Origin of the sequence: Bradyrhizobium sp. S3.12.5 (genome assembly GCF_040548225.1) — a bacterium.
Classification (GTDB): domain Bacteria; phylum Pseudomonadota; class Alphaproteobacteria; order Rhizobiales; family Xanthobacteraceae; genus Bradyrhizobium; species Bradyrhizobium cytisi.
In genome coordinates, this window is sequence record NZ_JBEPRF010000016.1 from 1 (window position 1) to 115,343 (window position 115,343).

General features: G+C 63.7%; 96 protein-coding genes, 2 tRNA genes and 1 pseudogene (1 of these 99 running past the window's edge). 49 read left to right on the plus strand and 50 right to left on the minus strand.

All coding sequences use genetic code 11. The annotated features are described in order from the left end of the window. Positions 1-365: 365 nt before the first annotated feature. The 3 genes from ABIC09_RS23420 to ABIC09_RS23430 are packed head-to-tail and all read right to left on the minus strand — an operon-like array spanning position 366 to position 1,790. Complete coding sequence (locus ABIC09_RS23420) at positions 366-872, minus strand: hypothetical protein (protein ID WP_354110719.1); 507 nt, start codon at positions 870-872, stop codon at positions 366-368. Between the two features lie 2 nt (positions 873-874). Continuing rightward, positions 875-1,342 (minus strand): helix-turn-helix domain-containing protein, encoded by a 468-nt coding sequence (locus ABIC09_RS23425; RefSeq protein WP_354110720.1) that lies wholly within the window; start codon positions 1,340-1,342, stop codon positions 875-877. A 10-nt stretch (positions 1,343-1,352) separates the two neighbouring features. Then, entirely contained in the window at positions 1,353-1,790 is a 438-nt protein-coding gene (locus ABIC09_RS23430; RefSeq protein ID WP_354110721.1) for a hypothetical protein, read from the minus strand. 743 nt (positions 1,791-2,533) lie between these two features. On the opposite strand from ABIC09_RS23430, the gene ABIC09_RS23435 reads away from it, so the two are divergent. Beyond that, positions 2,534-3,070, plus strand: a complete 537-nt coding sequence (locus ABIC09_RS23435) for a hypothetical protein (protein ID WP_354110722.1) — start codon at positions 2,534-2,536, stop codon at positions 3,068-3,070. A 206-nt stretch (positions 3,071-3,276) separates the two neighbouring features. On the opposite strand, the gene ABIC09_RS23440 is transcribed toward ABIC09_RS23435, so the two are convergent. From ABIC09_RS23440 to ABIC09_RS23465, 6 genes are all read right to left on the minus strand, one after another. Then, entirely contained in the window at positions 3,277-4,734 is a 1,458-nt protein-coding gene (locus ABIC09_RS23440; protein ID WP_354110723.1) for an ATP-binding protein, read from the minus strand. Between the two features lie 308 nt (positions 4,735-5,042). Then, positions 5,043-6,908, minus strand: coding sequence for a DrmB family protein (gene drmB, locus ABIC09_RS23445; protein ID WP_354110724.1), 1,866 nt, complete (start codon positions 6,906-6,908; stop codon positions 5,043-5,045). Positions 6,909-6,918: 10 nt separating this feature from the next. After that, on the minus strand, positions 6,919-10,464 hold the full coding sequence (gene drmA, locus ABIC09_RS23450; protein WP_354110725.1) for a DISARM system helicase DrmA: 3,546 nt from the start codon (positions 10,462-10,464) through the stop codon (positions 6,919-6,921). Positions 10,465-10,556: 92 nt separating this feature from the next. Then, on the minus strand, positions 10,557-14,129 hold the full coding sequence (locus ABIC09_RS23455) for an Eco57I restriction-modification methylase domain-containing protein (protein WP_354110726.1): 3,573 nt from the start codon (positions 14,127-14,129) through the stop codon (positions 10,557-10,559). Positions 14,130-14,530: 401 nt separating this feature from the next. After that, positions 14,531-17,710 carry a DISARM system SNF2-like helicase DrmD gene (gene drmD / locus ABIC09_RS23460; protein WP_354110727.1) on the minus strand — a complete coding sequence of 1,060 codons (3,180 nt, stop codon included), beginning with the start codon at positions 17,708-17,710 and terminating at the stop codon, positions 14,531-14,533. Between the two features lie 526 nt (positions 17,711-18,236). Then, on the minus strand, positions 18,237-18,428 hold the full coding sequence (locus ABIC09_RS23465; protein WP_354110815.1) for a helix-turn-helix domain-containing protein: 192 nt from the start codon (positions 18,426-18,428) through the stop codon (positions 18,237-18,239). Positions 18,429-18,562: 134 nt separating this feature from the next. Here ABIC09_RS23465 and ABIC09_RS23470 point away from each other — a divergent pair, with 134 nt between their 5' ends. After that, positions 18,563-18,925 (plus strand): hypothetical protein, encoded by a 363-nt coding sequence (locus tag ABIC09_RS23470; RefSeq protein WP_354110728.1) that lies wholly within the window; start codon positions 18,563-18,565, stop codon positions 18,923-18,925. A gap of 274 nt (positions 18,926-19,199) precedes the next feature. Next, the gene (locus tag ABIC09_RS23475) at positions 19,200-19,427 is read left to right on the plus strand and encodes a hypothetical protein (RefSeq protein ID WP_354110729.1); all 228 of its coding nucleotides are present in this window, start codon (positions 19,200-19,202) and stop codon (positions 19,425-19,427) included. Between the two features lie 1,197 nt (positions 19,428-20,624). On the opposite strand, the gene ABIC09_RS23480 is transcribed toward ABIC09_RS23475, so the two are convergent. From ABIC09_RS23480 to ABIC09_RS23510, 7 genes are all read right to left on the minus strand, one after another. Next, positions 20,625-22,100: an AAA family ATPase gene (locus ABIC09_RS23480; RefSeq protein ID WP_354110730.1), complete on the minus strand. Its 1,476-nt coding sequence runs from the start codon at positions 22,098-22,100 to the stop codon at positions 20,625-20,627. Positions 22,101-22,196: 96 nt separating this feature from the next. Then, the gene (locus tag ABIC09_RS23485; RefSeq protein WP_354110731.1) at positions 22,197-22,454 is read right to left on the minus strand and encodes a DNA-binding protein; all 258 of its coding nucleotides are present in this window, start codon (positions 22,452-22,454) and stop codon (positions 22,197-22,199) included. Continuing rightward, complete coding sequence (locus ABIC09_RS23490; protein ID WP_354110732.1) at positions 22,451-22,690, minus strand: hypothetical protein; 240 nt, start codon at positions 22,688-22,690, stop codon at positions 22,451-22,453. The genes ABIC09_RS23485 and ABIC09_RS23490 overlap by 4 nt, the downstream gene beginning before the upstream one ends. 673 nt (positions 22,691-23,363) lie before the next feature. Then, complete coding sequence (locus ABIC09_RS23495) at positions 23,364-23,642, minus strand: hypothetical protein (protein WP_354110733.1); 279 nt, start codon at positions 23,640-23,642, stop codon at positions 23,364-23,366. A gap of 275 nt (positions 23,643-23,917) precedes the next feature. Next, the gene (locus tag ABIC09_RS23500) at positions 23,918-24,289 is read right to left on the minus strand and encodes a PilZ domain-containing protein (RefSeq protein ID WP_354110734.1); all 372 of its coding nucleotides are present in this window, start codon (positions 24,287-24,289) and stop codon (positions 23,918-23,920) included. Between the two features lie 273 nt (positions 24,290-24,562). Then, positions 24,563-25,846, minus strand: coding sequence for an IS256 family transposase (locus tag ABIC09_RS23505; RefSeq protein ID WP_354110735.1), 1,284 nt, complete (start codon positions 25,844-25,846; stop codon positions 24,563-24,565). A 228-nt stretch (positions 25,847-26,074) separates the two neighbouring features. Beyond that, positions 26,075-27,829 (minus strand): adenylate/guanylate cyclase domain-containing protein, encoded by a 1,755-nt coding sequence (locus tag ABIC09_RS23510; protein WP_354110736.1) that lies wholly within the window; start codon positions 27,827-27,829, stop codon positions 26,075-26,077. A 392-nt stretch (positions 27,830-28,221) separates the two neighbouring features. Between ABIC09_RS23510 and ABIC09_RS23515 the strand changes: the two genes are divergently transcribed. Next, the gene (locus ABIC09_RS23515; protein ID WP_354110737.1) at positions 28,222-29,931 is read left to right on the plus strand and encodes a tetratricopeptide repeat protein; all 1,710 of its coding nucleotides are present in this window, start codon (positions 28,222-28,224) and stop codon (positions 29,929-29,931) included. 584 nt (positions 29,932-30,515) lie between these two features. Next, positions 30,516-31,580, plus strand: a complete 1,065-nt coding sequence (gene ftsZ / locus ABIC09_RS23520; protein WP_354110738.1) for a cell division protein FtsZ — start codon at positions 30,516-30,518, stop codon at positions 31,578-31,580. Between the two features lie 247 nt (positions 31,581-31,827). Here the strand turns inward: ftsZ and ABIC09_RS23525 are convergent, their stop codons facing one another. From ABIC09_RS23525 to pncA, 8 genes are all read right to left on the minus strand, one after another. Further along, positions 31,828-33,057, minus strand: coding sequence for a tyrosine-type recombinase/integrase (locus tag ABIC09_RS23525; RefSeq protein ID WP_354110739.1), 1,230 nt, complete (start codon positions 33,055-33,057; stop codon positions 31,828-31,830). A gap of 162 nt (positions 33,058-33,219) precedes the next feature. Next, positions 33,220-33,309, minus strand: a tRNA-Ser gene (locus ABIC09_RS23530). Between the two features lie 228 nt (positions 33,310-33,537). Then, entirely contained in the window at positions 33,538-33,831 is a 294-nt protein-coding gene (locus ABIC09_RS23535; protein ID WP_354110740.1) for a hypothetical protein, read from the minus strand. 294 nt (positions 33,832-34,125) lie between these two features. After that, positions 34,126-34,452 carry a hypothetical protein gene (locus tag ABIC09_RS23540; RefSeq protein ID WP_148749255.1) on the minus strand — a complete coding sequence of 109 codons (327 nt, stop codon included), beginning with the start codon at positions 34,450-34,452 and terminating at the stop codon, positions 34,126-34,128. 236 nt (positions 34,453-34,688) lie between these two features. Then, positions 34,689-36,539, minus strand: coding sequence for a dihydroxy-acid dehydratase (gene ilvD / locus ABIC09_RS23545; protein WP_354110741.1), 1,851 nt, complete (start codon positions 36,537-36,539; stop codon positions 34,689-34,691). A gap of 630 nt (positions 36,540-37,169) precedes the next feature. Beyond that, on the minus strand, positions 37,170-39,203 hold the full coding sequence (locus ABIC09_RS23550; RefSeq protein WP_354034487.1) for an NAD(+) synthase: 2,034 nt from the start codon (positions 39,201-39,203) through the stop codon (positions 37,170-37,172). A gap of 139 nt (positions 39,204-39,342) precedes the next feature. Continuing rightward, positions 39,343-40,461 (minus strand): alpha/beta fold hydrolase, encoded by a 1,119-nt coding sequence (locus ABIC09_RS23555; protein WP_354110742.1) that lies wholly within the window; start codon positions 40,459-40,461, stop codon positions 39,343-39,345. A 13-nt stretch (positions 40,462-40,474) separates the two neighbouring features. After that, a complete protein-coding gene (gene pncA / locus ABIC09_RS23560) occupies positions 40,475-41,101 on the minus strand; it encodes a bifunctional nicotinamidase/pyrazinamidase (RefSeq protein WP_354082910.1) in 627 nt (208 codons plus the stop codon). A gap of 269 nt (positions 41,102-41,370) precedes the next feature. Between pncA and glk the strand changes: the two genes are divergently transcribed. The 3 genes from glk to ABIC09_RS23575 all read left to right on the plus strand — a co-directional run bounded on the left by glk (position 41,371) and on the right by ABIC09_RS23575 (position 42,994). After that, a complete protein-coding gene (gene glk / locus ABIC09_RS23565; RefSeq protein WP_148749353.1) occupies positions 41,371-42,339 on the plus strand; it encodes a glucokinase in 969 nt (322 codons plus the stop codon). A 150-nt stretch (positions 42,340-42,489) separates the two neighbouring features. After that, complete coding sequence (locus tag ABIC09_RS23570) at positions 42,490-42,693, plus strand: hypothetical protein (protein ID WP_354110743.1); 204 nt, start codon at positions 42,490-42,492, stop codon at positions 42,691-42,693. A 145-nt stretch (positions 42,694-42,838) separates the two neighbouring features. Further along, positions 42,839-42,994, plus strand: a complete 156-nt coding sequence (locus ABIC09_RS23575; RefSeq protein ID WP_187434623.1) for a hypothetical protein — start codon at positions 42,839-42,841, stop codon at positions 42,992-42,994. A gap of 83 nt (positions 42,995-43,077) precedes the next feature. On the opposite strand, the gene ABIC09_RS23580 is transcribed toward ABIC09_RS23575, so the two are convergent. Both ABIC09_RS23580 and ABIC09_RS23585 read right to left on the minus strand, forming a co-directional pair. Continuing rightward, the gene (locus ABIC09_RS23580; protein WP_148749262.1) at positions 43,078-43,455 is read right to left on the minus strand and encodes a response regulator; all 378 of its coding nucleotides are present in this window, start codon (positions 43,453-43,455) and stop codon (positions 43,078-43,080) included. A gap of 111 nt (positions 43,456-43,566) precedes the next feature. After that, positions 43,567-44,385: a Spy/CpxP family protein refolding chaperone gene (locus ABIC09_RS23585; protein ID WP_354110744.1), complete on the minus strand. Its 819-nt coding sequence runs from the start codon at positions 44,383-44,385 to the stop codon at positions 43,567-43,569. Positions 44,386-44,868: 483 nt separating this feature from the next. Here ABIC09_RS23585 and ABIC09_RS23590 point away from each other — a divergent pair, with 483 nt between their 5' ends. The 6 genes from ABIC09_RS23590 (at position 44,869) to ABIC09_RS23615 (ending at position 50,984) form a co-directional block, all read left to right on the plus strand. Further along, entirely contained in the window at positions 44,869-46,209 is a 1,341-nt protein-coding gene (locus ABIC09_RS23590; protein ID WP_148749263.1) for an ABC transporter substrate-binding protein, read from the plus strand. A gap of 145 nt (positions 46,210-46,354) precedes the next feature. Then, a complete protein-coding gene (locus tag ABIC09_RS23595; protein ID WP_148749264.1) occupies positions 46,355-47,296 on the plus strand; it encodes a carbohydrate ABC transporter permease in 942 nt (313 codons plus the stop codon). Further along, positions 47,296-48,201 carry a carbohydrate ABC transporter permease gene (locus tag ABIC09_RS23600; RefSeq protein WP_148749265.1) on the plus strand — a complete coding sequence of 302 codons (906 nt, stop codon included), beginning with the start codon at positions 47,296-47,298 and terminating at the stop codon, positions 48,199-48,201. Before ABIC09_RS23595 ends, ABIC09_RS23600 begins: the two co-directional genes overlap by 1 nt. A 6-nt stretch (positions 48,202-48,207) precedes the next feature. After that, positions 48,208-49,308, plus strand: a complete 1,101-nt coding sequence (locus tag ABIC09_RS23605) for an ABC transporter ATP-binding protein (RefSeq protein ID WP_354034479.1) — start codon at positions 48,208-48,210, stop codon at positions 49,306-49,308. A gap of 34 nt (positions 49,309-49,342) precedes the next feature. Next, positions 49,343-50,332: a hydroxyacid dehydrogenase gene (locus tag ABIC09_RS23610; protein ID WP_354110745.1), complete on the plus strand. Its 990-nt coding sequence runs from the start codon at positions 49,343-49,345 to the stop codon at positions 50,330-50,332. A gap of 166 nt (positions 50,333-50,498) precedes the next feature. After that, positions 50,499-50,984: a hypothetical protein gene (locus ABIC09_RS23615; RefSeq protein ID WP_354082915.1), complete on the plus strand. Its 486-nt coding sequence runs from the start codon at positions 50,499-50,501 to the stop codon at positions 50,982-50,984. 268 nt (positions 50,985-51,252) lie between these two features. Here ABIC09_RS23615 and ABIC09_RS23620 read toward each other — a convergent pair whose 3' ends face one another. Beyond that, complete coding sequence (locus ABIC09_RS23620) at positions 51,253-51,750, minus strand: DUF1993 domain-containing protein (RefSeq protein WP_354110816.1); 498 nt, start codon at positions 51,748-51,750, stop codon at positions 51,253-51,255. 113 nt (positions 51,751-51,863) lie between these two features. Between ABIC09_RS23620 and ABIC09_RS23625 the strand changes: the two genes are divergently transcribed. From ABIC09_RS23625 to ABIC09_RS23635, 3 genes are all read left to right on the plus strand, one after another. Next, positions 51,864-52,658 carry a transporter substrate-binding domain-containing protein gene (locus tag ABIC09_RS23625; protein WP_354082916.1) on the plus strand — a complete coding sequence of 265 codons (795 nt, stop codon included), beginning with the start codon at positions 51,864-51,866 and terminating at the stop codon, positions 52,656-52,658. A gap of 168 nt (positions 52,659-52,826) precedes the next feature. Then, a complete protein-coding gene (locus tag ABIC09_RS23630; RefSeq protein WP_354110746.1) occupies positions 52,827-53,732 on the plus strand; it encodes a DUF2147 domain-containing protein in 906 nt (301 codons plus the stop codon). A gap of 65 nt (positions 53,733-53,797) precedes the next feature. Next, positions 53,798-54,178 (plus strand): hypothetical protein, encoded by a 381-nt coding sequence (locus tag ABIC09_RS23635; protein ID WP_354082918.1) that lies wholly within the window; start codon positions 53,798-53,800, stop codon positions 54,176-54,178. Here ABIC09_RS23635 and ABIC09_RS23640 read toward each other — a convergent pair whose 3' ends face one another. Both ABIC09_RS23640 and ABIC09_RS23645 read right to left on the minus strand, forming a co-directional pair. Next, entirely contained in the window at positions 54,179-54,583 is a 405-nt protein-coding gene (locus tag ABIC09_RS23640; protein ID WP_354110747.1) for a (R)-mandelonitrile lyase, read from the minus strand. Positions 54,584-54,601: 18 nt separating this feature from the next. Continuing rightward, a complete protein-coding gene (locus ABIC09_RS23645; protein ID WP_234685661.1) occupies positions 54,602-55,300 on the minus strand; it encodes a ribonuclease activity regulator RraA in 699 nt (232 codons plus the stop codon). Between the two features lie 247 nt (positions 55,301-55,547). On the opposite strand from ABIC09_RS23645, the gene pxpB reads away from it, so the two are divergent. From pxpB to ABIC09_RS23660, 3 genes are read left to right on the plus strand one after another with little or no spacing between them, the layout of a single operon-like run. After that, positions 55,548-56,279, plus strand: a complete 732-nt coding sequence (gene pxpB / locus ABIC09_RS23650; RefSeq protein ID WP_354034466.1) for a 5-oxoprolinase subunit PxpB — start codon at positions 55,548-55,550, stop codon at positions 56,277-56,279. Beyond that, positions 56,276-57,313: a 5-oxoprolinase subunit C family protein gene (locus ABIC09_RS23655; RefSeq protein ID WP_354110748.1), complete on the plus strand. Its 1,038-nt coding sequence runs from the start codon at positions 56,276-56,278 to the stop codon at positions 57,311-57,313. Before pxpB ends, ABIC09_RS23655 begins: the two co-directional genes overlap by 4 nt. A 28-nt stretch (positions 57,314-57,341) precedes the next feature. Continuing rightward, a complete protein-coding gene (locus ABIC09_RS23660) occupies positions 57,342-58,109 on the plus strand; it encodes a LamB/YcsF family protein (RefSeq protein ID WP_354110749.1) in 768 nt (255 codons plus the stop codon). A 9-nt stretch (positions 58,110-58,118) separates the two neighbouring features. Here ABIC09_RS23660 and ABIC09_RS23665 read toward each other — a convergent pair whose 3' ends face one another. From ABIC09_RS23665 to ABIC09_RS23690, 6 genes are all read right to left on the minus strand, one after another. Then, positions 58,119-58,271 (minus strand): hypothetical protein, encoded by a 153-nt coding sequence (locus tag ABIC09_RS23665; RefSeq protein WP_187434626.1) that lies wholly within the window; start codon positions 58,269-58,271, stop codon positions 58,119-58,121. 214 nt (positions 58,272-58,485) lie between these two features. Then, complete coding sequence (locus ABIC09_RS23670) at positions 58,486-60,099, minus strand: sulfite reductase subunit alpha (RefSeq protein WP_354110750.1); 1,614 nt, start codon at positions 60,097-60,099, stop codon at positions 58,486-58,488. Further along, positions 60,096-61,892 (minus strand): NirA family protein, encoded by a 1,797-nt coding sequence (locus ABIC09_RS23675; RefSeq protein ID WP_354034458.1) that lies wholly within the window; start codon positions 61,890-61,892, stop codon positions 60,096-60,098. The genes ABIC09_RS23670 and ABIC09_RS23675 overlap by 4 nt, the downstream gene beginning before the upstream one ends. Before the next feature lie 13 nt (positions 61,893-61,905). Further along, positions 61,906-62,736, minus strand: coding sequence for a formate/nitrite transporter family protein (locus ABIC09_RS23680; protein ID WP_354110751.1), 831 nt, complete (start codon positions 62,734-62,736; stop codon positions 61,906-61,908). 351 nt (positions 62,737-63,087) lie between these two features. Continuing rightward, complete coding sequence (locus ABIC09_RS23685; RefSeq protein WP_354110752.1) at positions 63,088-64,251, minus strand: CmpA/NrtA family ABC transporter substrate-binding protein; 1,164 nt, start codon at positions 64,249-64,251, stop codon at positions 63,088-63,090. Beyond that, positions 64,248-64,838: an ANTAR domain-containing response regulator gene (locus tag ABIC09_RS23690; RefSeq protein WP_148749280.1), complete on the minus strand. Its 591-nt coding sequence runs from the start codon at positions 64,836-64,838 to the stop codon at positions 64,248-64,250. Before ABIC09_RS23690 ends, ABIC09_RS23685 begins: the two co-directional genes overlap by 4 nt. A 111-nt stretch (positions 64,839-64,949) precedes the next feature. On the opposite strand from ABIC09_RS23690, the gene rimO reads away from it, so the two are divergent. Beyond that, positions 64,950-66,275: a 30S ribosomal protein S12 methylthiotransferase RimO gene (rimO, locus tag ABIC09_RS23695; RefSeq protein WP_354110753.1), complete on the plus strand. Its 1,326-nt coding sequence runs from the start codon at positions 64,950-64,952 to the stop codon at positions 66,273-66,275. 24 nt (positions 66,276-66,299) lie between these two features. Here rimO and ABIC09_RS23700 read toward each other — a convergent pair whose 3' ends face one another. Next, entirely contained in the window at positions 66,300-67,241 is a 942-nt protein-coding gene (locus tag ABIC09_RS23700) for a hypothetical protein (protein ID WP_354110754.1), read from the minus strand. A gap of 468 nt (positions 67,242-67,709) precedes the next feature. Between ABIC09_RS23700 and ABIC09_RS23705 the strand changes: the two genes are divergently transcribed. Next, positions 67,710-68,906 (plus strand): acetylornithine transaminase, encoded by a 1,197-nt coding sequence (locus ABIC09_RS23705; RefSeq protein ID WP_354110755.1) that lies wholly within the window; start codon positions 67,710-67,712, stop codon positions 68,904-68,906. 166 nt (positions 68,907-69,072) lie between these two features. Here ABIC09_RS23705 and ABIC09_RS23710 read toward each other — a convergent pair whose 3' ends face one another. The 3 genes from ABIC09_RS23710 to pcsA form a co-directional block, all read right to left on the minus strand. Beyond that, a complete protein-coding gene (locus ABIC09_RS23710) occupies positions 69,073-70,047 on the minus strand; it encodes a quinone oxidoreductase family protein (RefSeq protein WP_354110756.1) in 975 nt (324 codons plus the stop codon). A gap of 75 nt (positions 70,048-70,122) precedes the next feature. Further along, positions 70,123-70,857, minus strand: coding sequence for a TerC family protein (locus tag ABIC09_RS23715; RefSeq protein ID WP_354110757.1), 735 nt, complete (start codon positions 70,855-70,857; stop codon positions 70,123-70,125). Beyond that, positions 70,854-71,591 carry a phosphatidylcholine synthase gene (gene pcsA / locus ABIC09_RS23720; RefSeq protein WP_354110758.1) on the minus strand — a complete coding sequence of 246 codons (738 nt, stop codon included), beginning with the start codon at positions 71,589-71,591 and terminating at the stop codon, positions 70,854-70,856. Before pcsA ends, ABIC09_RS23715 begins: the two co-directional genes overlap by 4 nt. A 128-nt stretch (positions 71,592-71,719) precedes the next feature. Between pcsA and ABIC09_RS23725 the strand changes: the two genes are divergently transcribed. Then, a complete protein-coding gene (locus ABIC09_RS23725) occupies positions 71,720-72,904 on the plus strand; it encodes a UbiH/UbiF family hydroxylase (protein WP_354034445.1) in 1,185 nt (394 codons plus the stop codon). 112 nt (positions 72,905-73,016) lie between these two features. Here ABIC09_RS23725 and ABIC09_RS23730 read toward each other — a convergent pair. Beyond that, positions 73,017-73,211: pseudogene (locus ABIC09_RS23730) on the minus strand (AEC family transporter); the annotation flags it as partial. A 106-nt stretch (positions 73,212-73,317) separates the two neighbouring features. Here ABIC09_RS23730 and hspQ point away from each other — a divergent pair. After that, positions 73,318-73,650, plus strand: coding sequence for a heat shock protein HspQ (gene hspQ / locus ABIC09_RS23735; RefSeq protein WP_018317973.1), 333 nt, complete (start codon positions 73,318-73,320; stop codon positions 73,648-73,650). 78 nt (positions 73,651-73,728) lie between these two features. Here hspQ and ABIC09_RS23740 read toward each other — a convergent pair whose 3' ends face one another. Further along, positions 73,729-74,553: an invasion associated locus B family protein gene (locus tag ABIC09_RS23740; protein WP_148749288.1), complete on the minus strand. Its 825-nt coding sequence runs from the start codon at positions 74,551-74,553 to the stop codon at positions 73,729-73,731. Positions 74,554-74,813: 260 nt separating this feature from the next. On the opposite strand from ABIC09_RS23740, the gene ABIC09_RS23745 reads away from it, so the two are divergent. The 3 genes from ABIC09_RS23745 (at position 74,814) to ABIC09_RS23755 (ending at position 79,476) form a co-directional block, all read left to right on the plus strand. Next, positions 74,814-76,661: an extracellular solute-binding protein gene (locus tag ABIC09_RS23745; protein ID WP_354110759.1), complete on the plus strand. Its 1,848-nt coding sequence runs from the start codon at positions 74,814-74,816 to the stop codon at positions 76,659-76,661. A 4-nt stretch (positions 76,662-76,665) separates the two neighbouring features. After that, on the plus strand, positions 76,666-78,168 hold the full coding sequence (locus ABIC09_RS23750; protein WP_354110760.1) for an AMP-binding protein: 1,503 nt from the start codon (positions 76,666-76,668) through the stop codon (positions 78,166-78,168). Positions 78,169-78,252: 84 nt separating this feature from the next. Continuing rightward, positions 78,253-79,476: a GGDEF domain-containing protein gene (locus ABIC09_RS23755; RefSeq protein ID WP_354110761.1), complete on the plus strand. Its 1,224-nt coding sequence runs from the start codon at positions 78,253-78,255 to the stop codon at positions 79,474-79,476. Positions 79,477-79,488: 12 nt separating this feature from the next. Here ABIC09_RS23755 and mfd read toward each other — a convergent pair whose 3' ends face one another. After that, positions 79,489-83,007: a transcription-repair coupling factor gene (mfd, locus tag ABIC09_RS23760; protein WP_354110762.1), complete on the minus strand. Its 3,519-nt coding sequence runs from the start codon at positions 83,005-83,007 to the stop codon at positions 79,489-79,491. After that, positions 83,004-83,294: an FAD assembly factor SdhE gene (locus tag ABIC09_RS23765; protein ID WP_148749293.1), complete on the minus strand. Its 291-nt coding sequence runs from the start codon at positions 83,292-83,294 to the stop codon at positions 83,004-83,006. Before ABIC09_RS23765 ends, mfd begins: the two co-directional genes overlap by 4 nt. Positions 83,295-83,478: 184 nt before the next feature. Here ABIC09_RS23765 and recG point away from each other — a divergent pair, with 184 nt between their 5' ends. Beyond that, positions 83,479-85,587, plus strand: a complete 2,109-nt coding sequence (gene recG, locus ABIC09_RS23770) for an ATP-dependent DNA helicase RecG (RefSeq protein ID WP_354110763.1) — start codon at positions 83,479-83,481, stop codon at positions 85,585-85,587. A 187-nt stretch (positions 85,588-85,774) separates the two neighbouring features. On the opposite strand, the gene ABIC09_RS23775 is transcribed toward recG, so the two are convergent. From ABIC09_RS23775 to glmS, 3 genes are all read right to left on the minus strand, one after another. Then, the gene (locus ABIC09_RS23775; protein ID WP_354110817.1) at positions 85,775-86,632 is read right to left on the minus strand and encodes an NAD(P)-dependent oxidoreductase; all 858 of its coding nucleotides are present in this window, start codon (positions 86,630-86,632) and stop codon (positions 85,775-85,777) included. 120 nt (positions 86,633-86,752) lie between these two features. Beyond that, the gene (locus ABIC09_RS23780; RefSeq protein WP_148749295.1) at positions 86,753-87,523 is read right to left on the minus strand and encodes a DUF502 domain-containing protein; all 771 of its coding nucleotides are present in this window, start codon (positions 87,521-87,523) and stop codon (positions 86,753-86,755) included. 79 nt (positions 87,524-87,602) lie between these two features. Continuing rightward, the gene (glmS, locus tag ABIC09_RS23785; RefSeq protein WP_148749296.1) at positions 87,603-89,429 is read right to left on the minus strand and encodes a glutamine--fructose-6-phosphate transaminase (isomerizing); all 1,827 of its coding nucleotides are present in this window, start codon (positions 89,427-89,429) and stop codon (positions 87,603-87,605) included. A gap of 220 nt (positions 89,430-89,649) precedes the next feature. Here glmS and ABIC09_RS23790 point away from each other — a divergent pair, with 220 nt between their 5' ends. Continuing rightward, positions 89,650-89,871 (plus strand): hypothetical protein, encoded by a 222-nt coding sequence (locus ABIC09_RS23790; RefSeq protein WP_354082936.1) that lies wholly within the window; start codon positions 89,650-89,652, stop codon positions 89,869-89,871. 6 nt (positions 89,872-89,877) lie between these two features. Here the strand turns inward: ABIC09_RS23790 and glmU are convergent, their stop codons facing one another. Continuing rightward, positions 89,878-91,245 carry a bifunctional UDP-N-acetylglucosamine diphosphorylase/glucosamine-1-phosphate N-acetyltransferase GlmU gene (gene glmU / locus ABIC09_RS23795; RefSeq protein WP_354082937.1) on the minus strand — a complete coding sequence of 456 codons (1,368 nt, stop codon included), beginning with the start codon at positions 91,243-91,245 and terminating at the stop codon, positions 89,878-89,880. Between the two features lie 166 nt (positions 91,246-91,411). Between glmU and ABIC09_RS23800 the strand changes: the two genes are divergently transcribed. Further along, on the plus strand, positions 91,412-92,794 hold the full coding sequence (locus tag ABIC09_RS23800; protein WP_354082938.1) for a hypothetical protein: 1,383 nt from the start codon (positions 91,412-91,414) through the stop codon (positions 92,792-92,794). Positions 92,795-93,187: 393 nt separating this feature from the next. Then, complete coding sequence (locus ABIC09_RS23805; protein ID WP_148749300.1) at positions 93,188-93,568, plus strand: hypothetical protein; 381 nt, start codon at positions 93,188-93,190, stop codon at positions 93,566-93,568. Here ABIC09_RS23805 and ABIC09_RS23810 read toward each other — a convergent pair. Further along, positions 93,528-95,192 (minus strand): glycoside hydrolase family 17 protein, encoded by a 1,665-nt coding sequence (locus ABIC09_RS23810; RefSeq protein ID WP_354082939.1) that lies wholly within the window; start codon positions 95,190-95,192, stop codon positions 93,528-93,530. The genes ABIC09_RS23805 and ABIC09_RS23810 overlap by 41 nt on opposite strands. A 226-nt stretch (positions 95,193-95,418) precedes the next feature. Here ABIC09_RS23810 and ABIC09_RS23815 point away from each other — a divergent pair, with 226 nt between their 5' ends. The 4 genes from ABIC09_RS23815 (at position 95,419) to ABIC09_RS23835 (ending at position 101,273) form a co-directional block, all read left to right on the plus strand. Then, a complete protein-coding gene (locus tag ABIC09_RS23815) occupies positions 95,419-96,012 on the plus strand; it encodes a beta-1-3, beta-1-6-glucan biosynthesis protein (RefSeq protein WP_148749302.1) in 594 nt (197 codons plus the stop codon). A gap of 222 nt (positions 96,013-96,234) precedes the next feature. Then, a complete protein-coding gene (locus ABIC09_RS23820) occupies positions 96,235-98,895 on the plus strand; it encodes a glycosyltransferase (RefSeq protein WP_354110764.1) in 2,661 nt (886 codons plus the stop codon). Between the two features lie 277 nt (positions 98,896-99,172). Further along, a tRNA-Lys gene (locus tag ABIC09_RS23825) sits at positions 99,173-99,248 on the plus strand. Positions 99,249-100,955: 1,707 nt separating this feature from the next. Further along, entirely contained in the window at positions 100,956-101,273 is a 318-nt protein-coding gene (locus ABIC09_RS23835; protein WP_354034422.1) for a hypothetical protein, read from the plus strand. A gap of 521 nt (positions 101,274-101,794) precedes the next feature. Here the strand turns inward: ABIC09_RS23835 and ABIC09_RS23840 are convergent. After that, a complete protein-coding gene (locus tag ABIC09_RS23840; RefSeq protein ID WP_354110766.1) occupies positions 101,795-102,490 on the minus strand; it encodes a hypothetical protein in 696 nt (231 codons plus the stop codon). A gap of 279 nt (positions 102,491-102,769) precedes the next feature. On the opposite strand from ABIC09_RS23840, the gene ABIC09_RS23845 reads away from it, so the two are divergent. The 4 genes from ABIC09_RS23845 (at position 102,770) to ABIC09_RS23860 (ending at position 104,133) form a co-directional block, all read left to right on the plus strand. After that, positions 102,770-102,940, plus strand: coding sequence for a hypothetical protein (locus ABIC09_RS23845; RefSeq protein ID WP_187434628.1), 171 nt, complete (start codon positions 102,770-102,772; stop codon positions 102,938-102,940). A gap of 161 nt (positions 102,941-103,101) precedes the next feature. Further along, positions 103,102-103,344: a hypothetical protein gene (locus ABIC09_RS23850; RefSeq protein WP_354034416.1), complete on the plus strand. Its 243-nt coding sequence runs from the start codon at positions 103,102-103,104 to the stop codon at positions 103,342-103,344. Between the two features lie 141 nt (positions 103,345-103,485). Then, entirely contained in the window at positions 103,486-103,725 is a 240-nt protein-coding gene (locus tag ABIC09_RS23855) for a hypothetical protein (RefSeq protein ID WP_354110767.1), read from the plus strand. Between the two features lie 117 nt (positions 103,726-103,842). Beyond that, on the plus strand, positions 103,843-104,133 hold the full coding sequence (locus tag ABIC09_RS23860; protein ID WP_354082944.1) for a hypothetical protein: 291 nt from the start codon (positions 103,843-103,845) through the stop codon (positions 104,131-104,133). Positions 104,134-104,148: 15 nt separating this feature from the next. Here ABIC09_RS23860 and ABIC09_RS23865 read toward each other — a convergent pair whose 3' ends face one another. Further along, positions 104,149-105,069 carry a LysR family transcriptional regulator gene (locus tag ABIC09_RS23865; RefSeq protein ID WP_354110768.1) on the minus strand — a complete coding sequence of 307 codons (921 nt, stop codon included), beginning with the start codon at positions 105,067-105,069 and terminating at the stop codon, positions 104,149-104,151. Between the two features lie 107 nt (positions 105,070-105,176). Here ABIC09_RS23865 and ABIC09_RS23870 point away from each other — a divergent pair, with 107 nt between their 5' ends. The 10 genes from ABIC09_RS23870 to ABIC09_RS23915 all read left to right on the plus strand — a co-directional run. Continuing rightward, on the plus strand, positions 105,177-105,500 hold the full coding sequence (locus ABIC09_RS23870; protein WP_354034412.1) for a Dabb family protein: 324 nt from the start codon (positions 105,177-105,179) through the stop codon (positions 105,498-105,500). Next, positions 105,497-106,576 carry a maleylacetate reductase gene (locus ABIC09_RS23875; protein ID WP_354110769.1) on the plus strand — a complete coding sequence of 360 codons (1,080 nt, stop codon included), beginning with the start codon at positions 105,497-105,499 and terminating at the stop codon, positions 106,574-106,576. The genes ABIC09_RS23870 and ABIC09_RS23875 overlap by 4 nt, the downstream gene beginning before the upstream one ends. Positions 106,577-106,580: 4 nt before the next feature. Continuing rightward, entirely contained in the window at positions 106,581-107,945 is a 1,365-nt protein-coding gene (locus ABIC09_RS23880) for an amidohydrolase family protein (protein ID WP_354110770.1), read from the plus strand. Between the two features lie 20 nt (positions 107,946-107,965). After that, the gene (locus ABIC09_RS23885; RefSeq protein ID WP_354110771.1) at positions 107,966-108,868 is read left to right on the plus strand and encodes an NAD(P)-dependent oxidoreductase; all 903 of its coding nucleotides are present in this window, start codon (positions 107,966-107,968) and stop codon (positions 108,866-108,868) included. Between the two features lie 16 nt (positions 108,869-108,884). Then, complete coding sequence (locus ABIC09_RS23890) at positions 108,885-109,769, plus strand: intradiol ring-cleavage dioxygenase (RefSeq protein WP_354034406.1); 885 nt, start codon at positions 108,885-108,887, stop codon at positions 109,767-109,769. Between the two features lie 63 nt (positions 109,770-109,832). Continuing rightward, positions 109,833-111,224: an FAD-linked oxidase C-terminal domain-containing protein gene (locus ABIC09_RS23895; RefSeq protein ID WP_354110772.1), complete on the plus strand. Its 1,392-nt coding sequence runs from the start codon at positions 109,833-109,835 to the stop codon at positions 111,222-111,224. After that, positions 111,221-112,735, plus strand: a complete 1,515-nt coding sequence (locus ABIC09_RS23900) for a sugar ABC transporter ATP-binding protein (RefSeq protein WP_354110773.1) — start codon at positions 111,221-111,223, stop codon at positions 112,733-112,735. The genes ABIC09_RS23895 and ABIC09_RS23900 overlap by 4 nt, the downstream gene beginning before the upstream one ends. Further along, positions 112,728-113,678: an ABC transporter permease gene (locus tag ABIC09_RS23905; protein WP_354110774.1), complete on the plus strand. Its 951-nt coding sequence runs from the start codon at positions 112,728-112,730 to the stop codon at positions 113,676-113,678. Before ABIC09_RS23900 ends, ABIC09_RS23905 begins: the two co-directional genes overlap by 8 nt. After that, positions 113,675-114,652: an ABC transporter permease gene (locus tag ABIC09_RS23910; protein ID WP_354110775.1), complete on the plus strand. Its 978-nt coding sequence runs from the start codon at positions 113,675-113,677 to the stop codon at positions 114,650-114,652. Before ABIC09_RS23905 ends, ABIC09_RS23910 begins: the two co-directional genes overlap by 4 nt. A gap of 43 nt (positions 114,653-114,695) precedes the next feature. Then, positions 114,696-115,343: the 5' portion of a sugar ABC transporter substrate-binding protein gene (locus tag ABIC09_RS23915; RefSeq protein ID WP_354082953.1), read on the plus strand. It continues 330 nt past the right edge of the window; 648 of the gene's 978 nt are visible here — the first part of the coding sequence; it begins with the start codon at positions 114,696-114,698; its stop codon lies off the right edge, out of view.

The window sequence follows — 115,343 nt, forward strand, 5'->3', positions numbered from 1 at the left end:
CGTTCAAGCTGAGTACTGCGCTTATGGCTGTCCATACGGACTGTTACGCACCAATTGGACTAATCCAACAAGGCGGCCCTCGCCGGAGGGAGACGTATCTTGCGAGCCCTGGTGAGGAGGATTGGATATCCTCGCCGATGCGAGGACCAGGGCCCTCCATTGAAACTGCTGGTTTTTTTTCCGCCTGCACAGAGAGCAATCCACGGTCTGGACTGCGGGCGGCGCGCGACTTCTCGAGCGTAGTTTCCAGCCAACCCGAGCAGCGCCGGCGTCGCCGGGCACCCTGCTCCGCGCCGCGAACTCGAGGCACAGCCGTTCCATAGGCGCGAGTTCGTCGATAATATGCTTACGGTGTCGACGCGCTCTCAAAGTTTCGGCTGTAGCTGTAACACTGGTAGCGGCTCAGAGCCGAGCCCCGCTGACCAATCGAGATGCGCATAAAGCGCCCGAAAATAGGCGTAGGTCGCGGTCTTTCCAACGTTGTCGACAAACACGCCGACGGTCTCGTCGCTTGCATTCTCGATACCATCGTAGCTGATGATGTACGAAGCTTTGCAGCGCATCACGGACTTGGTCTTATATTTGAACACAACTTCCCAGACGACATTTGCAACGCAAGTACCATCTTCAGCGCCAGAAGAGATGACCGTTGTCGTTGGGGAAATGCTGCGCGTGAGTAGTGACGCTTTTATGCCGAGAGCGTCGGGCAACATCTTGAAGTCAACTTTCTCGAGCAGCAGACCCGCGAGTTTAGCCGTTCGAACCAGACGGTTGTAATCGGCACGACGACGCTGAACGGCCTCTCCATCAACAGGAGTTGGCGGAGAGACCGTCGGAATCAGTTCCTGCCGGGAATCGGTAGGATCGCTCATTCTTAGGCAGCTTCAGCTTGAGGCATGTCCGGCTCGGGCGCCAAGTCCACTTCCGAGTCGATGAACATGACCTTCGCGGCGTGATTGTCATTCGACGCGAAGTTCTCCTTCATGATGCGAACAAGCTGCTGCTCGTCCTTTCGTTCTTCCAGCCGCGGCCCCTCCCCCCACTGCCACTGCGAGGGCTTGTTGACCGCCGACGTAGGCGGCTTCTGAGCAGCGAGCGCCTTCCGGCTAACACAGAGCTGCTCGCCGAGAGCATGGAACAGACGCGCCATGCTCTTGACCGTGGGGTTCGCTTCAGAACTCAGGATCTGGGTGAGTCGAGGCTTCGAGATGCCCGCCAGTTCAGCAAGTTGAGACTTCGTGACGCCCTTCTCAGACATCATCTCCTGCAGGAGAAACTGCCAGTCAATCAGAGCATTCTCCTCGGCCTCAATCATCTTCGGGTCGATGGGGGAATTATTCATGATGCTCTCCTCACGAGTGATATTCAGCAAGCTGTGCGATTGCCTTTGCAGCGGCTCTCAACTTTGCACGATCCGCCTTGTCCTGCTTCTTGTCAGGATCAACGCCGACTCCAACGAACGACCGTCGTCCGCCAACGCCCATGACCGCACCGTACACTCGCCACTTCCAGGCTTTGAATGTATATATGGCGACGGAACCCCCGAGCCCATCGGGAAAATTCCCTTCTTTCTTAAATTTTTGGTCACTCAACCGACGTCCATAGTCATCGTGGTCACAGAACTCTTTGAAGTAACGTTGAAGATGGGTCTTTCGTTTCAAAGACAATTCGTCTTCTTTTTCAATGGCTTGACGGTATTCCGTCGCAACACCGGGGCTCATGCGCAAATCTGCTTTGGCACCGACCCACACCTTTTCATAGTCTAAAGCCCTTGTCGGGGGCAGCGCCATCTGATCTACCACAAATCGTTAATATATATCTTAACTGGCAGCAACCCCGTTACTGTGGAGAATGGCCGCTGTCAATGTAATCGAAGCGAGTTGGTGCTCTCGTGCAACACAGAGTTGCCACTATTTTCAGCGGTCGTCTAGCGTCGAGCGTCCGGCCTCTCCTATCTCCTTGGGGATTGTTGCAGCCGACTTAGATGCGACCCTATCGAATTGGATAGCTCGAGACCTGCGCCTATCCTGAACTGCGCTCGCCTGAAGTATCCGCAGGCACAAAGACCCCCACTAGCGCGCCATTGCAGATTGAACCAGAGCCGAGGCCCGCGCCGACAATTTCACCCTCCCCCACTCCTGGTCACCTTCCCATGGTCTGCATCGGAGTGAACTGTCAGATCGGCCCAAGCCAAGGCCACCGACGAAAAAGGAGGACGATTTAACAAGGAAGTACCCGCATCCAACCATACGCGCCGACCTCGTTTTGAGCGGCGAGATCGTGTCGTTCGATGATACTCTAAATAGGATTGCTGCTTAGGCATAATGGCCCGACGCCGATCTCAGCCCATCCCCGGGCGAAAGAGAGCACCGCGTGCGGGGCCGAACCCACATCAGCGGCAGGGCTCCGCGTAGGGATCGCGATACGGCGGGCGACCATCAGGGCGCGTTGCTCTGCCTCTTCGTCATGCCCTATCGTGTGCAACGGCAAGATGCTATCGGCATGGAACTAACTCTAATGCAAGGTGATACCGGTGATCGTTTATCGAACAGACACCCGGGAGCTTGAGCCCGGCGAAGAAATCATTTCCCCGGGGGATCACCGCGACGAGCTCCCGAACGAGGAGACCGTGGCTGCCGAAGATGCAATTCGAGCTGGTCAGCCCAATGGCGAACGCATTCGCGCAACCTCGTTGTATGTCTACCCCAATTTCGAATTGGCTAAAATTGATTGGACCTACCGGTCCAAGGGCAAGCGTCACGTGTACAAGCTTCGGATCGATGCGACCGACATCATCCATGCGGGCGATCTTCAGACCTATAATCAGGTAATTACGGACCTAAGGGCTGCTCGCGACCCCGCTACAAATGTTGCGAAGTACTGGAAAGACGAGCCTTCGGAACGATACACAGAGTACCTTGTCCGGAAGGCGGTCGTTATCGAGCGCTTGAAGCAGGCATCAGAATGGAAGACACCAATGCAACGTGCTGTAGCCAAACATCGCGACGATCCGCGCGATACCGAGTTCTACGAATCCGTCCTGAAGAATTTCGATGACGACAGGTTGTAGGCAGATCCTTGAGCTACCTCAGCGCCAGCCACCCGCGGTTGGGCGTCGCGGTCAAGAAGTTACCCACTACAAATAGACGGTGGAACTTGACAGGCCAGGCGAATCAAATGGCGGAAACGAAAAATCCACTTTCGTTGGCCATAAGACGTTGAAATCGCAACATTTTTCAGGTCATTAATTTTTCCTTTCCGAGCGATCAAGGATCGTCACGCCCAATAGGGTAAGTAGAACCCAGATTTAGCGCTCCAGTTCTCCGATTGCCGGATCAAGCCGGCGTCCATGGCTTGCTTGAGGACCTTGGAAATTTGAGAGGCGTTGCGCTCAGGAACTCCAAACCTCACCCGGAGCGAACCGTTGGTTAGGCCACCAAGATTATTGATGTAGCGAATTGTGGCGTGTTGGTAGGTGCCGCGCAACCGCTCGTCCGGGGTCATCTCAGCGAAACTCTTCTTTCCAAAGATCGTAACTTTCGTGTTGTTTCCATCAGCGCGAAAGTCGGGAGGTGGCAGGTGAGAGGTTTCGACCTCCTCTACGACCTTGTCGATACCGCTTCCCTGCTCCTCGCAAACTCCAACGCGCCTCATTAGCGACGCCAATGTTTCATTTCGCGACCGCGGCGGGAAATCTATGAAGCGGTTGGTTTCAACCAAGGGGGTGCCCGGATTTGTAATCTCCACTCGATCACTGAAAATCTCAATTACAGGCGCAGTCCCCGGGATAGTCATGTCTTGATGCACCAACGCATTCGCGACCAGCTCGCGTATCGCCAGTTCAGGGTATTCAGGCTTTGCCGTTCGTAGCGCCCTTCCGATCGAAGCATTTTTTGGAAGAATATTATTGATGTAATTTATCAAGCCCTCGAAGGCGATAGCGTACCCACGAATACCAATCTGATCTCTGGCTTCTGCGGTTCGCGATATTCCATCGTACTTGATGACGCGGGCAGCTTTTCGCGCAATCGAAGGGAATTTGGACATGTCCCGGGCGAAGAGAACGGCTCCGAGATTAAGGACATTCCATCTTCCGCCGACGTCACTAGCAATCAGCTTATCGTGTTCAAGCACCTTTGCGATCGCCTGCTTTGCTCCAGGCAGAGCTTGAGAAGTCAACGTGAAATAAGCATCGGTGTCCAACAGATCTAACACTTCGTCAACTGTGACGAAGGCCGCAGCCACACCCTGCTCCCACGCGAAAGGTCTTAGCTTGGCAAGCAAGCTAGCCTCATGGCTTGCGTGGTCCGATAACTTCGGCGTCGCTGGCCCGACGCGAACATAGGGTATGTGGTTGAACTTGGTTGGAACGCTGACTGCGGCCGGGATCTCCAACAATACAATTCGGCCCGAAGGGTGCTCTACATCGATGAAGCGGAAGTGCAAACTTGGAGTCAGCGCCCGACTAAGCCAGAGTTCAAGAGGTTGCCCATGAGCCAATTGGGCAGAAGGTTTAAAGTTCGTACCAACTACCTCGTGGCTTTCATCGTCGATCCCCCATAGCACGTATCCGCAATGCTGGTCGGCTATGCGCGCTGCATTCGATATAGCCGAGATCAACCGGCCAATGCGTTCTGGATCGTAGTTGTTGTTCTTAAATTCCACGCAAGGCATCTCGCTATCAAGACGACGAAAGTCGTCGACCATAGCAATGAAACGTTCCGGACTGTTCAAAGTTAGCTCCAAAACTCCTCCCGTTTGGCGCTCCCCAACCAGAAAGCGTAGCTTTGCCGTACGCTGTTCCCAACATCAAGGGCTCTGTGATCCGGGCGCGGTGGGTCTTGGAACAAAGCGCCTTTTGACAGAAGGAAAGCGCCGCTGCCAGCCGGAGCCGACAGCTAGCGCCATCCGTAGCTCACAACCGTAGCCGCAATGATACGTAATCTCTTCCCGGGCCGGAAATGATGCTGAATCAACTCGGTAGCCGATTCAGTGGGGAGGAGCGGTGATCCTCAACAGATACAGATCGCTTGATCTCTTCTCTATCCCAGCAGCGGAAGTCCACCTCCCAGAACCGTTCGCGTCAGCAGCCCGCGGTCGAGCCGCGTATTCCGCGCTTCGCAGGATGTCTCCGGGACAAGCAGGCAGGCATGACAGGCCGCACCCTGCAGCGGATATTCCTCACTTCCGTCGCTGTGCTCGGCGCAGATCGGGTCGTTGGAGCAGAGTGCGAGACGCCGCGTGGCGCGGATGAGCAATTCGCCGGCGCATTCGGCCATGTTGCTGAGGCCACCAAGCGTCCCCTGCCCTCCGGCCGTCGAGGTGTAGATCAGGATGCCGAAACGATCGGCCTGTGCCGGGCCAGTGGAGTAGATGCGTTCCTTCAGCGACGATAGCGGATAGCCGCATTCGAGCGCGAGCTCGGCCATAAAGGCGTGCGACAAGGAATGCAGTGCCCAATAGGCGACGCCCCGATGCTTTGGCTCACGGTTGAAGCGCGCCGCGTCTCGCCGCTCGCGCTCGCGCAAGTTCTTCGCCTTGTCGACAGTCTCCTTGGCTTCGAGCCACTGCTTCAGGAACTCTGGCGCGACGTGCAGGAAGATGCCCTCGCCGAGCTGCTCGATCGCGGGCAGCCATTCGACGTTGCGGGCGAGATCGGCGCCGCCGACGGCGAGCTGGATTTCGTCGAGCTCGCTTTCGGCCGACGTTGGCGGAGGCTCCAGGCGAGTGAAGCCGTACAGACACGTCACCTCGCGTAGGCGGTGAACCCGCACCACGGCCTGCAGGAACGTATCCCAGGGGCCTTGAAGCTTAAGCGCGTCGCGCGGCAGCGTCTCGCCATAGAAGAACGACCCGGCGCTATCGCTGCCGATGAAAGGCGCGCCGGTCGCCATCATGTCGAACTCGGCGATGTGCGGATGCGCGCTCGGATTGGTGCCTGAGCCGTCGTCGCTGTTCAGCGCCTGCAGGATCTCTTCGTTGGAAAAGTCCTTGAAGTCATCTCCGACCTGGGGGATCGCGCGCACGATGTTGATGAAGTCCGGAAACCCACGCATGCGGTCGATTGTCGTCTTATGCCGCGCAATCGTCTGCCGCAGCGCATCGTTCGACTTCGTCAGGGAGATCACTGTCACCGTCTGCGCAAAGTAGGTGTTGGTCGCCGAGCGCGGCAGCAGCCGCAGATCCTCGTTGCATGTCTCGTTTGTATCGCGTCGCGGCGTCAGCCAGGGGCTATGACAATCGCACTTGCCGAGAAACTGCGGCTTATAGAGATCGGCCATGCTGATCGAAGCACCGCAGGTGCATTGCACCGAGATGTCGGACGGATCGGAGCTGACGCCGCGTTCGACCCAGTACAGCGGCTTGCGGCAGGACTGGTCCTTGCCGCGGTGGGTCAAATAGCGCCAGGTGATGTCCTGCAGATGGCCCTTGGTGCAGGCGCCGACGAAACGGATGGGGTTGACGCCGATCTTGCTGCCGGAGCCGGTGTAGGACAGCTTGCCGCCAGCGGTGACGTCGAGCTCGGAGAACTCCACCATGCGCCGGCGCTTCTCGTTGCCCGCGGCAGCCCCTGCCGGCACCATCGCCGTGCCGTTCGACGGGATCTCGTTGACCAGGAACCAGCCGGGAAACAGCCGCACGCCGACGCCGGGCGCATTGCTGTCGCGGCGGTCCTCGTCGAACATCGGCGGATGCCGTAGCCCCGAAAAGGTCGGGCTCAGCTTGGTGCCGAGTTGCTGCTTCAAGAGCGCCACCAGGCGCTCCTCCTCGACCGGCTTCCAGTTCGAGCCCTTATAGTCCCAGTCCTGGAGACCTGACACGACCACGGCATTGTCCGGCAGGTCCATCATGGCGCCGGGACCATAGGTCAACAGCAGCTGGCTGAAGTTCTGAGTGATGTCGGCCATGAAGAATCCGTTATCCGAGAGGACTGCCGTCCGGCTTCCTGAGCTTCAGCAGCGAGACTGGTTCGGTATCGCGCATCGAGCGGCCGGCGACGAACCATTCCCGCTCCGGATCCATGTTCGGCTGCTGATCGAACGGATCCTGTAGCAGCCGCCGCACCGCCTGCTGGCCGGCATAGGCGAACTCATCGCCGTTCTGAGTCTGCTTTTCCGCGATTTTGATCCAGGCATCCTCCAGCTCATCGAGCCGCGCGAGGCAGCGCGCTATCGATGCGCTGTCCTCGCCCGCCACCTGCATCTTGGCCTCGATCACCGATCTGATACGCTGATAGGCGGTGGGCTCGTCCGCCACTTTGTCCACGGCCTTGTTCGGCGTCAGGCTCGGCGTCACGTGCCGCTGGGCCGCCACCAGAGTCGCGGCCAGCGCTCGATCGAGCGCGCGCGGCGCAAACGGGGTGACGCTGGTCGCCTCGACCGCGCGATAGAAGCTCTGATGGAAGGCGCGGAACTGCTCGTAATGCGTCCGGTCGCGCGGCTTGTGGATGTTGAGCAACGTGACCACAAGCCCCGGCTTGTCACCCTCGCGGCCGACACGCGAGGTCGCCTGGATATACTCGGCCGCCGTCTTCGGCTGGCCCTGCACCACCATCAACCCGAGCCGACCGATGTCGAGACCCACCGAGATCATGTTGGTCGCCATTGCGACATCGACGGCGTTCTTGTCGCCGACCGCAAGCCCGAGCCGCGCCCGCGCATCGGAGACCTGGTCGGTCGAATAGCGCGAGGTCAGCTCCTGGATCTCGCGCAGGATACGATCGGCAAACGGCGCACCCGACGGCTCGCGGCGGACGCGCAGACGGCCGTAATTGGTGAGGTGCGCGCGGACCTCGTCATCGACGATGCGGCGCGCACCGCCGAGCTCGCGCAGCGCGTTGAAATAGCACAGCGCCGTCAGATAGGGATCAGCCGGATCATCGCGGCCGCCGCTAGACAGCGCAGCAGCTCCCGAGAGCAGGGTCTGCAGCGCGCGCAGGAACACCAGCTTCGGGCCGCGGCCCGGCGAGGCGACGCCGATATAAAGGCGCGACGGCGTGTCGCGATCGGCCTTGGCGAAGAACGAGTCGTCGCGGCTGATGCCCGGCGGCGGGAAAATCGCGGTGCGGTCGCGACCGAACAGGTTGCGGATCTGGGTCTCGGCGCGCCGCACGGTCGCGGTCGAGGCGACGATCTTCGGCCCGCGCCATTCGCCGTTGATCTTGCGTGAGGCCAGCAGATCGAACGCGGTCTCGTAGAGCCCAGCGACTGTGCCGAGCGGCCCCGAGATGAGATGCAGCTCGTCCTGGATGATGAGATCGATCGGCCGCAGCTCGGCGGGCAGCCGGGTGCCGCCGGATTCTGCAGCCCCATAGAAGCCGCTTGCATCGCTGCGCTCGACATGGCCGAAGAAGGCTCCGGCGCGGCCCTCCCAGGGCACATTGGCGAATTTGTCAACGGTGGCGATCATGAAGGCCGGCTGGCGACGATAGATCTCCTCGTCGACGACTACGATCGGCAGCCGACTCTCGTTGGAGAAGGCGCATTCGACCTCGTAGCACCGCAGATCCAGCCGCTGGGGCTTGGCCGCCGAAGGCAGCAGCGCGAACGCGTTCTCCTTCAGCTCGCCTCCGCACCACGGACAGTTCTTCAGCGGCGCCGGCGCCGCGCCCTTTTTCTTCTTATACTGCTCGAGCCAGTAGACGGCCGTGTTCTCCTTCTTATTCTTGGCATCGCCGAGATTGTTGGGCGTGGCGCCACCGCCGACCCATAGGCCAATTTCGATCGGCCAGTCGCCGAGGCGTTTCCTCTCCTTGCGCTCCAGCTCGAGCGCGCAGACGAGCCCCGCCGCGCGCTGCAGCTGGTCGAGCGTCAAGAGCCGCAGCGTGTAGCGCATGACCACCGACAGCCCTGCACCTTCCAGGCCCGGATTATTGAGCCTGCGGCGCGCGATAGCGAAAGCGGCGAGGCCGAGATAGGCCTCGGTCTTGCCGCCGCCGGTCGGGAAGAACAGCAGGTCAACGATCGGCCGGTTGGGGTGGATGGGATCGACGAGGCCATCGAGGTTGAGCAGGATGAAGGCGAGCTGGAACAGGCGCCATGTCGGCGCCCTCTGTTGGTCCAGCGGCTTCTTGTTGTTTGCGGCGCTGCGCTGCCGATTGGAGCGCTCCATCACGCGGTTCATGATGCCGAAGGCTTCGCGGCTAACCGGATCGGTCTGCAGCCGCGCAAGTCCGGATGCGATGCGCCGGCGCGCGATCGCGATGTCCTCCAGGCATTTCTCCGCGACTTCGCGGCGGCGCTTGCCTTCGATGCCAGCGACGCGATCCGCCTGCCGTTTCGCCCAACCTTCGTAGGCGATGGGAAGGCCCGACAGCGCGGCCTGCAGCGTGCCGGCATCGTCTGTGGCCTTGGCCAGCGCGGCCATGGAGCGCTCGACGCCCACCAGATCGATATCAGCGCCCAGCTTCTCGACCTGCTGCATCGGCAGCGGATTGGTGAAGACGGTCGTCACAAGCTGATCGCCGTCAGACGCCATCCAGTCGCCGGAGGTGTTGTGGCCAACGGCATAAGAGCAGACGTCTTGGTAGTGAAGGTCGGCCACCCGCTCGTCTGCCTCGTCCGAGTCGTAGGAGGCACGGTCGTCGCGGTGCTCGAAGCCTTCAGCGAAGTCTAGCTGCAGCCGGGCCTGGAAGCAGAATGCGACGTCGCGGAAGCGGATGGTTTGCGGCCGGGCATTGACCAGGAACACCGAGACCGCCAGAAGCTCGCGCTTTACCCCGTCGATATCGGCTGTGTCGATCGGACGCGCTGACACGACGAGCTCGAGGCCCCCGCCCGGCGCCATCGGCGAGGAACTATTTTGAATGATGATCCGCTGTGGCACGTCTCCTAGACGGATCGCAATCGGAACCGTCTCCTCGCGGGGGATCCGGCGCCAGTCCAGCGTCTTGCCCGGTGGTGCTTTCGGCGCGTTGCCGCTCGCCTCGGCCGCCTCGCGCGCCGGCTTCAGGAACACCGCATTATCCAGCCGGGGCTCGGTGACGTAGTCGCCCCAGTTCACCCTGGCCAGCAATTGCCTAGCGTCACGCGGCAGCAGCACGGTGAGCCCGATCGAGGACGGCTGGAACGAGCGCGTCGGCGGCGCTTCCGGATTCCCTTGATCCGGCGCATCGCCCTTGCCCTGCGTGACTTCCGACAGACCCTCGCTGCCGCGCTGCGCTTCGAGCAGATCCTCAGCCTCCTGCTCCGCCGCGATCTCATCACCGGCGGTCACCCCGGCGCGCGCCGCGACCGTCTCGCGCTTCGGCCCGAGGAAGCCGGTCAGATACCAGGTCGAGGGCGCGACACCGGCGATCACCTCGCGGGCGAGATCAGGATCGAGGTCGGGATGCGGCCCGACCAGATCGCGGCGCAGGAGATCGAGCAGCCGCTCGCGCACCGCCACCGGCGTCGCCGGCTTCGGCAGGCCTGATAGCTGGTCGGTCGGCCCCTCCTGTGGTGGCGTCGGCTCCGCTGTGGTCATACATCCCCCAAAGTCTCAATCAACGGCTTGTACCTGCAAGCCTTACCATCTCGCCCGCCGAGAGCAATCAGCGGTTTAGTCAGACAGCCGGCTCAATCGCGCTCGAACAGCGGCCCGACGCCTTCATCCTCCAGTTCATCGGCCTCGTCTTGCGCCGCTGGCGTCCGGCCCGCAGTCACCTCCTCCGCATGCCGTTTTGCGTTGAGCGCCAACAGGCGCGCAAGCACGCGGTCGCGCGCTTCGGCTGACCAGAAGTAGCGGCGTTGATAAGTGTGGTCGTCCTCGGTTTCCTCGGTGAGAAACACGGGGCGCAATTCGTCAGCGAGATCGTACCAGCCATAGGCGCGGAGCACGACACGATCCATCTCGTCGTGCAGATCGCGCAAGGTCTGAATTGTGTCACTGCGCTCGTCGGCATCGTGGAAATGATTGTAGGTTCTGGTCAAGCCTTCGTTCGCCCCAACCATCAGCGCGGCGCGATGATCGTGATAGGTCTGACCGGCGGCCTCAAGCGCAGCGTCGGTTTCATAGTTGGGTGGAAAGGGGAAGGTCTCGAAACAGTCGGAGGGAGCGTAACGCAGGCGATCCTCGAGGGTGGACGAGAAGAACCGCGCCCAGATTTCATGGATGCGAGAATGGAGAATCGCGAAAACCGCATCAGACTCACTGGCAAACACAATGACCGTGTGCGCAAAAATGCAATTTGTCGGTTGCCAGTTCAACGCATGGTGCTTTGTCACTTGAGAAATTGCGAGGCATCTGTTCAGGCCCTGGAGCGCATTTTGAAGAGCGGCTGCATAAGTTCCGAATTTCCACCATTCTTTGGCGCGCTTTTCTGCAACGCTATATCCGCCCATGGTCGCTCTCGTTGGGCGCACCTTCTCATTTAGTACATGCAGTATCAATGGATACTGCTCCAATTCCTGCTCGGTGAATCGGTTGACGTCTATAATGAACCTATGGTGCTCCGACACGGGGCTGGTGTTGATTTCCTCGCCGCCTATGAGGGGATGAATTAAACTTTTGTATTTTTCGTCCGTCTTCAAGATTTGATCTAAGGTATCGAGGTCATTTACAACACCATCTGAAGGCGAGGGAGCGAAAGAGAAGCCCATGCCGAATATGACGTGCCCGCGGAAACTTCGCACGGCTTTCTTCTTCAGGCGCAGCGGTTGCGGCTCGAAGGTCAGCGGCATCAAGAATGAATTTATTCCAGCTACGTGTCTCTCGTTTAGGCGGCAAGTAAGGTGGTCACTGTCTTTCGCCACATGAACCACGCTGACTACAACGGCGGCGTTGCCAGGCCATTCATACCGTCTCAAAGCTCGATAGATCTTGCCGCCATGTTTCACAATTATCTTGAGCCCAGCTTCGCGCGTATCACCCTGCCTGATTGTATTTGTCGCGAGGAGCGCCAATGCGCCTCCGGATCTGATTAGATCAAACGAGCGCCTGAAGAAAATCGCCACAATATCAACGGCTTTTCCTCCAGAGTCTTCGTATGTGGTGTGTATGAAGTCTCGGTACATTCCTCCTAGTACCGGCCAAATGTCGGAGCCAGCGAGAAAGGGAGGGTTTCCTACAACTGCGTCGAAACCGGAAGGCTGCCTGGTGAACACTTCCGGAAATTCGAGCTCCCAATGAAACGGCTGCCAGCCGATATTCGCGCGGAACGTCGCATCCTTGGCCTGGAGCTTCGCCCAATCCGGCATCAGCCCGCCCGCGATCCAGTTCTCGACCTTTTGCCGGTCCGCCTCCTGCGCTTTCGGCTTGTCGGACGAGAAAAACGCCGCGATTACGGCGTTACCCACGATCCGCGCTGGTTCGCTGGCATCCACGACTCGCGCATGCCGCGCTGCCTGCGCGGCGATGAGCACACCGTCATCGGCGTTGCGAATAGCCTCGCGGCCCTCGAGCGCTAGATTAACTGCCTTCTCGATCACCTCTCGAAAGAGCGGCAGGCCCGGCTTGGATGGATCCCAATGCGCGGCCTGGATCTGTGCTCGCGTCAACCCGACCAGGCTGTCGCCGGCCTTCAGCGCGTGATCGAGGAAGGTGAACTCATGATCGCGCGCGAGCGTGGCGAGCCACAGCGAGAGCCGGGCGAGATCGACCGCCATCGGATTGCGATCGACGCCGTAGAGGCATTTCTGCGCGACGAGCCGCCTTGCATGTAACGCCTCGTCCTCGTCCGGTGGGATCCTCGGCTTCTCCGCGCCGTACATATTCCAGGCCTGTTCCAGTCGGGCGCCAATTTGCCTACAAGCCTCGACCAGAAAGGCGCCGGAGCCGCAGGCAGGATCAAGCACCTTCAGCGCCAGCACTGCCTCGGGCGAGGCGTCAGCGCCAAGCCGTGCGAAGGCCGGCTCTAGCGCGTGGCGCACGATCGGCTCGGTGAGCGAGCGAGGCGTGTAATGCGATCCGGAGCGGCGACGCTCCTCAGTCGGCAGCAGATAGGGCGCACCTCGGCCGATCGGGATGGCTTTGGGCGAGGCGCGCTCATCGACCAGCGATCCGAACGCCTCGATCAGCGCGGCGATATCACGCGCGTCCTTGACGCCCTTGGCCTGCTTCGCCGAGAGCTTGATGCTGCGCTCCTTCAGCCATTTCTGCCGGTCGCCCGGCTTCTCTGCCAACAACGTGTCGAGCCCGATGAAGTTCGGCAACTTCTTCTCGTCCCGCAGCGCGATCATACGCTCGGTAGCGCGCGAGGCGGTGAAGCCCATCACGGTCTCGTAGACCGAGCCGATCGATTCGACATCGAGCGAGCGATAGGACAACCGTTCGCGGATCCGCTCGCCCGACGCTCCCCTGCCCTCGATGGTCATCAGGCCGTGCAGGATGCGCAAGATGGTGCCGTCGGAGACCGGCAGGATCGTCGCTTCGGTGCGGGCGCTGCCGCGGGCGCGGCCTTCGAGAAACGTAAAGGCGTCAGGATCGAACAGCTTGCCGCCGCGCCCGGTCACCCAATCCGAGTGGCCGCCATGGATCAGCCGGAACACCGCAAGTAGCTGGCCCCAGCCGCCGCGGCGGTCATCCATCGTGTCGGGGTTAAGCGCCTCGTCGACCAGCAGCCGCGCATAGAGCGTCTTGATCGAATAGCCACCGTCCCAAAGCTGCTTCAGATGCGGATCGGTCGACGACGGCAAGAGGTCGCGGTCTTCGGCATAGAGCAGGAACACGAGCCGCATCAGCAGCGTGAGCAGGCCCTCATAGAGATGATGTGGATCAGTGCCCGCGATCGCCTCGATCTCATCGGGTGCGGCGCGCTGCAAGCCGCGGAGCAGCTCATAAAGCGCGCCGAGCACCTGGCCGGAGAGCTTTTCGGAGACGGCGTTCTGTGCCTCGCGCGAGGCTTCCAGGAGCTTGCGTAGCCGCGTCTCCGGCGCGCCGGTGAAGAACGCGTTGCGGCCGAGGCAGAGCTTGAGCCCCGCCAGCATCGGCCGGCCCTCGACGCGGCCGAGCGCCGCCAGCGGCCAGGTGAGCCAGCCCGCGGTTTCGCCGCGCGGCGCATAGATCAGCCGCAGCGCGTTACGCGTGACCAGGATGCCGACGCCGACATTGGTCTCGCGCAGCAGCCGCTCCAATCGCTGGTGCGGCGTCGCCTCCCATTCGCCGGATGCGAACTGATTACGGCCCTCGGCTTCGAGGCCGGGTTGCAGCATGACCAGCGCCTGCGCCGGGATGCCTTCAGGCGCCGCACCGTTCCACAGCAGCGCGAGGTCTGGCGACAGCAAGGTCTCGCGCTCCGGGACCGTGACGGTCAGCGCAGGATCGACAGCGGGTCCGCCCGGGCTTCCGGCGACTAGCTTCGCCGGCCAGCCGAGCACCTTTTCGAAGAAGTTCCAGGGATCGTGCAGCTCGAACAGCCGATCCTGCTCACGCGGCGCCTCGGTATCGAGCCGGAGCGCGCTGGCCGCCGTATCGGTGTCGAGCGGGGTCTGGCGGATCGGGGTGACGCCTGTCTCGCGCAGCACATTCGCGCCGACGACCAGGCCTTCGGGCTGCAGATAGTTCAGCCACTCCGAGGTGTCGTCCTGTTGGGAATGAAAGGTCATTGTCGTGCTCAGTTCGTTGCTGGCCAGAGATAGACGAGGCCGATCGGCTCCAGCCGGCGCGCCTGCACCTCGTAGCCCTGACGGACCTTGTCGGGTTCGCTGTCCAGCTCCTGTTGCAGCCGCAGCAGCTTGCCGTCCCACGAGCGGCGGTCGGCCTCGAACTGGCGCAGCTCGCGCTCATGCTGCTTGCGGATGTCGTCCTCGGTCGGGCCGAACAAGTCCATCTGCTCGGGCGCTTCCGGCGGCTGCTTGGTGCGCATAGCGTCGCGCACCCTGTCGATCTGTCGTTGCAGCAGGGCCGTTAGCGCCTCGGCCTCGCGCCGGCCGTTCTCGGCGAGATCGGCGACGGCCTCCTGCTCGGATTCCCTGGCACGCTTTTCGATATGGGAGCGGAGGTCGGCGATATCGCGCTCGACCATTGGGGCCAGACGATCGAGAACGCCGGACGCAGGCGACACGCCGCGACGCAAGGCGTCGTCGAGCTGCTGGATCGTCGTTGCCTGGCCGGCCTCGGCAAAGGGCGTCAGCGGGCTGTCATCCCGGCGCGCGTCGCGCCAGGCCGCCGTCACCGGTATGATCTCCTCGTGGAGGCGTCGCGCTCCCGGGCCGAACAGGCAGAGACGGCCCAGCAGTACCACACGCGGCTGCGCGCCGGAGCTGACGATTGCCGTGATCCGCCCAATATTGCTCCGGAAACCCTGGCTTGCGAAGCGCGACAGCAGTCGCTTGACGAGACGGTGCTCGAGGTGAAGTTGGACCACGTCTTGTGGCTCCGGCTCGCCCTCGTGCACGATCGGCGGCGCGAAGACGAGGCCGCGCACCGGAGTGTCGCGCCGCCAGCGCGCGCGGTCTTTCGGCGTGGCCGGACGGCCCGGCCGCAACTCGTCGAACAGCGCGGCCCAGCTCGGGTCCTTAGCAAAACCCGGCGTGTCCGGATCGAGCAGGACGGCTTCGGGCACACTGAAGTGCCCCGCCTGCAGCGCGGCGCCATCGTCCTTGAGGGCGATCTCGATGACGTGGCGAATGTCCGCGCCGTCCACGCCGACGCGCTTCTTGGCCGTTTCCAACGCGCGTTGCAGCCGCTGCTCCTCCTCCTTCAGCCGGGCGACACGCCTGTCGGCCTCGTCATCTAGCTCGCGCGCGGCGATGCCGACTCGCTCTGACGTGGCGCCGCTGATGTTGTCGGCCAACTTCGCTGCATCGCCGCGGCGGATTCCTTCTCTGGCTAGCGTGGTCTCGATGGTTTGGCGCAGGACCTCGCCGGAGGCGCCGAGCTGCTTGCGGATCACCTCGGTCTTGCGCACCAGCGCGTCCAGCACCCTGTCCTCCTCGCGCTGGGTGTAGACGAAGTAGCGGCAGGTGACGGTCTTTGAGGGCTGAAGTTTGCGGTCGATGCGGCCGTTGCGTTGCTCTAGCCGCGACGGGTTCCAGGGCAGATCGACATGGATGAGATCGTAACAACGTGCCTGCAGGTTGAGTCCCTCGCGCGCCGCATCGGTGCAAACGAGGATGCGCACCGGCTCCTTGTCAAAAGGGGCGTTGAAGGCGATCTTGATGCGATCGCGCTCCTGCAGGCTGGTCTGCCCGGTGAAGTTGAGGATGCGGCCCTCCAGGTCGACGCGACCGAGGCTGCGCTGGAGCAGGCCCTCCTTGAGGCGTTCGACCAGCCAGCGGCGCGTGTCCTCCCATTCGGTGAACAAGATGAGCCGGCGGTCCTGCCAGGCGTAACCGTCGTCGAGCATCTGTTGCTCGATCCAATCGAGGATCGCAGCAACCCGGGCGTCGGGCTGATCGCGCGCGGCGGCGCTGATGGCGAGCATGCGATCGACATGGGCGATGGCGGCGTTGAGGTCGCCGAGCTCGCCCTTCGCGTGATGGGTCGCCGCTTCGATCGACTCGTTGTCCTCGACTAGTTCCAGCAGCGTCTCAATGGTGTCAGGCGCGAGCTCCTCGCTCTTCCTGGCGAGGCTCTTTCGATGCGTTGTGAGCGTCCGGTGGAACGCCGCAATCGACGAGAACAGGCGCTGCTGCAGATTGGCGAACAGAAAGCGCGCCCTGGTCCCGCCGGCCGATGACCGGCTGTACTCGTCGAGCATCACGGCGAGCTGCAGTTCGGGCGCATCCGGCGCTAAACCGGAGATCTCGATCGGCTCGACGACGCGCTCGGGAAAGGCGTGGCCGAGCCGACGCAAGTCTTCCTTCAGCCGCCGCACCATGACCGGCTCAAGTTCCCTGGCCTCAACCGAGATGCCGCGCGTGAACCGCTGTGGATCGAGGATCTCAAGCAAGGTCGCAAACGAGTTAGAGTGGCCGTTGTGCGGTGTGGCCGAGAGGAACAGTCGGTGTTCGAACAGCGATGCAGTCTCGCGGACCGCCTTGGTCATCTGGCTTTCGACCGCCCAGGCCGCCCCGGACGAGGGCGCGGCGTGGTGCGCCTCGTCGAGGATAAACATAGATCCCGCGCGGAACGGCGCCAGCAGCTCACGCAAGCCGCCGGTATAGCTCTCGTCGGAGAGAACGCTGTGCGAGACGATGAAGCGCGAACCGACGCTCCAGGGATTAGCCGAGAAGCCGCGCGTGCGGCGCATCTCTAAGAGATGCTCCCGGTCGACAATCGTAAAATCGAGGCCGAACTTCTGCGCCAGCTCGTCCTGCCACTGCAGCAGCACGGACGCGGGCGCAGCAACTACAATGGTGTCCACGCGCCGCCGCAGCAGCAGTTCCCGAACGATCAGGCCAGCTTCGACCGTCTTTCCCAGGCCAACGTCGTCGCCGATCAGAAGGTTGACGCGCGGCAGTTCGAGCGCCTTGGCAAGCGGCAGAAGCTGGTAGGAATCGAGACGGATACCGGCGCGAAACGGGGCTTGGAACAGTTTGCGGTCGGCAGCCGTCGCCGTCCGCCATTCAGTGGACCGCAGGTAGGCCCCCAGGCGCTGCGGCCCCTCGAATGTCCTGGTCAGCAGCGGCGACCAGTCGTTCGGATCGAGAATCGTTGGCTGCAGTTCGGCTGAAAAGGCAAGCTCAATCGCTTCGCCCTGAGAATCATCCTCACACGAGACGAGGGTGACGACGTCGACCGGCCCCCTACTCTGGGCCCCTTCGAGTATCCAAGTCTTCCCTCTGACGGTAACGAAGCTGCCAACTTCCGGGATGGAGGATTTCGAGACTTCGATCCTGCCATCACTCATCACTCGCTCCCCTTTCGCCACGCCTTCAATGGAGCGGCGAGCAGTCAAAACGCATCTGCACCCGTCTCGGCACTGGAATCATCTGTAGCTCACGGCCGTAGGTTCGCATATCCGTTTCCGGCCGACACCTACAAATTGCTTAGACGTCAATAGCTTGTCCGAGTCGGTTTAGAGGAGCCCCGTTCCGTCGATGTCCTTGGATTGGCCCTGCCCTCCTATCGCGACCATTGAACTTTGGGAGGGCGAGTGTCGCTCAGCCTCGCGACCGCCCGTGCGATGGTACGCATGCCTCCGGCTGCGGCGCAGCGGGTGACCCGGTCCCAGGTGCAATCTTTCCGGTGAAGCCAAGCCGCCGCGCCTACCTGCGGGCTTTCAGTTCAGCTTTGGATATTGGGGATTTGGTCCGGTTCTTCCGCAGGACGAGATAGGCAGCCGAGACAGCGCGTCCGGGCGGCCTTGCTCGAGCTAAACCACCGCCGCCGGTACACGGGACCCTTATCGGTACTCAAGCTACGGAATAGCGAATCTATTGGGCTACAGATCCGTCGTCCAAGAGCATCCATGGCTTTACTTTAAGTCCTCGGGCAATGCGCGCGATATTATCGAGCGACACATTGCGCTCAGAGCGTTCGACACCACTCAGGTAAGTCCGGTTGATGCCGCACTCGTGCGCCAGCGCCTCCTGGCTCAAGCCACGCTCGGCTCTCAGCCGGCGCATGTTTCTCGCCAGCACATCCCGCAGCGGTCCCTTGTGAGTCTTTTTCACAACGGGGATACCGCCAAGCGACCGCTTTTAAGGCCACCGCTTTTAAGTTACAATCGTGCGGGGATTGCTAAAGAGAGTGCCGTTGCATGGGCTTGGCTGAACTCGTTTTAGGTAGACGGTGGTGGGCCGTACAGGTCGTCGATCGTATGGGCTTGTTCGCCGGCACGCGAAGCGCGACGGCGCTGGTCGACCTGCTCATGTGGGCAGCGAATACAAATGCCGTCGAGATGCAAGGTTTCGGCAAGAAAAGGCGAGATCAGATCCTGGGTTGGGCGATTATCATGTTTCATAACCCGACCGCTGCTGAAATGCTCGCCCGAGACGCTCGCGTTTCCAAAGAAGAAGCCCTGTCCCTCCTGCTGGCTATGAAGGAAGCTGGGCGGAAACTAGCTGCTGACGAAGGGCTCGAAACGCTCGTCTACATCGCGAATGACTCGGACAATTGGTAAGCATCAAGGGAGGTCCGGTGTGACAAACTTGGAACGTACCTCGGCTGGATTGCAGATGGTGATTCCAGGATGCGAGCGGCGGACCCTACCTCGGTCTACCACACGCACCGACGACACTGGCCAAGGACTGCTCGGTTTCTACCAGCCCCCAACCATGTGTGAACAGCTCAATCAACGAGCAGACGCACCGTTGCGGGCGAGTAAGGGCCAGAAGCCACCGCCTCAAACCGGCCTGTTCGGTCTGCAACCTCGCCCAGAGTGAGAAGAAAACACCTTGTCCGACCGAAGCGACGCTCACGACTATTTCGCGGAATACCATTCAGCCGTTGAAGCTTACGAGCGCGAACTCAAGCGCGCGTTCGGTTTCGCCTTTTTGCCCGAATTGGATCAGCAAGGGGCAGAGGCGCTTCCCGGATCCGAACTGCGACGTGCCTACGAGATGATGGTTGAGGCAAGGAGAGCGCGGGACGAGCGGCACCCACCAGGAACATGGATGGGCTGATATCTGCCTAGCAACTTCAGGCGCCAGATGATGGTTCCCGCCCCGCAGGTCCTCCACCAAACCCTCGGCGTGTCGTAGCTGCCGGCCGTGTTGCCGCCGCCCCTCGAGTGTACATTGTCGCCTCTATCGACCGATGCACCGCCCGGTCTATCGCTCGGTCATCCGTGCGGTGTACCACTCGGTCCTAGACGATGCCGCGGTCCCCAATACTCGGGGTGTCTCACTCGCGTCCTGTCTCATTTCCATGAAACAGACAGCCAAGGTCGCGCAGGCCGGCCGAGTATGGTGGCGCCCCGAGATGCGCCCGGCGTGCGGGTCCGGCTGACCGGCAGTGGCGGCCACTGCCGGGTCCAGGGCCAAGAAGCGGGCCGAGGGGCTGTCGATCTGTGACGCACTGGTGATGGCGCGGGAGCTAATGCGAGCTCTCAATCCGGTCCCATCCAGCCGCGCCGGTGGCCTGACCATTGGTCGCGATCGGCTTGGCCGCCGGGCCAGTGCTTGGGGTTGCATGTCTCATCCCCCTGTCTCACAGAGCAAACCGAGCGTAAGTTACGGCAATCAGAGCTGGATCGCTCGTCGGCCTTGCTGCGACTGTCTCATGAGACAGGTGAGTCACCGCGCTGACTCACATCTCATCGCAACCCTTTGGAGCTGAGCGCTACCTGCCCGGCCATGGGCTGCTCCGGAGTAACTGAGCACCCGAACCCAGGAGACTGAATCTAGAATGGGCTCGAGTGCAGCAGCTCAGAGTGCCTCGTTGTGCTTCAGAGCTGTCGTCCAGCTGCATCGGGTGTTCGGATGGAGAATGGTGGGCTTCTGGTTGGGGATCGCTCCGTCTGAGGACCGATCACCGCTTGACGTGTTTACGCCGTACTACCCGCCCCGTTCGTGATGTCTTCCGCGTCGGCAGGTCTAGTGTCCGACATGCGACCGGCGAGATCGGTAGTTCGGCATGGTCCTGGGCGGCGCTCGTCCCCTCGCCCCAGATGGACGCTCGGGAGCGGAGTGACGGCGAAACACATGAGCGCAGCGGTGTTTCGACGGAAGCGCAGCGCTGAGGAGATTTTCCCGCGAGGGGCGAAACTAGATCGCCCTCTCCCTTAGGGAGTGATTTCGGTAGTTTCGGTCGGTTTTTCGACAGGAGAGAAGCGAAACCAAAGTGGTGAGGTTTCGGCTGGTTTCGCTCGATTAGGCTCGTCATGTCAGCCAAATCCATTCCGTGTCGAAGCCGATCAGGTCGGCGGCGCGCAGGGTGTTGAGCGTTTTGTTGAGCATCGCTCGGAAGGAATCAGGTTTACCCGCTGGATCCTGCCAATCCATGGAGGCGCAGTACCTTTTCAGGTCCTCGCGGCGGACGGCTCGAACGTTATTTGGCACTGTGAGGTTATCGACGTTGCGCTCGCCGGCCTCCTCGATCGCGCGGCGAATGACCTTCAGCAGATCGCCTTTTACGCCCTTGGGCGGCTTCTTCGATTTGCTTTCGCTCGGTTTCAAAGTGGTAGGTTCTGACACAATTTCGACCACGCAAGTCGAAACTGCCGGCATGGTTTCGGCGGGGTCGGAAAGGTTTTGCTCCAAGACGTGCGAAAGCAGGCGAAACTGCCACGTCTGGCCCTCGCGGCCGTCCTTCATTTCCTCGATGGTGACGGTACTGTGGGCCTGGCCTTTCTTGACCAGCATGGTCACGTCGGCGGCGCCGTTGAGCGCATTGGAGCCGCGGCCGCCTCGGGACGGATCCTTCCCGACGTGGTGCACGACTACGACGACACAGCCGAAATGCCTCTCTATGACGCCACATCGGTTCACGAAGCGGCCCATGTCGCGGGCGCTGTTTTCGTCGCCCTCGCCCATGCACCGCGCCAGCGTGTCCAGGACGATCGCCACCGGGCCCTCCGAACAGCGCCGGGCGATGAAAGCGTCAAGCTCCACGAGCAGCTGCGGGAGGTCGGTGGCCTGGCTGCCAAGGTCCGGCACGTCTTCGATCATGTAGAAAGGCACGCCCTGCCCCTCGATGCCTCGGTGCTGGCGCATCGCGACCAAACGCCGCTTGAAGCCGCTGACGCCCTCGCCGGTGAGATAGATCACCGGCCCTTTAAGCGTCGCCCGGCCGGCATACGGCGCGCCCTGCGCCACCGTGCAGAGCATGTCCGAGGTCATGAAGCTTTTGCCGCACTTTGGTTCCCCAATGACACAGGCGAGTCCGCGTGCCGGTAGTAGGCCGTCGATGAGCCACGGCGGCTCCGCCGTGAGCGTCACCTCATCCAGCGCTACCGGCGTGAAGCGCGGTGCGACCGGCGAGCCCGGTTGCCCTCCGGGCGTGTCGTCAGGAATGCCATCCGCGCTCTCTGGATAGCTTCCATGCGGCGGGCCGAAGTGGCTTTCCCGCGTCAAGTCATCCGGCCAGCTCGACTCCATGATGGCCGCGGAGTTGCGGGCGTCTACCCGGTCGTGCGGCATTCGGAAGGCTCGCGCCATGGCTTCTTGGACGCGGCCTTGCGCTTTGTCACCGTCAGTGATCCCCCAATGTCCAGCCAAAGCCTGAAGTTGATCCACGGCCAGCTGCTTCTCTTTCCAACCCGCCTGGACGAACCCTGCTTCGATCAGGCAAATGCCGGCGAAACCATCGAGGTCGCCCTCGGAGGCGTGCTCTGCAAACTGAGCTGGTCCGTTCACGACGGAGCGCCAGCATCGTGGGGGTCTTGAGAAGACACCCCTTTGAGCGCGGAAGGCAAAGCCGAGGTGGTCCCCTTGACAGTGCTTTCCAGCTGCTTAGGTGATTGCACCACGCACCCTCCGGCTTCGTCGCTCTGCTTCCTCCTCAAGCCTACGTTTCACGTATGCGTCGATGCTGCGCCACGTCACCTTGCGCGACGCGCCTTCTAGATACGACTCGAGTTCCCCCGAATTGAGAAGCTCGTACGTCTTCGCGCGTGCGATCTTGAGAGCAAGCATCGTTTCCTTGACACTTGCAACCAGAGCGAGCGGGTCTCGACTGCGAATGCCAAGCTCTTCGTCCTGCCCTTTCATTCTTCCAGCGCCTCACGTTGCTCTTGACCTGCTGCTTTTGAACGCGCGGGCTGCCCTTCGTTCAGCAGCCGGTCCCACCTTGCAGCGGGTACTCGCATCTTCGATCCAAGCCGAATGATGGGAATCTCGCCGCGACGCGCGGCGGCGTACGCAGCGTTTCTGCCCAACCCCGCGCGCTTTCCTGCTTCAGGGATGCTGTACGTCAAAGGCTGGTACGTCAGGCTGTCATTGCTCATGTTGGACCGTACCCATTTAGCCCGACTTAGCCCTTTCGCAGCCGTTTAGTAACGGGTAAACTTCGTATCCATTACCTAGCCGATGCAACGATGACTGCCCTCAGAATTGAACTTGAATGGTGCCGAGATTCAGCGGGCTACGAGCTCGTTGACGTTCCCAAACGAGGTAAGTGGATCATTGGTAGGGGCGGGTCTCCTCTCCGGTATGACCCGTTTGAATTGAAGGAAGTCCCCCTACTGCACTTCGCAAATGCTCACTCGGAAGAGAAGCTCCGCGACTTTGTGGAGCGATACGGGTATCTGACCACCCGCGGCTATTCAGCCAAAGGAAAAGTACGGCCACCGATAAGAAGCGTCCGACGCTTTCTCTGGGATCGTGAAGGCACACCAACGTTCGATCCGGAGGGCAGCGTTGAGTACCTGGAGGGGGAGAGCGTTGACGAACTTGTCGCAGTGGCCAAAGTGTTCAAAAGAGTCCTGGCCTCGACGTCTGAAAGACTGTCTCGCTCACTATCAGCGGAAGTCGAAGACCTTCTTTCTGATTATGGGGCCGGCGATGTTTCTTTTAACTTCAGCATAGATCCGATGCGCCATTTGCGCCCGGTACTATCGCCCGGAAGTCTGATCTCGGGGTTCGTAGTCCAGCTGGCTCAATTGGCAGGTGGGAGCTCCTTCAAAACTTGTCAGCTAGCCCGGTGCGGAGTTTTGTTTGCTGCGGGAGGCCATGGCGGGCTACGAGCAGACGCGAAATACTGTTCGAAAGCGCATCGGATGGAGCACAACAGCAGAAATCGCGCAAAAACCGCTCGGAGGCAGGTACGCGGCCCAAGACAAACCCGCGCCGCCAATCCAAAGCGGTGACGGATACTCCCTCCCCCAAATCGACTTGATAGCGTTCGTTTTTTTGCGGCTCAACTTGAAAGCTACGGTTGAAATCTACGACCTGGGTCACCAAGCAGCGTCCTGCGTCGAGGGGGCGCCGGAATGTCGGCTTTCCGGCCGGGAGCGGACTAAGGTCTCAAAACGCCGAGATGCCCGCTTGTGACGACCCTTAGCGGCGACCCTGTGTGAGTGGCGTCGCCATGCTGGTGTTCTCGCTATCTGCACTAATTTCTTGTGCATCTGTTGGATAGCGCGTCAAACCTGCCTGCAGTCCAATCCCGCCCGCGAGAGCTCGTCATCGCGGTCGTCACGAGCTTCTTACCCAGTCGATGCCAGACCATTAGGTCAATGCATATCAAAAGGGAGGACGCACACGTCGCCAACGGGCCGCACCGACGGGAGTGCATTGGGCGGATTAAGTTGAATGATGCTTGCACTCACCGGCTTTGGTGCGCGGCGGCGCACAACGAACACCACGCCCGAAATGGTTGCCCGCCTCCACACCACTCGACAGGCAAGCGTCTTGTGAAGCCCGCTGAACAACAGATCAAACTCGCTGGCGAATATGTAATAGGGCGCGGAAAGGCAAGCGCCAAAGGCATTGATGTCGCGCACCACACACGGATGCACCCCCATAATTCCATCGAAGGAAAGCAAGGCCGGCGCATTAACGATCTCGCGCGGCAGAGCGCGACGTTCCATTGACCTTTCGATCATGGCGAGAACTCCGCACAAACTTCTTTGCTTCAGTTGCCGGTCCCGCCGAACCTCGTCAAACAAGATAGTTCGCGCGCTCCACCAGACAAGCAGTTCTGCTGTCTAATTAGAGTTGACTCTAATTCCTCTATTAAAGCGAAGAACGGACGGTTCAAAAAATTCGCGCGATACACGAAAACGTGCAGATCGAGGCTGCCCAAGGCGGATGAATTGAGAAGCACTTTTGGCAGCTGTTAGCGAGCTATCGCCAAATTTTGGTGACGGCCGGGCCGATCAGGCGGCGGCGGTTTTGGGCTGACGGTCGGTCGGCTTAGCGATGACCTCGATCCCGTTGTTGAGTGTCACACCGAGAATGAGTTTTGGCAACTGGTTGTGGCCATCGAGACGACGCCAGTTTTTCTGGGCGCCCTCGACTAGTTTGAAGACCATCGCGAGCGCGGTCTTGTTGGATAGGCAGCCCTTCGATCGGATAGTGCGGTGGCGCACGGTGGCGAAGGTGCTTTCGATGGGGTTGGTCGTGCGCAGGTGTTTCCAATGCTCGGCCGGGAAGTCGTAGAAAGCCAGCAGCGTGTCTCGATCCTTGCGCAGGCAGTCGGCCGTCTTCTCGTATTTCAGCGCGTAGCTCTCGACGAAGGCGTCGAACGCCAGCTCGGCGGTGGCCTTGGTTTCGGCCATCCAGATCTCCTGCAACGCCCGTTTGGCTCTCGGGTGCTGGCTCTTCGGCAGCTTGGCGAGCACGTTGGCGGTCTTGTGCACCCAGCAGCGCTGCTCGCGCGTTTTCGGCCAGACCTCACCGGCCGCCTTCCAGAACCCGAGTGCGCCATCGGCGATGACGAGCTGCGGGGCCACGTCGAGCCCGCGCCGCTTCAGATCGAGCAGCAGATCGCGCCAATCGTGCGCGCTCTCCCGGGCACCATCGCTGAAGCCGACCAGTTCCTTGCGGCCTTCCGGCGTCGCGCCGATCAGCACGAGGATGCATTGCCTTTCGTCTTCGAGCCGCGCCTCCAGATGGATGCCATGAGCCCAGATGTAGACGTAGCGCCTGGCCGATAGATCGCGCTTCTGCCTCGCGGCATGCTCGTCGAGCCAGCCGTCCTTCAGGCGGCCGATCGCGGAGGCCGACAACCCGGCAGCATGCTTGCCAAGCAGCGCCGCCAGCGCGTCGGAGAAGTCGCCGGTCGAAATCCCCTTCAGATAAAGGACCGGCAGCAGCGTCTCGATCGAGTTCGAGCGGCGCATGTAGGGCGGCAGGATCGACGGCGCGAACCGGATGCGGCCAGGATCGGCAGCGGCGGCCTCGCGATCGCGTACACGCGGCTGGCGGACGGCGACCGGACCGATACCGGTCATCACCTCGCGCTCCGGCAGGTGGCCATGGCGGACGACGCGCTGGTGGCTGTCCGCGGTCTTCAAATCGGCATGCTGGCCGAGAAAGTCTGCAACCTCGGCCTCGACCACCTGGGCGAGAAGGGCACGTGCCCCGTTGCGCAAGACTTCTGTGAGTTGATCGTCGAAGATTCCTGGCTGAATCAGCTGGATGACGTTATCGTTGGACACGGCATATCGCTCCTTCGGTGGAGAAGTGGAGGCGTCAAGCACCCCCACGATATGCCGCCTTCCCGATTCCCGCCGTCACCAACTTTGGGCGATAGCTCAACAGCTGTTAGCCCTTAGCATCAGTTGCCGCATCGCACTGAGTGCGGAGTCGGGAAGAGCCGGAAGCCTTCGACTCAGGGCGGACCGACTCGAATGACCCGAAGCTGACATGACCCTCTCCGCTGGAGCTTACCCCTGCGGAACCCCGGCCAGGCGCATGCCTTCATAGATGCGCTCGCGCCCGGCGAGGTACGTCGGATGGTCGCTCACGGCGAAGGCGCGGAAGCGGCGGATGTTGAAGTTCGGATCGAGCGTCATTCCTGCTTGTACGGCAGCCCGCGCTTGGTCCAGCGCGCCGAGGCGCGCCAAAGCAGCGGCAAGACAGAAATGCACGACGGTGTAGTTCCGGTTTGCGTCGAGGCACCGGCGCAGCCAGTCGACAGCTTCGGCATCACGGTTGAGCTGCATCTTGGCGAAGCCGATCCACGCCAACCATCGGGAGGCCAAGGTATCGCGAGGAGAAAGGCGGAATGCCTCTTGAACGTGTATTTCGGTTTCCTCGGCACGGCCGAGAAAATACTTGGCAAACCCGATGAGCGCATGGGCGTTGGCAAAATTTCGATCCAGCGCCAACGTCTGTTCGAATTCACCAATGCCTTGATCCGCTCGTTTCGTAAACATTTGCACGCAGCCCAAGGTCAGATGGGCTAAAGCGTGGTTCGGCGCGAGGGAAAGTGCTCTGATCGAGGCCGACTCGGCTGCCGCAAACCGCGCGGTCCCGTCGTCTGTCATAGCCAGTGCTCCAACGGTCGCATCGACAGTCGCCATGCCGACCATTGCTTCTACGTTGCGGGGATCGAGCTCCAGGGCACGCTCGAAGAACCCACGTGCTTGCGTCAAGTGTTCGGGGGCTACCCCCTTGTAAAGGTAAGCCCTGCCCTGGAACTCCAAGTCCATTGCATCAGGATGTAGCGTGCGCTCCGCGCGTGTTGCCTCGGCCGCGACGAGCTGGGCTCTAAGCGTGTTGGCAATCCTCGATATGATTTCGTCCTGCATATCGAAGAGGTCGGCGACCGGCTTGTCGAACCGTTCTGCCCATAAGTGATTGCCGGTTCGGGCGTCGATTAGCTTCACGTTCACCCTCAATCGCTTGTCAGCTCGCTGCACTGAGCCTCCGAGCACATAGCGGACGTTTAACTCCCGCCCGACCTGTTTCACATCGACGGCCTTGCCCTTGAAAGTGAACGCGGTGTTGCGGGCGATGACGAATGAGCCGGTGATGCGGGACAAGTCAGTGGTCAAGCTTTCGGTTACACCATCGACGAAGTAGTCTTGCGCAGGATCACCGCCGAGGTTGGCGAACGGCAGCACAACGATGGAAAGATGAGGCCGTGAAAGCAGGCCCGGCACCGCGCGCGCGGTCTCTGTCGCCGAGCTAGGCCCATCCCGGACGACAGCGTAGGCCCGGACCGGGCGGGCAATATTTTTGAGGTTCTGCTCGCCCAGGTCAGCAAGTTCAACAGCGACCTTGCCGCGGACATGATCATAGACGGCGGACGAGATGCAGATACCGCCCGGTTCTGTAATGCTCTCAAGACGAGCGGCAATGTTCACGCCGTCCCCAAAGATATCGTGGGGTTCGACAATTACGTCGCCAATATTGATGCCCACGCGGAAAGCAATACGCCTGTCCTCCACGTCGGCGATGGTCAGTTCACGAATGCGAGTCTGGAACTGCATAGCAGCCCGGACCGCTTCGACAGCGCTGGGAAATTCCGCCAAGAATCCGTCGCCGGTGTTCTTGACGATGCGGCCGCCGTGTTCCGCAATCGCGGGTTCGACACCGCCCGCGAGGAGCACTTTCAGTTTGGTGTGCGTAGCCTCTTCGTCGCTGTGCATGAGCCGCGAGTAACCAGCCACGTCGGCCGCCAATATCGCGGCCAACCTGCGCTCTACTCGGACCGGCCGCTCCTGACCATGGCTCTCAACCCAATCGACGAGACATTGTACGACGGATCGGGCGACCGGGCCACACTGCTAATGTCGCCTGTTGTGCCCTAAGGCGAAGTTGCCCAGAGGCTCGCCGGGGTCCGCTGTCACTAGTGAAGCGGACTCACCTGCTATGATCCTTCGAACGCCGCTGACCCAAAGCGGAACTCGCCGAGTTGACGCACGCTTATCGCCGCCGCGCCACGAAAGGCAATTGGGCTTTCGTGCAATTTCCGCTCACAGGTCCGCAATAAAGTGCTAGGCTCCTCGTTGTCCCAACGGCGTGGTTAGTCTGGTTCGGAGGGGCTGTGACCGAGCAGCGGGTTCAAAGGCGACTAGCGGCAATCTTGGCCGCCGACGTCGTGGGTTATTCAGCGTTGATGCAACGCGCTGAGGAAGCGACATACGCCGAGTTCGAGCGGCTCAAGCGAGAACTGATCGAGCCTAGCCTCTCCCGCCACGAAGGACGACTTATCAAGACAACGGGTGATGGCGCGCTCATCGAGTTCGCGAGTCCCTTAGCGGCCATGAGGTGCGCGGTCGAGATACAGGACGATCTCGCCTCGGGCAGCAGTCCCTTAAGGTTACGGGTCGGGCTCAACCTTGGTGACGTTATCGTTGGACAGGACGGTGAACTCTACGGCGACGGGATCAACATTGCTGTCCGGCTGGAGGGGGTCGCCGACCCGGGCGGCGTTCTGATTTCCGAAAAGGTCTATAGCGAAGTCGAAGGCAAGCTGGATGTTCGCTTCGAGGATCGTGGTGAGCAGCAGCTCAAAAACATCTCCAAGCCGATCCGCGCTTACGCTGTGCTTGCGGGAACATATAGCGCGCTGACCGAGAGGCTAAGTGCGGCCCCTCCACTCCCAGACAAGCCCTCCATCGCCGTGCTGCCGTTCGAGAACATGAGCGGCGACACCGAACAGGAATACTTCGCGGACGGAATGGTTGAGGAGATCACTACCGCGCTTTCGAGGTTCAAATGGTTGTTCGTGATCGCTCGAAACTCGAGTTTCACCTTCAAGGGCAAAGCCGTTGACATCAAGGAAGTCGGGCGCAGGCTTGGCGTACGCTATGTCCTTCAGGGGGCGGTACGCACGGCGTCGGGGAAAGTTCGCATCACGGGCCAGTTGATTGAAGCGGCTACGGGCGCACACATTTGGGCTGACAAGTTCGAGCGTGACATGACGGATATTTTCGCGTTGCAGGATGAAGTCACGCTCGCCGTTGTCTCAGCTATTCAGCCAAATTTGTTTCAAGCAGAAATTGCACTGACGAAGCGGCGGCGACCGGAAGATTTCACCGCGTATGATCTTTATCTCCGGGCTATACAGCAAGCCGTCCGATCGACCCGCGAAAGTTTGCCCGAGGCACTCCGACTGGTCCAGCGCGCCTTGAAGCTTGACCCTGGGTTTGCTGCTGCGGCAGCTTTGGCAGGTTCATGTCATATGGAAAACGTGGTTAGGAGCTATGCGATCGACCCACAATTCGAACGCAAGGAAGCCGCTCGGCTTATGCGCTTGGCGTTGAGCCTGGACCACCAGGATCCAGACACGTTAGCAGCTGCTGCATCAGTCTCGGCTTTGTTGGTCGGCGATCGTGAAAGTGAGATCGAAATGGCCGACCGGGCGGTCGCGCTCAACCCAAATTCAAGTCTCGCATGGGGTTGCAGAGGCTGGGTCTATAAGGTTGCGGGGCAGCCGGAGGAAGCGATCCGGAGCTTTGAACGCGCCATGCGAATGAGCCCGGTGGACCCGCAACAATTCACCGCGTTAACCGGGATGGGATTTGCCTTTATTGAGCTTCGTCGCTTTGACGAGGCCATCGTCGCAGGGAAGAAGGCCCTGCGTCAGAACTCTTCCTATCCAGGACCATACCGCTGCCTCGCGTCCGCTTTCGCGCATCTCGGACGGGACGCTGAAGCCCGTGAAGCGGCAGCTGGTGTGCTTGACTTGGACCCCGCTTTCACAATCTCGGCGTGGATCGCTCGGAGCCGGATATCAATAAATGCGAAGCTGATGATTGAGGGTTTTCGCAAAGCGGGGTTGCCCGAGTAGCTCTCCAATGTCCACGAGACGATCGAATAGCGGCACTCTTGTGCGGCGCATGAGTCCGGAGTTGTGCCCGTGGCGTCCGTGAGCGCGGCGCAGCGACATGTCCGGAGTCCGGCGCAAACCGGAAGTCACCGACTGACGGCAACCCGACCCGATTGACCCGGAAGGGACATTCCATTGCTGACCGATTGGCGCGGAGTTGACTACAGAGATTGTCTCGGCAAGCCCGCGAGACCGGCGCACTTTCGCGATGAGGTCAGATGATCGGACGCGATCCCCACCGGTCACGCTCAAGTGGCAGACCGCTGCTCGCCCTTAGGAATTCGTTAACCATCGCGGCCTAGCCTGCCGTCATTGCCCGGTCATCATCAGCCGTTGCTGCTCGGTTCGTTCGAGGAGAACAGCGGGGTGCCCGCCGAGACGCTGACGTATGCCGCGCTAGGCGCGTGCCTGAAAATCTCGCGAGTGGCTGCTCGTCGCTTACCACACGACGGCGCTTGCCGCGCTCACTTTCGGAGCAAAGTCCTAGTGTACCGCAATCCGTATCCTCTCATTCCCCAGCTCGGTGGAGCAATTGCGAGGCAAAAATGACCAACAATCCCGATATTCGCGAGATGAAGGCGCGCATTAGCGTGTTTGGGGTCGGCGGTGCCGGTGGCAATGCTGTCAACAACATGATCGCGGCCGGGCTGCAAGGCGTCGACTTCATCGTCGCCAATACCGATGCACAGGCGCTTAGTATGTCGAAGGCCGAGCGTCTCATCCAGATGGGCACGCGGGTGACGGAAGGTCTCGGCGCTGGCTCGCATCCTGAAGTGGGGCGCGCTGCAGCCGAAGAGACGATCGACGCGATCCGCGATCATTTGACCGGCGCACACATGGTTTTCGTTACTGCGGGCATGGGCGGCGGTACCGGCACCGGCGCAGCGCCCATTATCGCCAAGACTGCGCGAGAGCTTGGCATTCTCACCATCGGTGTAGTCACTAAGCCATTCCACTTCGAGGGCCAGCGCCGCATGCGCCTTGCCGAGGCCGGCGTGGCGGAACTGCTGAAGATGGTGGACACTCTGCTGATTATCCCGAACCAGAACCTATTCCGGGTGGCCAACGAGAAGACCACGTTCTCCAATGCCTTCGCGATGGCCGATCAGGTGCTTTATTCGGGTGTGGCCTGCATCAGCGACCTCATAGTCAAGGAAGGTCTGATCAACCTCGATTTTGCCGACGTTCTCGCCGTAATGCGCGAAAAGGGCAAGGCCATGATGGGCAGGAGCGAGGCTTCTGGCGCAAACCGCGTGCTCACCGCCGCCGTGGCCGCGATTTCCAATCCATTGATCGAGGACCCCTCGATCAAGCGTGCCAGCGGCCTCATAATCTCCATCACCGGCGGCAAGGACCTGATGCTATTCGAGGTCGACGAAGCTGCTACCCGCATTCGCGACGAGGCCGACCAGGACGCCAACATCATCATTGGCGCATCGTTCGATGAAAGCTTGGAGGGTACCGTCCGCGTCTCGGTAGTGGCGACCGGTATCGATAATCTCGACGCGGCGCCCCACGCGCAACCCGCGGAAAGCCCACTCACGCAGCTCGCCGGCAGGCTGCGCAACGACAGCCGTCAGATCGCCGGATCCAACGTAGTACACCGCTGACCGACGCGCATCGCATCGGCGCCTCGGTACAGTTCGCGCAAATAAAGGAGCGATTCCGGTATCGACCTTGGCTGATCCGCGTCCATGAACGCCGGGCACTCGGTTACTTCCGCTTATGGCCGCCCTTAGCCGACCGTTTGCCGCGCGCCTTCCCGTATCGGCTTCTTGGACCGAACCGGACGCCATGGAGATTGGACGCAACCAACTCTTTTGCCTCCTGTTGTCCTAAGTCCGGCCGCTCGACGCCCTACCCTGTCCTCCAGTCATCCAATTGGGTCACCTTGGTGCCGCTCAGGAACACGGCCCAATCTTTCATTAACGCCCGGCGCTTTTCTAGCTTTTGGCCTCGCTGATAGGCTGCAGTGGTCTCGCTCTTGTATTTGTGGGCCAGCGCAGCCTCACGTACGCCGTCCGGATAGTCGGTGCATTCCTCAGCCCAAGTTGCGAAGGTCGACCTGAAGCCGTGAACCGTTACATGCCCGTAGCCGATACGATCAAGTACCGCGAGCATCGCGTTTTCGGAGAATGACCCGCCTTCGGGATTGGTGAAGATCAGTTCACCTTGGCGGCCGTCTCGCATCTCGTCGAGGACCGCCAAGGCGGGATCCGTCAAAGGGACGTAGTGGTCCTGGTCCATCTTCATTCGCTCGCCGGGAATTTTCCAGGTCGAGCTTGGGCGATCGATCTCAGACCAATGCCCTTCGACGGCCTCGTTCGTGCGGCAAGCGGTGAAGATTAGGAAACGTAGCATCGCAGCAGCTGTTCCGGGCGCACCGGCAAGAAGTTTCATGAACGCCGGCGCCTCGGCGTACGGCAAGGCTGGATGATGGCGGACGACCCGCTTGGGGCGCTTTGGAAGCTTTTCGCGCAACTGCCTCGTAAGCTCGGCCGGATTGCGGAAGTCTGGATCGTCGATATCAACGTTCTTCGCAACAATGGTTTCAATCCGGCCGCGGACCCGGTTCGCAGTCTCGCGCTTCTCCACCCAGATCGGCTTGAGCAGATCGTGGATGTGGCTCGGCTTGATCTCCGGGATGGTGAGCTTGCCGATGGTGGGATAGGCGTAACGCTTGAGGGAGGACGGCCACTGATCGCGATGCTTCCCGCTCCAGGTCGACCAATTCGTCCGGATGTAGGCTTCCGCGCATTCCTCGAACGTCGGCAACACAACCTTGGCCTCGACGGCTTTCGCATCTTCGCGCGCCCTTCGCCTCTCCTGCACTATGTCAACGCCGGCGGTGCTGCGATCGCCTTTCACGCGCAGCCGCGCTGCATCCCTTGCCAGCCGCGCATCCTTTAACGACACTTCCTTTAAGGAGCCGAGGCCGTGCCAGCGCTCCTTGCCGTCTTTCCAATATCTGTATGACCAGCTCTTCGATGTTGGTCCGGTAATGATCAAGTAGAGCCCATCGCCATCGGCGTATTTGCCGGGCTTGGTTTGGCGTTCTACGTCGAGCGGTTTGAGCCTTCCAGCCATTGTTCCTCCGGGAAAAACCGTCCTCCGAACCCACGGGCAAAAACCACGGTCAGCGACCCGATTAGGAGGAACACCGGCGAACTGCAAAGTACAGTCTTTCGGCGCAAGTCCCTGATTTTGCTGTGGGGTTCGAACAACTGCGAACAGAGGAGAACAATATACTGGCGGAAGGGGTGGGATTCGAACCCACGGTACCCTTGCGGGCACGCCGGTTTTCAAGACCGGTGCCTTAAACCACTCGGCCACCCTTCCAAGACTTGAAATTGCTAGGCTTTTCGCCGCTTCGCAGAGAACATTCAGGACTCTGCTGCCGCTTTGCTACCCAACGTCGTCGGTGCGCTTCTTTATGGCGGCTCGCATGGCGTCGTCAACCGCTGCGGCTGCCCCACCCTGTATGTTCGGCATCAGAAGTGAATAGATGTCGAAGGTGATGGCAATCGAGGTGCGGACGAAGGGAGCCCGCCGTTTCACGCATCCTTGCTAATTGGCGGTGCTGCCGCTCTTGGCCTTGGATGACTGCTTCACAACCGGCTTGGCCGGCGCGGCCGACTTCTTCGACGCATCATCGCCGCGGGCAGTTCCCCACGGATCGACCGCCTTCTGGTCCGGAACATTGTTGAGGGAGCGTTGATAGGCGCGCGCAGCCCGCTCATCGTCCGCCTTCTGTGTCGCCGTCTTCGCCTTGGGCTCTTCGCCAGGTCCTAGCATATGTTCCTCCGCCAGCGCGGGGGCGGCCATCAGGGCAAGCAAGACGGCGACGGCGATTTTGTGCATCGAGAAACTCCCCGTTCTGCGACGAGCATAACACCGCGCCGATTGCGGTAGCAATGCAGCCGGGCGTGAGTTGGATATGACGCTGATCGGACGATCTGTCAGGCGCGCGTCAGTTTGGTGCTCTAGCCTCGGTCGGGACTGGCGACACCTCCCAGGGCCTCGCCGGTCGCGAGGCCCGGCTGGATTCGCGTCCATTTCCGGGCCTCGTTTGGCTTCGCCCGCAAAAGAAAACGCGGCGCCTTTTGGGGGCACCGCGCGAAGTCTGTTTGTTGCAATGGTTGTTGTTGCGTTGCCTCAGTAGCCGCAATTGCCGCAGCGAGGCGCGACCGGGGCGTAATAGGAATAGCCCGGCGAGACCATCTCGACACGCTGGCGCGTGGCGTATTGCGGCGGGATTTGCTCGTACTGGACGCTCGGCGGCGCCACCATCACGGTCTGCGGCACCATCACGGTGCGGTACTGCGCCGGCGTGCGATGCGCGACCGTCGCACCTGGCGACACCATCACGGTCTCGTCGACGGCGCGGTATTGCGGCGCGACGTATTGCTGCTGATAGCAGGTCGTGCACGGCTGCGGCGGCGCGTAGCAATTGTAGCAGCCGGCGGAGGCTGCGGTCGTCATGGCAATGGCAGCGACGACTGTTGAGAAAACGACAGCAAGAGTACGAGACATTATGGTAGCGCCCCAGTTGCCCGAAATGGATTTGCGAAGGTCGCCGCAGTATACGCCGCAAAACCCATGGCTGCCGAAGTTCGTCGGGGCATCCTTAATGCGAACGGCCGGCCTTCACCGGCCGTTCAGAACTTGTTGACCATGCACGACCGCGACGTTTGCGATCGCGCCCGTACAAGACGCGCCTACTTCGTGCGCCGCTTGACTTCGCGCACCGCGCCGCGCGCGGCGCTGGTGGTGAGCGCAGCGTAGGCCTGCAGCGCGGTCGAGACGTTGCGCTTGCGCGCTGCGGGCTGCCAGGCGGCATCGCCCTTCGCGTCTTCGGCGAGCCGGCGCGCAGCGAGCTCCTCGTCGGAGACCTCGAGGTTGATGCTGCGGTTCGGAATGTCGATGGCGATACGATCGCCGGTGCGAACCAGACCGATGTTGCCGCCTTCGGCCGCTTCCGGCGACAGATGGCCGATGGACAGCCCCGAAGAGCCGCCGGAGAAACGTCCGTCGGTAACGAGCGCACAGGCTTTGCCGAGGCCCATCGATTTCAGATAGCTGGTCGGATACAGCATCTCCTGCATGCCGGGGCCGCCGCGCGGGCCTTCGTAGATGATGACCACGATCTCGCCGGCGACAACCTTGCCGCCCAGAATGCCCTCGACGGCCGCGTCCTGGCTCTCGAACACCCGTGCGGGGCCGGAGAATGTCAGGATCGAGGCATCGACGCCTGCAGTCTTCACGATGCAGCCGTCCTGCGCGAGGTTGCCGTAGAGCACGGCGAGGCCGCCGTCCTTGCTGAAGGCGTGCGCGAGATTGCGGACGACGCCCTTCTCGCGGTCGGCATCGAGCTCGTCGTAGCGGCGCTCCTGGCTGAAGGCGACCTGGGTCGGGATGCCGCCGGGCGAGGCACGGAAAAAGGTACGCACCGCCTCGCTTTTCGAGCGCTTGATGTCCCAGCGCTCCAGCGCCTCGTTCATGGTCGGCGCGTGCACGGTCGAGACCGAGGTGTCGATCAGGCCGGCGCGGTCGAGCTCGCCCAGGATGCCCATGATGCCGCCGGCGCGATGCACGTCCTCGACATGCACGTCGGCAACTGATGGTGCGACCTTGCACAGCACGGGCACGCGGCGCGACAGCCGGTCGATATCCTGCATGGTGAATGCGACCTGCCCCTCATGGGCGGCGGCGAGCAGATGCAGCACGGTGTTGGTCGAGCCGCCCATCGCGATGTCGAGCGTCATCGCGTTCTCGAACGCCTTGAAGTTCGCGACGTTGCGCGGCAGCACGGATGCGTCGTCCTGCTCGTAATAGCGGCGGACGAGATCCACGATGGTGTGGCCGGCCTCGACGAACAGGCGCTTGCGGTCGGCATGGGTCGCGACCACCGTGCCGTTGCCGGGCAGCGCCAGGCCGAGCGCCTCGGTCAGGCAGTTCATCGAGTTGGCGGTGAACATGCCCGAGCAGGAGCCGCAGGTCGGGCACGCCGAGCGCTCGATCACCTTGACGTCCTCGTCGCTGACCTTGCTGTCCGCCGCGGCCACCATGGCGTCGATGAGATCGACAGCCTTGGTCTTGCCTTGCAGCTTGACCTTGCCGGCTTCCATCGGGCCGCCCGAGATGAACACGGCGGGGATGTTGAGCCGAAGTGCTGCCATCAGCATGCCGGGCGTGATCTTGTCGCAGTTGGAGATGCAGACGAGGCCGTCGGCGCAGTGCGCGTTGGCCATGTACTCGACGCTGTCGGCGATCAGCTCGCGCGACGGCAGGCTGTAGAGCATGCCGTCATGGCCCATGGCGATGCCGTCATCGACCGCGATGGTGTTGAACTCCTTGGCGACGCCGCCGGCCTGCTCGATCTCGCGGGCGACCAGCTGACCGAGGTCCTTGAGATGGACGTGACCGGGTACGAACTGGGTGAAGGAGTTGACGACCGCGATGATCGGCTTGCCGAAATCGCCATCCTTCATGCCCGTCGCGCGCCAGAGGCCGCGGGCGCCCGCCATGTTGCGGCCGTGGGTGGTGGTGCGGGAGCGATAGGCTGGCATGGCGGTTTCCGTCCTCGGGTTTGGCCGGCCGGGCGGGAAATATCGAAGCCGCCTCAGGCCTTTCCGGCCGGATAGCGCACGGGCCGGGCGGGCGCAACGAGAACTTGCCTCTGATAGCCCCGGATTGGTCTATCGCAGGCCTCCTCTGCTTCCGGCGCGTGGGCACAGGCAATCTCAGCCGTCATGCCCGGGCTTGTCCCGGGCATCCACGTTCTTGATGCCGCCGAAAAGGTCGTGGATGGCCGGGACAAGCCCGGCCATGACGGAGCACTTACTGCAAAGTCGGATCGAGCCGATCGCGGAGCCAGTCGCACCTTGCTGCTTTCAGGCGCATGCATCCGCGCGCAAAATCAAGCGCGATTAAATCCGTAGTGAACCGGAATGGAGTCCTAACCCTGTCTCGCGTACATCGCGGGACATCGATCGGCGGCCTTCCAAGGGCATCACCCTCTGATCGCGCACCACGGGGTTGGGGGACCATCTGGGGCGGGGGATCAAAGGCTGGGGCAAGGTTACGAGGTCCGGACTCCTAGGCACTCCGGACCTCGTGCTTTCTTCATCGAACGCAATTTCGCGCCGCCGGCTCTGTGAGCCGTGCGGCGCGAAGTCGTTCTGGACTGCCCTCTCCGCTTACTTCGGCACGTTCCGCTCGAGATCCTCGAGCCAGGCCGCGGCACTCGAATCCGACGGCGCACGCCAGTCGCCGCGGGGCGACAGCGATCCGCCGGCCGAGACCTTCGGTCCGTTCGGCATCGCCGAGCGCTTGAACTGGCTGAAGGCGAAGAAGCGGCGCAGGAACACTTCAAGCCAGCGCCGAATTTCCGGAAGATCATAGGCGCGGCGCTTGTCGGCCGGAAATGCCGGCGGCCATTCGCCCTTGGCGACGTCCTTCCAGGCCTGGAACGCCATGAAGGCGATCTTGGACGGCCGCAGGCCGAAGCGCAGTGTGTAGAACAGGTTGAAATCCTGCAGCTCGTAGGGCCCGATGGAGGCCTCGGTGCTCTGCGGCTTCTCGCCCGGCTTGACCGGGACCAGCTCCGGCGAGATCTCGGCCGACAGGATCGAGGCCAGCGTCCCGTTCACGTCACCGCTGAATTGCTTCGAGGCGATCACCCAGCGGATCAGATGCTGGATCAGCGTCTTCGGCACGCCGGCGTTGACATTGTAATGCGCCATCTGGTCGCCGACGCCATAGGTGCACCAGCCGAGCGCGAGCTCGGAGAGATCGCCGGTGCCGATGACGATGCCGCCATGGTGGTTGGCGAGCCGGAACAGATAGTCGGTGCGCAGGCCTGCCTGCACATTCTCGAAGGTGACGTCGTAGACCTTCTCGCCAGTGCCGAAGGGATGGCCGATGTCTTTCAGCATCTGCGTGGCGGTGGTGCGGATGTCGAGCTCCTGCCAACTCGTCTGCAACGCCTTCATCAGCGCCAGCGCATTGGTCTTGCTCTCGCTGCCGGTGGCAAAGCCCGGCATGGTGTAGGCCAAAATATTCTCGCGCGGCAGGCCCAAGAGATCGACGGCCTTGGCGGCGACGATCAGCGCATGGGTGGAATCAAGACCGCCCGATACGCCGATCACGACGCGCTTGGTGCCGGTCGCGCGCATGCGCTGCACCAGGCCTGCGACCTGGATGTTGTAGGCCTCGTAGCAATCCTGCTCGAGCAGGCTTTCATCGCTCGGCACGAACGGGAAGCGCTCGACCTTGCGCAGGAAGCCGATGTCGGCCGCAGGCGGCTTCAGGGTGAAGCTAACTTTGCGGAAACGGCCCTCGCGCTGCCGGCGATTGTCGTCGAACGTGCCCATCAGGGCGCGCTCCTGCCTGAGCAGGTCGAGGTCGACGTCGGCGAGCGTGATCTGGCCGTCCTGCCGGAACCGCTCGCCCTCGGCCAGCAGCACGCCGTTCTCGTAGATCGAGGTCTGGCCATCCCAGGCGAGGTCCGTGGTGGATTCCCCTGCCCCGGCGGCGCAATAGACATAGGCCGCAAGGCAGCGCGCCGAGGTCGACTGGCACAGCAGCGCGCGCGAACGCGCCCGGCCGATCGTGATCGGGCTGCCCGACAGATTGATCAGCACGCTCGCGCCGGCCAATGCGAGCTCGGAGGCGGGCGTCACCGGGATCCACATGTCCTCGCAGATCTCGACGCCGATGGTGAGGCCGGGAACATCTTCGGCCGCAAACAGCAGGTCGGTGCCGAATGGCGCGTGGAGCTTGCCGATGGCGATCGCCTCGCCCGCGATGCCGGCGCCGGAGGCGAAATGGCGGCCCTCGTAGAATTCGCGATAGGTCGGCAGATAGCTCTTGGGCACCACTCCCAAAATGCTGCCGCGGTGAATGACGGCGGCGCAATTGTAGATGCGATTGCCGAAGCGCAGCGGTGCGCCGACGATCAGCACGGTCATCAGCGCCGCGGAGGCCTCGACGATCGACGCAAGCCCGCGCTCGACGGCGTCGAGCAGCGGATCCTGCTTGACGAGATCCTCGATCGCATAGCCGGACAGGCACAGCTCGGGAAACACGGCCACCGCGACCGATTGCGCGTCGCAGGTTTTGGCCGCCGCCATGACCGCCTTCGCATTGGCCGCGGGATCGGCCACATGGGAGGTGGTGACGCAGGCCGCAACGCGCGCAAACCCGTGGGCGTAGATCGAGTGGAAGCTCATCGGGCAAAGGACCCTTAAATCTTGCCGGACCGGCCGCCGGCGCTGGACTCTATGTAGCCCATCGACCGCGCCCCGTGCAGGCCATCCGCCATCATGCATAACCGGTTTGCAGCTTCGCCGGCCGGCTTTTTTGGCAGAATCACGCGCTGCGCGCGAGCACGCCGGAGAGGTCGTTGCGCAGCCATTCCGCGATCCGGGGCCAGGCATGGGCGTGAGTCCGCGCGCCCATGAACAGGCCGAGATGGTTGCTCGGCTCGGAGGCCGCTGCGACGAAAGCCGGCGGCGTGCCGATGAGGCTGGCGGCCGCGAGCGCCTGCGTGGCCGGCACGACATCGTCGTCGAGCCCGGCCAGCAGAAAGACCGGCGCCTTGACGTCCCTCAGATCGATCCGCCGGCTGAGTGCCGTGAAATTGCCTGACGCGATCCGGTTCTCGCGAAAGATCCAGTTGACGATCTGGAGGTAGTAGGTGCCCGGCAGGTCGAGCGTCTCGCTGTTCCAGCGCTCGAAGCGCGCGAGCAGGGCCGCGCCCTCCGCGTCCGAGAGGTCTTTCTGCAACGACGCCGCGACGTCGTCACGGCAAGGCGCCTTCGACCAGACCCGCAGCATCTCCTCGCCGCTGACATTGCCGCCGCCGCGCGCGACGAGCTGGTCGTAGACGATCCCGGGCGCGTTGCGGGCGAGTTGCGACAGCCTGGACTCGATCGAGAGGTCGACCGGCGCACCTGCCAGCACCAACCGCCGCACCTTGGCCGGAAACCGCGCCGCATAAAGCAGCGACAGCCAGCCGCCCTGGCACAGACCGACCAGATCGACCGGCGCGCCGATCTCGTCGACGGCCAGGTTGAGATCGCCGAGATAGCTGTCGATCGAGAGATAGCGCATGTCAGGCGTGGCCGAGCGCCAGTCGGTGAGATAGATCCGGTCGATGCCGCCCTGTTGCAGCGACTGCACCACGCTGTGGCCGGGTGCAAAATCGGCGATCAGGGCGCGATGCAGCGCATAGGGCGCGCAGACCAGAGCCGGCTGACCGGATCGCGTCCGCGAACAATCGCGCAGCCGCATGGTGGCGAGCTCCAGCGCCACGCTGCCGGGCGTGGTCCAGGGAAGGTCGCCCTCGCCCTGCTCCGCCGGGCCGCGCTCCAGCCACCAGAAGCAGGCGTCCATGGCGAGACGTGCCGCCGCAAACGGCCACAGCACGGGGTCGTCGGGACCGCGCCCCGCTCCACCGGGCTGTTGACCGCTCTTCCCCGTTACCATTGCCGCATGATCCTCACAAAAACGCCTCCAGGCTGACCACGGAGATGCCGAGCTCCCTGAAGCTGTGATGGGTCGCTGCGACCGAGCCGTCGAGGTCGATGCCACGGCAGGCGTCCTCGATCACGGCAACCTCGAACCCCGCCTTGCGCGCATCCTCCGCGGAAAAACGGACGCAGAAATCGAGCGCCAGGCCGGCGACGAAAACCGTCTTCAGCTCGCGCTCCCTGAGATAGCCGAGCAAACCGGTCGGCGTCCTGTGGTCGTTCTCGAACAGCGCCGAATACGAATCGATCCCGCGGCGGAAACCCTTGCGCACCACAAGGTTCGCGCGGGCGACCTCAAGCTCCCGATGGAATTCGGCGCCGGCCGTGCCCTGGACGCAATGCGCCGGCCAGAGCACCTGGGTGCCGTAGTCGAGCTCGATGGTCTGGAACGGCTGGCGGCCCGCGTGGTTCGGCGCGAAGGAGACGTGGTCGCCCGGGTGCCAGTCCTGCGTCAGCACCACATTGGCGAATTTTTGGGCGATCCGGTTGATGGCGGGGACGACCTTCTCTCCGCCGGGAACGGCGAGCGCCCCGCCCGTGCAGAAATCGTTCTGCACGTCGATCGCCAGCAGCACGTCGCGGTCGGTTATCTTCATCGCAAGGCCCCATGTCGTCCGTCCGGCGCAACGGGCGCCGCCGCTGTCGTCAATGTCGATCTTCCCGCGCCGCTTCGCAACCTCCGACACCCTGTAACGATGTCGCGCGAACGGCCGGCTGATCCTCCTGGATGCAACGCTTTGGCCTCGTCCGTGTTGACTAGCTGTACCCGAGGGCGGAATCTCTGATATCCGCGGCATACGGATCGCGGCGAAGGCGTGGAGGAAAGGGTTCCCAAAGCCTGCAAGGCTAAGGTAGCCAAATGGTCATGAGTATCGGCAAGACAGGAAACATTCTTCTCGCCGATATCGGCGGTACCAACGCGCGCTTCGCGCTGAGTAATGGCGAGCAGATCGGACCGATCGACTATGTGAAGGTCGCCGACCATCCGACGGTCCGCGAAGCCATCGCCGACGTGCTGCGGCGGGCCGACAGCGAGAAGCCGGTCAGGGCCGTCCTCGCCGTCGCCGGTCCCGTCACCAACAACCGCTGCGTCATGACCAACAGCCCCTGGGTGATCGACGGCAACGAGCTTCAGTCGGCGCTCGGCTTCGACAGCGCCCACGTGCTCAACGATTTCGAGGTGGTGGCCTGGTCCCTGCCCGCCTTGCAGCCGGCCGACCTGATTCCACTCGGCGGACAGGATGGCATGTCCGGGGAGCCGTTGCTGGTGGTCGGGCCCGGGACGGGTTTCGGCGTCTCCTGCCTGGTCGAGCGCCATGGCTCCCGGCTGGCCGTCGTCACGGAGGCCGGTCATGCCACCCTGCCGGCTGAGACCGAGCGCGAGGAGCGCGTCATCGCCGCCATGCGCCGGCGCTTCGGCCACGTCTCCATCGAGCGCGGCGCCCTCTCCGGCTCGGGGATGCAGTCCCTCTACGAAGCGATGGCCGAGGTCGATGAAGCCCAGGTGCCCCAACGCGATGCGGCGGCGGTCACCAAGGCGGCGCTGGACGGGACTTGCGAGCTCAGCCGTGCCACGCTGGAGATGTTTTGCGCCATCCTCGGCTCGGTTGCGGGCAACCTCGCGGTGACCTTCGGCGCCAGAGGCGGCGTCTACATTGCCGGCGGGATCGTGCCGCGCTTTCCGGAATTCCTTTCGGCTTCAGCGTTCCGCGCGCGTTTCGAAGCCAAAGGGCGCTTCCAGGACTATTTGCGCAATATCCCGACCCGTCTCGTCATGAAGCCCGATGCAAGCTTCGTCGGCCTGAAGATGTTCGCCGACCACAATCTGGATTGAGGCGCGCCGGACCTCGCACTCTCCGTTAAGCAATTCACAGCTGATTGCAGCACTCGCGCGGTTCCACGCAGGATCGTGCTTGCCCTGTTGTTTCCGATGAGAAACAATTCACAATTCAAGGAGTGTGTGGCGTAGGTACGGGGGCGTGACATGCGTAAGCAGGATGTGGGCTTCGACTATCACCGCTATCACCGGCTGCTGACCGAGGCAGACGATGACGACAAGCGCATGGCGCTGATCGATCTGTTGATCGAGGAGAAGGCCCGGGACCGGTTGGCCGCCCAGCGCGCCTCCGACCGCGCCGCCATGACGGCCTACACCATCGCCACGGTGCTAAATGCCGGCCGCAACTAAGGCTTGCAGGCCCCCTGTCGCCCGGCCAACGAGTCCGCGATCGGTTGCAATTCCGTTAACGATCTCTCGCAAGCCTATGTCAAACTCTTTGCTCTAAGAGTTCCCTCACCTGATGCAATTCAGGATCAACACAGGGGGAATGAACATGAGCATGATTTCGCTCGCCGAAATGCCGGCTGCCGTCCAGACCCGGTCGACTGACTATTCTCTTAAAGCCATTATCATCTTCTGCGGCATGGGGCTCATCGCCTCGTTCGGCCTGATGGCGCACGGCGTTGACCTCAGCGCAGGCCTGATCTGAGACACTGACGACTCTTTCGTCCTAGATGGCCGCCCCTGTCGGGCGGCCATTTTCGTTGGGCGATGTCGCGATCGTTGACAGTGTCAGTGGGGGGCCTTCGCGGGCGTATCGGGAAACAGCGAGTCGATCATGATCCTGAGCTGGTCGAGCGCAATCGGCTTGCGCAGGATCGGCCGGCGCCGCAGCAGTGACGGCAGCAATTCCGGCCCATAGCCCGTCGCGAACAGGAACGGCTTGCCGCGGCGCTCGATCAGATCGGCGACCGGATCGACGTAAACACCCATCAGATTGATGTCGAGGATCGCGAAATCGTACTGCGCGGTCATCGCAAAGGCGCTCGCATCGCGCACATTGTCCGCTTCCGCGACGACATGGTGACCAAGCTCCTCCACCATGTCAGCCATCATCATCCGGATCAACGCCTCGTCTTCGACCAGGAAAACGGAGAGCCTGTCCGCCATTATCAACCTCTCAGCCGCCTTGCGCAGCTAAGCATACCCCATTTGCGAGAAGGATTCACGAATTCGTGGCCTTCAAATTCCACCAATGCATGCAATCCGAGTCAAGCTTGATCAATCCAGGCCGCGCTCATGGCTGAGGCGCACCATCTCCTGGATGAACACCTGCTTCTGCTTGTCGTCGAGGCTCGAGAACAACGGTTCGGCGGCGTCGGCGACGTTGCGCTGATCGGAGGCGCGGTCGATCAGGAATTGCGCCTCGTTGCGCATCTGCTCGATGATGTCGTCGGGCGGATCCCGCTTGGCGCGCTCGATCCGCAGGTTGAGCCGCTCGGCGCCGTTATGCCCGAGATAGTGCATCGCGCTCGAGAAGCCGAACCAGTGCTTCTCCTGATCGGGCGTGAGGTTCAGCTCGGTCTTGATCCGCTCGATGTAGGAATCGCTGTTGGAGACAATCTGGTCGGCGGTCAGTTGCGGCGCGCCGGGCTGGGTCAGGACCGTAACGTCCTTATCCCCGGTATCCGCTGGAGCGTTCTTGGCCTCCTTGCCCGCCTTGGCGCCCTTGCCGGCTTTCGCGCTCTTGGCATCCTTGGCGGCGCCCGGCTGCTTTGAGTCCTTCGCATCCTTGGATGCGTCCTTGCTCCCGTCCTTGCTCGCGTCCTTGGCAGCCGGCGCCTGACCATTGTTGTTCCCGACGCCGAGCACACCGGTGAAGACGCCGACCACGCCGCCGATGGCGCCGCCGAGAACGCCACCGACGGGACCTGCCGCCTTGTTACCGGCCGCAGCGCCGTCCTGAACGCCCTTGACCAGACCTTGTGCATTCGCAACTGCGGCCGCGCCGACCAGCACTGTCACAACGGAGCCGAGCGCGAGCCATCGTCGCAGGCGAAGCCGTACAGGCGGCGCCGGGTTGATCTTCTGGGTCTTCATCTCGATCTGCTTGCCCTCTGGAAACGGCAGGCCTCCTGCCGGTTGCAACTCTATCGTTTTCGCGGCGCCGAGGTCTAGGCGCGGACCATCGCTATCCCCGTTTGAAAGGCCTTTGGCGCGAAGCGGTTATGCAGGCTTATTCGGAACTGCGGCGTAATTGCGCACGGATCGTCCCCAGCTGTCGCACTCCGAAGTGTGCGTCGCAATAAGAGCAGCGGTAGCTCATGCTTGGCTCATGCTCGGCGCACGCCGCAGCCTTTCCCTACACAACGTTAGTTCTAGAGAGTGAGACGTTCGGCTTTCTCGACAGACGTAATCAATCATGATCTGATCGCGCTACCAATTAGCCGTGTCCCGCGCGTGATTAGCCGCCCGGGGATAACGACGCCAACAAGAAACGTCCAACAACAAAATCAAAAAACAAACTCAGGAAAGTCAGAGGAAACGAAAGAATAATAGAACACACCAAGGCGAGGAAACGAGATGTCACGCAAGACACTGACACGACGTCAATTTGTGGCAGCCACTGCAATGTCCTCCACGGCGTTGATCGCGGCGCCCTATGTCCGAGGCGCTTACGCCGCCGGCAAGCTCTCGATCGGCTTCTGGGACCACTGGGTGCCCAACGCCAACGACGCCTCCACCGCGCTCGTCAAGGAATGGGCCGACAAGGAGAAGGTCGAGGTTTCGATCGACTACATCACCAGCAACAACAAGAAGATTGAGCTGACCGCAGCGGCCGAAGCGCAGGCCAAGTCCGGTCATGACATTCTCCAGATGCCGAGTTGGTGGCCGCACGCCTATTCAGAAAATCTCGAGCCGCTCAATGACGTCATGGAGCCGCTCATCAAGCAGAATGGCGAGGTCAACGGCACCGTCAAATATCTGGGACAGTCGGGCGGCAAATGGCTCGCCGTGCCCGCGACGCCAGGAAGCCAGATCAAGGGTCCCTGCTCCCGCATCGATCTCATGAAGAAGCATGCGGGCATCGACGTGCAGGAGATGTATCCGGCCGGCAGCCCGCCGAAAGCCGACAACTGGACGATGGAGACGTTCCTGAAGGCGGCGGAAGCCTGCCATAAGGCCGGCTTCCCGTTCGGCATCGGTCTCGGCGAAACCACCGACAGCGTCGACACGGCGGGGGCGATCTTCCAGTCGTTCGGCGCCGAGCTCGTCAACGCCAAGGGCGATGTCACGGTCAAGACCGACGAGGTGCGGCAAGCGCTCGAATTCTACAAGAAGCTGATCGCCGTGCTGCCAACGGATGCGCCGTCCTGGGATGACGCCTCCAACAACAAATGGCTGATCTCGGGCCGCGGCGCGATGATCCTCAACCCGCCAAGCGCCTGGGCCGTCGCCAAGCGCGACGCACCGCAGGTCGCCGAGCAATGCTGGACGCACGGCTTCCCAGCCGGCCCGAAGGGACGCTTTGCGCCGTTCCTGCCCTATTTCTGGGGCGTCTGGAGCTTCGGGAAGAACAAGGAGGCGGCCAAGAGCCTGCTCATCCATCTGTCCTCGCCGGCGGCGATTGAAAAATTCGTCGCGGCGAGCGGCGGCTACGATCTCCCGGCCTACGCGAACATGACGAAATTCAAGACCTGGGCCGAGGAAGGGCCGCCGAAGGGCACGCTCTTCCACTATCCGGATCCCTACAAGCAGCAGACGATGTCGATCGCAGCGTCGCCGGCGCCGCCGAAGATCGCCCAGCAGATCTATTTCCAGGCGACGCTGACCAAGATGGCGCTGCGCTTTGCGCAGGGCGAGAAGATGGACACGGCGCTCGCCTGGGCCGAGGGCGAGTGCGAGGGCTTCATGCGGACCTGAGCCGGGTGTGTGCCATGGCGGTTCGCGCTTTCGGGCGTGAGCCGCCAAGGCGCGCTTTCGTTCCGTCCGCATGTTCCTGAGGCCGACCGCTCGCCGGCTTCACCGTTGAACGTCCCTCAGAAAGTTTGACCAGAAAGTCAGATTCATGGCCGATGTCGTCGTAGAGCAAGGTCGCCGCGCTCGTGCCGCAAGCCCCCGCAAAAAGAATGCGAGCCTGCGTAATGTGCTGGGTCGGAAATCGTCCGTGGCGTTCTTCCTGACGCTGCCGCTGATCCTCCTGATCGCGCTGCTCGTGCTCTATCCTGCCTTCTATTCGCTCTACCTGGCGACACTGAACAAGGCGATGACGAAATTCGTCGGCCTCGGCAACTTCACCTTCCTGTTCAAGCGCGAGACGTTCTGGATGGTGGTGAGGCAGTCCTGTATCTTTGCGATCACCGCCGTATTCTTCAAGGCGCTGATCGGCTTCATCGTCGCGCATTTCGTCCACAACATTCCGGGCAAGAAGCAGCGCAAATGGCGCGGCATGCTGCTGGTGCCCTGGGTGATTCCGCCGGCGATGAGCACGCTGGCCTGGCTCTGGCTGTTCGATCCCTCCTACAGCGCCTTCAACTACACGCTCTCCTTCTTCGGCGTCGGTCCCATCCCCTGGCTCGGTGACACCTTCTGGGCGCGCTTCTCCGTGATTCTCGTCAATGTCTGGTACGGCGCGCCGTTCTTCCTGATCATGTATCTCGCCGCGCTGAAATCGGTGCCTGACCAGCTCTACGAGGCCGCCGCCATCGACGGCGCCAACTGGTGGCAGAAGATGTGGTACGTCACGCTGCCGATGATGCGCAACATCATCGCCATCACGACGCTATTCTCGCTGATCGTCACCTTCGCCAATTTCGACATCGTGCGCATCCTGACCTCGGGCGGTCCGCTGGACCGGACGCATCTGTTCGCCACCTGGGCGTTCCAGGTCGGCATCCAGAGCAACGATATCCCGCTCGGCGCCTGCGTCTCGCTGTTCATGGTGCCGATCCTTGCCGTCGCAGCGATCTTCATCCTGCGCGATGTCAATAAACGTGGGAACGAAGCCTGATGAGCACGCTCGTAATCGACAAGGCTGGACCAACTCGCAAGCTCGGCAGCATGAGCCGGGACCGTATCTGGGCGCTGCGCTGGTCCTATTTCTTCCTGGTGCTGTTTGCGATCTTCTTCCTGACGCCGCCGGTCTACATGCTGATCACCTCGCTCAAGAGCAGCGCGGAGATTTCGGCGGCGACCAATCCGTGGTGGGTGTTTCACCCCACTTTGTCGAACTATGTCGAGCTCCTGACCTCGAACCAGTTCCTGCGCTTCTTCTGGAACTCGTCGATCATCTCGATCGTGGTCGTGATCGTCACCATGCTGATCAGCATCCCCGCGGCGTTCGCGCTGGCGCGGATGAAGTTCTGGGGCTCGGCGACGCTCGCGACCGGCGTCTTTCTCACCTATTTGATCCCGGACAGTTTGCTGTTCATTCCGCTGTTCAAGATGCTGGCGGTGATCCAGGACTTCACCGGCATCACGCTGCTGAACCGCTGGTACGTGCTGGTGTTCATCTATCCGACGCTGACCGTGCCGTTCTGCACCTGGATCATGATCGGCTACTTCGCCTCGATCCCGAAGGAGCTCGATGAGGCCGCGATCATCGACGGTGCTTCCTGGCTCCAGACCCTGCTGCGGATCTTCATTCCGGTGGCGCTGCCCGGGCTGATCGCGGCGACGATCTTCGCCTTCACCGTATCATGGGCCCAGTTCCTCTATCCCCTGGTGTTCACGACATCGATCGACCAGCTCGTGTTGCCGGTCGGCATCACCACCACGTTGATCAAGGGTGACGTCTTCAACTGGGGTCAGATCATGACCGGCGCACTGCTCGGCGCGGCGCCGCCGCTCGTCATCTACGCCTTCCTGATGGATTACTACATTGCCGGCCTGACCGCCGGCGCGACAAAGGGTTGAATGTTCATGGCTGACGTTGCATTGCGGAAGGTGGTCAAGCGTTACGACGATGTCGAGGCCGTGCGCGGTATTGACCTTGATATCGCCGACCATGAGTTCATCGTGCTGGTCGGGCCCTCCGGCTGCGGCAAGTCGACCACGCTGCGCATGATCGCGGGACTCGAGGATATCAGCGACGGCGACATCATGATCGGCGGCGACATCGTCAACGACGTGCCGCCCAAGGACCGCGACATCGCCATGGTGTTCCAGAACTACGCGCTCTACCCGCACATGACGGTCGCCGAGAACATGTCGTTCGGACTGCGGCTGAAGCATTATCCCAAGGCCGAGATCAAGGCGCGGGTGACGGAAGCCGCACGTCTCCTGGACATCACCGATCTGATCGACCGCAAGCCCAAGCAGCTCTCCGGCGGTCAGCGCCAGCGCGTCGCCATGGGGCGCGCCATCGTGCGCAATCCAAAGGTCTTCCTGTTCGACGAGCCGCTGTCCAATCTCGACGCCAAGCTGCGGGTGCAGATGCGGATCGAGATCAAGAAGGTGCACCAGAAGGTGCGCACCACCACCGTCTACGTCACCCACGACCAGGTCGAGGCGATGACGCTGGCCGACCGCGTGGTGGTGATGAACAAGGGTCGCATCGAGCAGATCGGCACGCCGAACGAGCTCTACCACAAGCCGGCGACGCGCTTTGTCGCAGGCTTTATCGGCTCGCCCGCAATGAACTTCATCCCGTGCCGGCTGGAAGATGCCGGCAGCACGCTGCAGATCCGCCTGACCGACCGCATCGCCTTTGCGCTGCCGCCGGCGCGCGCCGCGCGCTACAACGCGTTGCCGCGCAGCGACAAGCTCCTGCTCGGGGTCCGACCGGAGCATCTCACCGAGGCGCACGCGCATCTGGATCCCGGCATCGAGAGCTTCGATACCGTGCTCGACGTGACCGAGCCGATGGGGATGGAGACGCTGGTCTATTTCGGGCTCGACGGCACGCCGGTCTGCGGCCGCGTCAATCCCAATGCCGGCGCCAAGGACGGGGCTCCCATGCGTTTGGCGATGGACCTCAATAACATGCACCTGCTAAACGAGGAGACCGGCGTCGTACTGTGACGCCGCTTCAAGAAACGCAAGCAGGCGGGGAGCAATGGCGACCAACAAGAAGAAGATTTTCGTTACACAAACTTTGTCGCAAGGGGCACGCGCCCTCCTCACCCGGCGGGACGATATCGAGCTCGTCGAGTTTCCGAACCTGATCTCCGCCAAGGATTTCGAGGCCTTGCTCAAGAGCCATGCGCCAGTCCACGGCGTGGCGCTGGGTGCCACGGCCTTCGGCGAGACGGAGCTCCAAGCTTCCCAGGACATGAAGGTGGTGACCCGGATCGGCGTCGGCTACGACGCCGTCGACGTGCCCGCCCTCTCCCGCCGCAAGGTGCCGCTGATGGTCGCGGGCAGCGCCAATTCACCGTCCGTCGCCGAACAAGCCCTGTTCATGATGCTGACGCTGGCCAAGCGCGCGAATGAAATGCACGCCTGCGTCAAGGACGGCCAATGGGCCAACCGCCTCGCCATGCTGCCGTTCGACCTCTACGGCAAGACCGTGCTGATCGTCGGCTTCGGCCGCATCGGCACCCGCACCGCCAAGCGCTGCCTGGCGATGGAGATGAAGGTGCAGGTCTATGATCCCTACAAGGGAGCCGCCGACATCAAGGCCGCCGGCTGCGAGCCGGTCGCGGATCTGGACGCGGCGCTGCCCAACGCAGATTTCGTCACCATCCACTGCCCGAAGACGCCGGAAACCATCGGCCTGTTCGATGCGGCGCGGATCGGCCGGATGAAGCCAAAATCCTGTCTCATCAACACTGCGCGCGGCGGCATCGTGAAGGAGGCCGCGCTTTACGACGCGCTCGTCTCCGGCAAGCTCGCCGGTGCCGGCATCGACGTGTTCGAAGTCGAACCGCCGCCGGTCAGCAATGTACTGTTCGCGCTGCCCAACGTCATCATGGCCCCGCACGTGGCGGGCGTCACCGTCGAGGCGGTGAGCCGCATGAGCGAGCAGACCGCGCGCAACATCCTGAGTGTACTGGACGGCGATCCGATCCGGCAGAACATCATCAACCAGGACGTGCTGGGCTGAGGTGAATCCGAAGGCGGCCACACCGCCCGCCTTCGGATGGCCAGAATGCGTCCCATTTTGGCGCAGATCGGGCCCCAACTCAGCCTTAATCAAACCCGCGTAATGTATCCGGCCGCGGCGGCAGTGGGACAGACTTTGCCGGCCGCGTCGAGCTGGAGGATGGACCTTGTCAGAGATCGACCCGACCGACCAAGCGCTGGCGACCATCGCCAGCATTTTCGAGCACCCCGAGCCCGTTCTCGTCGTCCGCGACACCGAGACGGAAACGGTGGCCGCCGATGACTATGCGGTCGCAGACGAGCATCATGCCTCCGACGATCATCAAGCCTCCGACGAGCATCCGGTGGTCGAGGAGCAGCCGCTGGTGCCCGACCACACCGACGCCGATGGCTACAGCAAGGTCGGTCCCGGGCCGATGGTGGCGATCCGCCTTAAATGGGCGGTCCATCGCGGCGACGACGGCCAATACTACGTGCACGAAACCATCGGCGAGCAGTCCGCCCCCGTGGTCAGCGGCCCGATGACCAGCGAGGCCGCCGTGCATTTCGTCGACGAACACGAGAACGAGGCCCATCGGCGCTTCGAGCTGCTGCGCAGCGAGATCGCCGGCCGCAGCTCGCTCGCCGACTACGAGCGCAAGGGCGAAGCATAATTATTTGCGGCCGTATCTCTCCGTGCACCTCTCCCGAAGGGAGAGGGCAATCGCAAATGGCATTTTGCACGACCTGAATGCGCGCCTCGTCCTTCGAGACGACCGCTTCGCGGTCTCCTCAGGATGAGGCTAAGCGGCATCGGTGCTCGTCAAAACTACGGCCGTACGCTCGGTCCTCATCCTGAGGGCCCGCCAACGGCGGGCGTCTCGAAGGATGGCCACAGGGAATCGCTCTCATGTGCGATAGCCCTGCCGTTAAACACCAAGTCTACTTCCTTCCCAGGAAATCCTTCTTCACGAGCTCGACGCCCGCGTGCCGCAGCAGGTCGTACGCGGTCGTGACGTGGAAGAAGAATTGCGGGACGCTGTTGGTGAGCAGCAGCGTCCGCCCGGTAAAGGGCAGCTCGGTCCCATTTTTGAGCCTGAAGAAGACCTTCAGCTCCGCCGCCGCATCGATCTCGGCGCGCGGCAGGCTTTCAATGAATTCGATTGAGGTGGCGATCCGCGCCTGAAGCCCGGCCATGTCGTGCTCCAGCGGCGGCAGCGCGACTGGTTCGCACTGCGCCAGCAAGGCCGGAGCGACGGTGGCGTGGCGGCAGGCCTCGCCGATCTGCTGCGCCAGATCGTACATGTTCGGCGCCATGCGCATGCCGAGGAGGACCGCCGGATTGAACTTGCGGGTCTCGGCATAGGCAACGCCCTTGTCGAGCAGGACGGAGACATTGCGCAGGTAAGGCACGAACAGGCCGACCGAGGCCTCGTACATCGAGATCGTCACTTCAAGATTCCCTTCAATTCCGCCTCGCCAGAAACTGGCATCTGGTCTAAATCCACGTTCAAGAGCTGCACAATGACAGCTTGGGCATAGGTGGAAAAGAGATGACCGTTCGAATAACCGTTCGAATCCTGGCGGCCTTGGCCGTGATGTTGCTGCCAAACCTCTCGGCGCACGCGCAGCAGCCGGCGCCCTCGCGCCTCGACGAGATCATCAAGCGCGGCACGTTGCGCGTCGGCATGACCGGCGACTACAAGCCCTTCACCTACCTGGACAAGGCCACGCAGCAGTTCTCCGGTTTTGACGTCGACATGGCGGAGGCGCTGGGCAAGGCGCTCGGCGTCAAGGTCGAATACGTAGCCACCGCCTGGCCGAAGCTGATGAAGGATTTCGAGTCCGACCAGTTCGACATCGCGATGGGCGGCGTCTCGGTCACGCTTGACCGCCAGAAGAAGGGCTATTTCACGATGCCGATCATGCGCGAGGGCAAGACGCCGATCGCGCGCTGCGCCGACGCCGGCAAGTACCAGAGCATCGCCGATATCGACAAGAAGGGCACCCGCGTCATCGTCAATCCCGGCGGGACCAATGAGCGTTTCGCGCGCGCCAACGTCAAGGACGCCGACATTACCGTCTTCCCCGACAACACCGCGATCTTCGACGAGATCGCCAAGGGCAACGCCGATCTGATGATGACGGACGCCTCCGAGACCCGCTATCAGCAGAAGCAGCATTCAGGCGTGCTCTGCGCGGTGCACCCCGAAAAACCGTTCGACTTCTCGGAGAAGGCCTACTGGCTCCAGCCCGACGTCGCGCTGAAGGCTTTCGTCGACCAGTGGCTGCACATCTCCATGGAGGACGGCAGCTACAAGAAGATCTACGCCGCCTGGTTCGACTAACTCGCGTTCCTGTCGCTTGCCCGGTCAAACTTTGGGCTGGCTCCGGGCCTATTGAACCCGGAACCGCCGGAAGGCGACTCATACCGAGAAACAGTGATCTAGATCACTTTTCGCGATCGCGCCGGGGCGTAAGCCTCGGTGCGGGGACCACCTGTTCGGGAGATGGAAATGAGGAAGCTGTTGGCCACGGCCGCATTCCTTTTGGCGAGCACCGCTGCGCAGGCGCAGTACACTTTCGAATATGGCGGGCGCACCATCCGCATCGATCCGGACGGCGGCACGGTGCAGATTCCCGGCGTCTACGACAACACCGGTCAAGGCAAGGCCAAGAAGGCCAAGAAGAACGACACGAAGCCAGACCAGCAGGCGCCGCAGCAGGCTAAGGTCGATCCGCAAACACCGGCTGCCCCGGCTCCGGCGCCTGCTCCAATCGTAGCGCCGCCCGCAGTGGAGCAAGCTCCTGCAGCACCTGCCCCCGCAGCCGCGGCACCGCCTCCCGCCGCGCCGCCACCTCCGGCCGCCACGGCAAACAACGCACCGACCGAAGATGCGATGGTGCCGCCGCCTCAACCGGCTCCAAGCGCTGCCCCGGCGGTTGCCGCGGTACCGCCCGCACCGCCTCCGCCGCCGGCTCCGACCGTCGCAGCAGCACCTCCGGCAGCGCCCGCGCCAACTGCTCCGGCTCCGGCGCCTGCCCCCGCGCCCGTTCAGGCCGCCGCCGTCGCGCCGCCGGTTCCGGCAGCAGCGCCCACGCGCGATCTCAATTCACCGCTCGGCGTCTGGCTTACCGAGGAGAAGGAAGGCAAGGTCCGCATCGAGCAGTGCGGCAATAACCTCTGCGGCTATTCGGTCGACAGCAAATCGAACCAGAACGGCGAACAGGTCCTGATCAACATGAAGCCCGGCAAGGATCAGAACAAGGACCAGAAATGGTCCGGCCGCATCCTCGATCCCAACACCGGCTCGACCTACGACTCGACGATCGCGCTGAAGGGAGGCGACCGCCTGCGCGTGCAGGGCTGTGCCTTCGGCGGCATGTTCTGCGGCGGCCAAACCTGGACGCGTGTGAACTAGGCTCGCACCTCGCGCGCGTGACGGCCCTCACATCGCCGGTTCCGCACCCGTGACAGGATCCCCGCATGGTCAACCCCAAGGGGCGCGTCATGAACGGATTTCGCACAGCACTCTTCGCCACCATTATCGCCATCGTTGTCCCGCTCGCGCAGGCGGATGCCGCGGGCTCGACTTTCGACGGCGCATGGAATGTCCGCATCGCGTCATCGAGCGAGACCTGCGGCAACGGCGCGACCGTCGCGATCGGGATCAACAACGGTCAGATCGCCTCGAGCAGCGCAGCCGTGATGGCGTCCGGCCGCGTCGCGGATGCCGGCGCCATCAACGTCACGCTGAGCACGGGTATCAAGCACGCCGTCGGCTTCGGCCGGCTCAGCGGCACCTCCGGCTCCGGCACCTGGCGCGGCGCCCTGTGCACGGGAACGTGGACCGCTGAGCGGATGTAATCAGCCGACCGCCGCGCCGTATTCGGCGTCCGTCACCGGCTCGAGCCACGTCGAGAACACTCCGTCAAGCGCTTCCTGCATGGCGATGTGGCACATGCTGTTGCCTGGCGAGGCGCCGTGCCAGTGCACTTCACCCGGCGGGATCCACACGGTGTCGCCTGGACGGATTTCCTGGACCGGGCCACCCTTGGTCTGGACGCGGCCGACACCCGAAATCACGTAGAGCGTCTGCCCGAGCGGATGATGATGCCAGTTGGTGCGGGCGCCCGGCTCGAACGAGACGCGCGAGACGTTCAGCCGCGCCGGCGCAGGCGCCATGTTGATGGGGTCCTGCAGCACGGTGCCGGTGAAGTGTTCCTTGGGCGCGCGGCGGGTCGGCCGCGTGCCTGCGAGCGTGATGTCCATGGGGGTCCTCGTTTCCTGTTACTTCTTGCTGGCGGCGTAGCGCGCCTTGGTCTCGGCGTTCATGGGATAGAGGCCCGGCAGCGCCGCGCCGTTGTTCACCTCGTTGACGATCCAGGCTTCCATCCGCTCCTGCTCGACGCCTTCATTGAGCACGTGTTCGAGCATCGCCTGCGGGATCAGCACGCAGCCGTCCTGGTCGGCGACCACGATGTCGTTCGGGAACACGGCGACGCCGCCGCAGCCGATCGGCTCACCCCAGCCGACGAAGGTGAGGCCCGCAACCGACGGCGGCGCGGCATAGCCGTCGCACCACACCGGAAGATTGGTGCCGAGCGTGCCCTCGACGTCACGCACGACGCCATCGGTGACGAGCGCGGTGACGCCGCGCTTCATCATGCGGGCGCAGAGGATGTCGCCGAAGATGCCGGCGTCAGTAATGCCCATGGCGTCGACCACGGCGATGCAGCCTTCCGGCATCGCCTCGATCGCGGTGCGGGTCGAGATCGGTGACGACCAGGATTCCGGCGTCGCCAGATCCTCGCGCGCCGGGACGAAGCGCAGCGTGAAGGCAGGGCCCACCAGGCGCGGCAGGCCCGGGCGCAGCGGACGCGCGCCGCGCATCCACACATTGCGCAGGCCCTTCTTCAGCAGGACCGTGGTGATGGTGGCAGTGGTGATGCCGGCGAGGGTCTTGCGGGCTTCGGGGGACAGCGACATGGAAACAGACGAGCTCCGGATGGACGGGAAAGAACGCGCGCATCTTGCGAGCCGCGCGCCTGCCGTCAAGGCCCAAAGCCCTAACAAGAACGCGGCCCAGCCGGGCTGTTATGCGACGCGATAACAAGGCTTTATCGCGACCCCTTGCATTAATTTATTGGACTTGCGGGCGCATTTACGCGAAGCAGGGTAATGCGGAACTCAAGGCCGAGCCCGCGCTTTTCCAAAGGCCCGATGTCGACATCTCATGGCCGCGACGCTTCCCCCGCCCCGCCTTCTGCCCAGTGGCGACAGCGCCGTCACGGTCGAGTTCAGCCGCACCATTGACGACGCCGCCAACGAGCGCGTGCTCGCGCTGGACAAGGCGCTGCTAGCCACACCCATCGAGGGCATCTCCGAGACCATCCCGACCTATCGCTCGCTGCTGGTGCATTACGATCCCGGCAAGATCGGCTTTGACGCGCTGTGCGAAAAGCTGCTCCCGATCGCTGGCCGGCCGTTGCCGCCGTCGACCAAGGCGCGGCGCTGGCGCATTCCCGTCGCCTATGGCGGCGAGCACGGCATCGACCTCGAGGATGTCGCGAAAGCGCTCAACACCACGCCCGACGACATCGTCGCCCGTCACGCCGGCGGCGACTATCGCGTTGCCATGATCGGCTTCACGCCGGGCTGGTCTTATCTGAGCGGCCTCGACAAATCGCTGCACATGTCGCGGCGGCAGAACCCGCGGCTGTTGACGCCGGCCGGCACGATCTCGATCGGCGGCATCCAGGCCGGAATCCAGTGCCTGGCTGCGCCGAGCGGCTGGCACCTGCTTGGCCGCACGCCGGTCAGAACCTACCAGCTGCACCGGAATCCGACCTTCCTGACCGAACCCGGTGATCGCGTGACGTTTTTTGCCATCGACCACAAGACGTTCGAGGAGCAGGACCGCGCCGCGGAAGCCGGCGAGATCATAGCCGAGCGGGTAGACGCATGAGCCGGCTCATCGTCGCCAGCATTGGACCGGCAAGCTCCGTCCAGGACGGCGGACGCCACGGTGCGCAGCGCTATGGCCTGACGGTCAGCGGCGCGATGGACCGGCTGGCGCTGGCGGCGGCGAACAGGCTGGTCGGCAACGAGCCGCTCGCAGCCGCGGTCGAGATCGGCCCGTTCGGCGCGACGTTCACCGCCAAGGACGGAGCCGTGCGCGTCGCCATCGCGGGCGCACCGCGCAACGCCGACATCGCCGGGCGGCCGGTAGCGATGGATACATCCGTCACGCTGAAGGACGGCGAGACACTGACGCTGGGTTTCGCCCGCGGCGGCGCATTCACTTATCTCGCGATCGAAGGCGCCATCAAGGGCGAGCTGGTGTTCGGCAGCCTTGCGGTCAATGCCCGTGCCGGTCTCGGCAGCCCCTACCCGCGTCCGCTCCAGGCCGGCGATGAGTTCACGGTTGATGCCGCAAGCGGCGCGCCGGAATTGCGGATCGAAATGCCGAAGCCTGTGAGCGGTCCGATCCGCGTCGTGCTGGGGCCGCAGGACGACGAGTTCGATGACGCCAACAAGGCCCTGTTCCTCGACAGCGAGTGGAAGATCTCGGCGACCTCCGATCGCATGGGCTACCGGCTCGAAGGTCCCGCGATCAAGCATCTGCACGGCCACAACATCGTCTCCGACGGCACCGTCAACGGCAGCATCCAGGTGCCCGGCAACGGCGCCCCGATCGCGCTGATGATGGATCGCGGCACCTCCGGCGGCTATCCCAAGATCGCAACCGTGATCACGGCCGATGTCGGGCGCCTCGCCCAGACCTCGGCCGGAACGGCGTTCCGCTTCAAGGCCGTCCCCATGGCCGAGGCGCAGGACGAGGCGCGCAAATTTCAACAGCTGATCCGCACCCTGCCCGATCGCCTGCGCTCGTCCGACACGGTCGAGCTCAACATCGAGGCGCTCAGCGATGCCAACGTCGCGGGCTATGCGGTGAGCGCGATGGATGCCGGGACCTGGCAGGTGACGGCCGAGCCTTAGACAACAAGACCAAAGGCGGAGAGCAACCATGAAGACGATCGATCTCAATTGCGACCTCGGCGAAGGTTTTGGCGCGTGGGAGATGGGCAACGACGCCGCCATGATTGACCTCGCAAGCTCGGTCAACGTCGCCTGCGGCTTCCATGCCGGCGACCCCGACATCATGCGGCGGACGGTTGAGCTGGCGAAAGCGCGCGGTGTCTCCGTCGGCGCTCACCCCGGCTACCGCGACCTGCACGGTTTTGGCCGGCATCCGATCGCCGGCCTGAAGTCATCCGAGATCGAGAACCTCGTCGCCTACCAGATCGGCGCTCTGCAGGCGATCGCGACCGCGGCCGGCCACAAGGTCACCCATGTGAAGGCGCATGGCGCGCTCTCCAACGTCGCCTGCGAGGACGACATGACAGCGAAGGCGATTGCCGCCGGCATCAGGGCGGTCGACCCCAGCCTGATCTTCGTGGTGCTTGCCAACTCGAAGCTGGTGAAGGCCGGCGAAGAGGCCAACCTGCCGATGGTGCACGAGGTGTTCGCCGACCGCGCCTATGAGGACGACGGCAACCTGGTCTCGCGCAAGAAGCCCGGCGCGGTGCTGCACGATGCCAAGGCGATCGCCGATCGCGTGGTGCGCATGGTGCAGGATGGTGCGGTGGTCTCGGTGACGGGCAAAGTCATCAAGATGCGCACGGACACGGTGTGCATTCATGGCGATACGCACGGTGCGGTCGAGATCGCACGGACCTTGCGTCAGTCGCTGAAGGATGCGGGCATCGAGGTCGCGCCGTTCAAGCGCGGGTGAGACGCCTCGTTAGAACGGATGCACCGACAAGGTGCCGAACACGATCGCGGCGATGACGGCGAAGGCGCTGTAGAGCCCGATGTGATGGGCGTTCGCCGCGGTCCGACGCGAGAGCGAGCGCGCGTAGAAGTGCAGCCTGGCTTCCGCCGACAGTTCGCGCATGGTCGATCTCCAACGCCGCATTTGCGGCATTATCAGGGATCGACCCGGGTAGCAGGCAAGACGGCCGCGCAAATAGCGATATCGGTGCTCTGAAGATCGCATATCGCAGGAATAAATTCTCTTCGCCCGCCGGTTCCAAGAATCTTATTCGTTAAACTCCGAGCCAGCTGGAACCGGCTCGGATGACACGGGAATGACAGCCGGAGAAAGGGGCTTAGTAGACGTCAGCCTGGAAGCGGCCCTTCTTCTTGAGATCGGCGACAAAAGTGACGGCCTCGTCGGTCGAGCGCGCGCCGAACTGGGCGACGATGTCGACCAGCGCGCGCTCGACGTCCTTGGCCATGCGCTTGGCATCGCCGCAGATGTAGAGATGGGCGCCCTCGGCAAGCCACGTCCAGACCTCGCGACCGAGCTCGCGCATACGGTCCTGCACGTAAAACTTCTTCTCACCGTCGCGCGACCAGGCGAGCGACAGGCGCGTCAGAAGGCCTGAGGTCTTCATCGCATTGAGCTCGTCGCGATAGAAGAAATCGCAATCGCTGCGCTGATGGCCGAAGAACAGCCAGTTCTTGCCCTGCGCGCCGGTCGCCTTGCGGTCGAGCAGGAAGGCGCGGAACGGCGCAATGCCGGTGCCGGGGCCGATCATGATGACCGGAATCTTCGGATCCTCCGGCAGGCCGAAACCGTGCGCCTTCTGCACATAGACCTTGAGCTTGTCGCCCTCGTTGATGCGCTCGCCGAGGAAGGTCGAGGCGACGCCGACGCGCTTGCGCTTGCCGATGACGTAACGCACGGAATCGACCGTCAGCGACAGCTTTCCGGGCGTCGCATTGTGCGACGACGAGATCGAGTAGAGCCGCGGCTGCAGCGGCTCCAGCGCCTCGACGAAGGCTTCCGGATGCGGCCGCGTGCCCGAGAATTTCTGCAGCGCGGCCATCACGTCGAGCGTTGCCGCATCGCCATCGGGATCCTCGCCCTGCGCCAGCGCTCGCGCCTTCTCGCGCTGCGCACCGCCGGTGATGAAGGAGAGCAGCTCGAACAGCTTGTCCGGCGCCGGCGACAGCGAGACGTCCTCGACCAGCGCCTCGCGCAGCGACTTGTTGTTGACCTTGGTGGTGTGGGACGCCCCGAGCAGCGCGATGATCTGGTCGACGAGGCCGAGATCGTTGCGCGCGAACACGCCAAAGCTGTCGCCTACGACGTAGTCGAGCTTGCTCTCGGAGAGATCGAACTCGACGTGATAGGTCTCCTTCTCCGAAGCGCCCTTGTTGAGCAGGTGCCGCGACAGGAAGGTCGCTTCAGCCGGATTTTCGCGGGCGCGGCCGAGCGCGGCCTTCACCTCCGGTGCAGCCGGTGCACTCGCGGCCGCAGCCGCCCCTGCCGCAGGCTTTGCGGCCGGCGCCTTGTCGACCTCCTCGAAAAGCTGCTTGAGCATCCGCGCCGTCTCCTTGCCGCCGGGGGCGCAGAGGTTGAGGCGCGCTTCGCTCTTGTTGGCGATCGAGTCCGAATAGTCGGCGCAATTGTAGCCGCACTGACCGCAATCCTGCTGCGCCATCGCGGCCATCATGCGGCGGCGGAGCGGACGTCCTTCCGCGAGCTTCATGCGGTCGGCGATCGCCATCGCCGGATCGTGCCAGGGCGCCTCCCCGTCATCGCCGTCGCCTTGCGGGCCGAGCATGGCGCCGTTCTCGATCGGCGACAGCGCCGTCGAGCCGTCGAGGCCGAGCATGCCGACGAGAAACCCGTTCAGCCACAGCCGCTGGCCCTCGCTGAACGGGGCATTGGCCGGAATGATCTCGATCGTGGGAGGCAGGGTCATCTGGGTCATGCTGCTACTTCCGCTTCGGCGAGTTTGCGCAGGGCTTCACCGTCGTGACGACGGGAGAAGGTCAGGAACGTCTCCTCGGGCGAGGCGCGGTTGGCGAGATAGGCCTTGAGCAGGCTCTCGACGATCTTCGGAGCATCCTCGGCCTTCACGTTTTGAAACACCTCCTGCCCGATATCGGCATCGGGACCGAACCCGCCGCCGGTGAAGAGGTGATAACCCTCGACCGTGTCCTCTTCGCTCGCGCCCGGCACCTTGGCCGCAATCAGGCCGATGTCGGAGATATAGTGCTGCGCGCAGGAGTGATGACAGCCGGTCAGATGGATGTTGAGCGGCGTATCGAGATTGACGCGCTCGTCACACCAGTCGCCGATCGCGGCGGCATGACGCTTGGTGTCGGAGGCCGCGAACTTGCAGCCGGCATTGCCCGTGCAGGCGATCAGGCCGGCGCGGACGTTCGAGACTTCAGTGGCGAGGCCGAGCTTCTCGACCGCGGCGGTGACGAGCGCGACATTCTCGTCGCGCACGCCCGAGATCAGCAGGTTCTGCCAGACCGTGAGGCGGATATCGCCGTCGCCGAGATCCTGCGAAATCTTCGCGAGGCCGCGCATCTGCCCGCAGGTGAGCTTGCCGACCGGCAGCGCCACGCCGACCCAGTTGAGCCCGGCCTGCTTCTGCTTGTGCACGCCGATATGGGCCATGCGGTCGGACAAGGGGCGCGACAGAAGCGCCTCGGCCGGCACGCGTGCGAAAGGCTTCTTCAGCCGCTCCTCGACCAGCTTGAGGAAGCCGTCGTGCCCCATATTGTCCAGCACGTATTTCAGCCGCGCCTTGTTGCGGTTGGTGCGGTCTCCATGCTCGATGAAGACGCGCACGATGGCGTCGGCAACAGCGGTCGCGTCCTCAGGACGAACGACGATGCCCGAATATTTCGCAAAATCCTTGTGACCGGTGATGCCGCCAAGGCCGAGCTTGAACCAGATTCCGGGTTCGACGCCAAAGCCGTCCTTCACCTCGACCGCAGTGAAAGCGATGTCGTTGGTCTCCTCCAGCGCGGCGATCTTGCCGGCACCGTCGAAGGCAACGTTGAACTTACGCGGCAGGCCAAACAGCGAGCGGTCGTTGAGGATGTGGTAGTGCCATTCGCGTGCGTAGGGGCGCGTGTCGAGCAGCTCCTGCGGATCGATGCCGGCCGTCGGCGTGCCCGTGACGTTGCGGATGTTGTCGGCGCCAGCGCCGCGCGAGCACAGGCCAATGTCCTGGACGCCCTCGATCAGCGCCACCGCGTTCTTCGGCTCGATCTCGCGGATCTGGAAGTTGGCGCGCGTCGTAACGTGGGTGTAACCGCCGCCACAGCTTTCCGCGATGTCGGCGAGGCCCGACATCTGCCAGTGCTTCAAAATGCCGTTGGGAATGCGCAGGCGGGCCATGTAGGAGGTCTGCGCCGGCGCGACCCAGAAGATGCCGTAATAGCGCCAGCGGAAATTGTCCGCCGGCGTCGGGTTGGCGTTGTTGCGCGCCTGGTCCTTCAAGCGATCATAGGCATCGAACGGATGCAGCTCGCGCTTGAACTTCTCCTGGTCGGCGAGCTTCTTGCCCGCCGCCGTGAGCTTGTCCTGCGCCTTGATCGCCGCAGCGTCCGGCCCCATCGGCTCCGAGGGAGCGTTGGCCGCAGGCGCGCCGCCGGCTGCAAAGGCGCGCCCGACACGTCCGACCTGCATGCCGGACATGAAACCTTCGAGGTAGCGCTTTTGCTCGTCGGAGAAATCGGCCGTGGGTGCTGTATCGAATTTCATGGGCTGAATGGACCTACTCTGCTGCCTGGACCGCGACCTGCGCGACGTCGGCCGTGGGCTTGGCGGGCTTGTACGTGGCGTAGAGCGCAAGGCCGGTGAAGACGAAGCCGCCGACGAGATTGCCGAGCGTCACCGGGATCTGATTCCACAGCCACCAGTCGGAGAGGCTGACCTTGGCGCCCAGCAGCATGCCGGTCGGGATGACGAACATGTTGACGACGGCGTGCTCGAAGCCGAGGGCGAAGAACAGGAAGATCGGCAGCCAGGTCGCCGCGATCTTGCCGACCGTGGAGGTCGAGGTCATCGCCATGACGACGCCGAGGCAAACCAGCCAGTTGCAGAGGATCGCCTTGACGAAGACGGAGACCATGCCCGCGGTGCCGATCGCGGCATTGCCGATGGTCTTGGCTTCGGCCACCGCAACGATCCGGGCGGCGACGCCAGTGACCTCGACCTTGCCCATGTTGGTGAGCGAGATCGCGATCAGCGCGCCGAACGCAAGGCTGCCGAGCAGATTGGCGACGAAGACCCAGGACCAGTTGGCGATCACCGCATTCCAGCTCGCCTTGCCCTCGAGGCGCGCCAGCGGAATGATGGCGAAGCTGCCGGTGACGAGCTCGAGGCCGAGCAGAACGATCATCACGAGGCTGACGGGAAAGATCAGCGCGCCGACGAGAGGCTGGCCGGTGGTGAGAGCGCCGCTGAAGGCGAGCGTGGTGGCGGCGCCGAGCAGCGCGCCGGAAATCGCGCCGCGGATCATGATGTCGCGCGGGGCCAGCGCCAGCTTCTTCAGGCTGGCATCGACCATCGAGGCCACAACGTCGGAGGGTTTCGCGTAATCCATATCGAAGCTCCAGCTTGCCGCGCGAAAGGCGGCGTCAACGGGTTGAACGGACGTCGATCGCTGGGAGCCGGTTGGAGGCGCATAAGCGCCCAGCCGGAACCCGGAACGATCCGATCAGCTTCGTTGCTGCGGAAATCCACCATGGACTGGAGCCGCCGGCGCCCACGCCGGACGGCTTGGGTTCTCCCTATTCAAGGAGTGTGCCAACGCAGCATAAACGGCAAAGCCGCATAAGATCAGTGGTTTAGGATTGTGTGCAGTGCATGAAGTGGACCGCAATTCATGCCGCTTCGGGCAGCAATGGCCCAAAGATTAAGCTTCGAATCGATGTGATTAAGAAATGAGCAGGCTTTATTGAGCCCGTCTCCCGACCTCGAACGAGGACAGATAGCCGCTGAGATCGGCGGGATCGAAGGCCGGTCCGGCGAAGGCCCTGAACGGGGTGTTGGCCTGACCGTCTCCGCTGTGGCCCAAGGCAGCATCGTAGAGATCCGGCCGGAACACGGCCATGGCGGTCTTGAGCGCCTCAGCGCTCAGCGCCGTCTGCCCCCAGCGCACCATCTGCGCATAGAGCCAGGCAGCCTGGACCGGCTCTGGGCGCCCTGCCCCTTCGCGCCCGACCAGCAGGTAGCGAGCACTTTCACGGAACGTACCGTCGGGCGAAATCTTCAGCCGCCCCGTGAGCGTGCGCTGGATGACTTCGGCATCGACGCCGATCCGTTCAGGCTGCGCCAGGATATGCGATGTCTCGGCGAGGTTTGCGGTCTCCTCGATGAATTCGGTCCCCTTCACCGCCGCGCGCACCAGCGCCGCGACCACGTCCGGATGCTTGTCGCCCCAGATCTGGCGCACCGCCAGCACCTTCTCCGCGGCACGCACCAGGATATCGGAAACGAAATGCAGGATGTGGCCGATGCCGAGATCGACGGCGACCGAATTCCAGGGCGCGCCGACGCAGAAGGCATCGACATGACCGTTGGCGAGGCTGTCGACCATGTAGGGCGGCGGGAGCACCACCAGACGCACGTCCTCATCGGGATCGACGCCGGCCGCCGCCATCCAGAACCGCAGTTGGTAATTGTGGGTCGAGAACGGAAAGGTCATGCCGAAGGTCAGCGGGTCGGCACCCGCCTTGCGCCGCTTGGCCACCACCTTCGCCAGTGCTTTCGCGGTCGCGAGCGGATCGAAACGATCGCCGTCGATCTCCTCCATCAGCGCGGCAAGGAGTGCCGGCGACACCGTGATCGCATTGCCGTTGATGCCGAGACTGAAGGGAGCCACGATCGGCACCTTGACGTGGCCGAGCCCGAGCGAGGACGCGATCGCCACGGGCGCGAGCAGATGCGCGGCGTCGAACAGGCCGATGTTGAGCTTGTCGCGGACGTTGGACCAGGACACCTCGCGCACCAGCTCGACCTCGAGACCCTCGGCGGCGGCAAAGCCCTTGTCCACGGCGATGATCAGGGCGGCGGCATCGACCAGCGGGATGAACCCGATGCGGAGGGTCGCGGTCATTTCAGCATCTCCGACGCGGTGATGATCGACTGCGCGATCTCGCCGATCTTCTTCTTCTCGCGCATGGCAGTGGAACGCAGCAGCACGTAGGCCTCGTCCTCGTTGAGGCCCTTGACCTTCATCAGGATTCCCTTGGCCTTCTCGATGATCTTGCGGTCCTCGAGCTGCGACTTGGTCCGCTCCAGCTCCTCCTGGAGTTTTGCGAAAGCGTTGAAGCGCGACACGCAGAGGTCAAGGATCGGCTTGATGCGCTCCTTCTTCAACCCGTCGACGATGTAGGCGGACACCCCTGCCTCCACCGAGGCCTGGATCGAGGACGAATCGCTCTGGTCGACGAACATCGCGATCGGCCGCCGCACGGCGCGGCTGACCTGGAACATCGCCTCCAGCACGTCGCGGCTGGGGTTTTCGAGATCGATCAGGATGATGTCGGGGTCAACGGCGTAGATACGCGCAAGAAGGCTCTGCATCTCGCGGATATGGACGATCTGCGTGAATCCGGCCTCCCGCAACCCCTCCTCGAGGATCGCAGCCCGGATCGGGCTCTCGTCGACAATCACGATTTTAGGCGACTGTTCGGCGCTCATTGCTCACTCACGTCAGGCGATTCATCCATAGCATGCCGAACGGCCATGCAAAGGGTTGTAATTATGAGCAATTGGGACTAGCTCAAGCCCGTCAATCAGGCAGATTTGGATATGGATCAGACGGCTGCGCCCAAGGTCAGCTTCGTGTCGCTCGGGTGTCCCAAGGCATTGGTGGATTCCGAGCGCATCATCACGCGCCTGCGCGCCGAGGGCTATGAGCTCGCCCGCAAGCATGACGGGGCCGACATCGTCATCGTGAACACCTGTGGCTTCCTCGACAGCGCCAAGCAGGAATCGCTCTCGGCGATCGGCGAGGCCATGGCGGAGAACGGCAAGGTGATCGTGACGGGCTGCATGGGCGCCGAGCCCGAGCAGATCGAGGAGGCTTATCCCGGCGTGCTCTCCATCACCGGCCCGCAGCAATATGAGAGCGTGCTCGATGCCGTCCATCGCGCGCTGCCGCCGGCGCATAATCCGCATCTCGACCTGGTGCCGCCGCAGGGCATCAAGCTGACGCCGCGGCACTATGCGTATTTGAAGATCTCCGAAGGCTGCAACAACCGCTGCACGTTCTGCATCATCCCGAAACTGCGCGGCGATCTGGTCTCGCGTCCGGCCAATGACGTGCTGCGCGAGGCCGAGCGCCTGGTCGGCGCCGGCGTCAAGGAGCTGCTGGTGATCTCGCAGGACACCTCGGCCTACGGCGTCGATCTCAAGTATGCCGAGAGTCCGTGGAAGGATCGACCGGTCCGCGCAAGATTCCTCGACCTCGCCCGCGAGCTCGGCGAGCTCGGCGCCTGGGTCCGGCTGCAATATGTCTACCCCTACCCGCATGTCGACGAGGTCATCGCGCTGATGAACGAGGGCAAGGTGCTGCCCTATCTCGACATCCCGTTCCAGCATGCGAGTCCCGAGGTGCTGAAGGCGATGAAGCGCCCGGCCGCACAGGACAAGACGCTGGCGCGCATCAAGCACTGGCGCGAGGAATGCCCCGATCTCGCGCTGCGCTCGACCTTCATCGTCGGCTTCCCCGGCGAGACCGACGCCGATTTTGCCTATCTGCTCGACTGGCTCGATGAAGCCGAGATCGATCGCCTCGGCTGCTTCAAATACGAGCCGGTTGCGGGCGCGACGTCGAATGCGCTCGAAGGTGCTGTGCCCGCCGAGATCAAGCAGGAGCGCTACAACGCGCTGATGGCGCGCCAGCAGAAGATCTCGGCGCGCAGGCTGAAGCGCAAGGTCGGCACGCGCCAGCAGATCATCATCGACGAGGTTGGTCCGACGGTGGCCAAGGGTCGCTCCAAGGCCGATGCGCCCGAGATCGACGGCGCGGTGTTTCTGACGAGCCGCCGCCCCTTGCGCGTCGGTGAGATCGTCACCGCGAAGATCGAGCGCGCCGACCAGTACGACCTGCACGGCAGCGTCGCGGGATTCTGAGGCACTCCGTCATCGCGGACGCTTTCACGCTAGCCATTTCGGCACCCAGCGCTCCGGGCGCGGTCCACGGGCGAGATCGGCCTTTGCCTCAGCGAGCAGAGCCGGCTCGCCGCCGATGGTCGGGCGCACATCGTATTCGAAGTTCGGCATGACGCGGCCATCGGCATAGAGGCCGAATTTCATCGCGTACCACAGCCCGAGCTCGGGCTGCGCGCGGCGCATCTCCTCGCGCAGATCGCGCAGCAGGGATTCGATCGAGGCGGCCTCCTCGAACGGCTGCGGCCCGCGCGACAGGACGCGCGCCTCGTATTGCTTGCCGACGATCGCGACCTCGAAATGCGTCTTGTCCCACGCGTTCTTGCCCTTCGGCAGATGCGCAGCGAGCCGCCAGCCGAGCTCGGCCATCAGGCGGTGATTGGCCCAGTATTCTTCGCGGTCCCGGCTCCACTTCTCAACGAAGCCGCGGAAGTCTGGCAGCTCGCATGCGCCGTCGTCGGATGGCACCAGCTCGCCGGTCGGCCGCCGGGCGAGCCATTGTGCAAGCTCGACCGTCTGGGGCTCGACCTCGTCGTGCGGACACAGATCGTGCCAGGCCTTGTCGAATTGCTGCGACGTCAGTTTTGCAAGCAGTGCGTCGAGGGACGGCGCGAGCAGCTCGTAATCACCCTCCGAGCCGAGCCCCACGATCGGAGGATCGTCGCGGTCGAGACCCGCGCCGTACCAGCCGCCGACGGCCGAGCCGTCCGGCAGGCGCATGAACAGCGCGAACCGGTCGCGCAGCGGACTGCCGTCGAAGATCGGGGCCTGGTCGGAGAACTGGCCTTGCAGCGAGAAACAGCCGACGCTGCCCCAGGCCCGCCCGTTCAACCACCCGGCAAAATCCAGCAGCAAAGGCGGCGCCTCGATGCCCGGCGGAAACGCGCCGCGAATGCTGTCGAGGTCGATCGGATAAGGCGTTTCGGACAAGGCTGAAAACTGTCTGGTTGGTCCCGTCCCTCTTGGTCTGCCCCGGCCTGCCGCCGGTTCGAGCCAATTCGCATTCCGAGATCACAAACGCGCTAGAGGCTTGTTGGTTTCTACGCAGCAAACTATGAAACGAGCGTGCGATGGCGGAATACGACCGGGCCATCAAGCTCAACCCGAAATTTGTGCCGATATGTTCGCGCTTTACGGCGTTCAGTAGGTCCCGCTTGACAAGCCGTGCCTTTCGGCTGTAGGGACCCGCCCCATGATCAATTCCCGGACCCATCTGCGCCAGGCCATGCGTCGTCGCTCCCGCGACGATGATGGGTTGCGCCATGTCCGACGACGCCGCTGAACCAGTAGCTTCAGCATAGTTTTCGAGAAGGCCGCACCCGCAAAGTGCGGCCTTCTTGCTTTTCGCGTCCCTTTTCACCCGCCCCCAGATCTTCGCTACCTCAAGAGGAGCTCGACATGACCACCGCCACCCATCCGTATGACGCGCTGATGGACATCACCGCACGGCCCAAGGCCGTGTTCGTCCGTGGCGCCGGCTCATACCTCTGGGACGACAGCCGCAAGCGCTATCTCGATTTCGTGCAGGGCTGGGCCGTGAACTGCCTCGGCCACTCCCCGCCGGCGGTTGCGGATGCGTTGGCTTCGCAGGCCCGGCGGTTGCTCACGCCAAGCCCGGCGTTCTACAACGAGCCCAGCCTCAAGCTCGCGCAGGCGCTTGTCGGCAACAGCGCGTTCGACCAGGTGTTCTTCACCAATTCCGGCGCGGAGGCCAATGAGGGCGCGATCAAGCTCGCGCGCAAATATGGTAGCCGGCACAAAGGCGGGGCGTTCGAGATCGTCGCGTTCGAAGGCGGCTTCCACGGGAGGACGCTGGCGACGATGTCGGCCTCGGGCAAGAAGGCGTTCGAGCCGCTGTTCGAGCCGAAGGTTGCCGGCTTCAAGAAGGCAAAGCTCAACGACATTGCCTCGGTCGAGAAGCTGATCGGCAGCAACACCGTTGCGGTGATGCTCGAGCCGATCCAGGGCGAGTCCGGAGTGTGGCCGGCAACCGATCAGTTCTTGCGGGAGCTGCGCGCGCTGACCCAGGCCCATGGCCTGCTGCTGATTTTCGACGAGATCCAGACCGGCATGGGCCGGACCGGAAAGCTCTTCCACTACGAGCATACCGGGATAGCGCCCGACATCATGACGCTCGGCAAGGGCATCGGCGGCGGCGTGCCGCTCGCGGCTTTGCTTGCGACCGAACGTGCCTCCTGCTTCGAGCACGGCGACCAGGGCGGCACCTTCAACGGCAACCCGGTCATGTGCGCTGCCGGCCTTGCGGTGCTCGGTGAGGTCGGTAAGCCGGATTTCCTGAAGTCGGTCACCGAGACCGGCCTGCTGCTCGAAAGCGAGCTGCAAAAAGTCTCGGCGCGGCACGGCCTCGGCGGCGTGCGGGGACGCGGGCTGCTGCTTGCGCTCGACCTCAAGCTGCCGATCGCGCCCGGCATCGTCGCGCAGGCGTTCGAGGCCGGCGTGCTCCTCAACGCACCGCAGCTCGACGCGCTGCGCTTCATGCCGGCGCTCAACGTCACCAGGGGAGAGATCGCCGAGATGATCGATTGTCTCGATACGATTTTGACGAAAGCCGGCGCGGCACGGAGGGTCGCGTAGAAACGGTCTCGTGCCCCGGACGCAGCGCAACGCCCCTTCGGCGGTGCGCTGCAGAGCCGGGGCCCATCGCTCCGCGCCGGATGCCGCATCTGGGTCCCGGCTCTGCGCCGTAACGCTTGCGCGTTGCAGCTTGTCCGGGACACGAGAGCGGATATCGACGGACGACCTACGGCTTCAATATCGACGCGCCGGTCGTGTTGCGGCTTTCGAGGTCGATATGGGCCTTGGCGGCGTCCTTGAGCGCATAGGCGTGGTTGATCGGCACATGCAGCTTGCCGTTGATGACGGCGGAAAACAGCGTGTCGGCGCCTTCCAGCAGTTCCTTGCGCGTGCCGACGTAGTCGTTGAGCTTCGGCCGCGTCGCAAACAGCGAGCCGTGATTGTTCAATTCGGCGATCGAGAACGGCGGCACGGGGCCCGAGGCATTGCCGAACGAGACGAACATGCCGCGCGGTTTCAGGCACGACAGCGAGCCCGGGAAGGTCGTCTTGCCGACGCCGTCATAGACGACATCGCAGCCCTCGTTGCGGCTGATCTGCTTCACGCGCGCGACGAAGTCTTCCTCGTTGTAGAGGATGACGTGGTCGCAGCCATTAGCCTCGGCGAGTTCGGCCTTCTCGCGCGAACCGACGGTGCCGATGACATGGGCTCCCAGCGCGCTCGCCCATTGGCAGGCCAATAGGCCGATGCCGCCGGCCGCCGCATGGATCAGCACGCGATGATGCGGCTCGACCTTGAAGGTCTTGTGCAGCAGATACCAGACAGTCAGCCCCTTGAGCATCAGCACGGCGCCCTGCTCGTGGGTGATGTGGTCGGGCAGCTTGACCAGCTTCTCCCAGGGGATGTTGCGCTCGCTCGTGTAGGCTCCGAGATTGTGGTAGTAGGCGACGCGGTCGCCGGGATGGAAATTCGTGACCCCCGGCCCGACCGCCAAGACCTCGCCGGAGGCCTCGTTGCCGGCGATGAAGGGCAGCCCCGGCGCCTTGTAGAGGCCGGTGCGGTAATAGACGTCGATGAAGTTCAGGCCGACCGCATGTTGGCGGATGCGCACCTCGCCGGCAGCAGGCGCCGGGACCTCGACGCTCTCATAGACCAGCGCTTCGGGGCCTCCGACCTTGTGCACACGGACCGCTTTGGTCATCACCTGACCTCCTCTTCTCCAGCGCCAGCGAAAGACATAGCGCCCGCCTTGTCAACTCGCCCCAAATTGGAGCGACTAGACGGACGGCTTGCTGGCCTTCTTGCGGTTACGCTTCGCCACCACGTTGAAGAACTCGACGGCCGCCGAGAACGCAATTGCGAAATAGATGTAGCCGCGCGGGATGTGGAATTTGAATCCGTCCGCCACCAGGGCGACGCCGATCAGCACCAGGAACGCCAGCGCCAGCATTTTCGTGGTCGGATGCTCCGCGACGAATCGCGCCACCGGTCCCGACGAAATGTACATGATCAGGCAGGCGATCACGACGGCGGCGATCATGATCTCGAGGTCCTGCGCCATGCCGATTGCGGTGATGATCGAGTCCAGCGAGAACACGATGTCGATGACGATGATCTGGACGATCACCCAGAAGAAGGCACTGCCGCCGGAGTCCTTCTTCCCCTCGCCGTCATCGGCCTCGACCTCGGCGTGGATCTCGTGCGTCGCCTTCGCGATCAGGAACAGGCCGCCGCCGATCAGAATCAGGTCGCGCCATGAGAAGTCGTAGCCCGCAAACGAGAACACCGGCGCGGTCAGGCCGATCAGCCAGACCAGCACGCTGAGCAGGACGATGCGGAAGACCAGCGCCAGCGCCAGCCCGATCTGGCGCGCGCGCCGGGCCTGCGGCTCGGGGATGCGCGAGACGATCACCGACAGGAAGATGACGTTGTCAATGCCGAGCACGATCTCGAGCGAGGTCAAGGTGAGCAGCGCGGCCCAGGCCTCGGGGCTGGTCAGCAAATGCATCATGCGAAGGACCTTGCCAGGCGGATCAACGCGTCGCTGAACACGATCCAGAGCGCGATCGCGCAGAGCGCAACCGTCACGCCGGTGCCGACGCGAAAATCCATCTCCAGCACGTAGAGCCCGAGCAGCGACCAGATCGCAATCAGCGACATTGTCAGCCAGCGCAGCCGCACGACGCGAACCGGATGCAGGACGTGGAATGGCACGAAGGTCAGCACCACCAGCGCCGCGACCAGCAGCGTCGACGACAGCGGTGGCCAGTGCAGCAGGAACAAATAGAACGCCGCCGCATTCCACAGCGCCGGGAAGCCGCGGAAATGATTGTCATCCGCCTTCATGCGCAGATCGGCGAAATATAATGCGCTGGTGACGATGATGGCGATACCGAGCAACGGCGCCGCCACCGGCAGCAACAGGCCGCTCGCCACGATCGCGTAGGCCGGCACGAAGACATAGGTGACGAAGTCGACGATGAGATCGAGCACGTCGCCCGACCAGTTCGGCTGCACCTTCTTGACGTCGAGCCGGCGTGCGATCGGTCCGTCGACGGCATCGATGATCAGGGCGACGCCCAGCCAGCCGAACATCGCGGCCCAGTGCTCGCGCACCGCCTCCAGCATCGCCAAGAGCGCGATCGCAGCGCCAAAGGCGGTGAAGATGTGCACCGAAAACGCCGCGACCCGGATCGCGGGCGTCGGCTTGAGGGAATCCTCTTGGCTGTCGATCTGAGTTTCCATGGCTCCTGCTACCAGAACGGGACCGGTTTGCACATCCGCCGTCGCGGCATTGCGCCGCGCAAATCGTCATAAAATCAGGCAAAATAGGTGGGCTTGTATTTGCCGTGGGCCGTGTCACATGTCGTTCCATGACAGACGCATCCACACTCTTCGACGTCAGTGTTATCGGCGGTGGACCGGCAGGCCTTGCGGCAGGCATTGCACTGGCACGGGCCGGCGCGCGGACCGCGCTGCTGGCACGGCGCCTGCCCTACGCCGACAATCGCACCACCGCGCTTTTGGGTGCCTCGGTCGATCTGCTGGAAAACCTCGACGTCTGGCCGCGCTGCAGGGACAAGGCGGCGGCGCTCGAGGTCATGCGCCTCGTCGACGACACCGGGCGGTTGTTCCGTAGCCCCGAGGTCCGGTTCTCCTGTCATGAGATCGCGCTCGACGCGTTCGGCTACAACATCGACAACCGTTCGCTGATGCTGGCGCTCGAGGCGCGCGCGGCCGAGCTTCCCGACCTTGTCCGCTTCGACGACGAGGCCGAGAACGTCGTCATCGAAGCCGATGACGTCGCAATCCGCACGGCGTCCGGACAATTCCTGACCGCGCGGCTCGTGGTCGGCGCCGACGGCCGGCACTCGCTGTGCCGGGAGGCCGCCGGCATTGCCGTGACGCGGCGCGAGCTGATGCAGACGGCGCTGACCTTCAATGTCAGCCATGCCCGCCCGCACCGCAACGTCTCGACCGAGTTCCACACGCCACACGGCCCTTGCGTGTTCGTGCCGCTACCCGGCAACCGCTCCAGCATCGTCTGGGTCTCGGCGCCCGCGGAGGCCGAACGGATTCGTGGCCTGAGCGACGAAGACCTTTCCGCAGCGATCGAGAAGCAGTCGCATTCCATTCTCGGCCGCATGACGGTCGAGCCCGGCCGCAACCTTTTTCCGCTGGCGATCGAACGGCCAAATTCCTTCGCGCGCGACCGCATCGCGCTGGTCGGAGAAGCCGCCCATGTGCTGCCGCCGATCGGTGCCCAGGGCCTCAATCTCGGCCTGCGGGATGCCGCCGATATTGCGAGGCTGGCTGGCGAGGCCATCGCATCGGGCCGGGATCCCGGCGCGGCCGACGTGCTCAAGCACTACGACCGGGCGCGGCGTCCGGACATTTTGAGCCGGACCTTTGCGATCGACATCGCCAATCGCTCGCTGCTCAACGATTTCCTGCCACTGCAGCCGGTCCGTGCCATCGGCATGCACCTGCTTGGCGCCATCGGTCCGCTCCGGCGTTTTGCGATGCGCGAGGGGCTGACGCCGACCTGGCGAAAATAGCCCGCTTACGGAAACGCGAGCCGGCCGGTCTGGAGCAACCACTTCACGCTGGTCAGCGTGACCACGGATGCGAACGGGTCGAGCACGATCTGCTTCAGCACGACGGCGAAGGGAACGGCGGGTTGTTCAATTCCGCGAACGGCGTCTTCGACATGATCGCAAACAGCAGCGCCGGCAGCGACACGTAGAGCAGGAAGAAGTTCATCCAGGCGAGGCCCGATTCCGGTAGTGACTTGGCCTTGCCACACGCGAATCCGACGAAGATCAAGCCAAAATAAGATAGTGCCAGATTGAGGATATCGACCATCGATAAAGTGTTTTCTAAAGACTTGGGGTTTATCTGCCCCTTAAGTAGACGTTAATTCCAAATGAGGGCACTAGCATCGGCCACAATCCTGGTCTATCGACGGGGAATGATTAAAGCGCGGACCGCCAAATTTCAGATCGGTCAGGTCGTTCGCCACCGGATCTTCTCGTTCCGGGGGGTGATTTTCGACATCGATCCGGAATTCAACAACACCGAGGAGTGGTGGCTGTCGATCCCCGAGGAGGTGCGGCCTCACAAGGATCAGCCGTTCTATCATCTGCTCGCGGAGAATGCGGAGTCCGAGTACGTCGCCTACGTGTCCGAGCAGAACCTGCTGCCCGACGAATCCGGCGAGCCGATCCGGCATTCCCAGGTCGCCGAGATCTTCATCAAGAACAAGGATGGCGGCTACCGCCCGCGCAATCCCTCTTTGAACTGAGCTTCGCCCGCATCAAGCGGCCCGCAAAAAAGGCGCTCGAAACCGAGCGCCTTTTTCATGTCCGGGATCAGAGCCCGATTACTTCTGAGCCGTCGGAGGCGCGCCGGGTGCGCCACCCTGCTGCTCGAGCTTCTTGCGCTGCTCGTCGGCCTTCTTCTGAAGCTCTTCCTGGAGCTTCTTCTGGGTCTCCTCGAACACCTTTGGATCGGTCGGCGGACCGTCATAGGCCTTCTGGAATTCGCCCGTGAGCGGCAGCGGCAGGGTCAGTGGCGCACCGTTGGCGTTGATCGCCTGCACCACGAGGTTCTGGCCCTTCTTCATATTGGCGATGAGTTCGGGCGTCGCCTCGTAGTCCGACATGCAGCCGTTCTGGAAGCAGATCACATAGGGGCTCTGCAGCGGCGGATTGTTGTCGACGATGACGCGGGTGCCGTGCACGAGCTGCATGCCGAGCGGCAGGGTCACGCGCAGGATCTTCTTGGGCTCGCCTTCCGGCTCGATGATCACGGCCGCGATGACAGGCTGGCCCGATTCGATCCGACCGTCCTTGCCGGTAAAGCAGACCTGCTTGGCGTTGGCGTCCTGGCCCTTGAGGCAGAACTTGGTCCAGGGGGCGTAGATCAGCTGGATCTGCTGATCCGCGGGCTGGCCGCCCTGCGCCGCCGGAGCGCCCGGCTGGGCCGGGGGCTGCTGCGCCTGGGGAGCCGGCGCGGGAGTCGCAGCGGGCGCCTTAGGGGCAGCCTTAGGAGCGGCTTTCGGGGCTGCCTTCGGCGCGGGTGCGCCCGGGGCCGGCGCCGGAGTCTGAGCCTCGGCGGCAAACGGGACGACCAACGCCGTCGCCGTCAACAAGGCGAGAACTCGCCCGCGCGGCCGGACGGACGCGGCCAAATAACGAAAATTCATTGCAGAAAACCCTTTCTGAACGGGAAGTGCCCGAACCGCTCCGAAGCGCCGAAACAAGCCGCCTTGGGCGCGGCTCTCTCCCCGTCAATTGAGGCGGATACGTGACGGGCTCGGCGCTCGTGCGCGATTGCGTGCCTTCTTAACGCGGTCGACGGAAAGATCAATGCCGACAAGCATCTTTGGCTGTTTCCCGACGGGCGCCCGGTGAAATCCCTGTGATAGGATTCAGCCCCTGCCGGCCCTCGAATCAACGTGTCCGAATGTTCATGTTCCAGCGCCTGCTCGAGGGCCCCGGTGTCCGGCTCTGTAGCCTCGCTTTGGTCCTCACCATTGGGCTATCGGCGTTCGGCGGCGCCGGGGCCGAGGAGGCCCACGCAATCGCCATGCACGGCAAGCCGGCGCTGCCGGCCGATTTCACCCACATGCCCTACGCCAACCCCGATGCCCCCAAGAGCGGCCGGCTGACCTGGGGCCTCCTCGGCACCTTCGACAGCCTCAACCCCTTCATCGTGAAGGGATTGGCCGTGCAGCCGATCCGGAACTACGTCGTCGAAAGCCTGCTGGCGCGCGGCCAGGACGAGCCGTTCACGCTCTACGGCCTGCTCGCCAAAACCGTCGAGACCGACGACGGGCGAAGCTACGTCACATTCCGTCTCGATCCCCGCGCGCGCTTCTCCGACGGCAAGCCGGTGCTTGCCGAGGACGTGCTGTTCTCCTGGGAGCTCCTGCGCGACCATGGCCGTCCCAACCTCCGGCAATATTACACCAAGATTGCCAAGGCCTGGGCACCCGATCCCCTCACAATCCGCTTCGACCTCACCGGCGCCAACGATCGTGAGCTGCCGCTGATCCTCGGCCTGATGCCGATCCTGCCGAAGCACGCCATCGATGTCGCGACCTTCGAGGAGACGACGCTGACCGGGCCGATTGCCTCGGGCCCGTATCGCGTCACGGCGGTCAAGCCCGGCGCCAGCGTGACGCTCTCGCGCAACCCCGACTATTGGGGCCGCGATCTCCCGATCAATCGCGGGCTCTTCAATTTCGACGAGATCCGGCTCGACTATTTTCGCGAGGCCAACGGCCAGTTCGAAGCCTTCAAGCGCGGCCTCTATGATTTCCGCGTCGAGAACGAGCCGTTGCGCTGGCACGAGGGCTACGATTTTCCGGCCGCCAGGAACGGCGACGTGATCCGTGACACCGTCAAGCCCGGCGTGCCGCAGCCTTCGGAATTCCTGGTGTTCAACACCCGCCGTCCGATCTTCGCCGACATCCGCGTGCGCCAGGCGCTGACGCTGCTGTTCGATTTCGAGCTGGTCAATCGCAACTATTTCTTCTCGCTCTATTCGCGCGTCGCCGGCTACTTTGCAGGCTCCGAGCTGTCGGCCTATGGTCGGCCTGCGGATGCGCGCGAGCGCGAGCTGTTAAAGCCCTTTGCCGCACAGATTCCGCCTGACATCATGGACGGCAGCTATCGGCTTCCCGTCACTGACGGCTCGGGGCGCGACCGGACGACGCTGCGCGCGGCACTCAAGCTGCTGTCCGACGCCGGTTACGATCTCGACGGCACGGTGCTGCGCAACCGCGCGACCAAGACACCCTTCACCTTCGAGATGCTGGTGACGACCCGCGACCAGGAGCGCATCGCACTCGCCTTCCAGCGCGACCTCAAGCGCGCCGGCATCGCGCCGAGCGTGCGTTCGGTCGATCCAGTGCAGTTTGACCAGCGCCGGCTGTCTTACGAGTTCGACATGATCCAGAACCGCTGGGACCAGTCGCTGTCGCCCGGCAACGAGCAGTATTTCTATTGGGGCAGTGCTGCAGCGGACAATCCGGGCACCCGCAACTACATGGGCGCCAGGGATCCCGCGGTCGATGCCATGATCAAGGCCCTGCTGGAGGCCCGTGATCATACGGATTTTGTCGCGGCAGTGCGGGCGCTCGACCGCGCTTTGATCGCGGGCTGCTACACAATCCCCCTGTTTAACGTATCCGAGCAATGGATCGCGCGCTGGAATCGGATAGAACGACCATCGACCACTGCGTTATCAGGCTATCTGCCGGAGACCTGGTGGTCGAAGGGTGAGTCTCAAGCCAGTCCAGCGAAGTGACGCCGTGAACCAGCCAGCCGTATCGCCGACGCTCGACACGCTGTTCCAGCGGACGCTGATGCGGCAGCCGCACGCGCCGGCTTTGCTCGATCCCCTCAACAAATCCCGCATCACCGGACATCAGCCGCGGCGGCTGACCTACGCCGAAGCCGACACGGCCATCGATGCGCTGTCGGCGCATTTCGTCGAATCGGGCCTGCCGGCCAATTCGGTGATCGCGATCCAGCTGCCTTCTACGGTCGAGTTCGTGCTGACGGTGCTCGCCGCCCATCGCGCCGGCCTCGTGGTCGCCGTGCTGCCGCTGCTGTGGCGGCAGGCGGAACTGGCAGCCGCGCTCAACCGCACCGCGGCGCGCGCCATCGTCACCATGAGCAAGGTCGACGGCGTCAGCTATTCCGACCTCGCGATGCACGCCGCCGCCGAAGCCTTCTCGATCCGCCACGTCTTCGGCTTCGGGGCTGATCTGCCCGAGGGCATGGCCTCGCTCGACGAGGTGCTCGCGCGCCCGCCCGGCACCACGCGCACGGTGATCCAGGACGGCCGCAAGGCGGCGATGATCTCCTTCGATGTCACGGCCGAGGGCTTCCGCCCGGTGCCGCGGCCGCATTTCAGCCTGATCGCGGGCGGGCTTGCGATGTCGCTGGAAGCCGACATCCAGCAGGGCGCGACCGTGATGGCGGCGTTCACGCCGATGTCGTTCGCGGGCCTCGCCTCCTCGCTCGCGGTGTGGCTGCTTTGCGGCGGCACGCTGGCGCTGCATCATCCGTTCGAGAGCGAGGTGCTGGAGCAGCAGATCAACGAGCACGCATGCGACGTGCTGATCGCGCCGGCCCAGCTCGCGCTGCGGCTTGGCGATTCCAACCTCGCGGCACGGATGCCGACCTTGCGCAACGTCATCGGTCTCTGGCGCGCGCCGGAGCAGGTGGCCGCAAGCGAAGCCTGGATCGCGCCGCATGCGCCGCTCACGGATGTCTATCTGTTCGGCGAGGCCGGGCTGTTCGGCGCCCGGCGCGGCAAGGACGGCGTGGCGGCGGCGGTGATGCCGGGACCGCACGGCGCCCCGCGCGAGCAATCCGGCTCATCGATCGCGGGCGATATTCTGCTGACCCCGAAGGGCACGCTCGGCCTGCGCGGCCCGATGGTGCCGATCGCGGCCTACGCGCCCCCGCAGCCGGTCGGCGAGACGCTGACGGCGCAGCCGCCGCGCGACTACGTCGACACCGGCTTTGCCGCGCGGATCGACCGCGCCAGCGGCGCGATCTGCATCACCGCACCGCCCTCTGGCATCATGGCGGTCGGTGGCTATCGCTTCCTCTCCAACGACCTCCAGGAATGGGCGCGCCGGCTCGGCCAGGGCGCGCTGCTGACGGCCCTGCCCGACCGCCTCTCGGGCCATCGGCTGGCCGGCCGGGCCCAGGACAATGCCCGCGCCCGGGAGGCGCTTAGCGAGCTTGGCCTTAACCCCCTGATGGTCGAGGCTTTTCGCGACCGCTCCGGGCCGATCTAGGCGCAGTTTGGCCCGACACATTGACGCTGCATTAAGGCCGCCGGACTAGATTGCGCAGCATCGATTGCGTGATCAGAGTATCCCATGTCCCAGGCGGGCCCGATCCTGTTTGTGTCCAATGCCGAGCGCCCCGCCTTCCTTGCGGCGCTGGACGAGGCCCGTCTCTTTCCGGTCGTCGACAGCGATTGGGCGAGCGCCGCGCGCGCCGTCGAGCAGGTTCAGCCGGCCGCGGTCCTCGCCGCCATGCCTGGTGGGCACGAGCCGCATATGGCATTGCTCGCGAAGAAGATCGCCGATCAGGCGCTTTATCTCCCGCTGGTCGCGCTGGATGCGCAAGCTTCGCTGCCCCACAACGCCCTGCCCTTCGCCACGCGCGGCAACGCTGCCGAACGCCTGATCGCGCGCTTGCGCGCCGCGATCCGCATCCGCACGCTGCACGCCACCGTGCTGCGCCGGCTGCCGGAGGCGAAGGTCGCGGTGCCGGAGACCGATCCGGTGCGCGACGCCATCGTGCTCTTGATCGGCCGCGGCGCGGCTTATCCCGCGCTCTCCGTCGCATTCGGCGAACGTACGGGTGTGGTCGGCGCACTTTCGATCGAGGCCGCGGCAAAACATCTCAACACCCGCGATATCGACGGCGTCGTGCTCTCGGACGGTTTCACCCCGCGCGTCACCGATGCCTTCCTCACGGTGCTCGCGGAGGATACGCGCTTCCGCAACCTGCCCGTAGTCGTCACCGCGCACCAGCTCACCCAGAGCTACGACCTGCCCAATCTCGAGCTGATCGCAGGCGAGCCCGCCAAGGTCGCGGCCAACGCGCTGCCGCTGATCCGCCAGCACGCGATGGAAGCGCAACTGAGCCGAACGCTGCGCTCGATTGACGCCGGCGGCTGGCTCGATCCGCGCAGCGGCCTGTTGACGGTCGAAGCCTTTGCCCGCGATTTTTCCAAAGCGGTCGAGCAGACGCTCGCGCGCGGCGGCGGCCTGTCGGTGGCGCGCTTCGCCTTCGATCCCGGCAATCCCCGCGCGCAGCTGGATGCCGCACGCATCCTCAGCCGCTTGATGCGGCAGATGGATTTTGGCACAGCACAAAAGGACGGCTCGGTGATCGTGGTGTTCGCCGAGACCGACTTCCGCACGGCACATATGATCGCCCGCCGCCTCTCGGCGGTGATGAAGCACACGTCCAATGGCAAGCACGAGATGCGCAGCGATCCCGTGGTCAGCGTGGACTCGCTGTCGCCGTCGGATACGGCAAGGTCGCTGCTCGGGCGGCTGTCGGCCGACGCGTCAAGGGCAGCGTCGTAATCACAACCTCGCCTACGCCGCCTTCTTTTTCTGCGCGAGCTGCGCCAGCTGCCGCATGATCTCGGTGGTGCCGGCGAGACGCTCCTCCGGGGTCTCCCAATCCTGCAGGAACACCACCTTCATGTCGGGCCGCACCTTGGCGGCCTGGCCGTGGCTGCGGATGAACGTCACCAGGCGGTCGGGATGCGCGAACGAGTTGTCGCGGAAGGCGATGACGGCGCCCTTCGGACCGGCATCGATCTTCCCGACATTGGCCTGGCGGCAGAATGCCTTGATCGCGGCGACCTTGAAGAGATAACGCACCTCGTCCGGCAGCACGCCGAAGCGGTCGCGCATCTCGGCGCCAAAATTCTCGATCTCCTCCTCGCTGTCGAGATCGGCCAGGCGCCGGTAGAGCGACAGCCGCACCGAGAGGTCGCCGACGTAATCTTCCGGAATGAGCACGGGCATGCCGATGGTGATGGTCGGCGACCAGCGGTCGGCGGCCGGCTCGGAGACACCGGCCTTGAGGTTGACGATCGCCTCCTCCAGCATCGACTGGTAGAGCTCGAATCCGACCTCCTTGATGTGCCCGGACTGCTCCTCGCCCAAGAGATTGCCGGCACCGCGGATGTCGAGGTCGTGCGAGGCGAGCTGGAAGCCGGCGCCCAGCGTCTCCAGCGATTGCAGCACGGTGAGCCGGCGCTCGGCTTGCGCCGTGATCTTCTGCTGCGCCGGCAGCGTGAACAGCGCATAGGCCCGCAGCTTGGAACGGCCGACGCGGCCGCGGAGCTGATAGAGCTGGGCGAGGCCGAACATGTCGGCGCGGTGCACGATCAGCGTGTTGGCGTTGGGAATGTCGAGGCCGGATTCCACGATGGTGGTCGACAGCAGGACGTCGAACTTGCCGTCGTAGAACGCGGTCATGATGTCCTCAATCACCGCAGGCGGCATCTGCCCGTGCGCGACCGCAACCTTCATCTCCGGCACGTGCTTGTCGAGGAAGTCCTTGATGTCGGCGAGGTCGTCGATGCGCGGCACCACGTAGAATGCCTGGCCGCCGCGATAGCGCTCGCGCAGCAGCGCCTCGCGGATCATCAAGGGATCGTGCGGGGCCACGAAAGTGCGGACCGCGAGACGGTCGACCGGAGGGGAAGCAATGATCGACAGCTCGCGGACGCCGGTCAGCGCCAGTTGCAGCGTGCGCGGGATCGGCGTTGCCGACAGCGTCAGCACATGCACCTCGGAGCGCAGCGCCTTCAGCCGCTCCTTGTGGGTGACGCCGAAATGCTGCTCCTCGTCGACGATGACGAGGCCGAGATCGCGGAACTTGATGGCCTTGCCGAGCAGCGCGTGGGTGCCGACGACGATATCGACCGAACCGTCGGCAATACCCTTCTTGACCAGGTTGAGCTCCTTGGTCGGGACCAGGCGCGAGGCCTGCGCCACGTTCACCGGAAAGCCCTTGAAGCGCTCGGTGAAGGTCCTGTGATGCTGGCGGGCGAGCAGCGTGGTCGGCACCACGACCGCGACCTGCTTGCCTTCGAGCGCAACGGCAAACGCCGCGCGGAGCGCGACCTCGGTCTTGCCGAAGCCGACGTCGCCGCAGATCAGGCGGTCCATCGGACGGCCGAGCTCGAGGTCCTTCAGGGTGGATTCGATCGCCCCTAACTGGTCCTCGGTCTCATCATAGGGGAAGCGTGCGCAGAACTCGTCATAGATGCCTTGCTGTACTGGCAGCTTGGGTGCCTCGTGCAAATGGCGCGCAGCGGCGATCTTGATCAGCTCGCCCGCGATCTCGCGGATGCGGTTCTTGAGCTTGGCCTTGCGGGTCTGCCAGCCGGAACCGCCGAGACGATCGAGCTCGACCGTGGTCTGGTCGGAGCCGTAGCGCGACAACAGCTCGATGTTCTCGACCGGGAGAAACAGCTTTGCGTCGGCGGCATAATGCAGCTCGAGGCAATCATGCGGCGCGCCGGCGACGTCGAGTGTCTGCAGGCCGACAAAGCGGCCGATACCGTGATCGGCGTGGACGACGATGTCGCCCGCGGTGAGGCTCGTGATCTCCGAGATGAAATTGTCGAGCTTGCGGCTTGCCTTGCGCGGGCGCACCAGGCGGTCACCGAGGATGTCCTGCTCGCTGATCAGCGCGATCTCGTCGGTCTCGAAACCGGCCTCTAAGCCGAGCACGGCGAGCATGGTCTCGTTGCGCGGCGTCGCCTGTACCGTCCGCCAGGCGTTGACGCTGGTGGTGTGGGTCAGCTTGTGGTCGCGCAGCATCGAGGTCATTCGGTCGCGCGAGCCTTCGCTCCAGAGCGCGATCACAACCTTCTTGCGGTTCGCCTGCAGGCCCATGACATGCGCGACGACGGACTCGAACACGTTGACGGTAGTATCGTTACGCTCGGGCGCGAAGTCGCGGCCCTTGCGGGCGCCGGCATCGACGACCGAAGTACCGTCGGCCGGCACGGAGAACTGCGTCAATCGCGCCAACGGGATGTCGCCGAGACGCTTGCCCCATTCGTCCTCGGTCAGATAGAGCCGATCAGGCGGCAGCGGCTTGTAGATGGCGCCGCCGCCCGGATGCTCCATCGCATCGCGGCGGGCCTCGTAATAGTCCTGGATCTGCTTGAAGCGCTCGCGGACGGCGTCTTCGGCCTGCGGCTCGATCGCAACGGCCGCGCTCTGCAGATAGTCGAACAGCGTATCCATCCGGTCCTGGAACAGCGGCAGCCAGTGTTCCATGCCGGGATGGCGGCGGCCTTCGCTGACGGCCTCGTACAGCGCGTCGTCACGCTCGGGCGCGCCGAACTCGGCGACATAGCCCATGCGGAAGCGGCGGATTGTGTCTGTGACGAGCTGGAATTCCGAGATCGGGACCAGGTCGAGTGCGCGCATGTCGAGCAGCGTGCGCTGGGTCTCGGCGTCGAAGGTGCGGATCGATTCCAGGCTGTCGCCGAAGAAGTCGAACCGGACGGGCTGTTCGAGGCCAGCCGGAAACAGGTCGAGAATACCGCCGCGCACGGCATATTCGCCGGGCTCGCGCACTGTCGAGGAACGATTGTAGCCGTTGTGCTCGAGCCAGGCGACGATGGTGTCCATCGGCACGACATTGCCCGGCGCAACCGACAGCGCCTGCGCCGCGACGAGCTCGCGCGCGGGCACGCGCTGGACGACGGCATTCACCGTGGTCAGCACGATCAGCGGCTTGTCGCTGCCGGTGAGCGGGGCCAGCCGCGCCAGCGTGGTCAGGCGCTGCGCCAGGACTCCGCCGTGCGGCGAGACGCGGTCATAGGGCTGGCAATCCCAGGCCGGAAACTGAAGCACCGGCAGATCGGGCGCGAAGAATTGCAGCGCGCGTTCGAGCTGCTGCATCCGCGCACCGTCGCGGCAGACCACGGCGAGGCTGACGGCCGGCTTCTTCGGCCGCGCCGCGATGGCGCGCGCGAGATCGGAGACGACGAGGCCCTCGGCGCCCTCGGCGACATTGGCAAGCGTCAGCGCGCGGCCGGGTGTCAGCAGCTCGGCCGGAGATTTCATTCCCGGTTTCATAAATCGCGGTCCGCGATCGGATAGGCCTTGATCCGGGCAAACAACGCGCCGGTGACATCGGCCGGCAGCACCTTATCACCGGTGATGGCGGCGTAGAGGTCGGGATCGGACTCTTCGAGCAGGGTCTCCAGCTCGATCAGCTCGGCGTCGGAGAGATTGGCGATCTCGGCATCCGCAAAGCGGCCGAGGATCAGGTCCATCTCGCGCGTGCCGCGGTGCCAGCAGCGGAACAACAACCGCTTGCGGCGGTGGTCCAGCCCGTTGCTCGATCGTGTCGTTCCCGTCATGTCTCAATCCAGTCAAACGCAGAAAGCCCGGACGTGCCGGGCCGGGGTGATATAGCCACTCGAACCTGCCGTGTCAGCCCTCGATTTGGCATGGCTTGACGCCCGCGAAGGGCTGCGAAAAAAGCCGTGGATGCCCGGCATAAAGCCGGGCACGACGAGCCGAAACGATCCTAGATTCGCTCTCATGCGCCCCAGCCTGCTCAATCCGCTGTTTGCTCCCGTGACCAGCCTGCCCGGCGTCGGTCCGAAGCAGGACAAGCTGCTGCAATATCTGCTCAGCCGCAACGAGCCGCCGCGGCTGGTCGATTTGCTGCTGCATCTGCCGAGCCAGGTTATCGACCGCCGGGCGCGGCCAAAAATCCGCGACGCGGTCCAGGGAACCATGGTGACCCTGGAGGTTACCGTCGACCGCCACCGCCCGCCCCCGCCGCGCAACGCCCGCGCGCCGTATCTGGTCTATGCCAGCGACGACACCGGCGATGTCGTGCTGACCTTCTTCCGCGCCAAGCCCGGCTATGTCGAGAAGCTGCTGCCGGTCGGCGAGAAGCGGTTCGTCTCCGGCACGCTGCAGATGTACGACGGCATGCCGCAGATCGTTCATCCCGACCGCGTGCTCGACGAGGAGGCGATCTCAAAGCTCTCTGGCATCGACCCCGTCTATCCGCTCACCGAGGGCCTCGCGCTCGGCTCGCTCCGCCGCGCGATCGCGCAGGCGCTGCAGAAGCTGCCGGCCCTGCCCGAATGGATCAGCCCGGAGGTGCTGCGCCGCTGCAATTTCCCGCCGATCGCGGAAGCGCTCAATCGCGTGCACCAGCCGGTCGAGCTGACGGACATTCTGCCGGACCAGCCGTTCTGGTCCCGCCTCGCCTTCGACGAGCTGCTTGCCGGCCAGCTCGCGCTCGCCTTGATCCGCGCGCAGCTCCGGCGTCCCGCCGGCGTGCGCAATGCCGGTGACGGGCATTTGCGCCACAAGATCATCGATGCCCTGCCCTACGCACTGACGTCCTCGCAGCGCGATGCAGCCGCGGCGATCGCGAACGATTTGCAACAGCCCGTGCGCATGCTGCGCCTGCTCCAGGGCGACGTCGGCTCCGGCAAGACCGTGGTCGCGCTGCTGGCGGCCGCCGCTGTCGCCGAGGTCGGCAAGCAGGCCGCGCTGATGGCCCCGACCGAAATTCTGGCACGCCAGCACATCAAGACGATCGCCCCGCTCGCCGAGCGCGCCGGCATGCGGGTCGCGATCCTCACCGGCCGCGAAAAGGGCAAGGAGCGGCGCGAGATCATCACGCAGCTCGCCGAGGGCGAGATCGATCTCCTCGTCGGCACCCATGCGCTGATCCAGGACGACGTGATCTTCCACGACCTGGCGCTCGCCATCGTCGACGAGCAGCACCGCTTTGGCGTGCGCGAGCGCCTGGCGCTGACCTCGAAGGGCGAAGCCGTCGACGTGCTGGTGCTGAGCGCAACCCCGATCCCGCGCACGCTGGTGCTGACTTATTTCGGCGACATGGACATCAGCGAGTTGCGCGAAAAGCCCGCCGGCCGCCAGCCGATCGACACCCGCGCCGTCGCCATGAGCCGGCTCGGCGAGGTCATGGACGGCGTCGGCCGCGCGCTCGAGTCCGGCAAGCTGGTGTACTGGATTTGCCCATTGGTCGAGGAATCCGAGGCGGAGGGTACCGAGCATCTCACCAACGCGACCAAGCGCTTCGAAAGCCTGCAGAAGCGTTTTGGCGATCGCGTCGGCCTCGTCCATGGACAGATGAAGGGCACGGAAAAAGACCGCGTCATGGGCCAGTTCGCCGACCACGAGATCGGGCTTCTGGTCGCAACCACCGTGGTCGAGGTCGGCGTCGACGTGCCGGCCGCCACCATCATGGTGATCGAGAATGCCGAACGCTTTGGCCTCGCTCAGCTGCACCAGCTGCGCGGCCGCATCGGGCGCGGCTCTGAGGCCTCGACCTGCATTTTGCTCTACAGCGAACCGCTCGGCGAAATGTCGAAGGCGCGGCTGAAAGTGATCCGCGAGACCACCGACGGGTTTCGTATCGCCGAAGAGGATCTGAAACTGCGCGGCGAAGGCGATGTGCTGGGCGTCCGCCAGAGCGGCCTGCCCGGCTACCGCATCGCGCGCCCGGAGGTCCACGGCCAGCTCATCACGCAGGCTAGAGACGAGGCGCTGCGCATCATGAAGGACGATCCGAAGCTGAAAGGCGAGCGCGGCGAAGCGCTGCGCTGCCTGCTGTATCTCTACGAGCGGGACGAGGCGATCCCGCTGATCGGGGCGGGCTGAGCACGCGCCGCGACGCAGGTGCGCCCCCTCGCCCCGTTCTTACGGGGAGAGGGTCGGGGTGAGCGGCCGCTTCAGCAAAGACGGTGAGAGATGGACTCGCGGAAAATCCCCCTCACCCGGAATTTGCTCTCGCAAATTCCGGCCTCTCCCCGCACGCGGGGAGAGGCGAAGGACGGAGACGCCGCCCTTACCCCTTCTTCGACGCCCTCTTCTCCGCAAATGCCTTCAATAGCGATGCATCCACCGCCTCGCCCTTTACGTCCCCGGCCAGATGCTCGAACCATCTGGCAAAACCCTGGTAGATCTGGCTTGCCGGATGATCCGGCCCGAGGAAGCCGGCAATCTCCTGCATCTCAGCGACCCAGCGATAGGCCTTCGGGATCATGTCGGGCAGCGCGACCTCGAGCCGCGCCAGGATCGCGGGCTGGCTGAGCGCGAGCTCGTCGCGCAGCGCGTCCGCGGCCCCCGCCTTCGTCGCGGCGACCACCATGGCGGAGCCGATCCCGGCGAGACCCTTGACGATGCCGGCGTAGGACATCTTGAGCGCGGAAGCCGCCCCCACCGGGCCTTCGACAATGCGCAGGTCGAGCCCGAATTCCCTGAGCACCGCGACATCCCCGGCATGTTCGCCTGACATGTAGAACGCCGGGCTCTTGCCGCCCGGCTGCGGCGGAAAGCCGATGATGCCGCCATCGACGAAAGGCGCCTGCGCCGAGCCGATGATCTCCTCGATCCGCTTCACCGTGTCGACATTGACGGCGTTGCAGTCGACCACGACCGGCTTCTTGTTACGTTTCACGATCAATGCGGCGAGCCGCTCGGCCAGCGCCACCGCCTCGCCCGGCGGCACGATCGAGAGGATGATGTCGGCGTCCGCGATCGCCTCGTCCTCGGCGCCGACCATGCCGGCATCCGCCGCCCGTTTCAGCGTCGCCTCGCTGCGCCCTTTCAAGGACGTCAGCACGCGCGCGCCGTTTTCGCTGAGGCGGCGGGCCACCGCGCTGCCCATGGCGCCGGGCGCGAGGATCGCAATGGTTTTCGACATCGAGTTGGACATCGGGGCACTCCAGTTCGAACTCCGAGCGTTGGCGCTCAGTTCGACCGGAACATTAGCAGAGGATGCGAACGCCCGCGTGATCCCAGGCCATCCCGCCGCGGAATAGCCCTACTCCGCCTTCGCAGGCTCGGGCTGGAGCGTGGAGGCGCTGGCAATGCGCGCCGCGTTCGCCATGCCGGCGAGCGCGGCTGCCTTCTTCGGATCCGGCGCCGAGCCCGGCTGCACCACGCCGGCCGACATGATCAGCGTCGCCGCATCCTCGGTGCTCATGTCGACCTCGATGATCTTGCTCTTGGGCACGTAGAAGAAGAATCCGGTGGTCGGGTTCGGCGAGCACGGCAGAAACACCGAGACATGTTCTTCCTGCCCCGGCAGGCTGCGCGAGACGTCCTCGTTCGGGGATTGCGAGATCAGCACGATTGACCACATGCCGGGCGACGGAAACTCGACGAGGCCGACCTTGCGGAAGCTCGAGCCCTTGCCCGAGAACAACGTCTCGAACACCTGCTTCAGGCCGCGATAGATCGCGCGCACCGCCGGGATCCGGCCGAGGAAGGTCTCGCCGACATCGACCAGCGTGCGGCCAATCAGGTTCGCTGCGAGGAAGCCGACCAGGGTCAGCGTGAAGAATGCGACAACCAGTCCCCAGCCCGGGACGACGTACGGCAGATAGGTTTCCGGCCGATAGGCGAGCGGAACAAACGGACGCACCACGCCGTCGACCCAGGTGACGAACCACCAGACCAGGTATAGGGTGATCGCAATTGGACCGGTGACGACCAGCCCGGTCAGGAAATAATTGCGGAAACGGCCCATCAGGCCGGTATGCGGCTCCGGGGCGGGATCGAGAGGCGCAGGCACGTCGTCGCGGGTGGTCATTCTGGTTCCAGGTCGGTCGCTTCGTTCAAGCTAGGGGCTTCTAGCAGGTTTTGGAAGAGCGCGGCCTGGTCCGTTCTGCCTATTCCACCGTCACGGATTTCGCGAGATTGCGCGGCTGGTCCACGTCGGTGCCCATCACCACTGCCGTATGGTAGGCGAGCAGCTGCACGGGGACCGCATAGACCATCGGTGTAAATGCCGCGGCCATGTCAGGCATGACGATGGTGACGAGCGAATCCACCGTCGCCTCCGCCGCGCCCTTGGCGTCGGTCATCAGGATGATGTTGCCGCCGCGGGCGGCGACCTCCTGCATGTTGGAGACGGTCTTCTCGAACACGCGGTCGTAGGGCGCGATCACGACGACCGGCATGGTCTCGTCGATCAGCGCGATCGGGCCGTGCTTGAGCTCGCCGGCGGCATAGCCCTCGGCGTGGATGTAGGAGATTTCCTTCAGCTTCAGCGCGCCTTCGAGCGCCAGCGGGTAGCTGGTGCCACGGCCGAGATAGAGCACGTCGCGGGATTTTGCGATTCTATGCGCGAGCTTCTCGATCTGGATCTCGGCCGTGAGCGCATCCGACATCAGGCGCGGGATCTCGACGAGGCCATGGACGAGCTTGGTCTCGTCCTCGGCGGACAATTCGCCGCGGGCCTTGCCGGCCGCAATCGCCAGGTTCGCCAGCACCATGAGCTGGCAGGTGAAGGCCTTGGTCGAGGCGACGCCGATCTCGGGGCCGGCCAGCGTCTGCAGCACGGTCTCGCTCTCGCGCGCGATGGTCGAGGTCGGGACGTTGACGACGGCAATCGTGTGCGCGCCCTCGGCCTTCGCGTAGCGCAGCGCAGCCAGTGTGTCGGCGGTCTCGCCCGATTGCGAGATGAAGATGGCGAGATCGCCCTTGCGCAACGGCGCTTCGCGGTAGCGGAATTCGGAGGCGACATCGACCTCGACCGGCACGCGCGCAAACCGCTCGAACCAGTATTTTGCAACGATGCCGGCGTAGCTTGCGGTGCCGCAGGCCGTGATGCTGATGCGCTGGATGTCCTTGAAGTCGAACGGCAGCTTGACCGGCAGCGAGACGCGCTCGGTCGCCATGTCGACATAGCGCGCCAGCGTGTGGCCGACCACTTCCGGCTGCTCGTGGATCTCCTTCGCCATGAAGTGGCGGTAGTTCGCCTTGTCGACCAGCGAGGTCGAGGCGGCGTGCTTGATCTTGTCGCGCTGGACGGCGTGGCCGTCCTTGTCGAAGATCGCAGCACTCTTGTGTGTCAGCACGACCCAGTCGCCGTCTTCGAGATAGCTGATCGTATCGGTGAACGGGCCGAGCGCGATCGCGTCCGAGCCGAGATACATCTCGCCGTCGCCATAGCCGATCGCAAGCGGCGGACCGTTGCGGGCGCCGATCAACAGATCGTCGTCGCCAGCGAAGATGAAGCCGAGTGCGAAGGCGCCGCGCAAGCGCGCCAGGGTCAGCTTCACGGCTTCCACCGGCTTGTTGCCGCGCGTCAACAGATCGTCGACGAGATGCAGCACGATCTCGGTGTCGGTCTCGGTGTGGAACACCGTGCCCTTCTTCTCGAGCTCCTCGCGCAGCTCGCGGAAATTCTCGATGATGCCGTTGTGGACGACCGCGACGCGCTCGGTCGCATGCGGATGGGCATTGTTGACGGTCGGCTTGCCGTGGGTGGCCCAGCGGGTGTGACCGATGCCGGTGGTGCCCTTCAGCGGCTCGGCTTCCAGCCGCTTCTCCAGATTCTTCAGCTTGCCCTCGGCGCGGCGGCGCTCCAGATGCTTGCCTTCAAGCGTGGCGACGCCCGCGGAATCGTAGCCGCGATATTCGAGACGTTTGAGCGAATCCACCAATTGCTCTGCAACCGGCTCGCGCCCGAGAATGCCGACAATCCCGCACATGCGGATCAATATCCCCCAAATCGTCGAAAGATCGCCTAAACGACGCGCTCGGTTTCTAGCGAAGTTCCTAAGGAACCAGTTACTCAATAATTATGACGGATTGCGACAGCGTCAGATGACGGCATGCCTTCGCCTGCGTCGATGTGGCCGGCTTTAACCGCGCGAATTAACTTGTTGTCAACAAGTTTGGCCAACGATTCCCCTACGGGAGATCACGGCCATGAAAGCCACGTCCGACCGCAAAGGTCAGTCACCCACGTATCTGCTCGCCAGCGAGACCACGGGCACGCACCTCGCGCATTGGCCGCCGCCCCACCGCAGCAAGGAAGGCAAGCCCGTCTTGGTCTTCACGAAGCATGCCGAGGGCAAGCCCGCGAAGCGTGCAAGCCCGCGCGGCTGGCGCCTGACGCGCGCGGTCTTCTCAGAATTCGCCGACGAGTAACGCCGCTCACTTCTCGGGCTTCTTGTCCACTTTCTTGCCGTCTGTCTTCAGCTCGCGGTAACGCGCAGCACCACCTTCGCGGATGGTCTGCGGGCTGCGCTCCAGCGCCATGGCGTCATCGGGCACATCGCGCGTGATCACCGAGCCTGAGCCGATATAGGCGCCATTGCCGATCTTCACCGGCGCGACCAGCGAGGAGTTGGTACCGACGAAGGCGCCCTGCCCGATCACCGTCTTGTGCTTCTTGAAGCCGTCGTAGTTGCAGGTGATGGTGCCGGCGCCGATGTTGGAGTTGGCGCCGATGGTGGCGTCGCCAATGTAGGAGAGATGGTTGACCTTGACGCCGGCCTCCAGCGTCGCGGCCTTGGTCTCCACGAAATTGCCGATCCGCGCGCCATCGCCGAGCGAGGTGCCGGGGCGCAGCCGCGCATAGGGCCCGATCGAGACGTTCTTGCCGAGCGTAGTCTGCACGATATGCGAGAAGGAATGGATCACGGTGCCGTCGGCGATCGAAACGCCCGGCCCGATCACCACGAAGGGCTCGATGGTGACGTCCTTGCCGAACACGGTATCGACTGAGAGATAGACGGTTTCGGGGCCGATCAGCGTGACGCCGGCCTCCATCGCAGCCTTGCGCAACCGCGCTTGCATCACGCTTTCCGCTTCTGCAAGCTGGGCCTTGGTGTTGATGCCGCGCACTTCGTCCTCGCTGGTTTCGATCACCACGGACTCCCATCCATTGTCGCAGGCGACGCCGACCGCATCGGTCAGGTAATACTCGCCCTTGGAATTCGCATTGCCTATTTTGTCGAGGATCGCGAGCGCGCGGCGGCCGTCGATCGCCATCACGCCAGCATTGCACAGATCGATCTTGCGCTCGTCCGCGCTGGCGTCGGCGTGCTCACGGATCGCGACCAGGCGGTCGCCCTCGACGATGAAGCGGCCATACCCGGTCGGGTCCGCTGCGCGAAAACCGAGCGCGGCAATCGCGGCACCTTTCGCGAGCGGCGCGCGGAGCCGCGCAAAAGTCTCGGCCGAGATCAGCGGCGTATCGCCGAACGCAATCAGGACGTCGTCAACGCCGCGCGCAACCGCCTCCCGCGCCGCCAGGACCGCGTGCGCGGTGCCGAGCCGCTCGGCCTGCACGAAGATGAGCGCATCGGACCGGATCCGCTTCGCCTCGTCCGCGACCGCGTGGTGATCGGGGCCGATCACGACCGCAAGCGCAGTGCCGGTTCCGCGCGGTGCGGCTCCGAGCACGTGGGCAAGCAGCGTCTGGGAAGCTACGGGATGCAGCACTTTCGGCAGGCTGGATCGCATGCGCGTGCCTTCGCCGGCGGCGAGCACGATCGTGAGGCTTGAGCGGACGGTCATCGCAATCCTGTCAAATACGGCCGAATCAATCATCACACGATGGGCGACGAAAGCTTGTCGCCTTGCTACCCCCGCAAACACCCGGAATTCAAGTGCGAGGGGGTTTTCCTGTTAATGTTCCCTGATTGATTCGGGGAAGCCAGGCGGGGCTGGGCACTAAACGTTCATGGCAAAGGATTCCGACCCACTGGCGGATGCCTTCGGCGACGAGACCGGCGGGCTGTTCTCCGGACTCTTGGCTGAAGAAAGCACGTTCGATCGCCGTATGATGTGGCGGCTGGGCTCGTGGGGCGCGACCGCTGTCGGCGCCGTCGTGATCGCCGTTTTGGCCAACCAGGCCCAGCTCGGCTGGCGCCGCGACCAGGTCGCCTCCGCCGATCTCGCCCACCAGTCCGACCGTCTCCAGGTGCTGACCAAGGAAAGCCAGCTCGAAGCGCGTCGCCTCGCCTCCGCCATCGAGACGCTGAACACCGATCGCGACCGGCTCTACTCGCGCGTCACGGTGCTCGAGCAGGGGCTTGATTCCGTCACCGGCGCGATCGCCAGGCAAAGCGCGACATCGCCGCAGCCCACCGCATCGAAGCCGCAGGAGTCGTCCGTTGCCGCCGCGCAGTCCCCGGCCCCCGATGTCGCACCGGTCGCCTCGACCGCAGCCTCGCTGGTCGACAAGCCGCGGGCGCCCAAGGACGTCTTGAAGGAAACGTTGAAGGACGCTGCGAAGGATCAGCCAGGCCCGCCGCCGCAGACGGCGGCTGCCGCCTCGCTCGTTCCGCAGTCCCCAGTGACGACGTCGGCACTGCCGATCCTTCCGCTGGTGCCATCAAAGTCGATCATGGCGCCGCCCGATCCGGCCGCGTCGAAACTGATTCAGCCGGACGCCCCCGAGAAGAAATCCGAGCCGGCGCCCGTTTCCACCGAAGTCGCCGCGGGACCAGCCAAACCGCCGGAGGCAACCGAAGCCGAGTCGCCCGCAATCGCAGTCCAGCAGACGCGCTTTGCCATCGATCTCGGCGGTGCGAACTCGGTCGACGGCCTGCGCGCGCTCTGGCGCGGCCTGAGCAAGTCCAATCCGGAGGTCGCAGCACTTCGGCCGATCATCATGATCAAGGAAGGCAATAACGGCCTCGGGATGCAGCTGCGTCTGGGTGCCGGTCCCCTGATTAATGCCGCCGCCGCCGCAAAGCTCTGCGCAGGCTTGGCCGAGAACGACCGCCACTGCGAGACGACAGTGTTCGACGGCCAGCGCTTGTCGATGCGCGGCAGCTCGGAGAAGGGCCAGGACAAGAACCAGGACAAGGGTTCAGACAAGAACCAGGACAAGAGCTCGGAGAAGAGCCAAGAGAAGAGCCAGGACTCAGTGCCGCAAGCCGAGACCGCCCCGCCGGCGCCCGCGCCCGCCGCCAAGCCTGACAAGCACCGCCGCAGCTACTCATCCAAGCGCTCCTCAAAGCGTGAGGAGCCCGCACCTGCGCCAGCGCCACAGCCAGCAGCGGCCGCCGCCAAGCCGGAGACGGCGAGCTCGACGATATCGTCGTTCTTCAGACGGTAGGACTGTCAGGACTTCCGATTGAATCGGCGGCGCGTCTCCCTGAGACTGCGCCGTTCAAAGAACAGCCGCCAGTTGGCTGATCTTGATGGCCGCGCAAATGATCATGCCCCAAAGCGCAAAATTGACCTGCAACGCTTCAACCATTGCCAACCTCGCTCGCATCCTCGCAGTCGCGTTCTTGAACGACGTGATCTGCTCCTGACTGGATCGGCGATCGCGCCCACGCTTCAAATCGGATTGTTAGGCCACGCTGGAACTCTAGCAAATCCGTATGGCTACGGTTCCGATGCGTTCGGGGTGCCGCAAATGCATGCAGCCGCCTGCGCTGTCCCCCCGGTGTAAAAATGCCCCGGCCCTGTTGCTCCCTCCGGCCATCCCGACCATATTGCCCCCATGACAAAAAAGCCGTTTCGCCTCACGCCGTATCAGGTGCAGTTTCTCATCGTCGTCGGTTTCGTCACCGTCGGCTGGGCGCTCTATGTGCGCTATCTCGCCGTCGAGTTCTCGCAAGTGTCGCTCGCATGCGATGCCGGCTTGCAGACCATGATCTGCAAGGCGCGCTCGGTGTCGACGTCGCTGTTCAAGAATTCGGTGTTCGGCATCGTCGCGCTGGTGATCGCGACGCTGAACCTGATGCGGCCTTCGATCGTGCTGCTCACGCTCGGCGTGGTCGCAGCCGGCCTCGGCATCGTGCTCTACAACATCGTGCTGTCGGGCCTGGCGATCGGCCTGCTCATCCTTGGCTTTGCTCGGCCCGCGCCCGCCACAGCGTGAGCGCGAACAGGAGATAGATCGCGCAGGTCCACATCGCCTGCCAGTTGTCGCGGCCTTCGTTCAGGATCACGTAGACGGCCGACAGCGCCAGCAGCCCTGCGAACACGGCTTCTGCGATCGGGCGCACGCCGATCTGCGGGCGGTTGAGCATCAACAGCGCGAACGGCACCACCGCCATCGTCAGCGAGGCATAGGGGAAGTCGCGGTAGCGCGGATCGAACACGAAGCCGAGCGCGGTCTCTGCCGCGATCACCGCCGTCACCGCCAGGGTCAGCCCCAGCACGGCCGAGAGCTTCGACCATTTCCGTCCTTCGCGCGGACCGAGCAGGTCGAGGAAGCTCGGCAGGCTGCGGCCGATGACAAGCGCCTGCGCGCATAAGATCGGCGACAGGATGCCGGCCAGCAGCAGCATGCCCCATTGCAGCCAGCCGCCCCAGCCGTAGCTCTCGTAAATCATCTTGTCGGCGGCAATCCCGAGCAGGATGCCCGCTGATGTCGCGGAGATGCCGACGCCGAGCCAGGCCGAGAAGCGCGGCGTCCAGGGCCGGCGGCGCAGCGTGATGCCGGCCACCGCAAACACCAGCACGCTGAGAACCATGCCGGCGCCCATGTACCATTTCCAGAACGGGAAATTGCTGATCGGCTCGCCCGGCGGATATTTCAGCTGTCGCCGCACGGAATCGAACAGGCCCCAATAACCGCCGACGGTGCCTTCGAGCTGCCGCTTCCACGGCTGGTCGTAGGCCTCGATCAGGTTGACGCGAAACTTCAGCGCCTTCGCGAGCCCCAGGATTTCCGAGACGACGCGCGCCTGGTTGGTGCGTGACGGCAGCGCGCCGTCGCGCATGCGACCTTCGCTCGGCCAGCCGGTCTCGCCGATCAGGATCTCCTTGCCGGGGAACGCCACCGCCATGCGCTCACGGATCGCCTCGACATGGCTCGCCGCGAACTTCGCCTTCACCGGCATATCCTCCCAATAAGGCAGGATATGAATCGTGACGAAGTCGACGGCGTCATAGACGTCGCGGTTCTTCAGCCAGTACTCCCAGACGTCGGCATAGGTAATGGGCACGCTGACCTGCGCCTTCACCGAACGGATGATCGCGGTGAGATCCGACGTCGTCATCTCTCCGCGCAGCAGCACCTCGTTACCGACGACGAGCGAGGAGATGGTGTCGGGGAATTCCTTGGTGAGGCGCACAGCGGTCGCCACTTGCGCGAGATTCTTGGCGCGGTTGCTGCCGAGCCAGATACCCTGGATTACCTTCAGCCCGCCGATCCTGGTCGCGACCGCCGGCACCTGGTCGAGCCCGTTCTCGATCGAGTAGGTGCGGACGCAGTCGGTGATCTGCTTGAGCTGGCGCAGATCCTGCTCGAGCTGGTCGGCCTCGATATGGGTCCATTCGTTCAGCGGCGTCTGGTCGCCGCGGAACGGCGCGTAGGAGACGCATTGCACCTTGTCATTGGGATCGATGGGCGCGCGCGCGAGCGTGATCGGCGTGGCCAGCCACCACCACACGGAAGCAATCGCACAGAGGGAGACAAGCAGAAGCGCCAGTGGCGTACGAAGTGAAATCGGTTCCGTCCTCCGCGAGGGTCCGTCGATTACCTGCTCGCGCGCCATCTGCCAAGGGGGTACCCGGGTCGGCTGCGCGCTCTCCCCGACGGATTGGGCTGCGGCCGTTCGACCGGGCCCTAGGATCGTGACTTTGCTGGACAAAAATCCAATTACAGGTCATTGGATTTTGCGGGACTTTTCCGCCGCATTGGAGACCCATTTGGACGCCATCACGTCTCGGCGTCCGCGAGGTCCTTCCGCGCGGACGAGCGGCTGAGATATTGGGGAATTCATGCGGCGACGGGTGTTCGAGTTACGAAATGCGGTCCTGCGGCAGTTCGCCGCCACGTTGGCCGTCTCCTCCCTTGTCCTCCTGGCCAATCTTGGTGGCGCCTCGGCCCAGAGCGGCTCGCCCGCCCCTGACCAGGGCAAGGCTGCCGCCCAGCCCGCCGACGCCGCCAAGGACGCGGCCCAGAACCAGCGCCGCACCGACGAGTTCGCGGAAGCTGCTCAAGTCATCAACGGCCCGGCCGGCAACCCCGAATGCGTCTGGCTCGGCCGGCGCGTGGTGCGGCTGATGTGGCGGGATGACCTCGATACCGCATTCCGCCATCTCGACCTCTATGACCGCTTCGGCTGCCCCGGCGGCCACATCCAGGCGGCGTTCCGCTGCCTGACCCGCTTCGGCGCCCAGATCGATCCCAAGATTGCCGAGACCCTGGACAGCCGTGTCCACGCTTGCTGGATCAACCCGGCTTCCCAGCCGCAGCAGGCGGCCGCCGCGGCATCGCAGCCGCCGGCGCCGACCACCGGCAATTCGCAAGCCCCCCAGCCGGCCGCGAGCCCCACGCCTGCGGCAAGCCCGTCGCCGGCACCCCAGAAATAGCCGCGATCGTTTCAGCCTCCGTTCAGGAACGATCGGCGATAGCAACAGACGGCACTGCCGCGCGTTGACCGGACCGAACAAGGCCATGCCCTGATAAGGACATGAGGCCATGACAGTTGAGAAACCGTGCGGCAGAGGTATGCTCCCTTTGCCGTGGACTTGGTCGGATCTCGGGGTCGGATCCGCTTCCCTGCCCCCTCAGCCCCTTTTGGTTTAGCCGCGATGCGCGTTGTCGCCGCCGTTCTGTTGCTCGTGTCCATGCTCCACGCCGGCCTCTGGGGAGTCCTGCGCGACAAGGAACCCGCGCCTGATTTCAAGGGCCTGTTGCCCAGCCTGTCTTATACGCCGTTCGAACCGGGACATATTGTCGACAACAACCTCGACCCCGACAAGATACGTGCCGATCTGAAAAAGCTCTCGACCCTCACGCGTGCGATTCGGTCTTACTCGGCGACGGAAGGCAACGAATTGGTGCCGCCGATCGCCGCCGAGTTCGGGCTCAAAGTCACGGTCGGCGCCTGGATCGGCAAGGACCCGGAGCGCAACGAGCGCGAGATCAAGGCCGCGATCGAGCTTGCGCGCAAGAACAGCAACGTGAACGGCGTTGTCGTCGGCAACGAGGTGATCTACCGGGGCGAGCAGAAGGTCGAAGACCTCATCGAGATGATCAAGCGGGTGAAGAGTGCGGTGCGCGTGCCCGTCACCACCGGCGAGATCTGGAACATCTGGCGCGACAACCCCGACCTCGGCTCCAACGTCGATTTCATCGCCGCGCACGTCCTGCCCTATTGGGAAAACTTCCGGTCGGACCAGGCGGTCGATCAGGCCGTGGACCGCTACAACCTCTTGCGCAACCAGTTCCCGGGCAAGCGCATCGTCATCGCCGAATTCGGCTGGCCGAGCGCGGGCTATAATCTGCGCAATGCAGATCCAGGTCCGTTCCAGCAGGCGCTGACGCTGCGCAATTTCGTCAGCCGCGCCGAAGCGCTGGGCATGGAATACAACATCGTCGAAGCCATCGATCAGCCCTGGAAATACTTTGAAGGCGGCGTCGGTCCCTATTGGGGCATCCTCAACGCCAGCCGCGAGCCGAAATTCGCCTGGACCGGCCCGGTCGAGAATCCTGACTATTGGAAACTGATGACCATCGCGCTGCTGGTCGGCATCCTCTTGTCGCTGCCGATCCTGCGGCTGGAGCAGCCGACCGCCAGGCAGTCGTTTCTGCTGTCGGCCACCGCCAACGGCGTCGGCGCCTGGGCCGCGACCGTATTCGCGTTCTGGAACGGACATTATTTCCTCTTCGGATCGGCCTTCGCGCTGACGCTCGGCATGATACTTCTTGTTCCCCTTGTCCTCATCGCGATGGCCCGGATCGACGAGATCGCGGCCGTCGCGTTCGGCCGGCCGCCGCAGCGGCTGCTCGCCAAGGGCAAGCCGGTCGAGAACGTGCCCGAGAATTACTGCCCGAAGGTCTCGATCCACATCCCCGCCTATTTCGAGCCGGTCGACATGCTCAAGCAGACGCTCGATGCGCTGTCGCGGCTCGACTATCCGAACTACGAATGCGTGGTCATCATCAACAACACGCCCGATCCCGCCTTCTGGCAGCCGATCCAGGACCACTGCCGCGCGCTCGGTGAACGCTTCAAGTTCATCAACGCGGAGAAGGTGCAGGGTTTCAAGGCCGGCGCGTTGCGCATCGCCATGGACCGCACCGCCGCCGATGCCGAAATCATCGGCATTCTCGATGCCGACTATGTCGTCGAGCCCGACTGGCTGAAGGACCTCGTGCCGGCCTTCGCCGACCCGCGCGTCGGCCTCGTGCAGGCGCCGCAGGAGCACCGCGACGGCGATCTGTCAATCATGCACTACATCATGAACGGCGAATATGCCGGCTTCTTCGACATCGGCATGGTCCAGCGCAACGAGCTCAACGCCGTCATCGTGCACGGCACGATGTGCCTGATCCGCCGCGCCGCGATGGACATGGCCGGCGGCTGGTCATCCGACACGATCTGCGAAGACAGTGATCTCGGGCTTGCGATCCAGGAGCTCGGCTGGACCACCCATTACACCAACCACCGCTACGGCCAGGGCCTGCTGCCCGACACCTACGAGGCCTTCAAGAAGCAGCGCCACCGCTGGGCCTATGGCGGCCTCCAGATCGTGAAAAAGCACTGGCGCCAGTTCCTGCCCGGCAGGAGCCGGCTCACGCCCGACCAGAAGCGCGAATATGGTCTCGGCTGGTTGAACTGGCTCGGGGCCGAAAGTCTCGGCGTGGTCGTGGCTCTGCTCAACCTCATCTGGGTGCCGATCGTCGCCTTCGCCGACATCGCGATCCCCGACAAGATTCTGACGCTGCCGATCATCGGCGCCTTCGTCGTCTCGCTCGCGCACTTCCTGTCGATGTACCGCGCGCGCGTCGCGATCAAGCCCGGTCAGATGCTGGGCGCCATGATCGCCGCGATGAGCGTGCAATGGACGGTCTCGCGTGCGGTCGCGCAAGGACTGATCACCGAGCACATCGCCTTCGCGCGCACCTCCAAGGGCGGCCTGTCCAGGATGTCGATCGAGTTCCAGGCGTTCTGGGAGGCCGTGATCGGCGCCCTGCTCCTGATCGGCTCTGGCGTGCTAATCGCCTCCAACAGTTTCAGGCAGATCACCGAGATCTACATCTTCGCCGGCGTGCTGGTGCTGCAGAGCCTGCCGTTCCTGGCCGCGGTCGCGATTGCGATCCTCGAGCTCAGCCGCATCAACTCGTTCCAGTTCTGGCGCGACAGTTCGATCCGCACAGCCGAGCTGATCGGCCTCCGCCCGGTCGCCCTGCCGGCGCCCGGCAACGCCCAGCCGGTGCCGAGCGAGGTGCGGCGGGAGGCGAACTGACTTACTTCGGCGTGGATGACCGGCCGCCAATCGAGTTGAAAATCCCGGGCTAAGCGATGGAAATGTCGCGCATATCCCCGCCTCTGGCGCGATCTTCGGCAGCCGCGCGCGCTATTGACCTCGGCGCCCCATCCCCCTACACAGCGCGGGCCGAAAGCATGATCCGGAAACAGCCGGTTTTCCCCGCAGCACTTCAGTCAAACGCGGCGGCAAGACATGCTTTTCCAAATGTCCGAAGACGATGGCGATTGATTTCTGAAGCCATCGGCGGCCATGGGAGCGCGTAGCTCAGCCGGTAGAGCACGTGACTTTTAATCACGGGGTCCTGGGTTCGAGCCCCAGCGCGCTCACCAAGCAAGATCAGTGACTTAGACCATTAATCGCTGGATATTTTCGTCGCTCAATTCCCTTCGGGTAACCAGCCGGGCAACGAAAATGTGAAAACTCGTCGACCTCATTCAGGGCGGTTGCTCGGCTGCTGTAACGTTGAGTGCGTTGCGATCCATCTCTAGTCGTTCAGTCTCTCTCGATCGGCCGTAGTGGCCTAATTCTGGAGAACGACCATGAAGTGTCGAATTTGCAAAGGTCTCGGCTATCCTGTCGAAATGCGCCCAGTCCTGCTCGGCGAGCCGATTGACATGCTACCTATTTGCGAGCCGTGCAAAGGAACGGGACTCATCCCCGACCCCAAGCCCGCCCCGTTCAAGAGCAAGCTAAGCGAGGCGCGCAGGTACGAAGGGGCTAGAAACTGAGGCCCGCCAGCGCGAACTGTCCCCGTGCTGGTTTCTCTCCTATACTCGAGCAAGTGATCCCCATTGTTACGTGGTCTAACCATGCCCTCTTGGACACTTTCACAAACCATCAGGGCGGTTCTAGTCTTACTTGGCGTCTATTTCCCGGTCGCGCTCTATTTGAAGTACAGCTACGTCCCGGACCCGGACCCACCGAAAGTCGCGCAGTTGTCGGGGCCGTTCCGAAGGGTCAACAAGACTGCATGGCGAGTTGACTTGCCACCAAAGCTCGACGCAATCGCAGACTTCGATTTGGGCGCGTCAAGATCTACCCTTGTCGTTTTAGAAAACGGTCGCCCGCTGGGGCCACCGCACGCAGGCTGGAACGCGATCAATGGCAGTTATTGGCATCTTCGGGGTGAAGGCCTTGTCTTTTCCGCCAGCGACAACAGCGATCCCAACACCAACGGACGGACCTACTCGGTCACTTGGCAATGAGTCCGGCCCGCTAGCGTGAACCGGCAGGCACTGAAAGTCAGCGCCGTAGTGTTCGCTCAATTTCACGGGCTGCCCAGGTCGCTATGATCATCGCGAACTGGAAGCGAGCACGACCCGTGTAGTACCGAACAAAGTCCATCATCTTCCACCTGCTTGATTGGGCCACCTAGCCTCTACACGCCGAGCTATCCGAGAATTGGAAAAGTCGTCCGGCTCGATCCTGGTGCGCCTGAGTTCGGATCAGAGAACGAGCCATCAAGGCTTTCGCCAAGCCCACCGCCCGGAAAAATGCCCGAGTCGCGGACGCGCTTCAACCTGAAGCCTCGGCTTGAGTGGCTCTTCGCAAACAACTTGCTGCCCAAGGACGTCGAGGTGCCCGCTGACTGCATCCGCGAGGACGCGAACGACGCTGTTCACAATGCGCCGCTTGGCAAAGACGACGCTCTAGATATCCAAGACTTTACCGTCGAGCTGCTGGAAGCACTCTTCACGCTGCCAGGCAGACTGAAGGAGGCAGAGGCCCGAAGGGCAGCGCGACGCGGTGGGGGTTAGTAATGACACAAGAAATCCCTCGATTAGTCTGCAATTACGGTGACGCTGCTGGATTCAATCCCGCCTGAATCTCCCGCCTAGTTGAGTGCACTATCACCGCAATTCACGTTATGCGCGAACGGCGGGCGGAGCACCTGCGGTAGCGCGAAGGCGCCATGAAGGCGGATACAGCCCAGCCGGGCCAACTGTGCCTACGGTCTAACCCTTTTTAGCCGTAGCCTTTTCCACCGTTTAGGATCAGCGTCGGTCCTGAAGGGAACTTTAGCCAGCGGCGTTCTCATGGGTCAGGCTCCATCCATCGTGCCGCAGAGTGCGGCAAGCCACGATGTCTATCTTGTGCTTGAGGACTTCGGCGGCCGTTTGGGGCGGGCCTGGTCCGAAACGGCAGAAGAGGACAGCAACCGTGCGACTCTGCTGCGGCACCTGATCGAAGGCCATTACATTCGTCCAGCTCGCATCGTCGCCTTCAACACGACCGAGGGATGGTCGCGCGATGTGACCACGGATATCGCGGATGAGCTGCGCCGTCGCTTCGTCGAATTCGAGGACGTGGCGCCCTCGATGTTGGAATTCCTTGAGAGAGCGGCGAGGCACTGAGCGACAGCTTCGTAAAGCGCAGCTTAAGTGCTTCCTGTGCCTGGCCGCTTTTCCACACCCACGACGCGGAGCACGAAGCACCGGAGTGGCGTGTGGCGATGGAAGCTCTCGGTGGTCGAGCGCGGCGGCCCGACGCTGTTCGCGCGGATCGGCGTCATGCGTGCGCTGAACCGACACTATGAGTTTAACCCGAATTGCAAAGAGCCGTTGGGGGCCGGCGCAGGTTGAAGAGGGATCAATGACCGTCTTCAAAATGGGGAAAGGCCGCAGGGTGGTTCCAGCCCCCGCTGCGGCCATCCCGGACAACTAGAAAAATGGTCGGTACTCAAATCTCGCCGGTGTTCTCACAGTAGAACACCCCGTTCCGAAAATGGATTCCGTATAACTACCGGAATCGGCTGTTCTACCCATGGTCGTAAAAGAGCGAACATGACACGGCTCGCTTTCCAGCCCCCCATGCTCCCGGCTGCCGATTCAATTGCGGATCAGAGCGCCGGGAGCGCCAGGCGTACCAGGTACCTTCAGCTTTCCGGGGCTGCAACTGTCGCCGGCGCAGTCAGTGGCGCGCCTCCAACCGAAATGGGCCCGATAGATTTCGACTGCCGAACCATCCGTTTGCGCATCGCTGCGGACAGTCCATAGCGAGCATGCGCTCTTCGAATCGAGGACGTGACGTCCGACGTCATTGCAGTTTGCAGCGAGTCGATCTTCGCGATCAGCGTCGAAAGCTGCGGCGATATCTTCTTCACGTCGCCTCGTTCGTCCGTGATGCTTTGTCGGAGAGAAACGAGGGTCGTTGAATCCTGCTGCCGCAGAGCCGCATTTTGCTGCAGCGAGGAATTGATCTCCTGCAGCGATGCGGCCTGTTGCTGCTGGGCCGACTGGATGTCCTTCAGGGCAGCGACAATCGGATCCGGTTTTGCGATGGGCTCTTCCTGGCGCGGAAGCAGCGCTGCCAAGCTGTTGATGTTCGGCGACGGAAGATCAAACGGCGATGTATAGATGGCCGCGCCATTGATCGCCAAGGCACACACCGACAGCGCCAGGACCGATTTCCGGCTGGACCGCTTGCCCGGTGCTGGAGCTTCCGCCGCTGCGGGTTCGGCTTCGTGTTCGGCTTCGTGTTCGGCTTGGGGTTCGAATGCTGCGGCTGCAAGTGCTGCGGCGTCGAGGTGTTCAGCGAAGCCGAGCGTTTCGGATGTCGTGGTCATGCGCATTGACCTCATGAGCGAGCAAAAGGAGGCCGTCGCCGGAACGTCCTCGCGACGCCTCCTTTACGCAGCACCCACCTACAACTGCCAAAAATTGTGGGCTTTTCGGATTAATTCCAAGTTAGCGACGTGGCCGCCAGGCATGTCCATCCACTCCGGCCGACTACGGGCGATGCGATGGAATTGCGGTGGCAGACCTTACGTTCTGTTCCACCCGCCCTGCCAAAAAAAGCCAGGAGACAACCCGCCGGAAAGGTGTAGGATTCGATCAAACGGAGGAGCGGCATGTTTGAAATCACCGGTTTCGACACGGCAGGCGTCGTCAACCTGAAGCGCGAGTCACTCGCCGCCGCCCTCAAGAAGGCCAGGGAATTGATCGGGGACGGGTGTCGCGACGTTCAAATCGTCGATCCCAAAGGCCGGGTCTACACCTCGTTTGAGGAGCAGGCAGCCTAGCCACTCCCATCACCGCGCAAGCGACTTCGGTTGTTAGCCGCCTCGGCCGACGAGGAACGGCGTCTGCAGAGGTGCAACTCTCGCGGGCCCCACCGTTGCCAATCAACTCTTTTGGGAGCACGCTCACGTCAGGCGCGCAGACGCCGCACGGGGAGAGACACATGAAGGAAGCTGGCCTGGATAGTCGCCATCGGGACAAGGACGGCGCGATCAGCAAGAAGCACGGCAACACGCTGGTCGGCACGTTGCGCAAGATCTACGGCAAGGGCTTTGCGGCCGGCTACCCGGATGCGACAACGCTAAGCGAGGTCTTGCATCAGTTGAACGAGACGTCGCTGAGCCAGCTGCGTCGCGATCACGACACCGGGCATTTGGGGCACAAGATCGACCACGTCCCGAAGTGACGAAGGTCGCCCGGCTAACTTCGCAATCATCAAGCCAGTCACCTGGGTCAGGCAGGCTGCGTTGTTGATCGGCTCTATCACACTTGCCATTTGAGCCTTCAGAAACCAGGCGCTAGGATGAGCCTTTTTACGGAGGTTCATTTGAAGCACGTCATTATCGTCGCAGCCGTCGCACTCCTTGCCATGGCGCCCGCCCGATCCCAGGCTCTCGTCGATCCCAGCAAGGTTGCACCCGAATACCGCGAGGCGGCCGAAAAGCGCCGCGCCGAGCAGATCCGTCAGCGCGAATGCGCCCTGAAGGCGGATCTGGCGAAAGTGCTGCTGCGAGATCGGACCGACTATCTCAACCACTGCCTGGATGCGATGGCGGCGAAACAATAGCGGCGCCAGCCGGTTGCGCAGCAAGACGCGCGCCAAACTCGCAACCGGCTTTCAGGCTTTCTTCAGATATTCGGCTCACCGTGGCTGCCGATTTCCAATCATCATTGATTGTCCCGCATGAGCTTCGTCCAGGTCCAGTGCACGCGCTGCAAGACGATGTTTCGCGATCGCGCAGGCCGGTTGCAGGACGGCTACTCCAGGCAGTGCCCCGGTTGCGAAGTCGTGTTGTTCTTCGCCGAGGACTCGCAACATCCGTTCATCAAGCGCGCGATGCGAAACGCGCGGAAGGCCCGCAAGGAACAGTACGAGGCGGATGCAGCCGGGCGTTCTGCCTCGCCCGAACCGCGCGCCGCTCCCCGGTCGCGGTCGTCCATCGGACGGACGCGGGTGCAGGAGCGATCGGACTAGCGCCCGGTGGGCCGACTACGTCGCCTCGATCCAGATCCCGGTATCCGAATGCGCGCGGATGTGGTCGACCAGAAAGTCCGAAAACACCCTGATCTTCGCCGGCAGCCGGACGCGGTTCTGGTAGGCCACGTTCATCGTCAACAGCGGCAGTTCCCAGTCGGTCAGGACCGGCACGAGCTTGCCGGACGCGATGTCGCTCTGCACGATGTAAAGCGGCTGGATCAGGATGCCGAGCCCCGCGCGCGCGGCGCCGCAGATGATCTGGCCGTCATTGCTGTCGAGCGTCGGCGCGATGCGGACGGTCTGCGTCGTGCTGCCCTGGCTTAGTCGCAGCGAATAGGGATCGTTGGCGAGGTTGTAGACCAGCATGTCGTGACGCGCGAGATCGGCGGGATGCTCGGGGACGCCATGCGCCGCGAGATAGGACGGCGCGGCCGCAAGTACGCGGCGCATCTGTCCGATGCGGCGGATGATGATGTTGGAATCCGGCTCCTGCTCTCGCGTGCGGATCGCGACATCGATGCCGGCCTCGATGAAATCAGGATAGCGGTTGGCGGCGGTGATCTGGACGTCGAGCTTCGGATAGAGCTTGCGAAACGCCGGCAGCATCGGCGCCATGTAGATCATCGCAAACGACAGCGAGCTCGTGACGCGCAGCATGCCCTTCGGCGACAGCGCGCGGTCACTGACGGCGTCCTCGGCCTCTGCAAGCTCGTTCAGGAGCGGGCTGCAACGCTGCAGCAACTCCTGCCCGGCTTCGGTCAGCCACTGTCGGCGCGTGTTGCGCTCAATCAGCCGGACCGCGAGCCGCTCCTCCAGCGCGCTCAGGTGCCGGCTCGCCGCGGCGTTCGACATCCGCAATGTGTCGGCGGCCTTGGAGAGGCTGCCGAGCTCGGCCGTCCTGGAGAACACCTCGAGCTGGAGAAGCCGGTCCATTCTTCCTCATAATGGAAAAGAGACTTACGATTTTTGGCCTTTATTTCCGATTTCTGCAAGGCAAAATGGCGCCAACAAGCAAGATCGCAGGCGAGGAAATTTAGGAAATGTCGGGTCCGATCAAGCACATCGTGATGTGGCGGCTGCGCGGGGAGACCCAGGCTGAGCGCCTGGCCGCCCGGACCAAGGTCAAAACCCTGTTCGAAGGCCTCCGGGGCCGGATCGACGGCCTCACCCATATCGAGGTTGGCGCTGACATCAGCGATGTCGATTATGCCTGCGACGTTGTCCTCGTCTCCGAGTTTACCGACAGCAGCGCCTTAAAGGCCTACGCCACCCATCCGGAACATCTGCGGGTGCGGGAAGAACTCGGCGACTTGCGGATCGGGCGCTTCCAGGTCGATTATCCCGTCAAAGAGACCGGCGCATGATCGGTTCATTCACCTTTGAAAATCTGCCTTGCCGCGTCGTGTTCGGGAGCGGGACGCTTGCCGCGGCCAAAGCCGAGGTCGAGCGCCTCGGCGGCAAGCGCGCGCTGGTGCTGACGACGCCGCAGCAGGAAGCGCAAGGTACAGCACTCGGCGCAGCGCTCGGCCCGCTCTATGCCGGCATCTTCGCCGGCGCCACGATGCACACGCCCGTCGAGGTGACCGCGCGCGCCATCGAGGCGATGAAGGCTTGCGACGCCGACTGCGTGGTCGCGCTCGGCGGCGGTTCGACGACGGGACTAGGCAAGGCGCTCGCCTTGCGGACCGGCGTCAACCAGCTCTGCATTCCCACCACCTATGCCGGCTCGGAGATGACGCCGATCCTCGGTCAGACTGAAAACGGCCTGAAGACCACGGTGCGCGACGCCGCCGTGCTGCCGGAGACCGTGATCTACGACGTCGACCTGACGCTGACGCTGCCGGTCGGCCTCACTGCCACCTCCGGCATCAACGCCATCGCCCACGCGGTCGAAGCGCTTTATGCGCGCGACACCAATCCGGTGACCTCGCTGATGGCGGAAGAAGGCATCCGCGCGCTGGCGCGTGCCCTGCCCGCGATTGCGGCCAAGCCCGACGATCGCGCCGCCCGCAGCGATGCGCTCTACGGCGCGTGGTTGTGCGGCGTGTGCCTCGGCACCGTCGGCATGGCGCTGCATCACAAGCTCTGCCACACCCTCGGCGGCACCTTTGACCTCCCGCACGCCGAGACGCACACGATCGTGCTGCCGCATGCGCTGGCCTATAACGCACCGGCCGTGCCTGATGCGATGACGCGGATCGCGCGCGCGATCGGTGCGGCTGACGCGGCGCAAGGCCTCTACGATCTCGCCAGGCGATTAGGAGCCAAGGTTGCGCTGCGCGACATCGGCATGCCCGAGAGCGGCATCGACAAGGCGGCCGACCTCGCCGTGACCAATGCCTACTGGAATCCGCGTCCGCTCGAGCGCAACGCCATCCGCGACCTCATTGCGCGCGCCTGGGCGGGCGAGCCGCCGGCCGCAACCAAAGCAGCGGCCTGACGACATGCGGCGCACCCTGATCCAGTCGGCAACGATCATCAGCATGGACGCTTCGATCGGCGATCTCCGTGTCGGCGACGTGCTGGTCGAGAACGGGCGGATCGCCGAGGTGCGTCCCGGTATTGAAGCCGCTGATGCCGAGGTCGTCGACGGCCGCGGCCGCATCGTCATCCCCGGGCTCATCAACGCGCATATGCACACCTGGCAGACGGCGCTGCGCGGGTATGCCGCGAACTGGACGCTGCTCGAATATTTCCGCCGCATGCATGCCGGGCTCGCGACCTTGTTCGCCCCCGACGACATCTACATCGCCACCCTCGTCGGCGCCCTAAACCAGATCAATTGCGGCACCACCACGCTGGTCGACTGGTGCCACAACAACCCGACGCCTGCCCATACCGACGCAGCCGTGCGCGGCCTGCTCGAGAGCGGCATCCGCGCCGCCTTCTTCCACGGCTCACCCAAGCCCGAGCCGAAGCCGGGCGAGCCGCACTTCTCCGAGGTGCCGCATCCGCGCCGCGAGATCGAGCGGCTGCTGGCAGGTCCCCTCGCCGACCGCGATGGGCTCGTGACGCTCGGGCTTGCCATTCTCGGTCCGCATTATTCGACGCTCGACGTGTCTTTGCATGATTTTCAGCTGGCGCGGGAGTTCGGCCTGATCGCCTCGATGCATCAGGGCGGTGGTCCCGCGAAAACACAAGGCGGCTGGGAGAAGCTGATCGACGCCGGCCTCGTCGGTCGCCACGTCAACATCGTCCATGGCAACGACCTGCCTGATGATCTCCTGCAAAGACTGATCGATCTCGGCGTTACGTTCTCGGTGACGCCCGAAAACGAGATGATCCAGGGCCACGGCTTTCCCATCACCGGACGGCTGCTCAAGCGCGGCGTGCGCCCCACCATCGGGATCGACCTGGAATCCGTGCTGGCAGGCGATCTCTTCTCCGCCGCACGCGTCGCACTGTCGATGCAGCGCGCGCTCGACAATGCGGAGATGCGCAAGAACGAGGGCGCCATTCCGGCGACGACCACGATTCCCGCGCGTGAGGCGCTGGCATGGGTCACCACCGAGGGCGCGCGCATGCTCGGCCGCGAGAGCGAGATCGGCTCGCTGGCGCCCGGAAAACTCGCCGATCTCGTGGTCATCAATGCCGACGATCTCAATCTATTCCCGGTCCACGATCCCGTCGCCACCGTTGTGATGCAGACGAGCCTCGCCAATATCGAGTCGGTGATGATCGGAGGCCGCTGGAAGAAGCGGAACGGACGATTACTGGTCGATGGACTCGACCGGAAGAAGGAGCTGCTCGCGCAATCCGGCCAGCGGCTGGTGCGGGATATCGAACGACAAGGCCACGCCGCCAGATAGCGGCCAACGGACAACAAGAAATGACTGATACAAGCAAACAGGTCGCGTTCATCGGCATTGGCAAGATGGGCCTGCCGATGTCGCTTCTCGTCGCCAAGGCCGGCTATGCCGTTACCGCTTTCGACCAGAGCGCGGCGCGGCTCAACGAGGCGCGCGAGCACGGCATCGCTGTCGCAAGCTCACCCACTGAGGCCGTCAACGGCCGGCCTGTGGTCATCACATCGCTCCCCGAGGACGCCGCCTTGCGCGCGGTGATGCTCGGACCGACCGGCCTGATTGGCGCGATGGCGCCGAAGGCGGTGCTGATCGAGACCAGCACAGTCAGCGCCGAGGCCTCGGCCGAGGTCGATGCCGCCGCACAGGCGCGCGGTGTCGCCTATTTGCGGGCGCCGGTCTCCGGCAACGCCAGCATCGTCCATACAGGCGCGCTGAGCTGCTTCGTCTCCGGGCCCAACGATGCCTTCGAGAGCGTTAAGCCGCTGTTTGCGAGCTTCACCCGGGCCCAGACCTATCTCGGCGCGAGCGAGGAAGCGCGCTACGCAAAGCTCGCGGTCAATCTCATGATCGCGGTCTCGGCAGCAATGATGGCCGAGAGCCTGGCGCTGGCGCGCAAGGGCGGCATCGGCTGGCAGGACATTCTGAAAGTGCTGGATGAGAGTGCGGTCGCTTCCCCCATGGTGAAGTACAAGACCGCGCCGCTGCGAACCCGCGACTTCGTCTCCAGCTTCTCCTGCAAGCAGATGGCCAAGGACCTCGATCTCATCCTCGGCGCCGGCCATGCCGTCGGCGTCCCGCTGCAGCTCGCGGCTCAGGTGCGCGAGACCTACGGCGCGCTGGTTGCGCAGGGCGACGGCGAGACCGACTTCATCGCGACCGTCAAGCATCTCGAACGTCTCTCGGGCCTTGGCGAGCCCAAACTCTGATCGACGGAGGCAGAATTTGCGTAATTTCAGCGAGACCAACATCACCGACGCCGTGCTCGAGCGCATCGCGGGCGCAACCGATCCGCGGATCAAGCAGGTCAGCGAAGCCCTGGTGCGTCACCTCCACGCCTTCGTGCGCGAAATCAGGCCGACCCAGAAGGAATGGGAATACGGCATCGACTTCCTGACCCGCACCGGCCACATGTGCGACGACAAGCGGCAGGAGTTCATCCTGCTGTCGGATACGCTCGGCGTCTCCATGCTGGTCGACGCGATCAACCACCCGGTGCCGGAAGGCGCGACCGAGACCACCGTGCTCGGCCCGTTCTTCGTCCAGGCCGCACCCGAGAAGCAGAACGGCGACGATATCTCGGGCAGCATGGAAGGCGATCCCATGATCGTCACCGGCTCGGTCTCGACCGTCGACGGAAAGCCGCTTCCAGGCGCCGTGGTCGACGTCTGGCATTCCGACAATGACGGCTATTACGACGTGCAGCAGCTCGACGAGATCGGCGATCTCGCGATGCGCGCCCGCTTCCACACCGACGCCAACGGCCGCTTCCATTTCTGGTCGATCAAGCCCGCGGCCTATCCGATCCCGCATGACGGTCCGGTCGGCGAGATGCTGGAAGCGCAGGGCCGCCATCCCTGGCGCCCGGCGCATGTGCACTTCATGATCTCGGCGCCGGGCTTCGAGCAGCTCGTGACGCATGTGTTCGTCGCCGGCGATAAATATCTCGACAGCGATGTGGTGTTCGGCGTCAAGGACAGCCTGATCCACGACTTCGTGCGCTGCCCGGCCGGCCGTGCGCCGGATGGTCGCATGGTGGATGCCGCCTACTATCACCTCAACTATGATTTCGGCCTGAAGCGGGCCGCAAGCAACGCGCAGGCGGCGTAAGCCGAACGTCGACTCGACGGACTGACAACAGTCCGCGACAAGAACGGACGACAGGGAGAGACAATGGGACCGCGGGTCAATAGTGCCGCATTGGCTGAACGCCTCCAAGGCGTGATCGGTCCGCGTGCGACCATCGCGCGCGGCGTGCTCGACCAGCATGGCCAGAGCGAATCCTATTATCGCGCCCTACCCCCCGACATCGTCGTCTATCCCGAGACGACTGCAGAGGTCGCCGAGATCGTCAAGCTCTGCGCCGGCGCCGGCATGCCGATCGTGCCGTTCGGTGCCGGCACCTCGCTCGAGGGCAACGCATCCTCGGTGGAAGGCGGCGTCTGCATCGACTTCGCGCGCATGAACAAGGTGCTGACGGTGCACGACAGCGACATGAATGTCGTGGTGCAGCCCGGCATTACCCGCAAGCAGCTCAATGCCGAGTTGCGCGGTACCGGCCTCTTCTTCCCCATTGATCCCGGCGCGGATGCCTCGATCGGCGGCATGACCTCCACGCGCGCATCCGGCACCATGGCGGTGCGTTACGGCACCATGAAGGACAACGTCATGGCGCTTGAGGTGGTGCTGGCCGACGGTCGCGTGATCCGCACGGCCAGACGCGCCCGCAAATCGGCAGCCGGCTACGATTTGACGCGGCTGTTCGTCGGCGCCGAAGGCACGCTCGGCGTCATCACCGAGATCACGCTGAAGCTGCATCCGCTGCCGCAGGCGATTTCGGCGGCGGTGTGCAGCTTCGACACCCTGCACAACGCCGTCGATACCGCGATCGGCCTCATCCAGGCGGCTATTCCGGTGGCGCGCGTCGAGCTGCTCGACGACGTCATGATGCGCGGCATCAATGCCTACGCCAAGCTCGGCTATCGCGAGGCGCCGACGCTGTTCTTTGAATTCCACGGCTCGGAGAGCGCCGTCGCCGAGCAGGCCGAGCTGGCGCAGGCAATCGCCGCCGAGCATGGCGGCCGCGGTTTTGAATGGGCCAAGGCGCCGGAGGACCGCAGCCGGCTCTGGCATGCCCGTGACAACACGCTCTATGCCGGCCTGGGCCTCCGGCCCGGCGCGCGCGCCGTCATCACCGATGTCTGTGTGCCGATCTCGCGGCTTGCGGAATGCCTGACCGAGACAAGCCGCGACGCCGACGAGCACGGCTTCACCGCGCCCATCGTCGGCCATGTCGGCGACGGCAATTTCCACATGCTGATCCTGGTTGATCCGGCCAAGCCGGAGGAGATCGACGGCGCCAAGGCGCTGCAGGCCCGCATGGTCGCCCGCGCCATCGCCATGGACGGCACCTGCACCGGCGAGCACGGCATCGGGCTCGGAAAGATCGATTATCTCACCGACGAGCTCGGCGAAGCTGTCGACGCGATGCGGTCGATCAAGACCGCGCTCGATCCCGACGGCTTGATGAATCCCGGCAAGATCTTTGCGGGAGCACGACCATGAATGCTCCCGGCGAGACCGCAGCGACGCCGCTGCTCGAGCTGCGCGGCATCAGCAAGACGTTTCCGGGCGTCAAGGCGCTCGACGACGTGTCCTTTGCGCTCTACCCCGGCGAAGTCCACATGCTGCTCGGCGAGAACGGCGCGGGCAAATCGAGCCTGATGAAGGTGCTGTGCGGCGCCTACAGCGCCGACGCCGGCGAGTTCTTCTTTGAGGGCAAGAAGGTCACGATCGCCTCGACGGCCGACGCGCAAAAGCTCGGCATCGCCGTGATCTTCCAGGAATTCTCGCTCGTCCCCTATCTCGACATCGCCCAGAACATCTTCCTCGGCCGCGAGCCGAAGGGCCGCATTCCCGGCACCATCGACCGCCGCAGGATCCTGGCCGACGCCAGGCGCCTGCTCGACACGATCGGCTTCGACATCGACCCGTCCATCATCGTCAACACGCTCGGCGTCGCCCAGCAGCAGATGGTCGAGATCGCGAAAGCCATCAGCCAGAACGCGCGCATCCTGGTGATGGACGAACCGACCGCAGCGCTGTCCGACCGCGAGACCGAACTCTTGTTCGCGCTGATCGCGCGGTTGAAGGCCGATGGCGTCTCCATTGTCTACATCTCGCACCGCATGGCCGAGGTGTTTTCGCTCGGCGACCGCATCACGGTGCTGCGCGACGGCCGCCGTATCGATGGCGTGCGCCCGGCCGACGTCACGCCCGACCAGCTCGTCCGCATGATGGTCGGCCGCACCGTCGACATGACCTATCCGCGCAATTTCGCCGACAAGCCTGGCGAGCTGCTGCTCGCGGTCAAGGGCCTGACCGCGGCGAGCGGAATCTCGGACATCAACATCGAGGTGCGCCGCGGCGAGATCGTCGGTCTCTGCGGCCTGGTCGGATCCGGCCGCAGCGAGGTGGCGCGTGCGATCTTCGGCGCGGACCCCACCACATCGGGCGAGATCGTGTTCGACGGCAAGCCGATCTCCGGCGAGCCTGATGTGGCCGCCCGCCGCGGCATCGCGCTGATCCCGGAGAGCCGCAAGAGCGAGGGGCTCGCGCTGCTGCGTTCGGTCGGCGACAATCTCGTGGTCTCGGCGCTGCGAAAACTATTCCCGAGCGGGCTGTTCGATCCGCGCAGCGGCCAGCGCACTGCTGACGGCCTGATCCGGCAGCTCCGCATCGCGACGCCAAGCGCGCGCCAGACCGTCGGTCTTCTGTCCGGCGGCAACCAGCAGAAGGTCGTGATCGGCAAATGGCTGGCCGCCGGCGCCAAACTCTTCATCTTCGACGAGCCGACGCGCGGGATCGATGTCGGCGCAAAGTCCGAGATCTTTGCGCTGATCGACCGGCTGGTTGCCGAAGGCGCCGCAGCCCTGATGATCTCCTCCGAGCAGGTCGAGATCTGCCATGTCTGCGACCGCGCCTATGTGATGCGGGAGGGCCGCGTCGCCGGACATCTCGCGCGCAGCGAGCTGACCGAGGAGAACATCGTGCGATTGGGGATGCATCATGCGTGAGGCCGCGGTCGTTTCACAACCCAATCCGCTGCAGCGCATTCCCGGCGTCGCCATCGTGCTCGGCGCCCTGATCGTGCTGTTCGGCGCAATCGCGCCCGGATTTCTCACCCCTGCCAATCTCTCCAACGTGCTGGTGCAGTCGACCATCCTGTCCATGCTGGCGCTGCCGATGACGCTGATCATCATGACCGAGGGGCTTGATCTCTCGATGGGCGCGGTGCTGACGCTGACCTCGCTCTGCGTCGCCATCGTCTCGCTCGCGACCCAATCGATGCTGCTTGGGCTGGGTGCCGGCGTGCTGGTCGGCGCGGCTTTCGGCGCCGTCAATGGCTGGCTGGTCGCCATCGTCGGCATCCCGCCCTTCGTGGCCACGCTCGGCACCCTTGGCATGGCGCAGGGCCTGTCGCTGATCGTCTCCGACGGCCAGAGCGTGGTCGGCATTCCCCATAGCGTCCGCGACATCTATTCGGCGACGCTGCTCGGCATTCCCGTGCCGATCGCGATCGCGCTCGTGACCTACGCGGCGTTTCACGGCCTGCTCTATCACACCCGCTTCGGCAGCTATGTGTTCGCGCTCGGCGGCAATCGCGAAGCGCTCCGCTATGCCGGCCTCTCGCCCAACAAGTTGCTGATCGCGGTCTATGCGATCGGTGGCACCATGGCCGGCATCGCCGGCCTCCTGATGACCGCCCGGATGAACTCGGGGCATCCGACCGCGGGCCTCGGCCTCGAATTCGATGCGATTGCGGCGGTCGCGGTCGGCGGCACCTCGTTCGAGCGCGGCAATGGCTGGCTGCTCGGCACCCTCCTTGGCGTCATCGCCGTCGGCGTGCTGCGCAACGGGCTGAACCTGATCTCGCTGCCCTCCTCGGTACAGGTCGCAAGCGTCGGCGTCCTCGTCATCGTTGCTCTCTTCCTCGACGGCCTCAGGAGCCGGGCATGACCGACATCGCCAAGGAGCCCCTGTCGCCGCCACGTTCGTTCCTGTCCGAGGACGCGATCCAGCTGTTCTATCGGCTGCTTGCCGTGCTGCTGATCTGCGCCGTGCTGGCGGTGCTGAACGACTCCTTCCTCAGCCTCGGCAACATCCTCAACGTGCTGCGCCAGGCGAGCCTCACCTTCTTCATCGCCTCGGGCCTGACGCTGGTGGTGCTCACTGCCGGCCTCGATCTCTCGGTCGGCGCCAATGTCGCGCTGTCCGCGTGCGTCGCCGGGACCGTGATCCACACCACCGGCTCAGCGGCGCTCGGCATCCTGACCGGGCTTGCCTGCGGCGGCATCGTCGGCCTCCTCAACGGCATCATGGTGACGGCGCTGCGCATCCCCTCCTTCATCGCCACTTACGGCATGCTCTGGGTGCTGAACGGACTGACCTATTGGTACATGGCGGGCGAGACGCTGCACGGTTTCCCCGCGGGCTTCCGCCAGATCGGCAGCGGCTATCTGTTCGGGCTGCCGATCCCGGTCTATCTGCTGCTGGTGTTCCTCGGCATCGGCACGCTGTTTGCCCAACGCACTATCTGGGGCCAGGAGATCTATGCGATCGGCGCCAATCCAGTTGCTGCCCGCCTCTCCGGCATTCCGGTCACGCGGCGCCTTCTGCTCGTCTACGCCGTCTCCGGCACGATGGCGGGGCTCGCCTCGATCATCTTCCTGTCCCGGCTGAATTCCGCCGAGGCCGATATCGGCGAAAGCCTGACACTGCCGGCGATTGCGGCCGTGCTGATCGGCGGCACGTCGCTGTTCGGCGGCGTCGGCACCGTGTTCGGCACCTTCATCGGCGCGCTGATCCTGACGCTGGTGCTGAACAGCATGAATCTTTTGTCGGTCAGTGCCAACTGGCAACCGCTGGTCACCGGCATCATCGTCATTCTCGCGGTCTGGCTCGACATGAAGACCCGCCGCCGCGGTCAATGAGTTTCTAGGCAAGCCAACAAACCAAAATGGGGATGGAGACGACATGAAGCAGAGACTGGGCTATCTCGCATTACTGCCATTCGTGATGGCGGCCGCATTCACGACGCAGGCGCGCGCCGACGGCGAGACCATCGCGGTGTTCACCAAGAACCAGACCAACCCGTTCTTCCAGACGGTGCGGGTCGGCGCCGACAACATGGCGAAGACGCTGAACGCCAGGACGCTCCAGTACATCCCAACCAAGCCGGACTCGATCCCCGAGCAGCTCAGCCAGATCGAGGACGTCGTGGTGAAGAAGCCGAGCGCGATCGTGTTCACACCGGTCGACTACAAGGCGATGGTGCCGGGCGTCGAGAAGATCAACGACGCCAAAATTCCGGTCGTCAACATCACCGACCGCTCCGCCGGCGGAAAATTCCTCTCCTTCGTCGGCGCCGACGATTACAGCCTCGGGCTCGAGACCGCGCGCTTCCTGCTCAAGACGCTCAGTGGCAAGGGCAACATCGTCATCATCGAGGGCGTCAAGGGCTCGCTGACCAATGTCGATCGCGTCCGCGGCTTTAACGATGCGCTGAAGGAAAATCCGGGCGCCAAGCTCCTGGCCTCGCAGCCCGGCAACTATCAGCGGCTCCAGGCGCTCCAGGTCATGGAAAACCTGATGCAGTCGAATGCGCAGATCGACGGCGTGCTC

What these genes read in the sequence shown, in the direction of transcription:
- ABIC09_RS23670 (WP_354110750.1), bottom strand. Translation starts at nt 60,099, where the DNA reads ATGACCCAGATGACCCTGCCTCCCACGATCGAGATCATTCCGGCCAAT.
- ABIC09_RS23810 (WP_354082939.1), bottom strand. Translation starts at nt 95,192, where the DNA reads ATGGCGCGCGAGCAGGTAATCGACGGACCCTCGCGGAGGACGGAACCG.
- ABIC09_RS23885 (WP_354110771.1), top strand. Translation starts at nt 107,966, where the DNA reads ATGACTGATACAAGCAAACAGGTCGCGTTCATCGGCATTGGCAAGATG.
- ABIC09_RS23635 (WP_354082918.1), top strand. Translation starts at nt 53,798, where the DNA reads ATGGTCAACCCCAAGGGGCGCGTCATGAACGGATTTCGCACAGCACTC.
- ABIC09_RS23630 (WP_354110746.1), top strand. Translation starts at nt 52,827, where the DNA reads ATGAGGAAGCTGTTGGCCACGGCCGCATTCCTTTTGGCGAGCACCGCT.
- ABIC09_RS23455 (WP_354110726.1), bottom strand. Translation starts at nt 14,129, where the DNA reads ATGCTGCAACCCGGCCTCGAAGCCGAGGGCCGTAATCAGTTCGCATCC.
- ABIC09_RS23490 (WP_354110732.1), bottom strand. Translation starts at nt 22,690, where the DNA reads ATGAGCAATGACAGCCTGACGTACCAGCCTTTGACGTACAGCATCCCT.
- ABIC09_RS23745 (WP_354110759.1), top strand. Translation starts at nt 74,814, where the DNA reads ATGTTCATGTTCCAGCGCCTGCTCGAGGGCCCCGGTGTCCGGCTCTGT.
- ABIC09_RS23620 (WP_354110816.1), bottom strand. Translation starts at nt 51,750, where the DNA reads ATGTACGAGGCCTCGGTCGGCCTGTTCGTGCCTTACCTGCGCAATGTC.
- ABIC09_RS23555 (WP_354110742.1), bottom strand. Translation starts at nt 40,461, where the DNA reads ATGGTAACGGGGAAGAGCGGTCAACAGCCCGGTGGAGCGGGGCGCGGT.
- ABIC09_RS23595 (WP_148749264.1), top strand. Translation starts at nt 46,355, where the DNA reads ATGGCCGATGTCGTCGTAGAGCAAGGTCGCCGCGCTCGTGCCGCAAGC.
- ABIC09_RS23910 (WP_354110775.1), top strand. Translation starts at nt 113,675, where the DNA reads ATGACCGACATCGCCAAGGAGCCCCTGTCGCCGCCACGTTCGTTCCTG.
- ABIC09_RS23765 (WP_148749293.1), bottom strand. Translation starts at nt 83,294, where the DNA reads ATGACGGGAACGACACGATCGAGCAACGGGCTGGACCACCGCCGCAAG.
- ABIC09_RS23840 (WP_354110766.1), bottom strand. Translation starts at nt 102,490, where the DNA reads ATGCGCATGACCACGACATCCGAAACGCTCGGCTTCGCTGAACACCTC.
- ABIC09_RS23580 (WP_148749262.1), bottom strand. Translation starts at nt 43,455, where the DNA reads ATGGCGGACAGGCTCTCCGTTTTCCTGGTCGAAGACGAGGCGTTGATC.
- pncA (WP_354082910.1), bottom strand. Translation starts at nt 41,101, where the DNA reads ATGAAGATAACCGACCGCGACGTGCTGCTGGCGATCGACGTGCAGAAC.
- ABIC09_RS23590 (WP_148749263.1), top strand. Translation starts at nt 44,869, where the DNA reads ATGTCACGCAAGACACTGACACGACGTCAATTTGTGGCAGCCACTGCA.
- ABIC09_RS23905 (WP_354110774.1), top strand. Translation starts at nt 112,728, where the DNA reads ATGCGTGAGGCCGCGGTCGTTTCACAACCCAATCCGCTGCAGCGCATT.
- ABIC09_RS23865 (WP_354110768.1), bottom strand. Translation starts at nt 105,069, where the DNA reads ATGGACCGGCTTCTCCAGCTCGAGGTGTTCTCCAGGACGGCCGAGCTC.
- ABIC09_RS23685 (WP_354110752.1), bottom strand. Translation starts at nt 64,251, where the DNA reads ATGACCGCGACCCTCCGCATCGGGTTCATCCCGCTGGTCGATGCCGCC.
- ABIC09_RS23845 (WP_187434628.1), top strand. Translation starts at nt 102,770, where the DNA reads ATGTTTGAAATCACCGGTTTCGACACGGCAGGCGTCGTCAACCTGAAG.
- ABIC09_RS23465 (WP_354110815.1), bottom strand. Translation starts at nt 18,428, where the DNA reads ATGCGCCGGCTGAGAGCCGAGCGTGGCTTGAGCCAGGAGGCGCTGGCG.
- ABIC09_RS23660 (WP_354110749.1), top strand. Translation starts at nt 57,342, where the DNA reads ATGAAGACGATCGATCTCAATTGCGACCTCGGCGAAGGTTTTGGCGCG.
- ABIC09_RS23815 (WP_148749302.1), top strand. Translation starts at nt 95,419, where the DNA reads ATGCGGCGACGGGTGTTCGAGTTACGAAATGCGGTCCTGCGGCAGTTC.
- ABIC09_RS23800 (WP_354082938.1), top strand. Translation starts at nt 91,412, where the DNA reads ATGGCAAAGGATTCCGACCCACTGGCGGATGCCTTCGGCGACGAGACC.
- ABIC09_RS23690 (WP_148749280.1), bottom strand. Translation starts at nt 64,838, where the DNA reads ATGAGCGCCGAACAGTCGCCTAAAATCGTGATTGTCGACGAGAGCCCG.
- ABIC09_RS23835 (WP_354034422.1), top strand. Translation starts at nt 100,956, where the DNA reads ATGGGTCAGGCTCCATCCATCGTGCCGCAGAGTGCGGCAAGCCACGAT.
- ABIC09_RS23570 (WP_354110743.1), top strand. Translation starts at nt 42,490, where the DNA reads ATGCGTAAGCAGGATGTGGGCTTCGACTATCACCGCTATCACCGGCTG.
- drmD (WP_354110727.1), bottom strand. Translation starts at nt 17,710, where the DNA reads ATGAGTGATGGCAGGATCGAAGTCTCGAAATCCTCCATCCCGGAAGTT.
- glmU (WP_354082937.1), bottom strand. Translation starts at nt 91,245, where the DNA reads ATGACCGTCCGCTCAAGCCTCACGATCGTGCTCGCCGCCGGCGAAGGC.
- ABIC09_RS23870 (WP_354034412.1), top strand. Translation starts at nt 105,177, where the DNA reads ATGTCGGGTCCGATCAAGCACATCGTGATGTGGCGGCTGCGCGGGGAG.
- ABIC09_RS23675 (WP_354034458.1), bottom strand. Translation starts at nt 61,892, where the DNA reads ATGAAATTCGATACAGCACCCACGGCCGATTTCTCCGACGAGCAAAAG.
- ABIC09_RS23860 (WP_354082944.1), top strand. Translation starts at nt 103,843, where the DNA reads ATGAGCTTCGTCCAGGTCCAGTGCACGCGCTGCAAGACGATGTTTCGC.
- ABIC09_RS23600 (WP_148749265.1), top strand. Translation starts at nt 47,296, where the DNA reads ATGAGCACGCTCGTAATCGACAAGGCTGGACCAACTCGCAAGCTCGGC.
- ABIC09_RS23420 (WP_354110719.1), bottom strand. Translation starts at nt 872, where the DNA reads ATGAGCGATCCTACCGATTCCCGGCAGGAACTGATTCCGACGGTCTCT.
- ABIC09_RS23705 (WP_354110755.1), top strand. Translation starts at nt 67,710, where the DNA reads ATGACCACCGCCACCCATCCGTATGACGCGCTGATGGACATCACCGCA.
- ABIC09_RS23875 (WP_354110769.1), top strand. Translation starts at nt 105,497, where the DNA reads ATGATCGGTTCATTCACCTTTGAAAATCTGCCTTGCCGCGTCGTGTTC.
- glmS (WP_148749296.1), bottom strand. Translation starts at nt 89,429, where the DNA reads ATGTGCGGGATTGTCGGCATTCTCGGGCGCGAGCCGGTTGCAGAGCAA.
- ABIC09_RS23640 (WP_354110747.1), bottom strand. Translation starts at nt 54,583, where the DNA reads ATGGACATCACGCTCGCAGGCACGCGGCCGACCCGCCGCGCGCCCAAG.
- ABIC09_RS23790 (WP_354082936.1), top strand. Translation starts at nt 89,650, where the DNA reads ATGAAAGCCACGTCCGACCGCAAAGGTCAGTCACCCACGTATCTGCTC.
- ftsZ (WP_354110738.1), top strand. Translation starts at nt 30,516, where the DNA reads ATGACCAACAATCCCGATATTCGCGAGATGAAGGCGCGCATTAGCGTG.
- ABIC09_RS23680 (WP_354110751.1), bottom strand. Translation starts at nt 62,736, where the DNA reads ATGGATTACGCGAAACCCTCCGACGTTGTGGCCTCGATGGTCGATGCC.
- ilvD (WP_354110741.1), bottom strand. Translation starts at nt 36,539, where the DNA reads ATGCCAGCCTATCGCTCCCGCACCACCACCCACGGCCGCAACATGGCG.
- ABIC09_RS23895 (WP_354110772.1), top strand. Translation starts at nt 109,833, where the DNA reads ATGGGACCGCGGGTCAATAGTGCCGCATTGGCTGAACGCCTCCAAGGC.
- ABIC09_RS23880 (WP_354110770.1), top strand. Translation starts at nt 106,581, where the DNA reads ATGCGGCGCACCCTGATCCAGTCGGCAACGATCATCAGCATGGACGCT.
- ABIC09_RS23820 (WP_354110764.1), top strand. Translation starts at nt 96,235, where the DNA reads ATGCGCGTTGTCGCCGCCGTTCTGTTGCTCGTGTCCATGCTCCACGCC.
- ABIC09_RS23575 (WP_187434623.1), top strand. Translation starts at nt 42,839, where the DNA reads ATGAGCATGATTTCGCTCGCCGAAATGCCGGCTGCCGTCCAGACCCGG.
- ABIC09_RS23755 (WP_354110761.1), top strand. Translation starts at nt 78,253, where the DNA reads ATGTCCCAGGCGGGCCCGATCCTGTTTGTGTCCAATGCCGAGCGCCCC.
- ABIC09_RS23425 (WP_354110720.1), bottom strand. Translation starts at nt 1,342, where the DNA reads ATGAATAATTCCCCCATCGACCCGAAGATGATTGAGGCCGAGGAGAAT.
- ABIC09_RS23430 (WP_354110721.1), bottom strand. Translation starts at nt 1,790, where the DNA reads ATGGCGCTGCCCCCGACAAGGGCTTTAGACTATGAAAAGGTGTGGGTC.
- ABIC09_RS23535 (WP_354110740.1), bottom strand. Translation starts at nt 33,831, where the DNA reads ATGCACAAAATCGCCGTCGCCGTCTTGCTTGCCCTGATGGCCGCCCCC.
- ABIC09_RS23740 (WP_148749288.1), bottom strand. Translation starts at nt 74,553, where the DNA reads ATGAATTTTCGTTATTTGGCCGCGTCCGTCCGGCCGCGCGGGCGAGTT.
- ABIC09_RS23710 (WP_354110756.1), bottom strand. Translation starts at nt 70,047, where the DNA reads ATGACCAAAGCGGTCCGTGTGCACAAGGTCGGAGGCCCCGAAGCGCTG.
- ABIC09_RS23775 (WP_354110817.1), bottom strand. Translation starts at nt 86,632, where the DNA reads ATGTCGAAAACCATTGCGATCCTCGCGCCCGGCGCCATGGGCAGCGCG.
- drmB (WP_354110724.1), bottom strand. Translation starts at nt 6,908, where the DNA reads ATGGCCGACATCACTCAGAACTTCAGCCAGCTGCTGTTGACCTATGGT.
- ABIC09_RS23540 (WP_148749255.1), bottom strand. Translation starts at nt 34,452, where the DNA reads ATGACGACCGCAGCCTCCGCCGGCTGCTACAATTGCTACGCGCCGCCG.
- ABIC09_RS23525 (WP_354110739.1), bottom strand. Translation starts at nt 33,057, where the DNA reads ATGGCTGGAAGGCTCAAACCGCTCGACGTAGAACGCCAAACCAAGCCC.
- pcsA (WP_354110758.1), bottom strand. Translation starts at nt 71,591, where the DNA reads ATGGAAACTCAGATCGACAGCCAAGAGGATTCCCTCAAGCCGACGCCC.
- ABIC09_RS23550 (WP_354034487.1), bottom strand. Translation starts at nt 39,203, where the DNA reads ATGAGCTTCCACTCGATCTACGCCCACGGGTTTGCGCGCGTTGCGGCC.
- rimO (WP_354110753.1), top strand. Translation starts at nt 64,950, where the DNA reads ATGGATCAGACGGCTGCGCCCAAGGTCAGCTTCGTGTCGCTCGGGTGT.
- pxpB (WP_354034466.1), top strand. Translation starts at nt 55,548, where the DNA reads ATGGCCGCGACGCTTCCCCCGCCCCGCCTTCTGCCCAGTGGCGACAGC.
- drmA (WP_354110725.1), bottom strand. Translation starts at nt 10,464, where the DNA reads ATGACCACAGCGGAGCCGACGCCACCACAGGAGGGGCCGACCGACCAG.
- ABIC09_RS23665 (WP_187434626.1), bottom strand. Translation starts at nt 58,271, where the DNA reads ATGCGCGAACTGTCGGCGGAAGCCAGGCTGCACTTCTACGCGCGCTCG.
- ABIC09_RS23625 (WP_354082916.1), top strand. Translation starts at nt 51,864, where the DNA reads ATGACCGTTCGAATAACCGTTCGAATCCTGGCGGCCTTGGCCGTGATG.
- ABIC09_RS23605 (WP_354034479.1), top strand. Translation starts at nt 48,208, where the DNA reads ATGGCTGACGTTGCATTGCGGAAGGTGGTCAAGCGTTACGACGATGTC.
- ABIC09_RS23900 (WP_354110773.1), top strand. Translation starts at nt 111,221, where the DNA reads ATGAATGCTCCCGGCGAGACCGCAGCGACGCCGCTGCTCGAGCTGCGC.
- ABIC09_RS23725 (WP_354034445.1), top strand. Translation starts at nt 71,720, where the DNA reads ATGACAGACGCATCCACACTCTTCGACGTCAGTGTTATCGGCGGTGGA.
- ABIC09_RS23485 (WP_354110731.1), bottom strand. Translation starts at nt 22,454, where the DNA reads ATGAAAGGGCAGGACGAAGAGCTTGGCATTCGCAGTCGAGACCCGCTC.
- ABIC09_RS23610 (WP_354110745.1), top strand. Translation starts at nt 49,343, where the DNA reads ATGGCGACCAACAAGAAGAAGATTTTCGTTACACAAACTTTGTCGCAA.
- ABIC09_RS23780 (WP_148749295.1), bottom strand. Translation starts at nt 87,523, where the DNA reads ATGACCACCCGCGACGACGTGCCTGCGCCTCTCGATCCCGCCCCGGAG.
- glk (WP_148749353.1), top strand. Translation starts at nt 41,371, where the DNA reads ATGAGTATCGGCAAGACAGGAAACATTCTTCTCGCCGATATCGGCGGT.
- ABIC09_RS23655 (WP_354110748.1), top strand. Translation starts at nt 56,276, where the DNA reads ATGAGCCGGCTCATCGTCGCCAGCATTGGACCGGCAAGCTCCGTCCAG.
- ABIC09_RS23470 (WP_354110728.1), top strand. Translation starts at nt 18,563, where the DNA reads ATGGGCTTGGCTGAACTCGTTTTAGGTAGACGGTGGTGGGCCGTACAG.
- ABIC09_RS23500 (WP_354110734.1), bottom strand. Translation starts at nt 24,289, where the DNA reads ATGATCGAAAGGTCAATGGAACGTCGCGCTCTGCCGCGCGAGATCGTT.
- ABIC09_RS23805 (WP_148749300.1), top strand. Translation starts at nt 93,188, where the DNA reads ATGACAAAAAAGCCGTTTCGCCTCACGCCGTATCAGGTGCAGTTTCTC.
- mfd (WP_354110762.1), bottom strand. Translation starts at nt 83,007, where the DNA reads ATGAAACCGGGAATGAAATCTCCGGCCGAGCTGCTGACACCCGGCCGC.
- hspQ (WP_018317973.1), top strand. Translation starts at nt 73,318, where the DNA reads ATGATTAAAGCGCGGACCGCCAAATTTCAGATCGGTCAGGTCGTTCGC.
- recG (WP_354110763.1), top strand. Translation starts at nt 83,479, where the DNA reads ATGCGCCCCAGCCTGCTCAATCCGCTGTTTGCTCCCGTGACCAGCCTG.
- ABIC09_RS23585 (WP_354110744.1), bottom strand. Translation starts at nt 44,385, where the DNA reads ATGAAGACCCAGAAGATCAACCCGGCGCCGCCTGTACGGCTTCGCCTG.
- ABIC09_RS23850 (WP_354034416.1), top strand. Translation starts at nt 103,102, where the DNA reads ATGAAGGAAGCTGGCCTGGATAGTCGCCATCGGGACAAGGACGGCGCG.
- ABIC09_RS23715 (WP_354110757.1), bottom strand. Translation starts at nt 70,857, where the DNA reads ATGATGCATTTGCTGACCAGCCCCGAGGCCTGGGCCGCGCTGCTCACC.
- ABIC09_RS23645 (WP_234685661.1), bottom strand. Translation starts at nt 55,300, where the DNA reads ATGTCGCTGTCCCCCGAAGCCCGCAAGACCCTCGCCGGCATCACCACT.